The 115,343-nt window shown below is 49.7% G+C and carries 98 protein-coding genes, 3 tRNA genes and 2 pseudogenes (1 of these 103 only partly in view); 53 read left to right on the forward strand and 50 right to left on the reverse strand.

Going from position 1 to position 115,343, the window contains the following annotated elements:
• Nucleotides 1-475: 475 nt before the first annotated feature.
• The 10 genes and pseudogenes from ABFZ84_RS13970 to ABFZ84_RS14015 all read right to left on the reverse strand — a co-directional run bounded on the left by ABFZ84_RS13970 (nucleotide 476) and on the right by ABFZ84_RS14015 (nucleotide 12,173).
• Nucleotides 476-964, reverse strand: coding sequence for a hypothetical protein (locus ABFZ84_RS13970; protein WP_369314698.1), 489 nt, complete (start codon nucleotides 962-964; stop codon nucleotides 476-478).
• Nucleotides 965-1,085: 121 nt separating this feature from the next.
• Nucleotides 1,086-1,601 carry a hypothetical protein gene (locus ABFZ84_RS13975; RefSeq protein ID WP_369314699.1) on the reverse strand — a complete coding sequence of 172 codons (516 nt, stop codon included), beginning with the start codon at nucleotides 1,599-1,601 and terminating at the stop codon, nucleotides 1,086-1,088.
• Nucleotides 1,602-1,705: 104 nt separating this feature from the next.
• Nucleotides 1,706-2,158: a hypothetical protein gene (locus tag ABFZ84_RS13980; RefSeq protein WP_369314700.1), complete on the reverse strand. Its 453-nt coding sequence runs from the start codon at nucleotides 2,156-2,158 to the stop codon at nucleotides 1,706-1,708.
• A 309-nt stretch (nucleotides 2,159-2,467) separates the two neighbouring features.
• A complete protein-coding gene (locus tag ABFZ84_RS13985; protein WP_369314701.1) occupies nucleotides 2,468-2,974 on the reverse strand; it encodes an META domain-containing protein in 507 nt (168 codons plus the stop codon).
• Nucleotides 2,975-2,998: 24 nt separating this feature from the next.
• Nucleotides 2,999-3,703 (reverse strand): annotated as a pseudogene (locus ABFZ84_RS13990) (RHS repeat-associated core domain-containing protein); the annotation flags it as partial.
• Nucleotides 3,704-3,865: 162 nt separating this feature from the next.
• Nucleotides 3,866-5,098, reverse strand: a complete 1,233-nt coding sequence (locus tag ABFZ84_RS13995; RefSeq protein ID WP_369314702.1) for a dipeptidase — start codon at nucleotides 5,096-5,098, stop codon at nucleotides 3,866-3,868.
• Nucleotides 5,099-5,134: 36 nt separating this feature from the next.
• Entirely contained in the window at nucleotides 5,135-6,391 is a 1,257-nt protein-coding gene (locus tag ABFZ84_RS14000) for a dicarboxylate/amino acid:cation symporter (RefSeq protein WP_369314703.1), read from the reverse strand.
• Nucleotides 6,384-7,943, reverse strand: coding sequence for a hypothetical protein (locus tag ABFZ84_RS14005; RefSeq protein WP_369314704.1), 1,560 nt, complete (start codon nucleotides 7,941-7,943; stop codon nucleotides 6,384-6,386). Before ABFZ84_RS14005 ends, ABFZ84_RS14000 begins: the two co-directional genes overlap by 8 nt.
• On the reverse strand, nucleotides 7,940-9,124 hold the full coding sequence (locus tag ABFZ84_RS14010; protein ID WP_369314705.1) for a pyridoxal phosphate-dependent aminotransferase: 1,185 nt from the start codon (nucleotides 9,122-9,124) through the stop codon (nucleotides 7,940-7,942). Before ABFZ84_RS14010 ends, ABFZ84_RS14005 begins: the two co-directional genes overlap by 4 nt.
• A gap of 79 nt (nucleotides 9,125-9,203) precedes the next feature.
• The gene (locus tag ABFZ84_RS14015) at nucleotides 9,204-12,173 is read right to left on the reverse strand and encodes a TonB-dependent receptor plug domain-containing protein (RefSeq protein ID WP_369314706.1); all 2,970 of its coding nucleotides are present in this window, start codon (nucleotides 12,171-12,173) and stop codon (nucleotides 9,204-9,206) included.
• Between the two features lie 224 nt (nucleotides 12,174-12,397).
• Here ABFZ84_RS14015 and ABFZ84_RS14020 point away from each other — a divergent pair, with 224 nt between their 5' ends.
• Nucleotides 12,398-13,018 carry a TetR/AcrR family transcriptional regulator gene (locus ABFZ84_RS14020; RefSeq protein ID WP_369314707.1) on the forward strand — a complete coding sequence of 207 codons (621 nt, stop codon included), beginning with the start codon at nucleotides 12,398-12,400 and terminating at the stop codon, nucleotides 13,016-13,018.
• 575 nt (nucleotides 13,019-13,593) lie between these two features.
• On the opposite strand, the gene ABFZ84_RS14025 is transcribed toward ABFZ84_RS14020, so the two are convergent.
• The 3 genes and pseudogenes from ABFZ84_RS14025 to ABFZ84_RS14035 all read right to left on the reverse strand — a co-directional run bounded on the left by ABFZ84_RS14025 (nucleotide 13,594) and on the right by ABFZ84_RS14035 (nucleotide 14,491).
• Nucleotides 13,594-14,076, reverse strand: a complete 483-nt coding sequence (locus tag ABFZ84_RS14025; protein ID WP_369314819.1) for a hypothetical protein — start codon at nucleotides 14,074-14,076, stop codon at nucleotides 13,594-13,596.
• A 14-nt stretch (nucleotides 14,077-14,090) separates the two neighbouring features.
• Nucleotides 14,091-14,318 (reverse strand): annotated as a pseudogene (locus ABFZ84_RS14030) (RHS repeat-associated core domain-containing protein); the annotation flags it as partial.
• A 97-nt stretch (nucleotides 14,319-14,415) separates the two neighbouring features.
• A tRNA-Thr gene (locus ABFZ84_RS14035) sits at nucleotides 14,416-14,491 on the reverse strand.
• An 82-nt stretch (nucleotides 14,492-14,573) separates the two neighbouring features.
• Between ABFZ84_RS14035 and ABFZ84_RS14040 the strand changes: the two genes are divergently transcribed.
• Nucleotides 14,574-14,996, forward strand: coding sequence for a c-type cytochrome (locus ABFZ84_RS14040; protein ID WP_369314708.1), 423 nt, complete (start codon nucleotides 14,574-14,576; stop codon nucleotides 14,994-14,996).
• A 6-nt stretch (nucleotides 14,997-15,002) separates the two neighbouring features.
• On the opposite strand, the gene ABFZ84_RS14045 is transcribed toward ABFZ84_RS14040, so the two are convergent.
• Complete coding sequence (locus ABFZ84_RS14045; protein ID WP_369314709.1) at nucleotides 15,003-15,836, reverse strand: class II aldolase/adducin family protein; 834 nt, start codon at nucleotides 15,834-15,836, stop codon at nucleotides 15,003-15,005.
• A 70-nt stretch (nucleotides 15,837-15,906) separates the two neighbouring features.
• The gene (gene egtB, locus ABFZ84_RS14050) at nucleotides 15,907-17,202 is read right to left on the reverse strand and encodes an ergothioneine biosynthesis protein EgtB (RefSeq protein ID WP_369314710.1); all 1,296 of its coding nucleotides are present in this window, start codon (nucleotides 17,200-17,202) and stop codon (nucleotides 15,907-15,909) included.
• An 86-nt stretch (nucleotides 17,203-17,288) separates the two neighbouring features.
• Between egtB and ABFZ84_RS14055 the strand changes: the two genes are divergently transcribed.
• Together ABFZ84_RS14055 and ABFZ84_RS14060 are read left to right on the forward strand one after the other, a co-directional pair.
• The gene (locus ABFZ84_RS14055) at nucleotides 17,289-18,077 is read left to right on the forward strand and encodes an NAD kinase (RefSeq protein ID WP_369314820.1); all 789 of its coding nucleotides are present in this window, start codon (nucleotides 17,289-17,291) and stop codon (nucleotides 18,075-18,077) included.
• Nucleotides 18,078-18,256: 179 nt separating this feature from the next.
• The gene (locus tag ABFZ84_RS14060; protein WP_369314711.1) at nucleotides 18,257-20,341 is read left to right on the forward strand and encodes an EAL domain-containing protein; all 2,085 of its coding nucleotides are present in this window, start codon (nucleotides 18,257-18,259) and stop codon (nucleotides 20,339-20,341) included.
• Nucleotides 20,342-20,356: 15 nt separating this feature from the next.
• On the opposite strand, the gene ABFZ84_RS14065 is transcribed toward ABFZ84_RS14060, so the two are convergent.
• Nucleotides 20,357-21,757 (reverse strand): carotenoid oxygenase family protein, encoded by a 1,401-nt coding sequence (locus tag ABFZ84_RS14065; protein ID WP_369314712.1) that lies wholly within the window; start codon nucleotides 21,755-21,757, stop codon nucleotides 20,357-20,359.
• Nucleotides 21,758-21,768: 11 nt separating this feature from the next.
• Complete coding sequence (locus tag ABFZ84_RS14070; RefSeq protein ID WP_369314713.1) at nucleotides 21,769-23,022, reverse strand: response regulator; 1,254 nt, start codon at nucleotides 23,020-23,022, stop codon at nucleotides 21,769-21,771.
• Between the two features lie 234 nt (nucleotides 23,023-23,256).
• Between ABFZ84_RS14070 and radA the strand changes: the two genes are divergently transcribed.
• The 3 genes from radA to purF all read left to right on the forward strand — a co-directional run bounded on the left by radA (nucleotide 23,257) and on the right by purF (nucleotide 26,974).
• Nucleotides 23,257-24,618, forward strand: a complete 1,362-nt coding sequence (gene radA / locus ABFZ84_RS14075; RefSeq protein ID WP_369314714.1) for a DNA repair protein RadA — start codon at nucleotides 23,257-23,259, stop codon at nucleotides 24,616-24,618.
• A 101-nt stretch (nucleotides 24,619-24,719) separates the two neighbouring features.
• Nucleotides 24,720-25,406, forward strand: coding sequence for a CvpA family protein (locus ABFZ84_RS14080; RefSeq protein ID WP_369314715.1), 687 nt, complete (start codon nucleotides 24,720-24,722; stop codon nucleotides 25,404-25,406).
• A gap of 131 nt (nucleotides 25,407-25,537) precedes the next feature.
• On the forward strand, nucleotides 25,538-26,974 hold the full coding sequence (gene purF, locus ABFZ84_RS14085; protein ID WP_369314821.1) for an amidophosphoribosyltransferase: 1,437 nt from the start codon (nucleotides 25,538-25,540) through the stop codon (nucleotides 26,972-26,974).
• A 30-nt stretch (nucleotides 26,975-27,004) separates the two neighbouring features.
• Here purF and ABFZ84_RS14090 read toward each other — a convergent pair whose 3' ends face one another.
• From ABFZ84_RS14090 to ABFZ84_RS14110, 5 genes are all read right to left on the reverse strand, one after another.
• Complete coding sequence (locus ABFZ84_RS14090; protein WP_369314716.1) at nucleotides 27,005-29,770, reverse strand: valine--tRNA ligase; 2,766 nt, start codon at nucleotides 29,768-29,770, stop codon at nucleotides 27,005-27,007.
• 106 nt (nucleotides 29,771-29,876) lie between these two features.
• Complete coding sequence (locus ABFZ84_RS14095) at nucleotides 29,877-31,943, reverse strand: prolyl oligopeptidase family serine peptidase (protein WP_369314717.1); 2,067 nt, start codon at nucleotides 31,941-31,943, stop codon at nucleotides 29,877-29,879.
• Nucleotides 31,944-32,044: 101 nt separating this feature from the next.
• Complete coding sequence (locus tag ABFZ84_RS14100) at nucleotides 32,045-32,545, reverse strand: DUF2497 domain-containing protein (RefSeq protein WP_369314718.1); 501 nt, start codon at nucleotides 32,543-32,545, stop codon at nucleotides 32,045-32,047.
• Between the two features lie 175 nt (nucleotides 32,546-32,720).
• Nucleotides 32,721-34,061, reverse strand: coding sequence for a TolC family outer membrane protein (locus ABFZ84_RS14105; protein WP_369314719.1), 1,341 nt, complete (start codon nucleotides 34,059-34,061; stop codon nucleotides 32,721-32,723).
• Between the two features lie 140 nt (nucleotides 34,062-34,201).
• A complete protein-coding gene (locus ABFZ84_RS14110; RefSeq protein WP_369314720.1) occupies nucleotides 34,202-34,855 on the reverse strand; it encodes a protein-L-isoaspartate O-methyltransferase family protein in 654 nt (217 codons plus the stop codon).
• A gap of 188 nt (nucleotides 34,856-35,043) precedes the next feature.
• Here ABFZ84_RS14110 and ABFZ84_RS14115 point away from each other — a divergent pair.
• The 6 genes from ABFZ84_RS14115 to ABFZ84_RS14140 all read left to right on the forward strand — a co-directional run bounded on the left by ABFZ84_RS14115 (nucleotide 35,044) and on the right by ABFZ84_RS14140 (nucleotide 43,598).
• Nucleotides 35,044-35,117, forward strand: a tRNA-Cys gene (locus ABFZ84_RS14115).
• A gap of 273 nt (nucleotides 35,118-35,390) precedes the next feature.
• Nucleotides 35,391-36,839 (forward strand): efflux transporter outer membrane subunit, encoded by a 1,449-nt coding sequence (locus ABFZ84_RS14120; protein WP_369314721.1) that lies wholly within the window; start codon nucleotides 35,391-35,393, stop codon nucleotides 36,837-36,839.
• A gap of 1 nt (nucleotide 36,840) precedes the next feature.
• Complete coding sequence (locus tag ABFZ84_RS14125; protein ID WP_369314722.1) at nucleotides 36,841-38,067, forward strand: efflux RND transporter periplasmic adaptor subunit; 1,227 nt, start codon at nucleotides 36,841-36,843, stop codon at nucleotides 38,065-38,067.
• Nucleotides 38,068-38,070: 3 nt separating this feature from the next.
• Entirely contained in the window at nucleotides 38,071-41,268 is a 3,198-nt protein-coding gene (locus tag ABFZ84_RS14130; protein WP_369314723.1) for an efflux RND transporter permease subunit, read from the forward strand.
• A 254-nt stretch (nucleotides 41,269-41,522) separates the two neighbouring features.
• Nucleotides 41,523-41,598 (forward strand) — tRNA-Asn (locus tag ABFZ84_RS14135).
• A 425-nt stretch (nucleotides 41,599-42,023) separates the two neighbouring features.
• Nucleotides 42,024-43,598 (forward strand): hypothetical protein, encoded by a 1,575-nt coding sequence (locus ABFZ84_RS14140; protein WP_369314724.1) that lies wholly within the window; start codon nucleotides 42,024-42,026, stop codon nucleotides 43,596-43,598.
• A 25-nt stretch (nucleotides 43,599-43,623) separates the two neighbouring features.
• On the opposite strand, the gene parC is transcribed toward ABFZ84_RS14140, so the two are convergent.
• Entirely contained in the window at nucleotides 43,624-45,900 is a 2,277-nt protein-coding gene (parC, locus tag ABFZ84_RS14145; protein WP_369314725.1) for a DNA topoisomerase IV subunit A, read from the reverse strand.
• 171 nt (nucleotides 45,901-46,071) lie between these two features.
• On the opposite strand from parC, the gene ABFZ84_RS14150 reads away from it, so the two are divergent.
• Both ABFZ84_RS14150 and ABFZ84_RS14155 read left to right on the forward strand, forming a co-directional pair.
• Nucleotides 46,072-46,743, forward strand: a complete 672-nt coding sequence (locus tag ABFZ84_RS14150) for a hypothetical protein (RefSeq protein ID WP_369314726.1) — start codon at nucleotides 46,072-46,074, stop codon at nucleotides 46,741-46,743.
• Nucleotides 46,740-47,690 carry a hypothetical protein gene (locus ABFZ84_RS14155; protein ID WP_369314727.1) on the forward strand — a complete coding sequence of 317 codons (951 nt, stop codon included), beginning with the start codon at nucleotides 46,740-46,742 and terminating at the stop codon, nucleotides 47,688-47,690. The genes ABFZ84_RS14150 and ABFZ84_RS14155 overlap by 4 nt, the downstream gene beginning before the upstream one ends.
• 4 nt (nucleotides 47,691-47,694) lie before the next feature.
• Here the strand turns inward: ABFZ84_RS14155 and ABFZ84_RS14160 are convergent, their stop codons facing one another.
• The 5 genes from ABFZ84_RS14160 to fliF are packed head-to-tail and all read right to left on the reverse strand — an operon-like array spanning nucleotide 47,695 to nucleotide 52,087.
• Entirely contained in the window at nucleotides 47,695-48,792 is a 1,098-nt protein-coding gene (locus ABFZ84_RS14160; protein WP_369314728.1) for a FliG C-terminal domain-containing protein, read from the reverse strand.
• The gene (gene fliP, locus ABFZ84_RS14165; protein WP_369314729.1) at nucleotides 48,792-49,565 is read right to left on the reverse strand and encodes a flagellar type III secretion system pore protein FliP; all 774 of its coding nucleotides are present in this window, start codon (nucleotides 49,563-49,565) and stop codon (nucleotides 48,792-48,794) included. The genes ABFZ84_RS14160 and fliP overlap by 1 nt, the downstream gene beginning before the upstream one ends.
• A gap of 24 nt (nucleotides 49,566-49,589) precedes the next feature.
• Nucleotides 49,590-49,919: a FliM/FliN family flagellar motor switch protein gene (locus ABFZ84_RS14170; protein ID WP_369314730.1), complete on the reverse strand. Its 330-nt coding sequence runs from the start codon at nucleotides 49,917-49,919 to the stop codon at nucleotides 49,590-49,592.
• Nucleotides 49,916-50,515, reverse strand: coding sequence for a hypothetical protein (locus ABFZ84_RS14175; RefSeq protein ID WP_369314731.1), 600 nt, complete (start codon nucleotides 50,513-50,515; stop codon nucleotides 49,916-49,918). Before ABFZ84_RS14175 ends, ABFZ84_RS14170 begins: the two co-directional genes overlap by 4 nt.
• Nucleotides 50,516-52,087: a flagellar basal-body MS-ring/collar protein FliF gene (gene fliF / locus ABFZ84_RS14180; protein ID WP_369314732.1), complete on the reverse strand. Its 1,572-nt coding sequence runs from the start codon at nucleotides 52,085-52,087 to the stop codon at nucleotides 50,516-50,518.
• Nucleotides 52,088-52,195: 108 nt separating this feature from the next.
• Between fliF and ABFZ84_RS14185 the strand changes: the two genes are divergently transcribed.
• The 10 genes from ABFZ84_RS14185 to ABFZ84_RS14230 all read left to right on the forward strand — a co-directional run bounded on the left by ABFZ84_RS14185 (nucleotide 52,196) and on the right by ABFZ84_RS14230 (nucleotide 60,620).
• Nucleotides 52,196-52,858 carry a flagellar basal body-associated FliL family protein gene (locus tag ABFZ84_RS14185; RefSeq protein WP_369314733.1) on the forward strand — a complete coding sequence of 221 codons (663 nt, stop codon included), beginning with the start codon at nucleotides 52,196-52,198 and terminating at the stop codon, nucleotides 52,856-52,858.
• Between the two features lie 11 nt (nucleotides 52,859-52,869).
• The gene (locus ABFZ84_RS14190; protein WP_369314734.1) at nucleotides 52,870-53,448 is read left to right on the forward strand and encodes a hypothetical protein; all 579 of its coding nucleotides are present in this window, start codon (nucleotides 52,870-52,872) and stop codon (nucleotides 53,446-53,448) included.
• 3 nt (nucleotides 53,449-53,451) lie between these two features.
• Nucleotides 53,452-53,997: a MotE family protein gene (locus ABFZ84_RS14195; RefSeq protein ID WP_369314735.1), complete on the forward strand. Its 546-nt coding sequence runs from the start codon at nucleotides 53,452-53,454 to the stop codon at nucleotides 53,995-53,997.
• 88 nt (nucleotides 53,998-54,085) lie between these two features.
• Nucleotides 54,086-54,955, forward strand: coding sequence for a flagellar motor stator protein MotA (gene motA, locus ABFZ84_RS14200; protein ID WP_369314736.1), 870 nt, complete (start codon nucleotides 54,086-54,088; stop codon nucleotides 54,953-54,955).
• A 1-nt stretch (nucleotide 54,956) separates the two neighbouring features.
• Nucleotides 54,957-57,233 carry a hypothetical protein gene (locus ABFZ84_RS14205; RefSeq protein WP_369314737.1) on the forward strand — a complete coding sequence of 759 codons (2,277 nt, stop codon included), beginning with the start codon at nucleotides 54,957-54,959 and terminating at the stop codon, nucleotides 57,231-57,233.
• Entirely contained in the window at nucleotides 57,230-57,946 is a 717-nt protein-coding gene (locus ABFZ84_RS14210; protein ID WP_369314738.1) for a flagellar hook-basal body complex protein, read from the forward strand. The genes ABFZ84_RS14205 and ABFZ84_RS14210 overlap by 4 nt, the downstream gene beginning before the upstream one ends.
• A gap of 25 nt (nucleotides 57,947-57,971) precedes the next feature.
• Complete coding sequence (flgG, locus tag ABFZ84_RS14215; protein ID WP_369314739.1) at nucleotides 57,972-58,757, forward strand: flagellar basal-body rod protein FlgG; 786 nt, start codon at nucleotides 57,972-57,974, stop codon at nucleotides 58,755-58,757.
• 4 nt (nucleotides 58,758-58,761) lie between these two features.
• Nucleotides 58,762-59,295, forward strand: a complete 534-nt coding sequence (flgA, locus tag ABFZ84_RS14220; protein ID WP_369314740.1) for a flagellar basal body P-ring formation chaperone FlgA — start codon at nucleotides 58,762-58,764, stop codon at nucleotides 59,293-59,295.
• Nucleotides 59,295-60,047 (forward strand): flagellar basal body L-ring protein FlgH, encoded by a 753-nt coding sequence (flgH, locus tag ABFZ84_RS14225; protein ID WP_369314741.1) that lies wholly within the window; start codon nucleotides 59,295-59,297, stop codon nucleotides 60,045-60,047. The genes flgA and flgH overlap by 1 nt, the downstream gene beginning before the upstream one ends.
• A 21-nt stretch (nucleotides 60,048-60,068) precedes the next feature.
• A complete protein-coding gene (locus tag ABFZ84_RS14230; RefSeq protein ID WP_369314742.1) occupies nucleotides 60,069-60,620 on the forward strand; it encodes a hypothetical protein in 552 nt (183 codons plus the stop codon).
• Nucleotides 60,621-60,698: 78 nt separating this feature from the next.
• On the opposite strand, the gene ABFZ84_RS14235 is transcribed toward ABFZ84_RS14230, so the two are convergent.
• On the reverse strand, nucleotides 60,699-61,397 hold the full coding sequence (locus ABFZ84_RS14235; protein WP_369314743.1) for a flagellar hook assembly protein FlgD: 699 nt from the start codon (nucleotides 61,395-61,397) through the stop codon (nucleotides 60,699-60,701).
• Nucleotides 61,398-61,439: 42 nt separating this feature from the next.
• Nucleotides 61,440-62,549 carry a flagellar hook-length control protein FliK gene (locus ABFZ84_RS14240; protein WP_369314744.1) on the reverse strand — a complete coding sequence of 370 codons (1,110 nt, stop codon included), beginning with the start codon at nucleotides 62,547-62,549 and terminating at the stop codon, nucleotides 61,440-61,442.
• An 81-nt stretch (nucleotides 62,550-62,630) separates the two neighbouring features.
• Between ABFZ84_RS14240 and ABFZ84_RS14245 the strand changes: the two genes are divergently transcribed.
• The 6 genes from ABFZ84_RS14245 to ABFZ84_RS14270 all read left to right on the forward strand — a co-directional run bounded on the left by ABFZ84_RS14245 (nucleotide 62,631) and on the right by ABFZ84_RS14270 (nucleotide 66,448).
• The gene (locus tag ABFZ84_RS14245; protein ID WP_369314745.1) at nucleotides 62,631-62,936 is read left to right on the forward strand and encodes a rod-binding protein; all 306 of its coding nucleotides are present in this window, start codon (nucleotides 62,631-62,633) and stop codon (nucleotides 62,934-62,936) included.
• On the forward strand, nucleotides 62,933-63,319 hold the full coding sequence (locus ABFZ84_RS14250) for a hypothetical protein (RefSeq protein ID WP_369314746.1): 387 nt from the start codon (nucleotides 62,933-62,935) through the stop codon (nucleotides 63,317-63,319). Before ABFZ84_RS14245 ends, ABFZ84_RS14250 begins: the two co-directional genes overlap by 4 nt.
• A 184-nt stretch (nucleotides 63,320-63,503) precedes the next feature.
• Nucleotides 63,504-64,697: a flagellin N-terminal helical domain-containing protein gene (locus tag ABFZ84_RS14255; RefSeq protein WP_369314747.1), complete on the forward strand. Its 1,194-nt coding sequence runs from the start codon at nucleotides 63,504-63,506 to the stop codon at nucleotides 64,695-64,697.
• Between the two features lie 85 nt (nucleotides 64,698-64,782).
• Nucleotides 64,783-65,166 (forward strand): flagellar biosynthesis regulator FlaF, encoded by a 384-nt coding sequence (flaF, locus tag ABFZ84_RS14260; protein ID WP_369314748.1) that lies wholly within the window; start codon nucleotides 64,783-64,785, stop codon nucleotides 65,164-65,166.
• 26 nt (nucleotides 65,167-65,192) lie between these two features.
• The gene (locus ABFZ84_RS14265) at nucleotides 65,193-65,612 is read left to right on the forward strand and encodes a flagellar biosynthesis repressor FlbT (RefSeq protein WP_369314749.1); all 420 of its coding nucleotides are present in this window, start codon (nucleotides 65,193-65,195) and stop codon (nucleotides 65,610-65,612) included.
• On the forward strand, nucleotides 65,609-66,448 hold the full coding sequence (locus tag ABFZ84_RS14270; RefSeq protein ID WP_369314750.1) for a DUF1217 domain-containing protein: 840 nt from the start codon (nucleotides 65,609-65,611) through the stop codon (nucleotides 66,446-66,448). The genes ABFZ84_RS14265 and ABFZ84_RS14270 overlap by 4 nt, the downstream gene beginning before the upstream one ends.
• Here ABFZ84_RS14270 and ABFZ84_RS14275 read toward each other — a convergent pair.
• A complete protein-coding gene (locus ABFZ84_RS14275) occupies nucleotides 66,441-67,838 on the reverse strand; it encodes a FliI/YscN family ATPase (protein WP_369314751.1) in 1,398 nt (465 codons plus the stop codon). The two genes, ABFZ84_RS14270 and ABFZ84_RS14275, sit on opposite strands and share 8 nt — an antisense overlap.
• A gap of 43 nt (nucleotides 67,839-67,881) precedes the next feature.
• Here ABFZ84_RS14275 and ABFZ84_RS14280 point away from each other — a divergent pair, with 43 nt between their 5' ends.
• The 8 genes from ABFZ84_RS14280 to ABFZ84_RS14315 are packed head-to-tail and all read left to right on the forward strand — an operon-like array spanning nucleotide 67,882 to nucleotide 73,604.
• Nucleotides 67,882-68,244: a FlgB family protein gene (locus ABFZ84_RS14280; protein WP_369314752.1), complete on the forward strand. Its 363-nt coding sequence runs from the start codon at nucleotides 67,882-67,884 to the stop codon at nucleotides 68,242-68,244.
• 11 nt (nucleotides 68,245-68,255) lie between these two features.
• On the forward strand, nucleotides 68,256-68,648 hold the full coding sequence (flgC, locus tag ABFZ84_RS14285) for a flagellar basal body rod protein FlgC (RefSeq protein WP_369314753.1): 393 nt from the start codon (nucleotides 68,256-68,258) through the stop codon (nucleotides 68,646-68,648).
• A 12-nt stretch (nucleotides 68,649-68,660) separates the two neighbouring features.
• Nucleotides 68,661-68,984: a flagellar hook-basal body complex protein FliE gene (fliE, locus tag ABFZ84_RS14290; RefSeq protein ID WP_369314754.1), complete on the forward strand. Its 324-nt coding sequence runs from the start codon at nucleotides 68,661-68,663 to the stop codon at nucleotides 68,982-68,984.
• 21 nt (nucleotides 68,985-69,005) lie between these two features.
• Nucleotides 69,006-69,272, forward strand: a complete 267-nt coding sequence (locus ABFZ84_RS14295; protein WP_369314755.1) for a flagellar biosynthetic protein FliQ — start codon at nucleotides 69,006-69,008, stop codon at nucleotides 69,270-69,272.
• Nucleotides 69,273-69,305: 33 nt separating this feature from the next.
• Complete coding sequence (flhA, locus tag ABFZ84_RS14300) at nucleotides 69,306-71,390, forward strand: flagellar biosynthesis protein FlhA (RefSeq protein WP_369314756.1); 2,085 nt, start codon at nucleotides 69,306-69,308, stop codon at nucleotides 71,388-71,390.
• A gap of 3 nt (nucleotides 71,391-71,393) precedes the next feature.
• Nucleotides 71,394-72,182, forward strand: a complete 789-nt coding sequence (locus ABFZ84_RS14305) for a flagellar biosynthetic protein FliR (protein WP_369314757.1) — start codon at nucleotides 71,394-71,396, stop codon at nucleotides 72,180-72,182.
• Nucleotides 72,179-73,282: a flagellar type III secretion system protein FlhB gene (flhB, locus tag ABFZ84_RS14310; RefSeq protein ID WP_369314758.1), complete on the forward strand. Its 1,104-nt coding sequence runs from the start codon at nucleotides 72,179-72,181 to the stop codon at nucleotides 73,280-73,282. The genes ABFZ84_RS14305 and flhB overlap by 4 nt, the downstream gene beginning before the upstream one ends.
• Nucleotides 73,263-73,604, forward strand: a complete 342-nt coding sequence (locus ABFZ84_RS14315) for a hypothetical protein (RefSeq protein WP_369314759.1) — start codon at nucleotides 73,263-73,265, stop codon at nucleotides 73,602-73,604. The genes flhB and ABFZ84_RS14315 overlap by 20 nt, the downstream gene beginning before the upstream one ends.
• Before the next feature lie 11 nt (nucleotides 73,605-73,615).
• Here the strand turns inward: ABFZ84_RS14315 and ABFZ84_RS14320 are convergent, their stop codons facing one another.
• Complete coding sequence (locus ABFZ84_RS14320; protein WP_369314760.1) at nucleotides 73,616-74,791, reverse strand: PrnB family protein; 1,176 nt, start codon at nucleotides 74,789-74,791, stop codon at nucleotides 73,616-73,618.
• A gap of 301 nt (nucleotides 74,792-75,092) precedes the next feature.
• On the opposite strand from ABFZ84_RS14320, the gene ABFZ84_RS14325 reads away from it, so the two are divergent.
• The 4 genes from ABFZ84_RS14325 (at nucleotide 75,093) to ABFZ84_RS14340 (ending at nucleotide 77,564) form a co-directional block, all read left to right on the forward strand.
• Nucleotides 75,093-76,448: a DEAD/DEAH box helicase gene (locus tag ABFZ84_RS14325; RefSeq protein ID WP_369314761.1), complete on the forward strand. Its 1,356-nt coding sequence runs from the start codon at nucleotides 75,093-75,095 to the stop codon at nucleotides 76,446-76,448.
• Nucleotides 76,366-76,650 (forward strand): translation initiation factor IF-1, encoded by a 285-nt coding sequence (infA, locus tag ABFZ84_RS14330; RefSeq protein ID WP_369314762.1) that lies wholly within the window; start codon nucleotides 76,366-76,368, stop codon nucleotides 76,648-76,650. The genes ABFZ84_RS14325 and infA overlap by 83 nt, the downstream gene beginning before the upstream one ends.
• A gap of 369 nt (nucleotides 76,651-77,019) precedes the next feature.
• A complete protein-coding gene (locus ABFZ84_RS14335; RefSeq protein ID WP_369314763.1) occupies nucleotides 77,020-77,223 on the forward strand; it encodes a cold-shock protein in 204 nt (67 codons plus the stop codon).
• Nucleotides 77,224-77,381: 158 nt separating this feature from the next.
• Complete coding sequence (locus tag ABFZ84_RS14340; RefSeq protein ID WP_369314764.1) at nucleotides 77,382-77,564, forward strand: hypothetical protein; 183 nt, start codon at nucleotides 77,382-77,384, stop codon at nucleotides 77,562-77,564.
• Between the two features lie 21 nt (nucleotides 77,565-77,585).
• Here ABFZ84_RS14340 and ABFZ84_RS14345 read toward each other — a convergent pair whose 3' ends face one another.
• The 7 genes from ABFZ84_RS14345 to ABFZ84_RS14375 form a co-directional block, all read right to left on the reverse strand.
• On the reverse strand, nucleotides 77,586-79,637 hold the full coding sequence (locus tag ABFZ84_RS14345; protein ID WP_369314765.1) for a TonB-dependent receptor plug domain-containing protein: 2,052 nt from the start codon (nucleotides 79,635-79,637) through the stop codon (nucleotides 77,586-77,588).
• Between the two features lie 77 nt (nucleotides 79,638-79,714).
• A complete protein-coding gene (locus ABFZ84_RS14350) occupies nucleotides 79,715-80,728 on the reverse strand; it encodes an SMP-30/gluconolactonase/LRE family protein (protein WP_369314766.1) in 1,014 nt (337 codons plus the stop codon).
• 11 nt (nucleotides 80,729-80,739) lie between these two features.
• Complete coding sequence (locus tag ABFZ84_RS14355; RefSeq protein ID WP_369314767.1) at nucleotides 80,740-81,960, reverse strand: PQQ-dependent sugar dehydrogenase; 1,221 nt, start codon at nucleotides 81,958-81,960, stop codon at nucleotides 80,740-80,742.
• Nucleotides 81,953-82,840 (reverse strand): SMP-30/gluconolactonase/LRE family protein, encoded by an 888-nt coding sequence (locus tag ABFZ84_RS14360; protein WP_369314768.1) that lies wholly within the window; start codon nucleotides 82,838-82,840, stop codon nucleotides 81,953-81,955. The genes ABFZ84_RS14355 and ABFZ84_RS14360 overlap by 8 nt, the downstream gene beginning before the upstream one ends.
• 48 nt (nucleotides 82,841-82,888) lie before the next feature.
• Complete coding sequence (locus ABFZ84_RS14365) at nucleotides 82,889-83,629, reverse strand: SDR family oxidoreductase (protein ID WP_369314769.1); 741 nt, start codon at nucleotides 83,627-83,629, stop codon at nucleotides 82,889-82,891.
• Nucleotides 83,630-83,700: 71 nt separating this feature from the next.
• Entirely contained in the window at nucleotides 83,701-84,552 is an 852-nt protein-coding gene (locus ABFZ84_RS14370) for an SDR family NAD(P)-dependent oxidoreductase (RefSeq protein WP_369314770.1), read from the reverse strand.
• Nucleotides 84,545-85,387 carry a GntR family transcriptional regulator gene (locus tag ABFZ84_RS14375; protein ID WP_369314771.1) on the reverse strand — a complete coding sequence of 281 codons (843 nt, stop codon included), beginning with the start codon at nucleotides 85,385-85,387 and terminating at the stop codon, nucleotides 84,545-84,547. The genes ABFZ84_RS14370 and ABFZ84_RS14375 overlap by 8 nt, the downstream gene beginning before the upstream one ends.
• A gap of 308 nt (nucleotides 85,388-85,695) precedes the next feature.
• Between ABFZ84_RS14375 and ABFZ84_RS14380 the strand changes: the two genes are divergently transcribed.
• The 9 genes from ABFZ84_RS14380 (at nucleotide 85,696) to ABFZ84_RS14420 (ending at nucleotide 97,871) form a co-directional block, all read left to right on the forward strand.
• Complete coding sequence (locus tag ABFZ84_RS14380) at nucleotides 85,696-86,961, forward strand: MFS transporter (protein WP_369314772.1); 1,266 nt, start codon at nucleotides 85,696-85,698, stop codon at nucleotides 86,959-86,961.
• A 79-nt stretch (nucleotides 86,962-87,040) separates the two neighbouring features.
• Nucleotides 87,041-87,796, forward strand: a complete 756-nt coding sequence (locus tag ABFZ84_RS14385; RefSeq protein ID WP_369314773.1) for an SDR family NAD(P)-dependent oxidoreductase — start codon at nucleotides 87,041-87,043, stop codon at nucleotides 87,794-87,796.
• Between the two features lie 30 nt (nucleotides 87,797-87,826).
• Nucleotides 87,827-88,924 (forward strand): TIM barrel protein, encoded by a 1,098-nt coding sequence (locus ABFZ84_RS14390; RefSeq protein WP_369314774.1) that lies wholly within the window; start codon nucleotides 87,827-87,829, stop codon nucleotides 88,922-88,924.
• Between the two features lie 21 nt (nucleotides 88,925-88,945).
• Entirely contained in the window at nucleotides 88,946-90,727 is a 1,782-nt protein-coding gene (locus ABFZ84_RS14395) for an IlvD/Edd family dehydratase (protein WP_369314775.1), read from the forward strand.
• A 30-nt stretch (nucleotides 90,728-90,757) separates the two neighbouring features.
• Entirely contained in the window at nucleotides 90,758-91,618 is an 861-nt protein-coding gene (locus ABFZ84_RS14400; protein ID WP_369314776.1) for a fumarylacetoacetate hydrolase family protein, read from the forward strand.
• Nucleotides 91,619-91,636: 18 nt separating this feature from the next.
• On the forward strand, nucleotides 91,637-93,124 hold the full coding sequence (locus ABFZ84_RS14405) for an FAD-linked oxidase C-terminal domain-containing protein (protein ID WP_369314777.1): 1,488 nt from the start codon (nucleotides 91,637-91,639) through the stop codon (nucleotides 93,122-93,124).
• Between the two features lie 2 nt (nucleotides 93,125-93,126).
• On the forward strand, nucleotides 93,127-94,356 hold the full coding sequence (locus ABFZ84_RS14410) for an FAD-binding protein (RefSeq protein ID WP_369314778.1): 1,230 nt from the start codon (nucleotides 93,127-93,129) through the stop codon (nucleotides 94,354-94,356).
• 1 nt (nucleotide 94,357) lies between these two features.
• The gene (glcF, locus tag ABFZ84_RS14415; protein ID WP_369314779.1) at nucleotides 94,358-95,644 is read left to right on the forward strand and encodes a glycolate oxidase subunit GlcF; all 1,287 of its coding nucleotides are present in this window, start codon (nucleotides 94,358-94,360) and stop codon (nucleotides 95,642-95,644) included.
• Nucleotides 95,645-95,813: 169 nt separating this feature from the next.
• Complete coding sequence (locus ABFZ84_RS14420; RefSeq protein ID WP_369314780.1) at nucleotides 95,814-97,871, forward strand: outer membrane protein assembly factor BamB family protein; 2,058 nt, start codon at nucleotides 95,814-95,816, stop codon at nucleotides 97,869-97,871.
• A gap of 792 nt (nucleotides 97,872-98,663) precedes the next feature.
• On the opposite strand, the gene ABFZ84_RS14425 is transcribed toward ABFZ84_RS14420, so the two are convergent.
• Together ABFZ84_RS14425 and ABFZ84_RS14430 are read right to left on the reverse strand one after the other, a co-directional pair.
• On the reverse strand, nucleotides 98,664-99,050 hold the full coding sequence (locus tag ABFZ84_RS14425; protein WP_369314781.1) for a hypothetical protein: 387 nt from the start codon (nucleotides 99,048-99,050) through the stop codon (nucleotides 98,664-98,666).
• A gap of 99 nt (nucleotides 99,051-99,149) precedes the next feature.
• On the reverse strand, nucleotides 99,150-102,011 hold the full coding sequence (locus tag ABFZ84_RS14430; RefSeq protein ID WP_369314782.1) for a TonB-dependent receptor plug domain-containing protein: 2,862 nt from the start codon (nucleotides 102,009-102,011) through the stop codon (nucleotides 99,150-99,152).
• 463 nt (nucleotides 102,012-102,474) lie between these two features.
• Between ABFZ84_RS14430 and ABFZ84_RS14435 the strand changes: the two genes are divergently transcribed.
• The gene (locus ABFZ84_RS14435; RefSeq protein ID WP_369314783.1) at nucleotides 102,475-102,906 is read left to right on the forward strand and encodes an NIPSNAP family protein; all 432 of its coding nucleotides are present in this window, start codon (nucleotides 102,475-102,477) and stop codon (nucleotides 102,904-102,906) included.
• Between the two features lie 11 nt (nucleotides 102,907-102,917).
• On the opposite strand, the gene ABFZ84_RS14440 is transcribed toward ABFZ84_RS14435, so the two are convergent.
• The 9 genes from ABFZ84_RS14440 to ABFZ84_RS14480 all read right to left on the reverse strand — a co-directional run.
• Complete coding sequence (locus ABFZ84_RS14440) at nucleotides 102,918-104,039, reverse strand: P1 family peptidase (RefSeq protein ID WP_369314784.1); 1,122 nt, start codon at nucleotides 104,037-104,039, stop codon at nucleotides 102,918-102,920.
• A 54-nt stretch (nucleotides 104,040-104,093) separates the two neighbouring features.
• Nucleotides 104,094-105,728, reverse strand: coding sequence for an ABC transporter ATP-binding protein (locus tag ABFZ84_RS14445; RefSeq protein WP_369314785.1), 1,635 nt, complete (start codon nucleotides 105,726-105,728; stop codon nucleotides 104,094-104,096).
• 3 nt (nucleotides 105,729-105,731) lie between these two features.
• Nucleotides 105,732-106,592, reverse strand: a complete 861-nt coding sequence (locus ABFZ84_RS14450; protein WP_369314786.1) for an ABC transporter permease — start codon at nucleotides 106,590-106,592, stop codon at nucleotides 105,732-105,734.
• Nucleotides 106,589-109,198 (reverse strand): ABC transporter substrate-binding protein, encoded by a 2,610-nt coding sequence (locus ABFZ84_RS14455; RefSeq protein ID WP_369314787.1) that lies wholly within the window; start codon nucleotides 109,196-109,198, stop codon nucleotides 106,589-106,591. The genes ABFZ84_RS14450 and ABFZ84_RS14455 overlap by 4 nt, the downstream gene beginning before the upstream one ends.
• 127 nt (nucleotides 109,199-109,325) lie before the next feature.
• Nucleotides 109,326-111,521 carry a TonB-dependent receptor gene (locus tag ABFZ84_RS14460; RefSeq protein ID WP_369314788.1) on the reverse strand — a complete coding sequence of 732 codons (2,196 nt, stop codon included), beginning with the start codon at nucleotides 111,519-111,521 and terminating at the stop codon, nucleotides 109,326-109,328.
• Between the two features lie 344 nt (nucleotides 111,522-111,865).
• Nucleotides 111,866-113,134: an acetylornithine deacetylase/succinyl-diaminopimelate desuccinylase family protein gene (locus ABFZ84_RS14465; protein WP_369314822.1), complete on the reverse strand. Its 1,269-nt coding sequence runs from the start codon at nucleotides 113,132-113,134 to the stop codon at nucleotides 111,866-111,868.
• Between the two features lie 13 nt (nucleotides 113,135-113,147).
• Nucleotides 113,148-114,275, reverse strand: a complete 1,128-nt coding sequence (gene leuB, locus ABFZ84_RS14470; RefSeq protein ID WP_369314789.1) for a 3-isopropylmalate dehydrogenase — start codon at nucleotides 114,273-114,275, stop codon at nucleotides 113,148-113,150.
• Nucleotide 114,276: 1 nt separating this feature from the next.
• Nucleotides 114,277-115,023, reverse strand: coding sequence for a glucose 1-dehydrogenase (locus tag ABFZ84_RS14475; RefSeq protein ID WP_369314790.1), 747 nt, complete (start codon nucleotides 115,021-115,023; stop codon nucleotides 114,277-114,279).
• Nucleotides 115,024-115,033: 10 nt separating this feature from the next.
• Nucleotides 115,034-115,343, reverse strand: the 3' portion of a protein-coding gene (locus ABFZ84_RS14480; RefSeq protein WP_369314791.1) for an aldehyde dehydrogenase family protein. 1,136 nt of this gene lie beyond the right edge of the window; the window shows 310 of its 1,446 coding nt (coding positions 1,137-1,446); its start codon lies off the right edge, out of view; it ends in the stop codon at nucleotides 115,034-115,036.

Below are 115,343 nucleotides of genomic sequence, written 5' to 3' on the forward strand. Positions count from 1 at the left end.
AATATCTATGTAAAAACAATGCTTTATTGCGTGCGAAATGCGCACAAACAAAGAATCAAATACCCCACGACAATCGCATAAAGCAAGCTACATAATGACCATACCGACAAAGGTGTTCGCTCACTGTATCGCAAACAGCAACAAGGTAATTTTTAGAATTGGTGCCCCGGACGGACTCGAACCGCGGACTTACTGATTACAAATCGGGATTGGGCCGTATCCAGCTGTCTATGCTCGTCTCAAGTCGCTGTAATTACTAACCGTCGTGTCTACACTGGTCTACACACGACTATGTTCGCTTGAATTCACAATGAAAGTTATCCTCACGCGCAGCATACTCATGTTATGCATAAAATGGCGCCATCGACGAGGCCTGGGGTGTCAAAATGGCGCCCAAAAAACAGTGTGCAGACAAGGCGTTAAGTGCACCTATGCACCAAAACGCCGTTGCGCTTTATATTGCCGTGAGCCAAACTCATCTAAAAACCCGATGAACGCGTAGATGAAGGTCATCATTTTCACGGACCACCTCATTGACTTCAATGCCGTCTGCGAGCTCGATTGAAAGCACAATTTCGTCAGATGAATGGGACGAAAGGCCACTCGCGATTTCGGGATGGTGCTCTAATTCACCGAGAATCGTAAAAACTTCACCATGAAGCGAGCCAGTTCGTCCGGTAACCTGAAACACCAAATCGACGGGCATCAACATCTGCAAGCACGGTATACCAAATATCTCCTTAGCGCTCTGCTCATCATAATATAAAACTTGAGAACGACGTGATAATCGAGTGGGACCAGTAACGCTGATCTTTCTGTCAGATGCGTCGCTACTCTCCAAAATTGTTTGCAATTCATCTAACGAAACCGTCTCATATTCCATCATGTTTTTGTCTTCCACGGTGGCACAAGCATTGATGCCAACCACAAAAAACAGTGCCAAGGAAATTCTCTTCAGTCTCATAAAAGCGCCTATCTGCTGCACACGGGAGCACGTCCAGCAAGCATGGGTGGGTTGAGCGCTAGCGATACCCGCCCTACCGGCCGAACGCCGCTTCTGTTCAGCACGTGGGGCTTTTCTTCTTCTACTGAGAATCAATATTGTCAGAATTATCGAGGACATATGGTCTGTACATCAACTTTGTAGAGGCAATATCATATTCATACTGCAAAAAACATCCAACTACCGGCGTCGCCCCGATTAATGCCGGTGACTTAAGAACGGTCCGCCCCTCTGCATCGACAAATGCACCGGGTACATTGGTCGGGTCCGGCTTAAATCTATTTTTGACAGTTATAAAAATAGTAGAGCCAGCATATCGGTAGAGAAAAATATGGTTTTGTATTCTAAAACCTTCACATCGCCCCTCATTAACTTCAATATCATTTATAATCTGTGTCCAAATCTCTATAACTTGGCCGGGAGCACCGCCTTTCAAATCCTCCGGCACACTTTCTGCCAACCCGGTTTCGATAAAATATTTGTCAAGTTCCTCTATAGTCCAATTCCTCGGCAGCGTAGCGTCGCTATAACTCGCACATCCCGTTGCAAACCCGAAAATGGCAACTAGCAGTAACAACGGTCTAAACTTCAATTTCATATCTTTTTACATCTTCCGTATGATGATGGCCTAATAAAACACATATTCCTATTTCTCGCACCGACCGCCCATTGCCCCGCCTTATGGCCATCATTTCTGTTCACTCAGAATGGACCTTCTTCCAAATTCCCTGGATGCGAATGCACTATATCTTCTATGTCTCTTTGGGCGATACCGAATGGAAGTCGAATCAGCGCGTCCACATATTCTGGCGAACCACTTGTCGTAGGGTTAGCAAACCCATACCCCCCCCCGGTCGCAGGATCTTGAAATGTTGCAGTGTGCCACTCATTACCATCATCAAGCGTTTCGCTGACTAATCTTCCTGCAGCTGCAGCAAGAGACTCAGCAGGTAAATCGAAGCCGTATTGACGGTTTGATCCATTGTATGATGCCCTGAATGCACGTCCGACAGCGCGGTTATTAGGTTGATTGGAAGTTACGTTATTTGCAATCTTTACACTATAATTATCGGTAAACACTTCGCCAATAGCTTGGTCGATAGCCACGGCTTGAACAACGCCTGAAGTATCAGTGGTAAACCCACCCGTACTCATGCAAGTCCCGTCGGCATTTGTTAAGCGAGAACCGGTACACATCCCGCTCGTGTCTGTCGCATTGATAGGATCATTGCCGACATAGGCAAAAACCGCTTTTTGCGCTTATCGCCGCTTCACGTCGTACTGTTGATTGATCATCGCAACTCCGTAGAAGCTGCTAAAAATGGTCCCCTCAGCGCAAAACTACGACGAATTCATTGCCAATGATATTTCGTCGTAGTGACAATTGGTCGGTTGCACGTGTCGAAAAGAAGCAGTTACTACCTTTTTTCGGGTACGCGGACCCGTCGATCTATGCAATACCCTCTACTTTTCAAAACTGCACAAATCGGCCATCTGGCCCGGAAGTTCCGTGGGTGCCTTTACAACGGAACAAGCCAATTCATATAATGTGACGCCGGATTGTGTAAAATCGACATACATTCGTATTCGGGGAATGTCACCGGTTTTGGTCACAGCGGAAATAACAGCGCCTACTGATGGTGTTTGTTCAAGGCATTCACCAGAGATTAGTTCTGTGTGATTTATCAGTTCGAAAATATTCTTAATCTCTTCGGCGGCGGCTACATTTGTACCGTTAAATTTCGCGGATTCAAATGTCACTTCTGGAGGACCTGATTTTGTCGGTCCCACCGAGCGAATTGAGAACTCCGCGTCTAATGTCTTACAAATAAATCGATGTGTTTGAACATATTCTGGCGTATACGATGTTACGATTGGGGGTGGCTGCTCTGCGTTCGAATGGCCACAACCAACCAAAGAGACAGCGAGCGTGAAATACGAAAGAAAGCCACGCAGATCGGTTTTTTTCATTTTGAGTTCCTCATAAATTAGCAGTCAGCACTCCGTCACTCCATATCGCAATGTCCAAATCTTGCAGATCGACGGGATACCCCTCAGTGCTGGATTGCGTCCGCCGTAAAAGGATATTTGATTGTGCGTTTGTCGGTCAGCGCGCCCCCACGGGATTCCGCTCGGATGATTGTGTATCGCCCCTAAAATATTGCTGTAGTTGGAGTAGAGGAAATCTTCTAGTTCAGGGTTACTATCAACTTCACTTCCCCCCAAGAGGTCGGACCTTTTGACATCTCCGTCTTCGTAGTAGACAGCGCCGCCCCATTCAAACCGCCTCTCTTCGTCACTCAAATCGCTTATTTCGTCGCCAATTTCGTCCAACAAATCTTCAGTCTCATCAATCACTTCGCGTCCGACCCGGGTCTGTTGTCTGCGTGACGCATCAGGCGCAACAGCTGCGCCGACTTGCTGATATGTGCTCTGCCGGTGCATTCCTTGTGCGACGCCGTTTGCCCCTGTGGTGAACCCGCCAGTACTGGCGCAAGTGCCGTCGTCGTTCGTAATCCTGGAGCCGGTGCACATCCCGTTCGGATCGATCCCATTCACCGGATCATTGTGGACATAAGCATAGAGGTTCATCTGATCCTCATAGCCGATGGGGTCCGTTTGTAAGAACCTCCCTGTTTCCGGGTCGTAATAACGGGCTTTATAATAATACAAGCCCGTCTCGGGGTCGAGCTTTTGACCCGTGAACCGGCCCGCGTGCGAAGGCGCGCAAAACTAAAATGGGAACCTGGGCGATGCCCCGCAACAATGTTGTTATATTTCGTCAGATTACCAATGGTCCATTTAGCGGAAAACTTGTGCGTTAAAGTCTCAACACACAAATTTCAACATCCGCCGTGATCGCTAGTTATTGTTGGCGGTTTTTTCGACTGCGGACCAAACCCGGAGGGCGTTCTCTCCCAGCACTTTTCGAATTTCTTTATCAGAATATCCGCGATCTATCATTTCCTGAATGAGAACAGGAAGGCCGCTCACATCTTTTAGACCTGTTGGTAAGGTATCCCCCACCCCGTCAAAGTCAGAGCCAAGACCAACATGATCAATTCCCACCAAGTCCCGCACGTAATCGATGTGGTCAACGACATCACTGACACCCGCGAATGGAACTTCGACATTAATATCGAACCACTTTCGAAACTCGGAATATACCAAAGCGGTATCGCTTAAACCACGCTCTGCGCGATAATCTACATAGGCTTGATCACGTCCTAAACGACGCCCACTTCCATCTTTTGTTAGAAAGTGGGTACCAAAGTTAATCATGATCACCCCATTATTTTCGGCTAGGCGCTTGATCATGTCGTCGGTCATGTTTCTTTCGAATCCCGGCGTAAAATGGCGGGCACCCGAATGAGATGCGATCACTGGTGCTTTTGATATTTCAATTACGTCAAAAAATGCGTCATCGGAGATGTGGCTCACATCAACGATTACGCCAAGCTCATTCATTTCACGGACCAATACCCGCCCAAAGGGTGAAAGACCGCCCCAGCGCTTATCATCGTCATAACTGGAATCAGAGATATGGTTCGCTTTCGAATGGGCGAGCGTTATATACCGCACACCACGATCATAGAAATGGTGTAGATTTTCCAAATCACCTTCTATCGGCGAGCCATTTTCCATCCCAAACGCGAACGAAACCTTCCCCGCTTTCGCAGCTTTACGCACATCTTTTACTGACGTCGAAATAGTAAATTTATCTGGGTACTGTTGAGTTAAGCCTTCCATTACCCCGATCAGTATGTCGGCCCGGGCCTTGGCACCGCCAGTTTCTTCAAAGTGGGAACTTACATAGATCGACATAAACGGCGCATTAAACCCTGCGCGGATAGCGCGATCAAAGTCAAAATTGGTAGCCCCACCATTATTGATCGGATCGACACCGCTTTCTAATAGCTGAGATGGAAAGTCGACATGGCCGTCAACTATGATGGCACTTTGCGCTAGCTCGACCGCACGATCAGAAGGCACAGGTAATACACCCTCATCCGCCGCTTCAGCTCCGACATACGTAATCGTTGCTAAAAGCAATCCGTAAATCATGCCCTTACGAGTTTTGATATTTCGTACCATCACATTTTCCTTGTCAGCTTTCTACCGCACAGCCATTCACGTATTTTTGGACCTTCGGTCTTCAATATCTGAAAGCACCGTCGTCCAAACAAGGTCGCCCATGACGTTGACTGTGGTGCTCCCCATATCAATCAGCCGATAGATCCCCGCTACGATACCAGCGACCTCAACAGGTAAGCTGAACGCTTCGACAAAGATCAACGCGATCACCAAACCGCCGCCGGGAATTCCACCGGACCCTTCGGATAACAAAAGCCCAATAAGCACTATCGTGACGGCCTGCATCAATGAGAATTCTACACCGGCGGCTTGGGCCGTAAACAGCAACACCGAAGCTAACATGATGGAGGTTCCATCTTTGTTTAGCTGTGCGCCAAGCGGCAGGGTAAAACTGTAAACGCTCTGTGGTAGTTTTAACTTCTTTTCGGCTACGTCCATGGCAACAACCAGACTTGCCAAGCTACTGCACGTAGCGGCGGTTGTCGCATAGAGAGAAGCTGTGGTTTTAAGCCATTGAATCGGGTTTCGCCGTGATAGAGAAACGAGCAAAACCATATAAAAGCCCATCATCACAAATTGTGTGAACCAAACCGACCCAATAAACCGTGCGAGCGGGCCAAAGATTGCGCCTCCATACTCACCCACCGTATTTGCTGCCAATGCCCCGACCCCAATGGGTCCGAAATACATCACGATACCAACTAATTTTCGAAGCAACTCAGCGATAAGCGCAAAAACGTCTTGAAGTTTTTCTTTCTGTCCGGCCGGTAGCAAAAGGGTTGTGATCCCTATGAATATCGCGAAGACGACGACCTGTCCGATGTTTCCTTCTGAGAATGCCCGAAAGATATTTTCGGGAAACAACCCTAAGATTACGTCCGTAACAGCGGGAACATCGCCAAAATGTTCACTGACTTCTTCATTAAGGTGCATGCCTCGGCCAGGCTTAAACAAGCTAACCATGGTTAAACCGAGCGTTAAAGCTGCTGCGGTTGTCGTTAGGTAATAGGCAAATGTCCGCATACCAAGACGACCAAGAATTGCGATGTTCTGTAGGCTGGTTATGCCCGCAATCAAATTGAAGAACACCAGAGGCACAGCGGCCATAAGCAACAGCTTAATGAATAGCTCACCAAGTGGCGCAACGATCGTTGCTTTTTCTCCGAAGATGACACCGGCTGAGATTCCTATTCCCATCCAGATAAGAATCTTCAGCCCTAAAGACCTATTTGTATAAAAACCAAAAAAGCCATTATCCTTCCGGACTTCGGAAGAAATATTTGCACTAGTCATCAGCCAGAATCTCTATGCTACGATCCATAAGAATGTCGTAATAGGTGTCAAAATTATCGCGCGTTAGTGGAATAAATTCATCCACTGGGGATGGATCGCCCTCTACGATGCGACCACTTGGGGCAATAGTATGACCAATAGACCACATGTAGTTCACAACGGGTTCGGACGTGCCGGGCCAAGTTAGTGTTTCAGTCCATTCCCAAGTGTTTGAATAGCCCCCCGCCGGCATACCCAACATAGTGCACAAATCATTGTCAGCGACGATTGAGGCAAACTGATCAAGGTGGGATCCACCTCGTGGGCTTAACCAGCAAACCATATCACCGGTAAAATGATCCGCTGCCGGATATAGTATACCGTCGGAATAGTCTGGCGCATGAGCAGATTTAAACGGGACGTTATTTGTATATGCCTGCCCTGCTTCAATTCCTTTTGTGACATCACCAAGAAGCCAATCGATAAGCCATGAACCGTCATCAATCAGTTCGACCGAACCATCAGACATCGTTTTCGCTTGATCGAATAGAGCTTTTCGCTCCGCAATGAAGTCATCCGTAATGTCACTTATCCGGAGATTTCCAAACGTCGTCTTGAAAGGTTTGGGCTGTAAGCGTTGAATAGCATACGCTCCGCGACCGCCACCGCGAGAGAACGTTCCATCCCAGATCACATCATGATCCAGCAAGTTTTCTTGTTTTGCGTAGGCAACAACTGCATCCATAGCCACAACGATATCATCGCGGAAGCCGTACCAATCGAAGATTACCTGATTTTCTCCATTCTCCGAACGATAAAAATCAAATGAGTCAAAATCTAAGACTTTTTTAAAACCGTCATATCGTTGTGCACCAACCCCACTAAACGCAACATCACCTTTTTTAAGATAAGGTAGCGATACAGAATATTGTCTTCCGCGCTTAGGTTTTAAGGTCAACGTAAGCTCGTCTTGGTAAAATTCCGTAGGCAACACTGACGATTTCTCATTGAGCGACATTGCATATCGCATCAGAAAACCGGCTTCGGTTGAAGCGCGATGATAGGGTCGTGTTTTTTCCAGATATTCGGCAACCGGTTGACCGTTAATTTCAACGACTTGATCACCCGGTTTTACCTTCTTTGCACCATCTAAACTCGCGAGATTGGTAGAGACGTCAAAGACAAAAAATGTTGGTTCTTCCTTACTAAAATCATGCATGAATTGCACTGGTGCAATAAGTGTTGGCCGTTGCTCAACTTCTAAACCACCATCGACAGCCGTCACCTTCAAATGACGGTCATGACGAGAATTTGAGAGCATGGTAATGGCGTAGTAAAGGTCCTTGTCGGTCTCAGCTTCTATAAACTTTTTCCGAAGGGGTTCGAATGCCGCCGGATATGTAACGCCGTAATTCTCGTTTTTAACTGGGGACCATGCTTCCCGCTCCATGGTTTTTGCAACGATGCTTTCGAACAACGCTTCACGATCAGCCTCTGTTTTGATGTCTGCTAGCGCTGGAAAAGACAGCAAACCAAGCAGAGCTGGGGTAATAGCCAAAGTTTTCTTCATCATAGTCCCCTTTTCAATTTTTCTACAAATTGAGCTATGCGCTCAATTCCCGTTGCAATATCTACATCCGACTTAACGCATGTTACGCGAACATAATTATCCCATTCGGGACCGAAGCTTTTTCCAGGTACCGTAGAAACGAAATGTTCATTCAACAGACGATTTGAGAAAGTTTCACTATCCACCTCTAAATCATCGATTTTTACCCAGCCATAGAAACCACCCTCTGGCATTGCGCATTGCAGGCCGTCCATCCCGTTCAGAGCAGTTGAAACAAATTCACACCGCCTCTCCCACTCACGCCACACTGTTCGTTTCAATTTGGACGTAATATGTGACGACAGTGCACTTATACCAGCGCGTTGGCCGACCGAACTTGCGCATGTCATAATGTGTGCTTGTATATCTGACATCTTAGCGATGATTTGATCTGGTCCATAAGCATAGCCAATTCGCCATCCGCCCATTGAATAGCTTTTGGTCATCCCCATCATTCCGACGGTCCGCTCCCGCATACCTGAAAGGCTCGCGATCGGCAGGTGTTTGCGCCCGCCCCATGTAACGGCTTCGTAAATCTCGTCGGCAAACACCATGAGATTATGTTCGCGCGCGACTGACGCAATGATTTCAAGATCATCATTTGTGTGCACCACGCCCAATGGATTGTGCGGAGAGCAAAACAATATTGCTTTTGTTCGAGGGGTTACCGCGGCCGAGAGTTCATCTTTATTCCAACGGAAATTATTTTCCGCTCGCAAACAAACAGGCTTGACCACGCCGCCCAGCAATTCAATCGTTGGGCCATAACTTACGAATGCCGGGGATTCGATAATTACCTCATCGCCAGGATCAATCAAAGCTGACAACCCGAGAACAAGAGCGTTCTTGCACCCTAGCGTCGCCTGTATTTCCGTTGCTGGATCATAAGACAATGCGTTATCGCGTTTGAGTTTTTCCGAAACTGCTTCGCGATAGCTCGACATCCCGCGAGCAGGTGTTTGATGCGTATCACCCTCGTCTAGTGCTTTTTTTACCGCATCACAAATCTCGGTATCCGTCGCTTCGGATGCGCGGCCGGCCGACATATCGACAACGTGGTGTCCTTGCTCTTTTAATTGAGTTGCAATATCGGCAAACCTTACAGTTTGCGACGGCAAAAGTGCACGTGAGCGGTTCGATAACACTTGATATCCTTTGAACTGTTAGAATATTAAATGGCTGTGACGGAATAACCTTTGTTCCATCACAGCCAAATGCACATTTTTAGAAGCGCATTTTTACGCCGCCATAAAAGAAGCGACCGGTTAGATCATAGAGCGTGTGATGGTTATCATCAGCATTGCCCACATTACCCGTTCCATAGAGCAATGGACCTTGATTGTTCGTGATATTGTTCACGCCGACATAAAGTTGCGTTTCTTCACCACCGAACACACCCGGAATGTCATAACTCACCCGGAGATTATGCGTCAGTTCGCGATCAAGGAACAATCCGATTTTGTCATCGCAGTTGTTGAATTGTTCGCACGCCGTCAATCGCGTACGGCCATTATCATCATTCAACATCGAACCGACAAGCAGCGTTCTCCATGATGCTTTTAACGGACCATTCTGCCAACTCATCGCGAAGCGAGCAGTGAATTTTGGCGTACCCAACAAACCTAGCTCATCATCAACAAACGTTGTCGTTGTTCCTGGTACTGGTGCCTCTTCTTCAAATTGAAGAACACGTGAAAGCGTACCTGTGAAACTAACGTCACCCGGCACAGCGTTCAGCAGCGGAGCACCAGTGTCCGAGGGCGTGAACCGATATGCAACCGTTGCATCAATCCCTTTTGTGCGCAGTTGATTGATGTTTAGCGAGGTCTCGCGAACTTCTTGTAATTGGCCAGTCACCGCATCACGAACCGGAATTGAACAAGACGGTGTTCCGGAGAAATCGCCAGAGGTATAACAAATATCAAGAATATCATCGGCGGAAATTTCACTAATCGCGCCATCAATTTTGATACTGTAATAATCCACCGCAACTTGAAGCCCCGGTATAAAGCTTGGAGTAAAGACACCACCGGCAGTAATCGTGTTCGCGGTTTCTTCAGAAAGCGCGCCATTGCCGAAGGTCGGTTGCTGAACCTGAACCATCGGATCAGTAAAGGACCCCAGTGCTGAAATCACGCCGGCAACGACCGGATCTTGACGGCAAGTATCATCAAACGCCCCGACGGATGATGCAGTTACACCATCACATGGATCAGGCAGTCCGCTTTGTGAACCAAGACCACGGCTGAAGAGTTCAATATTGTTTGGCGCTCGGTTGGCCTGGGCAAAGACGCCACGGAAGACGACACCATCAACTGGTTGCCACGAACCGCCACCTTTAAAGCTGACAACGGAACCCACTGTTGAATAGTCACTTAGGCGGACGGCCCCTTCGATTGAAAGACTTTTTGCAAATGGCGCATCTGCCAACAACGGAATTACGACTTCTGCAAAGCCCTCATGTACGGACTGCTCACCATCTTGATTGACTTGCTGCGTAACCGTACCGCCACCTGAAGTGGAAATTGGGTCCCACCGTGTACGACTGCGCTCTTTTCTAAAGTCATACCCAGCGGCAACACTTACGGGGCCAGCCCATAACTCAAACGGCGTACCCGTTATCCACGCACTCGATGTTGTTGTGCGGTTCCGTGCGCGAAGCTGATCTCGCAAGATAAGCCAATCGGCCTGCTCTTGCGTGACTGACCCGAGCATAAATGGGTTGAGCGGAACACAACCGGCATTGCGCGCGAATTCATTAGCGCATTGCAGACCTAAACTTGGGTTTCCGGCATCAACATATTCCGCATTGATTGCATTTTGGTAATTTGGAATTACGAGATCGCCACCACGGCTCTGTGAACGGCGAAACTCTCCGTATCCAAAGTTTACTTCATAAGACCAGTCGTCAGATAAGTCGCCTTTGAACCCAGCCCACATACGCAACGTATCATTCTCTGCCTCACGATAGCGATTACCAAACTCGCTCCAGCGACGGCGGAAAAAGACGTCGTCATTTCCTAACTCAACCGCGTCATCGAAAATTTCCTGTGGAACAAACGGGTGTGGCGTAACACCATCTGCTAGGAATATTGGAAAGTCCGCGCCCAACCGAGAGCTATTCGCGGTGTCAGGTGATCGTTCGGATTTCGTTGAAATGGTTGAATATTGCGCGCTAGCGAAAAATGTTACCTTATCGGTCAGATCGTAATTGACTTTACCAGCCATCAAGAACCGCTCGCGCGGAATAGACACCGTCTCAGGTCCGCGCTCGTCAAAGCCGTTTACTGAAGTACTATAATCCGGCGTAAGCGCGCCTGTACCGCCATTATCAAAGAACCAATAGCTTGTGTCTTCGTCAGGGTTTAGCAAATCACCACTATTGCCACCAAACAAACCACCTGGAATGTTACTGCTTAGGCGCGGCCTTAGCTCATCCGGATCACCATTTCGATTTTCGACGAGACCCAAATTATAAAGCGTTTTGTCGCGCTGACGCCCGTAAATCGGCTGTTCTTTATCATACTCGAACGAAAACATTACGTTTCCGCGGTCATCGGCAAAGTTGGAACCACCCGCGATCGTTATTCCGTACTCAGTGTTTCCACCTTCCTGCGACGTCCCAACACGGCTTTCAAAAGAAAGGCCTTCAAAATCATCCCGTAGAATGACGTTAATGACACCGGTTACCGCGTCTGAACCATAGACCGCAGAAGCGCCACCGGTAATAACTTCCACACGCTCAACAAATGCACTTGGAATTGTCGAGAAACTAACCGTGCTACCGGAAGAAGAATTACCAACGGTACGCCGACCATCAATCAATGTCAGCGTTCGCTCCGCCCCGAGGTTACGGAGTGAAACCGTAGAAATACCACTATCTTGCGTACTGGATTGCGAATTTTCAGATGTGATCCCCGCGGATACAGCCGGAAGCTCGACGATCGCCTCCCCTAACTCATTCGCACCGGTAATTTCTAGTTGCGCCGCATCGAGTGTTTGCGCCGGAACCGGAAGCGAAAATTCCGTTCGCTTAATTCGCGTACCGGTGACCACAACCGTGTCACTCTGGGCGGCGTCATCCGCGCTTTGGGCCATTGCTGACAACGGTGCCATCCCGCTGACAGCAACGACCGCAACGATCGCGGACGAATTCAAAAAAAACGATTGAGCCCGCCTTTTGGTTAGAAACATGCTAGTACCCCTCTTTGTTAATGCGCGATTTTCTGCTAATTTTCCACGCACAGCCTTGATAATCACCTGTCGCAAAATGCGCTTGTTTTTTGACACATGTCAACTTTTAATTGACAGGTGTCAATTTTTAATAGTGTTGTGGGGGTATTGCACAGAGAACGAATTTCGAGAAAAAGGCGCTCAACAAGGTTATGGTTTCAAAGAAACATCGCCCGGGTAGAGGAATGAGACACGAACCGTCGCAAAAACGCAGCTCGAATAAGGTAGAGGAAATTCTAAAAGCTGCCGAAGAGCTGCTAATAGAACTTCCTATTGAAGAAATCACGACCACGATCATCGCTGAACGTGCTGGCGTCACCCGCACGTCAATGTATCATTTCTTCCCATCCAAACTCGATGTTTTTGATGCGTTAACGGAGCGGTATCACACAACACTGCGGCAAAAATTGCTTAGCTTTTTCGATCCGCGCACAAACGAAGAATACCATCACGCATGGGCCGGGGTTTCTGGTGTCTACAAAGACTTTTTTGAAAAGACCCCCTCAGCTGCGATTTTGATCCTTGGCCGTAAAGGAGCAAAACAGGCCATTTTTGGGAATGACGAATCGGAAGAGCGCTTGGCCGAAGACATCGGCAACTTAATGGCCCGACATACAAACTTTACCGAAATCGCAAAAGGCAACCCGCCCGAACCGGACTTCTTTCAATTTGTAGTCAGAATAATGACGTCATTGTTTTCTGCTGGTGTTCGCAAGGATGGCAGAATATCCGAGCGGACCGAAGAAGAAGCACGGCGCGCAACTATTGCGTATATTGATGCAAGAGTGAACAGCGATTCAAGTTAGAAAAAATACACTGAGGAAATTCGGCACCGGAAAAGCTACAAGTTATATCGAACGACACACCAACTTTTGTACATTTTCCAACCTCAACAACCACCGAAAATTGAACATATCCAACTGCCTCTAATCGCCTCACGTAGTTCCAATAATTAAATTGAGTTCTACACAGATCCCCTCAAGCGCAGGCCCTTGTTACCCATTTGTGACCCAAAACAGCGAACTGACTTTTGATCATCGCCATGTTGGGGCCAATCAGCACACCAAAGAAAGCCAAATTGGGCGTTTGAATTTTACATGCGATCGTGTCGCGTATTGAGTTTGGTTGCGAGCTACAAGTTGCTTACGGCAAATCATGGATATATTATGCACAAAATGGTACCATCAGCGGCGAAGGGGGCGCCAATTTGGTGCCAAAAAAAACAGTGTGCAGACAAGGCGTTAAGTTCACCCATGCACCAAAACGCCGTTTCCCTTTATCTTGCCGTTATCAAATCTACGAATGCCTGCAGCTTTCCGCTTCGTAATTCCATGCACCGCCAGAATCCAAGCATCTGTCAATAGCTAGTTGTGTTTGCGCCCTAGGGAGTGCGACTAACGCAACAAATGCAACGATAACAACCAATATGGCCAACCAAATTACTGGCTGAATATTCTTCATCTAAACCCTCCGGTCTGTATTCGTCGCACGTTGCTCGACAAGACTGCTCAGGATTTTCTTTTGCTCCTTCGCGGCCCGTTCTGTTTGCTTCCTGATCTGCTGCTGAGTCTTCTGCCGTGCCACCCCTTTGCTGATCTGTTGCTTCTCTCGCATCGCTGATGGCTTCTGCAGATGCCTCCCCACTAGGACCTCGCTTCGTCGCTTCGCAATTTGCTTTACAATGAAAATACTTATCCGCGCCGATAGTATTTGCGTCGCGCATATCATCATAATTTCTTTTGAAATCTCGGGCCGCGCCAACCGTAGAATCCTGGCCCGGACAATCTGAATCTTGTTCAGAATTATCTGTTTCGACAGATTCCCATCTTGGTTGCCACACGTTGCCGTATCTTTGGTGACGCATTCAAGTCCTGTTGGATCGGTATGATTCACCGGATCATTCCCGACATAAGCATAGAGGTTCACCTGGTCCTCATAGCCGATGGGGTCTGGCTGGAGGAACCTCCCTGTTTCCGGATCGTAATATCGGGCTTTATAATAATACAAGCCCGTCTCGGGGTCGAGCTTTTGACCCGTGAACCGAAACGGAAAACCCGAGGATGACCCACCCGCAACGCCATAGGGGCTATAGGTGAAGGTCTCCATCACCGCGCCCGTATCATCGCTGACCGCAATCACCGAGCCCAGACGATCCTGATGGGCCCAGACCTCGCTATCAGCAGCGGTTCAATTTTCAAGAAAGTGGTGCCCCCACACGGACTCGAACCGCGGACCTACTGATTACAAATCAGTTGCTCTACCAGCTGAGCTATAGGGGCGCGGGCGCTTCGATAGAGGATTGCGCGGCGTCTGACTAGAGGGTTATACGAAGTTCTATAAAAAAAAGGAGCGAACCCACCCATGAAGAAGTATTTATGCCTTTTTGCCCTTCTCGCCATCGCTAGTTGCGGCGAAAATGCCGATACAAACACCGGATCGTCACAATCAGTGGCCAGCACAGAGGCCACAGTGCCCCAAACACCGGAAGAGCGCGGACGCAAGCTTTTTAATGAATGTGCCGTGTGTCACTCGGTCCGTGCCGGTGATTCGCACCGTGTTGGTCCAAATCTTCATGGGATTGCCGGAGGGGAAGCCGGTAAGGCTGAGGGCTTTGCTTATTCAAAGGCGATGGCGGACAGCGACATCGTCTGGGATGATGCATCACTTGAGGCATTCATTGAGAACCCACAAGCTTTTCTGAAGGGGAACCGAATGGCTTATGTGGGCCAACGCGATGAAGCCAAACGGGCCGACATCATCGCCTATTTGAAGTCCCTAAAATAAATCTACCTAAATATCAAAGCCGGGATTCTCGCGATTAAGTTTTCTGATGAGTCCCGGCCACGCAAGGTTATCCCCGATGCCCGGCACAAATGCTGGGGCACCTTGCTGCTGAACCTTCGCCCCCATGGCTGGGGGCTCTTCAAGGGGTTCTTTAGTGTCGGACTGCGCCAGAATTTGTGCGCGGCAAGCCTGTTCCAAAAAATACATCCGCAAAAATGCAGTCGCGCAATTTGCGCCCACAGTCAGCGTGCCGTGATTGCGCAAGATCAAAAATCCGTGGTTGCCCATATCTGCGACGATACGTTCGCGCTCGTCATGATCAGTCGCGATACCTTCGTAACCATGATAGGCCACATCATCATGAACAATCATTGCAAATTGTGTATAGCGCTTTAAGCCGCCCTGCTGCGCAGACACAGCCACCCCATAGGGGGTATGCAGATGAAGTACGGCGTGAGCATCCTGGCGCGACATATGGAGGGCCGAATGGATTGTAAAACCCGCAGGATTAGAGAAATACGGCGTCTCCCCCACGACTTGACCATCGACATCGACTTTTACCAAAGAGGTCGCCGTCATCTCGTCAAAAAAGACACCATAAGGATTGATCAAAAAGCGTTCTTTGCCACCCTCATCCGGACAGCGAACAGAAATATGAGTAAAGATCATATCATCCCACCCATAAAGCGCCGCCAACCGATACGTCGCCGCTAACTCGCACCGCAAGCGCCATTCCTCTTCGCTGACCTTGCCCTTTAGCGAAGGAAGGCTTTGCGGGTCAGGAACACTAAACCCCATTGTTTGACCTACTGCCTCTGCTCGTTCGGCTTGCGCATTCATAACCGGTTCTCCTTCGACGACTAAATGAATTGCTCGTGAGGATAACCGCCAGCCAGCAATATTGCATGCATCAATTACAGTCGCGCGCCAAACGGAAGCCCGAGAACTGCCACCGCGCCTCAGGCGGGAAAAAATTTCGGTAGCTGACGCGTAAATGACCCCGAGGGGTCGCGCAGGATCCGCCCTTCAATACCATTTGGCCCGACATGAACTTCCCATTATACTCGCCGACCGCACCAGGAGGCGCGGCGAAGCCGGGATAAGCCACATAGGGGCTTGCGGTCCATTCCCACACATCGCCATAAAGCTGAAGAAGGCTATCATCATTGGCCGGGTTTTCTGCAGACTTTGGCAGGAACGGGGCACCCCCCTCAAGAAAGCGACCCTCTAGCGGGAAGAGAGACGCAGCCGCTTCCCATTCGAATTCTGTTGGTAGACGCGCACCGACCCAACTAGCGTAGGCCGCCGCTTCATAAGAACTCACATGACAAACTGGTGCATGCGGATCAATCGGAACTTCGCCGAATAATGAATAACGATACCATTGATTGTCGGCTTCTGATTTACGCCAATAAAGTGGTGCATCCCAGTGTTCTCTGTTGATCACCTCCCACGCATCTGAAAGCCAATGCACGGGATCTTGATAACCACCATCCTCAATAAAAGCGATGTACTCGCCATTTGTGACGGGTCTGTTGGCAAGCTCAAAGGGGTGAAGATATACTTTATGGCGAGGTTGTTCATTATCGAATGCAAAACCTTCGCCGTTCCAGCCAATGTTGCAAACACCACCTTCCATTTCACGCCACTTTAACGCTGGCGCATTCCCGCCCTCACCTGCGCGCGCATCGGTGTATACTGCAGGCTTCAACGCATTCTGAAAAAGACCATGCTGGAGATCGGTTATTAACAGTTCCTGATGCTGCTGCTCATGGGAGCAACCGAGCAACACCAATGGCTCAATCACAGCCAAAGTTTCGTCATCGGCGTTTTCAATCAATCGGATCAACGCCTCGTTCACGAAACTACGATAGGCAAGGACCTTGTCGAGTGACGGTCGTGAGAGCATTCCGCGCTTCGCGCGCTGATGCATTTCGCCAATTTGATTATAATAGGAATTGAACAAATAGCCGAACTCAGGATGAAATGGTGTATGGTCTTTAGCGTGTGGCCCGAGAATAAAGGTTTCAAAGAACCAACTTGTATGGGCAAGGTGCCATTTGACAGGACTGGCGGCCTCCATCGACTGGATCATACAGTCTTCTGGGCTAAGCGGGCGAGCCAGTGCTTCACTATCGCCCCTGACGCGAGCGAAAGTTTCGAGTACACTGGTAGAATTCTGAGCGGTGGGAACGTCAAGGGGCATAAGCGTCTATGAAATTTTTTGGTCAACGAATGTCGAGGCGCATCATAACCCGAAAACACCCCGGTGACGCAAATTTATCCCTCACAATGCCGAGAGAGCTGCCCACGGCGAACGAATTACGCCTCTCTTTCTTCGCTAGCGAAAAGCCGGACGCAATAGAGAGCGCCCGACAACTTAAACAACGATATGGCGATCATAGCGTTGATGATTGTGACGTCATTGTTGCGGTCGGCGGCGATGGTTTTATGCTTGATGTGCTGCGTACTCACATGACCTGCGACAAACCGATTTATGGGTTTAATCGGGGTACGGTCGGCTTTATGATGAACGATGCGGATATTGACGGCCTGAGTGAACGGATTGCGGAATCCGAACCGACGACGATCCACCCGCTTGTGATGAAAGCGACGACAATTACCGGCGAAGTGAAGACCGCAAAGGCTATCAACGAGATTTCATTGTTCCGGGAGACTCGGCAATCCGCGCGGATTCGCATATCAATCAACGGACGTGTGAGAATGGAATCCCTCACTTGCGATGGCGTTTTGCTTGCGACCCCCGCTGGTTCCACGGCCTATAACCTGTCGGCGCATGGACCGATTTTGCCAATCAGCGCACACATGCTCGCATTGACGCCGATCAGTGCATTCCGACCACGCCGTTGGCGCGGCGCATTGCTACCTCATGATGCTGTCGTCGAGTTTGAAACGTTGGAAAACGAAAAACGCCCCATTTCAGCTGTGGCCGACAATCAGGAAGTCCGTGACGTAACACATGTTGAAGCGCGTGAAGCACGTGATATTACGATGACGTTATTATTCGATCGCGGTCAGTCGCTAGATGAGAGAATCCTTAGCGAACAGTTTGATTATTGATCAGATCGGTCCGTCGATTCTTGGTTAACTAATGGTTTACGCGCGACCCTGAATCGCCACATGGTGTTTCTTCTTAAGACTCCCCGGTTCTGTTCAGCGAGAATTAACCCGCGCCAAGGAGTATGGACAGAATGTTAATAGGGGATCGCGGCCAATTTGGCTGACGGAAGGGCTTTCGGATGGGCGCACAGGCAGTACGGCTTTCCAACGTTGATATTGATAATGCGTTGAAGAACAATAACTTCGAGGTATTGTTTCAACCAATTTTCGATCTTGGAAATGGGGCGCTCGCGCGCGTCGAAACCTTTGTACGGTGGCATCATCCACAGCTTGGGATGCTGCCACCGGGTGCATTTATTTCATTTTTCGAGAGCCAGGGCCGGATGAGCGAACTTACCCGGTTCGTTCTTTCAAACGCGCTTGAGGCCTATAGCGATTGGCGAGGCCCTTATGCGCCCGGCCTTTCGATCAACCTTGCATTAAGCGATCTCAGCGATGACGCCTTCGCTTCTCATTTCATCAAATTGCTCCGCGACTACAATTTCCCAGCCGATCTGGTCACGCTCGAATGCCCGATGCCGCCCGTCGATATGCCGATGGATGTCGCCTCTGCTCACTTCAAGCGCCTTGCTGATACGGGCGCGCGGTTGGCAATCGAAGTACGCGGGCGCGCCAACGACCTATTGAGAACGCTCGATCCCTTCCCGTTCGACGAGATTAAAACGGGCGGATCAGCGATTTTGCGTTTTGCGCGCACAGTGCGTGGCCCAGGACTTTCAGCCATTGCGGACCTTCTCGATATCGCCAGCAAGGCGAACGCCGCGATCACTGCTGTCGGCGTCGAAGATCAAGCTTCGTTATCCGCGCTTCGCGGTCTTGGCTTTACGGCGGCACAAGGAAATCATCTCGGCAAAGTCGGCGACATCAAAAATTTCCGTCCGCATCGCATCAATGATGTGCGCGAATTACTTGGGTTAGAGCCACTAAGTACAGAAAGCATCACGGCACTCTTCCGAACGGAAGCCCCGGCACCGCAACCGTCGGCTCCGAAAAACGCCAATGAAACTGAAGCTACCGCTGCAAAACCTGAGCATGATGACGCCATGATTGAGCGTCTAAACGAACGCGTTGCTCGATATGATCAATCAGCACCAAAATCTGACGAAGAAAAAACGCCCCATACGGAAAGTGCTGCCGAAAGCGACGAAGAAAAGAAAATCAAAGCACGCGAAAAAGCCAAAGCACTCGCCCTAGCGAAGCGCGCAAAAGCGCGGGCAGCCCGCAAAAGTGCGGCGATTGAGCGAGCAAAAACGAAGGCTGGCTTGCGCACAACCGACTCAATTAGCGACGATATATTTCACGATACCCCCAACCATGATTCGATCAACACGAGCGCTGTACCGCGCGACATGCAAGAACAGATAAACCGCGCGTTCACATCCGACCCGGAACCTGCTGAGCCAAAAGCAGCGCCCAAAGTGACGCCTGCAAAACCGGCAAAAGAGCAACCAGAAGAAGTAGACATTCAATCAGCTGAAACCGGGTCTTTGCTCGCGGATGAACCCAAATCGGAAAAAGCACCGATCACCACGGAAATTCCGCAAAGCGACGATAACGCAGATGCTGAAACACCAGAAAAATCAACGGCCTCAGCCCCGTCACCGACCGTCCCCGAAAATACCCCTGCGCGTCCCACACCATTTGTGGGCGGCATGGATAAACCGATATCCCTTTCCGTCGCGTCGAGTTCGGCGTATTTTCTTCAAGGTATCAGTGTCGGCTCCCCTGCTTTACCAGGCACACCTGACACGCCGATTGCCCCAGCAGGGCTAGCGCTTGAGGGAACTTCGATGGCCGAAGACAACGGTGAGAATAAAACGACCGCAAAATCGCTCAGCACGGTTGAGCGCGCCGTCGCGTCTCTATCGAAAGACGAAACGCCGTATATGAAACCGCCTGAAGCTGCGCCGACAGTTGAAAGCGAAGAAACCACAGACGCGGTTGAGACACCGACCGAGGCGGCACCCATCCAAACTGAGGTTACTGATGATTCACTCGGTGATTTGCAAAACGAAGAAGCTGAAATTGCGCCGGAAACCGCGTCTCAGCCCCGACGTCGCAAACCATTCTTGAAGCGAACAGTCGTCCCGATTTCTCCGTATTTTTGGCCGCGAAGCTGGCGCCGCGCAATGCATCGACGAGCAACCGAACGTGCCGTAAAAGTGGAAGAACAAACCGAACAGCGTGCAGCAGCGGCCGAATAAGCATCTCTACAGAAGTTAAACGCCTGGTGCCCAAGTTCCGTGAAACCCTAGCGGTACACGCTGCGGTAATTTCACACGTGCGACCGGGGCTGCACTCATATCTTCAGTGTCAAGAATATGCACTTCTGACTGACCTGCCAGGTCCGTGGTGAATGTAATTAAAAATCCATCATCGCCACCTTCACGCGCAACGAAAACCGGTTCAGATCCAAAAACACCTTTTGGAAAATAATGACGCTCGCTGGCACCAGTTTCTAGGTTGTATTTTACCAAACCTGAAAAACGCTGCTCGATGCAATCGTCAAAAACAACGTGGTAGGAGTGTTTGGTTTTCCGCCCCGTTTTCAGGCTATCAACGACCGGAAATTCAGACACCGCATCGTCGAGTTGTTCCTCACGCCCTTCCCCTGTTGCCATGTTCATCCGCCATATAAATGGCTGCGCACGAAGCGCCAGAACATCTGCCATGGCCGAATATGCACCATATTGTGGATCAGGCGAGAAGCCGTTAGGCACCATTTTACATGCAGCCATTACGACTTCGGTTCCATTGGGCGTTTCCTCTTCCCACGCATTTATCACATGATAAATATAGCACGTTGGAAACTCGAACCATTTCGGCGCTCCACCTTTACGCGGGAGGACCCCAAAACGCGTAGGTTGGTCCGCCACATGAATTTGCCACAGCCGGTTACGTATAGCTGACTCTGAGAAGATCACGGGCAAGTCATGCAGGATCGTATAATTCTCCGTCATGCCCATATCATGAGGCAATCGCGGCCCCGGCAGTTCGATCTCTTGGAAATGGGTCAACGCACCTGTTGCCGAAACGGTGCCGGTCCACATTTTTGGCTCGTAAAGCGCATAGTCGAAAAATACTAACTCACCCGTAGTCGCATCAACCTTTGAATGGGCGGAGATATTCCGAGGTAGTTTCCCGTTGAAATTTTCAATTCTGATCGTTTCAAGCGTATGAGCATCGACGGCCACTGGTTGACCCGAAATATACCAAAGAGCCAACAAATTCCCGTTATGGTAAACAACGTCTGTATTCGCTGTATCGCGATAATGAACCGTTCGGCCATCCCTGTCGGCTGACCGTTCAAAAATGCCCGGCATTGCATCAGCGCCGCCAGTTTTCAAATCATGCGTCTGAACAAATCGGTTTTTATAGCGGGCGGATCCATTTTCAAACCAAACGCCATGCAACATGCCGTCGCCATCAAACCAATGATGCATGCCCTTAGGCGATGAGGACGGATTTGGGCCGTTCCTGAAATAACCGCCGTGGAGTTCGCGCGGAATTTCACCGATAATTTCGAGCTTATCCGCACTCACTTCCTCCATCACGGGCGCATAGAGGCCCTTAAGGTATGGATTTTTAGAGTTCGGGTTGATTGGTGCCATATCGTTCATAAGCGAGCATGTTACATGCCCTCAAAAACGTTGACTACCTTTTGATACAGATCATCCGCAACGATGGGTTTAGCGAGGACCTCGTTCAGGCCCGCTTCGCGATAATTTTCGATATCGTCTGACCTAGCCGCCGCCGTCAAAACGATTATCGGCGCTGTAGCACTGGAATGGCCGCTATTCCGAATAAGTTTCGAGGCAGTCACGCCATCCATATCAGGCATTTGAATATCCATTAGGATAAGGTCAAAATCATATTCAGCGGCCACTTTTACCGCTTCGACGCCATTCTGGGCTGTATGAATTTGCGTTGCGCCAATTTGATTAAGAAACGCTTTGATGATCATCAAGTTCGCGTCATTGTCATCAACAACCAAAATTAGCTTCCCGTCCAACAGGCGTGAAATTTGATCCGTCAACGGCGCATCTGACGATACTGTTTCGCGTTTTGGTGCCGCGACCTTTTTTGCTGGAAAAGAAAGGGAAAATGTAACGCCGCTACCGATAGCGCTTTTCACCGAAAGCTTTCCGCCCATTTTTTCAATAAGCATCCGCGCCAATATCAAACCAAGGCGGTGCCCCTCAGCGCCAGACATGTGGCGATTGATCAAATATTTTTGCGGACAGAAATAGGCTTCAGCCGCATATTGATCCATTCCGACGCTATCGTCACGAATTGTAACGACCAAGTCGCCCTCGTCCGAATTTTGCGCGTTCAGTCGATAATCATATCCAAGATAGACCCCGCCAGTTTCTGTTTGGGTTAGACACTGACTGAGGCAGCTCGATATACTTTGAATGACACGAACGTCATCAAACACATACCAAAAATGCGATAGCTTTCGTGTGTCAAACACGAGGTCCAAGCCCTTTTGAGCCGCTATTTTTTTGTGGCGACGCGTGAGCGATTCCGTAAGCTTGTTTAGGTCAACCGGCCCGGTATCAAGAACCAATTCTTGCGTTTGAAGATCAAGCAGATCGAGAATGTCGATAAGCGCAGTGTTTAGATTTCTTGTTCCCTGCTGAAGAACGTCGACCAACTCTTTTTGTTTGGCCGTAAGATCAACAGATTGAAAATCCATCATCTGTAGAACACCCACAATTTGATTGAGCGGTGTACGGAGTTGATGCGCTGATACCGATAAAAGCGCTGAATCGGCTTGCCATTGGCGCTGGGTTTCTTCGGCTTTTTTGGCTCGGGTCACTAACCACCCGATCAAACTTCCACCAAATCCTGACAGCGCGACAAGTATGATCGTCAGAATCATTATTCTAAAACTTCCGTATCGTGTCGCGCTCCCGCCTAAGCGACCATTCTGGTTAGCAAACGTTCCCCAAGGAGCTACGCTCCTCGGATATACATATTTATTGGTGTATTCCTAAAATTTCACTACCTCCGGTAATGTTTGCTTTTCTATAGGTGTCGTGAAAAGAAAGCCCTTTATCGACAAGAACAAATAGGGTACGCCAGCCCCTGTCGAACACTTTTAAACTGAGAGCAAATGGCCAAGAACACCGACACCTATGTTTGCCAATCATGCGGAGCCATTTACGGAAAATGGGCTGGCCGTTGCGAAGCATGTGGCGAGTGGAATTCGATCGAGCTTGAAACAAGCGAAGCTGGCCCTCCGGGAAGCTTGAGCCAAAACCCTGCTCAATCGAAGGGCAAAAAAGTCGAGTTTACCTCGCTTTCTGGCACTATTGAAGAAGCACCCCGGCTCCCGACCGGCAACGCAGAGTTTGACCGCGCCTGTGGTGGTGGGCTTGTTCCCGGATCTGCCCTTTTAATCGGCGGTGACCCTGGGGTGGGAAAATCAACTTTATTACTTCAAGTCGCATCCGGCTTGGCAAAACGCGGTGCGAACGTCGCATATATCTCTGGGGAGGAAGCCACCGCACAAATTCGATTGCGAGCAAAGCGGCTTGGTGTCGAAAATGAACCGGTAAACCTCGCCTCGGCCACATCATTGCGTGATATTCTGGCGACGCTCAAAGCTGAACAGCCAGATGCCGTTATTATCGATTCTATCCAAACACTTTGGTCCGATGCGCTGCCGGCGGCACCCGGCACCGTAACGCAGGTGCGGTCCTGCGCACAAGAATTGGTGCGCTTCGCGAAATCAACCGGCACGATTGTTTTATTGGTCGGCCACGTCACTAAGGATGGCCAAATCGCGGGTCCTCGCGTCGTAGAGCATATGGTCGATGGCGTTCTCTATTTTGAAAGCGAACAAGGGCGCGATTTCCGAATCCTTCGTGCGGTCAAAAACCGTTTTGGCGCGGCCCACGAAATTGGCGTTTTCGAAATGTCTACGGATGGACTGCGCGAAGTTGCCAACCCTTCTGAGCTATTCTTATCGAGTGGCAATACGCCGGTTTCAGGAGCCGCCGTTTTTGCTGGTATCGAAGGAACACGACCGGTCCTCGTTGAAATTCAGGCGCTTGTCTCCCCATCCAGCCTTGCGACGCCGCGGCGGTCTGTTGTGGGCTGGGACTCAGCGCGTTTATCGATGATCCTTGCGGTGTTGGATACGCGCGCTGGTCTCGATTTCGGGCGCAATGATGTGTTTTTAAACGTGGCGGGCGGATTGCGGATCGCCGAACCCGCCGCTGATCTCGCAGCGGCGGCTGCGCTATGTTCATCACTCTTCGATTCCCCTTTACCGAGGGATTGTGTCGTTTTTGGCGAGATTGCGCTCTCTGGGGCGGTGCGGCCAGTGAATCAATCTGATGCACGATTGAAGGAAGCCAAAAAGCTTGGTTTTGCGGGTGCGTTGGGCCCCGCCAGCGGCGTTGCCAACCCAATTAAGCTCAAAGAAGCCGCAACACTTGCAGATTTGGTTGCATGGGCGCGCAATCCCTGATCAAAGCGGTTGAGAAATCACCCTATCGCGGCTATCAAAAACGCGGGGGAAGTGTACGACTCGCCCTATAGTTTTTGGGGCGATGATAGGCGGGTTCGGTAATGTTTGATCTCCTAGTTCTCGTTATAGTTGGTCTTTCGACCGCGTTTGCAATCTTGCGCGGCGGGTTGCGCGAATTATCAACCCTGATCGCGCTTGCTATCGGCGGCGGTGCCACCCTCCTGTTCCTCGAACCTGTCTTGGCGATTACCGGTCAAGCCGGAAGCTTCTTCGGCACCGCAATCATCGCTGTTATTCTCATCGGCATCTTTTTCATCGCAGCTCATATTGGGCTCCATATTGGGCTTAAACGCTTTCCACTCGAGGGACGCGCCAAACTGGCAGACAGGATCGGCGGCGGTGTTTTTGGCTTCTTCCGAGGACTGGTCCTGATCGGCCTTGCCTATTTGGGGTACACTTACTATCTCGATGAAGCAAAGCAGCCTGAAGAGGTGAAAACAGCGTTCACCCAACCCATTGCTGCGGGCATGGCCCACTGGTTTGAGAGTTTTACGCCTGAAACTGCCGATCTTGACGCACCCGAAAAAGCGAAAAATGACAAAGATGCTGTTGACGCATCGGTCAGCGGGTATCAAAGAAGCGACCGGAAGGGCCTGAATGAAATTGTCACAACGGTGACGACAACGGACCCGGCGATTGCCGCCACTCAAACGCCCACTGAACAACCAAAGGCTTCGGAGGAACTAGATCCGATTGCCGACATTTTAAACGAGGAATCGCCGCAATGAGCTTTGTCTTTGAGGAAAATAGCGACACCTCGCTCACCCTCGCAGAACGTGCGGCACACTACCTAAAAAAAGAAGCACCTCTATACCGACAGCATCAAGCTGCGCTGGAGGCCATTGTTGGCGCACCAAAGATGATCGAAGAATGCGGCGTATTCGGCATCATTGGTACCAAAGACGCGACAGCACTTACAGCACTCGGCCTTCATGCCCTTCAACATCGCGGTCAAGAAGCCTCTGGCATCGCAAGCTATGACGGCAAACATTTCCACAATGAGCGGTTCATGGGGCTTGTCTCCGACAATTTCTCAGACGCTGCAACGCTAAACGGCCTACCCGGTGAAAGTGCGATTGGTCATACGCGATACTCCACGCAAGGCGAAACAGTCCTGCGGAATGTACAGCCACTCTATGCCGACCTAGATCGCACGGGCATCGCCATCGCCCACAACGGCAATCTCACCAATTCCAAAACTTTACGCGCGGATCTTGTCCGGCGCGGTTGTATTTTCCAATCAACATCAGACTCAGAAATTTTCCTGCAACTAACGGCGCGCTCACAATATATCTCAGTGACAGACAAATTAATCGAAGGTCTGAAACAAGTCGAAGGTGCTTATGCCCTCACTGTTTTAACGCCGGAAGGATTAATCGGTGCGCGCGATCCAGTCGGAATTCGCCCACTAATTCTCGGCGATCTTGATGGCGCACCAATTCTAGCATCAGAGACATGTGCGCTGGACATCATCGGTGCCACATTCGTGCGCGACATTAATCCGGGTGAAGTCGTAATCTGCCGCGCTGATGGCACCATCGAGAGTAGACAAGTCTTTCCCAAAAAAGAACATGCTCGACCATGCATATTTGAGCTGATCTATTTCGCTAAACCCGACTCTGTGGTCGATGGCCAAAGTGTTTATGAGTTGCGCAAACGCCTAGGTGAACAGTTGGCACTCGAAGCAAATTGCGAAGCTGATCTCGTCTCGCCCATTCCCGATTCGGGTGTACCCGCGGCGATTGGCTTTTCTCAACACACCGGCCTTCCCTATGAAATGGCCTTGATCCGCAGTCACTTTATCGGTCGAACCTTTATTGAACCGGAACAGCGCATTCGCGAAGCTGGTGTTGCGCGCAAGCACTCACCTAACCGTAGCTTGATCGAAGGAAAACGGGTTGTTCTAATTGACGATTCTATCGTACGCGGAACAACTTCACGCAAGATTAGCCAAATGCTCCGCAAGGCAGGCGCAAAAGAAGTCCACATGCGTATCGCCTGCCCGCCGATTATTCATCCAGATTTTTACGGTATCAACACGCCGTCCCACTCAGAGCTGTTGGCGGTAAACCGTTCGGTCGAAGAAATGCGCGAGCTAATTGGCGTTGATAGCCTCGCCTTCCTGTCGCTTGATGGCCTTTATAAAGCCTTCCGCAAGGGCAAACGCGACGATGCCGCCCCGGCCTTCACCGATCATTGCTTCACCGGTGATTACCCGACCAAGCTAACTGATCATGATGCTGAATCGCGCGATGCGATGATCACACAATTATCTTTTCTCGCTGAAACTAGCTAACACTAAGTTTTTCGGAACGCGACCGATGGCTTAAAGCCCTTTCAGTCTCTCTAGCGCTTCATTCAGTTTAGCAATTTGCGTTTCAAACCCAGCTTTACGCGTGTGCTGTTCCTCAACCACACTCGCCGGGGCGCGCTCAACAAAATTCTTATTCGCAAGCTTTTTGTCGATACCCGCAATCTCACCCTCGGCTTTTGCAATCTCTTTTGAAAGGCGCGCCTTTTCTTCGCCAATATCCATCAGCCCGGCAACCGGCAGCGCCGCCATACCGTCACCATGAACGATCTGAACTGCGCCTTTCGGTGCTGCGTCCGCAGTCGTGATTTCTGAAAGACGCGCAAGGCGAGACAGAACGTTCTCATGCCGCGAAATCAAGTCTTTATCAGGTCCAATATAAACAAGCGGGATTTTCGCGCCGGCTGGTACGTTCATCTCCTGTCGAACGGACCGGACGTTTGTAATCAAATCGACAACCCAACTCATTTCCTTCGCCGCTTCATCATCCGTCAATGCAGCGTCGAAAGATGGCCAAACTGATGTAATAAGTGCGCCACGGTCATCGAACGATGCCCACAGTTCTTCAGTTACAAAAGGCATGAAGGGATGAAGCAATGTCAGTATACGGTCAAGCGACCAAGCAGCCGCCGTGCGTGTTTCCGCTTTTGCAGCGTCGTCGTCGCCCATAAAAATTGGCTTAGCCAGTTCTAGGTACCAATCACAGAAAATATTCCAAACGAATTTATAAATTGCGCCAGCAGCATCATTAAACCGGAACGCTTCAATCTCACGTGTTACATCAGCTGCACACTGGTTGGCCTCGTGCACAATCCATTGATTGATCGTTTGCTTCACTGATGCAGGATCGAAGGCAGCATCAGGTTTACATTCGTTCATTTCACAAAAACGAGCCGCATTCCAAAGTTTAGTCCCGAAATTGCGATAGCCTTCTACGCGAGATTCGGACAGGCGAATATTACGTCCCTGCGCTGCTTGAGCCGCCAGGGTAAATCGCAAGGCATCCGCACCGAATTTGTCGATCAGAACCAACGGATCAATAACATTGCCCTTCGACTTCGACATTTTCTGACCGTGCTCATCAAGAACGAGCGCGTGTATATAAACATCCTTGAACGGAACCTCATCCATGAAATGGATGCCACCCATCATCATACGTGCAACCCAGAAAAAGATAATATCGTGGGCCGTTACAAGTGTTGATGTCGGGTAATATCGTTTCAGTTCCGCCGTTTCATCAGGCCAGCCCAATGTTGAAAACGGCCAAAGCGCTGATGAGAACCACGTATCAAGAACATCCTCATCCCGCCGCAAAATATGAATCGCCTCGCCTTTGTTGTCAGCGTCCAACAGCATTTTGTTGGCTTCTTCGCCAGAGTACATACCGTCAGCAACATATTTAGCGATAGCTTGTTTATTTGCATCGACTTCATTCTCGGCAACAAAAATTGTGCCGTCTGGCCCATACCAAGCAGGTATCCGGTGCCCCCACCAGAGCTGGCGCGAAACACACCATGGCTCGATGTTGTTCATCCATTGAAAATAGGTCTTTGACCAATTTTCCGGAATAAACCGTGTACGGCCATCTTCAACCGCCTTGATGGCTGGCTTAGCCAATTCTTCGGCATTCACATACCACTGATCGGTCAGCATCGGCTCAATAACAACGCCTGACCGATCACCGAATGGTTGCATTATTTTTTTATCTTCGGTCTGAATCAAAAGGCCTTGTGCATCGATATCAGCGACAACCGCTTTACGCGCATCAAACCGATCCATTCCATGATATTTTTCCGGGATATAATCTGCATCCAACATAGCGCCCTTACTATCGAGCAACTCATACAGATCAATATTGTTACGTCGGGCGACCTGGTAGTCATTGAAATCATGCGCGCCTGTGATTTTCACCGCACCTGAACCAAAATCAGGGTCCGGATATTCATCCGTAATAATCGGAATATACCGGTCTGCTAGCGGCAACAAACAACGCTTACCGACAATCGATGCGTAGCGCTTATCAGAAGGGTGAACTGCCACCGCGCCATCACCCAACATCGTTTCAGGGCGCGTCGTCGCGATAGAAATATAGTCCCGCGTTTCCCACTCTGTAGGCTCTCCATCGTCATCGAACGCAATCGGAAATTCGTAGGTTTCACCATTTTCTAGTGGATATTTGAAATGCCAAAAATGTCCATCAACTTCTTTGTTCTCGACCTCTAGATCAGAAATCGCCGTTTCAAATTTCGGGTCCCAATTAACAAGCCGTTTGTCGCGATAGATCAGCCCCTCTTTATGGAGCTGTACGAAAACTTTGACGACGGCTTTTGAAAGCCCCTCGTCCATTGTAAACCGCTCGCGCGACCAATCACAGGTCGCACCCAATCTCTTAAGTTGGTTGATGATCGTACCGCCAGATTCATCTTTCCATTTCCAGACCCGCTCAACAAAGGCTTCTCGCCCCATATCGCGGCGTGAAGCTTCCTGATTTTCCATGAGCTGGCGTTCAACAACCATCTGGGTGGCGATGCCCGCATGGTCTGTACCCGGCTGCCACAAAACGGATTTTCCACGCATTCGCTCGAACCGCACTAAAATATCCTGAAGTGTATTGTTTAGCGCGTGCCCCATATGCAGGCTGCCCGTAACGTTGGGTGGCGGAATGACAATAGAAAATGCATCCGCTCCATCATTGTCCGAAGGCTTGAAGGCCCCGGATTTTTCCCATGCCTCATACAGGCGGGCTTCTGCGGCAGCGAAATCAAATGATTTTTCGAGCATATTCTTGGGTCTTCTTTAGCGTTTTCTGTATGCGCACGCAAAATGGTAGCGCGAATATTTGGGTTTATCGCTCGGCCGAGCTTTGCTCAACCGCTTTTGGCGAAATTCAACGGTTATAAGGATCGAGCCCCGTGTGGGCACATAAGAAAGCCCACATATCGGCATATTCCTCAATAATTTTGTCGGTCGGCTTACCCGCCCCATGTCCGGCACGGGTCTCAATTCGGATCAGATGTGGCGCATCGCCAATATCTGCGGCCTGAAGCGCCGCAGCATACTTAAAGCTGTGCCCCGGCACCACACGATCATCGGTATCGGCCGTCGTCACCAAAATTGCCGGGTAGTCGGCCCCCGAACGGATATTGTGATAGGGCGAATAAGCACGAAGGTTCTGGAAATCTGCCTCATTTGCTGGGTCCCCATAATCATCGACCCAAAATCGCCCGGCCGTGAATTGATTAAACCGAAGCATATCCATTACGCCCACGGCGGGCAGCGCCGCCGCGAAGAGTTCTGGCCGCTGATTGACCACTGCGCCAACCAACAACCCGCCGTTCGAACCACCTTGGATCGCGAGTTGCCGGTTCGTCGTTATGCCTTGCGCGATCAAATATTCACCAGCGGCGATAAAATCATCAAAGCTATTTCGCTTGTTCAACAACCGACCGGCATTGTGCCAATCTTTTCCATATTCACCGCCACCGCGAATATTGGCAATTGCTAAAACACCGCCCATTTCCATCCATGCCAGCCGTGTCACCGAAAAGCCTGGGGTCAGCGAAATGTTGAACCCACCATAACCATAAAGCAGCGTCGGGGCACCACTCGACCATTCGAGATTTTTATGGTGCGCAATAAACATTGGGATGCAGGTTCCATCCTTAGACGGATAAAACACTTGACGCACGATATAATCTGCCGGATCAAATGGCGCGGCGCTTTCTTTGAATACTTCGTAATTGTCTTTTGAAATATCATATCGGTAGAGCGAGGGCGGCTGATTAAAGCTCTCAAAGGAAAAGAATGTTTCTTGATCTTCGGGTTGTCCCGCAAATCCCGTAGCAGTTCCTACGCCAGGCAAATCCACAACGCCATCATCTTCACCCGCAATCGAGTACACACGCACAACCGATTTAACGTCTTCCATGTAGTTCGCAAAAATTCGACCACCCACAATGGAAACGCCAGCCAACACTCCAACTTGCTCAGCAATAACGTCGAACCAACTATGTTTTCCGCCATTTAGGTAATCCGATACCGAAACCACACGGCCCTTTGGCGCATTTTCATCCGTAAAAAAGAAGTGGCGACCATCGGTACTGCCGATGTAACTGTAATTGTGGTTAAAGCCTGTCACCAATTGAACTGGTGGCGCGCTCTCACGACCTAAATCGATCAATACAACTTCGTATCGGTCATCAGTACCCATCCAGACTGTGATCACCAGCGCACTTCCGTCGCTACTAACCTCAGCCGAAAAACCATGCGATGGCTGATGCGGGCGGGCATAAACTAAACGATCGTTTTCAGCTTCATCGCCTAACCGGTGGAAATAGACAGCCTGATTTAAATTGAGGCTCTGAAACTCAGCACCGGGATCTGGCTTGGGATAGCGCGAATAATAAAATCCAGATCCATCTTTCGCCCAGCTTACTCCGGAAAATTTGACCCACTCGATTGTATCGCTATGCACTTCTCCGGTATCGACATCGATAATCTTGATTGTATGCCAATCAGATCCGCCATCCTGGACCATATAGGCAAGCAAACGGCCATCGGGACTGGCCTTATAAAACGCGAGCGCAGTTGCACCGTCGTCCGACCATTCATTAGGGTCAATCAACTTTCGCGGGACATCGTCCCCATCTTGAACGTACAAGACAAATTGGTTCTGGAGGCCGTCATTCCGACTGTAAAAATACCGGTTCCCTCGCTTCACGGGCAGAGAAAATTTCTCGTAGTTCCACAAACGGCGCAAATGGCCTTCGATATCCTGACGAAAATCAAGTGAACTCAGATAAGTGCTGGAAAGGACATTTTGAGCCGTAACCCACGCCGCGACCTCAGCGCTATCGCGAACGTCATCTTCGAGCCACCGATAGGGGTCTGAAACATTTTCGCCAAAAAAATCGTCTGCCTGGTCTACGGTTCTACTGTGCGGATAAGAATTCATTGAGGGGACTCATTTTTCCAGATCACTCCCAAATGGGGAGCCTCAGACGAAAAAAAAGCCGGCTTAAAAGCCGGCTTTTACAATTATGATAAAAGTGGCGTTTAGCGGCGGCGGCGTGCGACCCGCTGTACTTCTTCTTCAACTTTTTCCTCAACAATCGCCGGTAGGTTCGCATCAAGCCATTCTTTAACCATGGGGCGCAGCATTTCGACCACAATATCTTCTAGTGTACGACCGGGACCTTCGGAAATACGAACGGATTGAGAAAGGTTATGGAACGCCTGGCTCGCCACGTCTGCCGTCGCCTGATCGAGAATTTCTTCGTCAGCGTCCTGTTCCATTGCTTCGGCCATGTTTTGTTTAATCATTTCAATGCCTTCATCATCAGAAGCTGTGGGCTTCTGGGGCTCTTCAGCCTTAATCGGTGTAACGGTGGAGGACGTTTCCTCAGCGGCCTGTGGGGCCGCCTTTAGGGTCAATTCTGGCTTTTTCGCCTCTACCGGTTTGGTAGGCGGAGCCTGTTCTTCCTCGTCCTCGGAAATAATCCGACGGATGGATGCAAGGATTTCTTCCATGCTCGGTTCTGGTTGGGCGTTTTCCATTGACCTATTATTCCTCTGGAGGGTCAATTACGACAAATTCGGCGTAGATTAAACCGCTGAAATTCTGTTTTCAGGCGCTTCGCAGCACTTATCAAGACCTAGTCGATGCTTCGGCCTTTATTGCTCGTAATATTTGGCCGACATAACGCCCTAGTTTCGCGAATATTAGCGCAGCCTAACCTTCGTCGTAAAGCTCAAGTGCGCTCTCTCCACCGATATCCGATGAAATTCCGATTGCATCCGGCGTTAAAATCCCAATCGCCGCAAGCAAACCAAAAGCTGCCGTTTGTGCATCGCGTTGAGCACTGACCAACGCGACTTGCGCGTTCAAGTTTTCTTGCTCTGCATTCAAGACATCAAGTGTTGTTCGGCTACCCACTAAAGATTCGCGCCGGACGCCCTCAAGGGCAAGATCATTCGCCTCCACCGCGGCTTCGGCTGATCGCACAATCGCGCGCGCAGCGACCAATCGTTCCCATGCAGAAATGGTTTGCGCTTCAACTTGACGTTCTGCGGCCATAAGTAATGCACGGTCGCTTGAGTGATTGGCTTTTGCTTCGCGGATTTTCGAAAAGTTCAACCCGCCGAGAAAAATCGGGGCGGATGCGCGTGCCCCAAACGTAAATTCTTCTGTGTTATCGACGAACAAGCTTGGCTCTTCTGCGTACTGATAACCCGCCGTCAAGGAGACAGACGGCAAGATCGCACCCCGCGCAATGTTAATCTGGCGGCGTGAAATCTCAGCCCGCTCTCGCGCACCAACTAAGGCTGGGGCATAAGTCTGCGCAAGGTTCTGTGCGGCATCTATGGTATCTGGCAATGTTGGCAGGTTTGTTACTGGCTCAAGGTCGGCTGGCACCTGACCAACCAGTTCGGCGTAAGCAGCACGTGCAATGGCAAGCTCACTTTGCGAGCTTGAAAGATTAGCTCTGGCTTGTGCAAGGCGTGCATCCGCCTGTGCCACATCGGTTCGCGTAAGCTCACCAACTTCAAATCGTCTGCTCGCCATTTCTTGTTGGCGCAAAAGCACGGTCACATTTTGTTTATTTAGTTCGTACACCGCCATATTACGCTGAACATTAAAATAGGCCGTCGCAACATCGTTCAAAACCTGTTGTTCTGTAGCGATCAATTGCGCACCGCCCGCACGAATTCGGGCCCCGGCCTGTTTGATTGCATTGAAATTACGAAAGCCCGTAAAAATCGGCTGCTCTGCGGTTACGCCCGCTGTTTTGGTATCAAGCTTTGTGTCCGTCTTGCTCGGCGCACCCGTAAAGCTCGTGGTCTGGTTCCCATCGACTTTGTTATAAGCTGCGCTCGCAGAAAGCTGCGGCAATGCGCCAGCCCACGCCTGAGCCCGGCTTTCTTTGGTGGCGCGCAAACGCGCGCGCTCAGACCTAATGTTCGGGTTCGTTTGATAGGCAAGAGACAATGCATCCTGAAGCGTTTCCGCGCCCGCAGTCTGTATATTAGCTGCCGCAGTAATGGCTATCAGCGGTAATAGGAAAACACGCAAGACGACACTCCCTCATGCACAATCGCCTCACATCCCAACACCATGTTGCGAATCAGCGACCCTCACCCTGGCCTAATCTTAATTCAAAGATATTGACCAATGTTCAAGATGATTGAGCAGCTTATAGGGTGAATATCGTGTTAAAATACGAAGGATTTTGCCGCTTCAAAGCCAGGCAAGATGGCCTGCGTCGCAGCCTCGAACTTCTCTGTGCAAGCAAAAGCCTCACCATTTCGGCGATAGATGACACCGCGCGAAACACCCGCCTTACGAAGAATGGTAACCAATCGGCCACCATCTTTGAGTTGGGACAACAAAGCATCCGGGCGCTTCTCTATAGCACCGCCAACGAAAATGAGGTCAAACGGTCCCTGCTCAGCAGCACCAGCGTCGCATGGCCCCGCAAGAACTGCCGCGTTACTAAGATCCAGCGCATTAATGTTTTCCTGCGCTGTTGCTGACAATTCTTCATCGCTTTCAACAGCAACGACCATATCGACGAGCTGCGCCAGAATTGCCGTGGAGTACCCAGAGCCGGCCACCGCATTCAGCACCAAATCCCCAGCTTTAGGCTCTGCTATGGCCGCCAATTTTGAGAAATCACGCGCCGTCAGCAATGTACGGCCGGGCGCATAGGCGATTTCGCGTTCCACATAGGCCTGATCACGCAGGGCGACGGGCAAAAAGATCTCACGCGGGATCGTTTCCATTGCTGTTTGAAGCCGAATGTCGGTGACGTCATTTGTGCGCACTTGGCTATCAACCATCCGCCGCCGCGCTTCGTTAAAGTTCATGTCAGGCCCTCGATCGTCGTTAAATCCAGATGGGGCATACAACCGAGCGGGCCGCCATGCAACGCGCCAAAATCACTTCATTAAACGAATAGGAGAAAACCCCTTTGACCAGAGCGATTCTCCGCGCTAAGAGGTCGGCCCTCTGCTGAGCCGTGCCGATATCACCACATGGCGGTTCAGTTTTCTTCGGCCACGTGGCGGAGTGGTGACGCAGCGGCCTGCAAAGCCGTGTACGCCGGTTCGATTCCGGCCGTGGCCTCCATTTTCCCTTAAAATTATCCGTTAGATCGCGATTTTTGCAACTTATCGGCGAAATTAACAAAATTCCCGCGGATTTCTTTGTCAAAAGGTCGATATCTTCATAATAATTTTAACGCCCTGAGCTTCATTTGGTTAGAATTAACTATGTTGAAACGCCGCTCGCCGCACGGACGGAACCACCTGCCGATTGGTGCTTGCGGATCAACCGTCTAGCGAAGAATACAGTGCCTTAAGGGGCCGCGAGGGCCAACGAGCCAAAAAGGGAGAAAACTCCATGAAATATGGGGGCGTCGCGCTGATCGCTTTAATGACAGCATCATGCGCAAGCGTAAATCAGGAATTATTAGAAGCTCAGTTACCTGAAGCACCGGCGGCTTGGACCGCCGATGATTCGGTAGGTGCGACACCCACTGGTGACTGGGTTACCGCGTTTAACGACCCCATGCTTCGCTCATTGATCTCTGAAGCAATGGAGAACAACAACAATCTTCTTGCCGCTGCGGCCAACCTTGATCAGGCTCGCGCCGGTGCCGGGATTAGCCGAGCAGCCATGCTGCCCACGGTCGGGGCAAACTTTAATGCCCAGCGCAGCGCGATTGTCACCGACCCTACAACGGCGGCGCAAGCTGGCGGCGGTACAACAACAAGCAGCAACCGCCTTTACATCAATAATTTCTCCCTAGGCGGATCACTAAGCTGGGAACTTGATATCTGGGGCCGCCTCACGGACGAGACGCGCGCTTCATATCGTGACGCAAGAGCCGCGCAAGGCGACCTCTATGGCGCGCAACTATCTATTGCAGCACGGGTTGCACAATCATGGTTCGCTCTTATTGAGGCACGTCAACAACGCGAACTCGCAGATCGCGACACCGAAGCCCGTGAACGAAACCTTCGCGTGACTGAACGCCGATACGACCGTGGCGTTTCTTCTAGTCTCGATGTGCGTCTTTCGCGATCAGCCCTCGGAAGCAGTCAGGCCAACCTCGCATTGCGTCAACGGTTAGAACTCGAAGCCTCACGCGCGCTCGAAGTTCTTCTTGGACGTTATCCCGGCGCTGAACTCGAAGCGGCCGAAGCCTTACCAGTTCTGCCCGCGCTCGCCGGTGCAGGCGCACCGGGCGATATTCTAGCGCGTCGCCCAGACCTTGTGGCAGCCGAAGCCCGCATGGAGGCCGCCGGCCTTCGATCACGTGCAGCACGCAAACAATTTTTGCCCCAACTAACACTCAGCTCACGCGCAGGTACTTCGGGGCCCGATTTCGCAGACTTGACCGACCCACAACGTTTGGCGGGTAACATGGCAGCTGGTTTGTTCCAGCCTTTGTTTCAGGGTGGCCGGCTTATTGCGAATTCAAAGCGCGCGCGTGCCGCCGCTGAGAGCGCGTTGTTCGATTATGTGCAAACTACCCTCACCGCCTATCAAGAGGCAGAAAATGCGATTGCAGCCGAGACTTTATTGGCCGCACGCGAAGACGCGCTTCGCCTCGCCTATGAGGAGGCCGCAGCAGCAGAGGACCTGACCGAACGTCGCTACTCAAGTGGTGCAGCAACAATCTTCAACCTTTTGGATGCGCAAACGCGGCGAATTTCATCCGAGAGCCAATATATTCAAGCGCAACAACAACGCGTTTCTAACCGCGTGCAGCTTTATCTTGCGATCGGCGGGGACTTCCTGACGCAAGAAAAACTGGCTGCCCTTGCCGTGGATGCCGGAGAGTAGAATGAGTCGTAAATTATACACTGTATTTGGGACACTCGGCATATTTGTCGTGTTGATCTTGATTGTCTCAATCATGAATTCGTTGCGAGAAGAGCCTGAATTGCAAGAGCCAGTCGCCGCAGCCCCCGCTGTCTTTTTCACAACGGCGCAAACACAATCGGTAACACTGGATGTTAACGCACAGGGCGAGGTCCGTCCGCTCACAGATATAAATCTTACGGCACAAGTTTCTGGTCGCGTAATCGAAACGTCGCCATCATTCGTCAATGGTGGCGCATTCGACGAAGGCGACATGCTCATCAAAATCGAAGATACCGACTATCGCGCAGCTGTTGCCGCCGCAAAAGCGCGTGTTGCTCAGGCTGAACAAACGCTTCGCCTTGAAGAGGCAGAAGCGGATTTGGCTCGTCGTGATTTTGAAGAATTGAACCCGAACGAGACGCCATCCCAACTTACTTTGCGTATCCCGCAATTAGCGCAAGCAAGAGCCAATTTTGAAGCCGCACGCGCGGAAATGGAAGCAGCTCAGATAAATCTTCAACGCACTGCCATTCGCGCGCCCTTCCCCGGGCGTGTGCGAGAACGCATCGCGGGTGTTGGCCAGTTTGTATCGCCCGGTGCACAACTGGGCCGTATTTTTTCTACTGATGTCGCTGAAATCCGGCTGGCCCTGACCGACAATGATCTTGCCAAACTTGGCCTTCCACTAGCGTTTGTTGAAACCGAAAATAATCCGGGGCCGAATGTTGCACTTAGCGCGCGATTGGCCGGTAAAAACCATAATTGGCAGGGGCGCATTGCACGCACCGATGGCTCTATTGATTCAGCGACGCGCCAAGTCATCGCAATTGCCGTCGTTGATGATCCGTATGGCACGGGTGCCGATAACGGAACACCACTTGCCATGGGTCTTTTTGCTAACGGTGTGATCACGGGTAAACCCTACGAAAATGCGATCGTTCTACCGCGCTCAGCGCTTTATGGGCGTGACAAAGTTTACGTCATCAGTGATGACAATACCCTCATTGAACGCACGATCGAGATCGTTTCTTCCGACCGGGATACCATTACGCTCGCCAGCGGCATCAACAGCGGCGAACGCATTGTCATATCGCCATTGCGCGGTGCCGGAGAAGGCGATGAAGTTGCGCCAACAGATCCGCAGAACACTGATGAACCATCTCCACTGTCAGCGTCCGCGACCCGCAACGTAACGTCTAGGGAGTAGGCTGTGAACGGAATTATTGCCTGGTGGACTAAAAATTCAGTAGCGGCCAACCTGTTGATGGTTGCGTGTATCGTGGCCGGCGCAATGGCGTTCATGAAACTTGAGCGAGAGGTTTTCCCGTCTGCCAGCTTTAACGGTGCAACGGTAAGCGTCGTTTGGCCCGGCGCTTCGCCGCCCGAAGTCGAAGAACAAATCATTCTTCGAATAGAAGAAGCGATCTCCGATATTGATGGCGTGGAACATGTTATGTCCACCGCACGCGAGGGCGTTGCCAGCATCAATGTCGAAGGCATCGAAAGTGTCGACGCCACTTACTTCCTGAATGAAATCAAAAATCGTGTCGACGGCATATCGACACTGCCTCAGGATTCATACCCGCCTGTGGTTAGTCAGTGGCGCTCCAATGACCCTGCCCAATTCGTTGCACTTTATGGTGATATCGAACCGAGAGAACTATACCGCTTAGCGCGGGAGCTCCGCGATGAAGTTTCACAAATTCCGAATGGATCGCCACTTGTCGATCTATGGGGCGTTGTTGATGAAGAAGTTTCAATCGAAGTTTCAGAAGACAGTCTTCGTCGTTATGGCCTCACCTTTGACGATGTATCACGCGCTATTCGCGGTTCATCGCTCAATTTGGCCGGTGGTCAGGTAAGAACCGATACCGGCAATATTCAGGTTGCTACACGGAATCTCGCCGATAGCGCCGAAGAATTTGAAAAAATCGTCATCCGTCAAAACCCTGATGGATCAACGATCCGCGTCATCGACGTTGCCAATGTCATTGACGGATTTGAAGATGTAAAAGCCCGACGCGAAATGAATGGTAAGCCGACCGTCAATATAGCCATAAACTCGCCGGAAACACTAAACATCGTTGAGCTATCGGCAGCGGTGAACAAATGGCTCGATGAAAAGAATGAAGAGTTAGGTGACAAGGTAACGCTATATATCTGGTTTGATTTCGCAGATGTCTATTTTGGACGGATGGATTTGGTTTCTACCAACGCCTTAATTGGTATGGTTTTAGTGCTCATTGTTCTTCTCCTTTTCCTCCGCCCTACCGTCGCATTTTGGACAACCATCGGGATCGCAGTTTCATTCGGCGGCGCATTTATTTTTATGCCTATGGCGGGCGTCTCGCTAAACATGCTTTCGCTTTTCGCATTTCTTTTAGTGATTGGGGTTGTCGTTGATGATGCCATCATCGTCGGTGAAGCGATTCACAATGACGTCGAGAACGGCGGCAAAGGCGTTGATGCGGCCATTGTCGCAACACAGCTTGTAGCCAAACCTGTTTTGTTTGCTGTTCTGACAACCATGATCGCATTTTTACCATGGTTGTTTATTTCCGGCGGTACATCACAATTCACCAAGCACATTACTTTAACGATCATTTTTGCGCTTGTTTTTTCACTCGTGGAGTCTTTTCTGATTTTGCCATCGCACCTCGCGCATATGAAAAAGCAGAACAAGGAAGGCGCGTATTATCGTTTTCAACGAACGTTTTCTGAAGGGCTGGTAAACTTTGCAAATAATGTATACCGGCCGGTCATCAAGACAGCTTTGACATTCCGCTATTTCACTGTTGCCTTTTTCATTAGTGCATTCGTGATTGCGACCGCCATAATGTCGCAAGGGTGGATCGCGTTTAAGTTTATGCCCGAAGTTCAAGGCACGTTCCTGTCACTATCGGTCAGAATGCCGGAAGGGTCCCCGTGGAATCGCTCACAACAAGTATTCGAAGAAGTCGAACTTGCTGCCGAGAAATTAAAATCAAAGCTAAACACCCCCGACCTTGAGTTTATTAAGTCGGTTTACATTGGTGCGGCCGAAACCGACGTGAACGCGTATGTCACTATCGTCACTGCCGATAAACGCAAACAATCCACAAAAGATGTTGCGGAATTATTCCGAGAACAGTTGGGGGATATTCCTGATGCTGAAGAAATCAACATCGGATATACGCTTAACGATGGTGGGCCAGACCTTTCTTTCGGCATTGAATCCGATAATCTCGAAGAACTACGGCTTGGTGTTATTGATCTTCAAAATTTTCTACGATCTGTTCCCGCAACCTATGATGTTAGGAACAACCTCCAATCAGCAACACCGGAATTACAAGTCAGCTTAAAACCCGGTGCAGAACGGTTTGGCCTGACCTTGGGCGAAGTCTCGCGCCAGATACGCCAGTCATTTTATGGCGAAGAAGTTCAGCGTCTGCCCCGTGGTGGTCAAGACGTTCGCGTGATGGTTCGTTATCCACGTTCCGACCGCGAGTCGCTCACCACGATTGAAAACATGCGTATTCGTACACCCGACGGACGTGAGGTCCCTCTCGCGGCCGTGGCTGACGCAAATTTTGCTCCCAGCTTTAAACGAATTGACCGTCGTGATCGTCAACGCTCCGCCCGTGTCACCGGTGAGCTTTTGGAGAATGCCGACCGCGAAGCGATCATGAAAATATATCGCGAAGAATTTGTGCCTGAATTCAAAGCACGTCACCCCAATGTCTCCTTGGCTCAACGGGGGGATGCAGAGGAACAGGCCGAATTCATGAGCGAGTTTCTGGCCCTCTACGCGGTCGCTCTCTTTGCTATGTATATGTTGTTGGCAATCGCATTTGGCTCATATTGGCAGCCGGTTTTGGTCATGTCGGCAATTCCGTTTGGCTTTATGGGGGCAGTCTTTGGTCACGCTCTCTTCGGCCTGGATTTCGCTCTGTTCTCATTCTTCGGAATTGGTGCGGCCGCCGGCGTTGTTATCAACGACAATTTGGTACTGATCGACTACGTCAATCGCCTTAGGGCGGGCGGCGAAGGCGCTTTCGCTGCCTTGGTACGGGCCGGTGTTGGCCGTTTCCGTCCAATCCTGCTCACCTCATTGACGACCTTTATCGGTCTTCTGCCAATCATGTTCGAGCGGTCTACCGATGCTCAATTTTTGATGCCGACCGTCGTTTCCCTCGCATTTGGGGTATTCTTCGCAACGTTTGTCACCTTGCTCTTCGTTCCGGCGATGTATGCCGTCGGTGCAGATATCGCCCGCTTTTACCGCTGGGCATGGACCGGAGAACCGCAAATTCCCTTGGGCTATGGTGCATCTGCCGAAAGCGAGGACGACGCCTCTCGTCCCGTCGGCGAATCGGCTATTAGTGCTGGCGGTCATCAAGAAAAGCCGTCTTTTAGACCCGCCGAGTAAGATGATCCCTTGCCCCAATTAACCATATGTTAACTCCTTGATGAGACCTTAATAATATCTTCTCCCGAGAAGATACCCACCATACCCCACGACAGTGAGTACCGGCCGCGTTTCCCCCAAACGCGGCCGTCTCAGTTCGTATGTGGCGTTTTCTCCTCAACCGGCCGGTACCTTTCACAAAAAATGAACTTTATTGCGAAAAGATAGTAGATTAACTGAGACGCCTTTGTTATATCCGCCGCCACCAACGGTGATCCCCGATAGCTCAGTTGGTAGAGCAGCTGACTGTTAATCAGCTTGTCACTGGTTCGAGTCCAGTTCGGGGAGCCATTTTTTCTAAGCCCACCCACCCCTAACCTTCGACGCCGTAAATCCGGCCAGGATACCTATGTGCTATCCTGATGTGTCAGTGAAAAAATCGGTTCGAACCGAGATATGCACCCTATCAAAATTTTTTAAAATTGTGCCGCCAGCTTCGTGTTTGCATAAGCCTCATTCCCGAGGCTGCTTTCGATCATTTTCTATATCGCAATCTATGATCCTCCCGCACAAGCAATGTTGGGTGGCATTATGATCTCAATTGCTATGACGCAATTAGAAACTAGTTATCATGGTCACTCGGCTTTTTTCTTCTATCGAAAATACTTCTGCTTCTTGCTTGGTGTTATCAGGGCTTCCTTTTCTTTGTGAGGATCCTACATTACGAATGTTTGGGGTAAGATACACACAGATCCAAAGCCCATCTCGGAGAATAAATGTCGATTAGATCCTATAAGCTTTGGCCAGCCAAAACGATATCAATTTTCGACCACCTTACTGTCCATGGTGATGGCGGGTCATCCCAATCAGAAATCGACTCGGCTATCGCGGATATCAACGCCGACATTTTTCCGCTCGGAATCGAGCCCGAGCCTTTCGCGGCGAATTGCGCAAAAGCTCTGCAAGCCTTTACGAAAACGCAATCCGCTCTAACAGCAAGAAACGCCTATGCATTTCTCAGTGCGCATCACTTCCGAAAGGAAATTGTTGATTTAGTGGCGAAGCGAGCATCAATCGCGAATGCACTCCCCCCGCCCCTTATACAGTTATTTCAAGACTGTCTCCAGCATTCACCACATTGGGTCGTTGTTCGAAATATTCTCAGTATAATGAAAATATTAAAAGCGCTTCCCATGGATGATCAGGTCATTTTCCTCGAACGGGTATCGATGCATCATCAATTTATTGGAGAGGTTCCCAACATACCGTCTGAAGCAGATTTCAAAAAAGACGGGTTGTTATTTTCGCTTGCTAAGGCTGGTGACTGGGAAGCACAAGACGACATAATCGAAAGCCTGACACCCAACAGCTCTTTGGCAGTAAAAGAGTGGGTACTACGCCACGGATATGATTCTGTTCCGAGCCCGGAAACGATGGGTGAATATGACCCAACATATATCGCGTACATTCAAAACCTCTTTGAAAACACTGATATGCTGGGCGTCATCAGCCAACCCTCAATCGACGACGGTTTGGCTGTAAGCATTCTTCATTATCTTTCGGATCTTGCCTCTGGTGCCGTTAATGACGTGACTTGGACTGATCCAAAGCTCTTCGAAAATGAAACAGAAATATTATTTCGGTTGATTGATCACCTAGAAGGACGGGAGTTAGACCTTCCCGAATTGTACGCGCTGGCATACATCTACGAAGAATTGTTAGGCCCTAATAGCGACGATATAATTTTGCGGACCCCACAAGGAGACAGCGTAATGGCCAAAAAAGTATTGGCAGTCTTTGACGTAGATGAAAACCGCACGAAAATAGACACCGCACTCTCGTCAACACAATCTACAAATTTTATGGAAGCCTTGGCAATCGTCGTTCAAACGCGTGGTTGGTCAAGATTTGACACTCTCCTAAAGGCTTTGCGAGCTGATTTCCCTCGGCGCGGCTCTACCCCGCTGCGCACCGGTTTAATTGGACAACTTGCCGACAGCATCCAAAATCGATCAGAGGCCGAACAGGCAAGCCAGTGGTGTATTGACTATTTTCGTATCCACGCAAACGGGTACAGCACTTTTACGCGCCAACCAGACTTCGACAAGTTCGTCAGTATACTGCTGCAGACAAACGCGCGGTACACCGGCGTAGCACCAGCTTTAGTGTTGGCAGGTCTCGATAGCGTCGGCGCGAGACGCGCTGCTGCCGAGCTGTTGCTAGCATGGCATTCAAAGGATTATCCCGACGACATAGCTAGACGCATTGAAAATGCAATCAATGACCAGGAAGTTGTCGCAGATAAGCTGAAAACTATACAAGTGAAAATGGCACAGCGTTTACTCCACTAATAGCCATTTCACGGCTTTTGTAGCATTAATCAGCCCCGAATTTCTTCGACGTCGGAAAGCCCTTTGGCGCTATTCGGCCCGCTTGGGCGCGCTTACCGACATAGGATTTCCAGTCATCCACGGTTTGCGTCCTGCCAGACCTGTCCGTCCATGTGAGCCCTTCTTTTTTCTGGAAAAGCTTTGCGTCCGAAAGACCGCCATCTTGGAACTTCTGTAGGACGACACCCTTGCCTCGGCTCATCTCCGGCAGTTCAGTCGCCGGGAAAACAAGAAACTTCTTATTGTCGCCAATGGCGGCGAGCATATCGTTGGCACCAATCTTTTCGGGCACCGGCCGACAAACCGCAGCTTCAGCGCCGGAAGGAACATTCAGAACCTGCTTTCCTTTGCGGGTATTTGAAAGGCACTCATCTTCTTTTGCAATAAAGCCATGCCCCGATGACGATGCCAGCAAAAACTTTCGTCCACCTTGGTATATAAAAGCCGATACAATCGCATCATCATTGCCCATATCGACCATCAAGCGGATCGGCTCCCCATGGCCACGCCCCCCCGGCAATCCGGAAGCATCGAGTGCGTAAAACTTCCCGTTTGTTGCAAAGAGCATGAGCTTATCGGTCGTTTGAGCATGGACGACATAATCTTGCTGATCGCCCTCTTTATATTTAACCGACTTAAGGTCCTCCAGATGTCCCTTCATTGTCCGAACCCACCCCTTTTCAGAGATAACAATTGTGACCGGTTCTTTTTCGACGAGGACAGATAGATCAATGTCATCCAAAACAGGCGCGTCAGCAATTTCTGTACGACGACGACCAAGATCAGACTTAGGGTCAAATATCTTGCGGACTTCTTTCAGCTCTTCGCTAATTTTCGCCCATTGCGCATCTTCGGATTTCAAAAGCGCTTTCAGGGCTTTTTGCTCTGCTTTAAGCGCCTTGTGCTCTGTTTTAATCTCGATCTCTTCAAGCTTGCGCAATGACCGCAAGCGCATATTCAAAATCGCTTCGGTCTGTGTTTCTGTAAGCTTAAAGGCCTTCATCAATTCAGCCTTCGGATCATCCTCGTAACGAATGATGCGAATGACCTCGTCAATGTTGAGATACGCAATCAAGAACCCGTCAAGAATTTCCAATCGCTTAGCAATTTTATCAAGGCGGAACTCGGAACGGCGGCGCAAAACCTCAATCCGGTGATCGAGATATGCCTGCAAAACATCGCGCAAACCCATAACGCGTGGTGCGCCATCAGCGCCCAACACATTCATGTTCAATGATGCGCGAGATTCCAAATCGGTTACCTTGAACAAGTTCTCCATCAACGCCGCCGGGTCTATGGTTCCCGTGCGTGGCTCAAGGATCAGCCTAATATCTTCGGCGCTTTCATCACGAATATCAGCCAAAATAGGAAGCTTTTTCGCGTGCATTAGCTCCGCGACTTTTTCAATCAATTTTGACTTCTGAACTTGGAACGGAATTTCTGTGACGACAATTTGATATCGACCACGACCCAAATCCTCTACTTCCCAGCGCGCTCTCAAACGGAAACTACCACGGCCTGTCGCGTATGACTCTTCCATCGATGCCGCGTCCTCAACACACACACCGCCAGTTGGGAAATCTGGACCTTTCACATGCTTCAAAAGTGTCTCTGTTCGCGCATTAGGTGATTTGATCAAATGCAATGATGCGTCAATCAATTCGCACGGATTATGCGGCGGAATTGATGTTGCCATCCCCACCGCGATCCCGTTTGAACCGTTCGCCAACAGATTTGGAAATGCCGCAGGTAGAACAACTGGTTCTCGCCCCTCACCATCATAGGTTTCGCGAAAATCGACTGTGTCCTCGTCGATACCATCAAGTAGCAACTGCGCCGCCGCAGTCATGCGACTTTCCGTGTAACGCATAGCCGCAGCGTTATCGCCATCGATATTACCGAAATTGCCCTGACCATCAACCAACGGCACCCGCACCGAATAATCCTGTGCAAGTCGGACCATGGCATCATAAATCGCCGAATCGCCATGGGGGTGAAAATTACCCATGACTTCACCGACAACTTTTGCTGATTTCTTGAAGCTCCCGGTCGGATTCAGTTTCATCTGGCGCATCGCAAAAAGAATGCGTCGGTGGACCGGCTTTAAACCGTCCCGAACATCTGGAAGCGCGCGCGACGTAATTGTCGACAGCGCGTAGGCCAGATATCGTTGCGACAACGCCTCATCAAAGGGCTCCAAAAAGATGTCTTCTGGTTTGGCGGGCTTGGCCGTTTTCGCGGTTTTGGTTTTCGATCTTTTCATAAACTACGCCATAGCAGAGTCTTCGCCCTTCGCCAGCCTGTGGAAAACACCAAATTTCCCAAATACGGCATGTTTTACGGCTCGGTTGGCAAACCAGGCCGTTTCGGTAGAATTTAGCGGCCCTGGAAATACTGTCGATAGAACCCGATTATTCTCCAACAAGGACCATCGATGCTAGCGGATCTTCTATACTTGCCAGCGCTTCTGATAGAGCTCGCATGGGCAGCGATCTGGTTCGCGCCATCCGCATTTGTTCGCGTTGCGGCCTCAGCAGAGGCCCGGACTGTGGCGCTCGTAATCGCATTTTTAGCTGGCGTTTCAGAGATGCTCGGGCAATGCGTCATTCTCGTCATCAACCGTGTACCGCTCTATAGGTTTATTGCCAGCCTCGCGTTTACGGGGGGGACCTATATGGTGACCGCGATTTTTTGGGCGCTGGCGACCATTCTAATAGCACCTCTCACCCGCGTGGGAGCGTTGGGAGCAACAGAAATCGGCGCTGTGCTCGGTGTGGTTTCAATCGCTTTTGCGCCACGCCTTTTCGCATTTTTGTCTCTTGCACCCTATTTTGGCGTAGCCCTGTCTAACCTTCTAGAGGCATGGGCCATGGCCCTTGTTGTGTTTGGCCTACATGTCGCGCTCGACATGCCGGTTGGGCCCGCTCTTTTTTGCGGCTCCATCGGTTGGCTTCTTTCATACGGATTACGAACTTTTTTGGGGCATCTTCTAGCACGCCCCCTTGGTCGCCTCCGCTTTTTTGTTACTGGGTCAGCGCTGGAACAAACACCAGCCAAAATTCTTGATGACCTAGCCAAGCGCATCACTGGCGAGGGGCGCACATGATTTCAAGCATACTCCTTGTGGCTCTTGGTTTCGGCATTTTCGCACTCATCATCACCGCCGCACTCTCACCATTAGAAACACTAAGCTGGTGGGCCGGATGGACTGAGGCCGAACTAGAAGACCCGTCGCCCGAGCATCGTAACACTACAGACACGAATGCGGGCACAGTCAGTCATACGCAGCAATATGTAGTTTATCTTTCTGGAGTGGCGTCTCTTTCCGGGAATTTTCTTCTTCCGCGCGAACATTCTTTTATCCGCAAACTGAGAAAATCAGCACCCCATGCAGTTGTCATAAGCGATGTGTTTCCCTACTCGCCTCAAGGGCTACCATTACTCGAGTCGCCACGCCTGTTTGACCGCACATGGAGGCGTGTTCAAAAACTGAAGCTCGATGGCCGAGAATCAATCTTGTCTGCGCTTATCAACCTTAGAAATATATTTCAGGTAATGGTTTCTGCGGATCACCGATATGGCCCTATTTTCAATCAAGGGGCTGCATCCGTGATTGAACACGCTCTCTTAAAAGCTGGTTACCCATTGGGAAGCGGTGCGCCCATAACCATCATCGGATATAGTGGCGGCGCACAGGTGGCACTTGGCGCGACGTCTTTTCTTGCTGCGCGCTTTAAAGCAACGATCAGTGTCATTTCGTTGGGCGGTGTGATCGCCTCGGACCCCGGACTTCAATATGTAAGCAAGCTTCATCACATAGTAGGCGACGGAGATAAAATACAAAAATTAGGAGCTATTATATTTCCGGAAAGATGGGCAATCGTTCCGCATTCAAATTGGAACATTGCAAAGCACGACGAGCGAATAAAACAATACACTCTATCTGATATGGTTCACGCCGGGGTGAATGGATATTTTGGACGACCTGAACGAAATGGGATCTCGAATGCCGAACGCTTGGTCAAGCTTATCAACAAAATACTGAATGAATAGAGAGCTATTCTTCCGTTTTCGGTTCATCCTCGATTTCGACAATCGCGGTCAGTTTAAACTCACCTTGCGACACCAATGAACGCACGATTGAAGTAACCTGCCGCTGCGCGGTTTCGCCATCTGCTTCCGTTGGCGCGTCCATCTCGGCGAGTTCCTCGCGGTATTGTTCGACCATCCGCTTAGAAATATTCGCGAATAGAAATTCAACTGTCTCAGAGGCGTTAGTTTCGCCATGTTTAATCGCAGTCAACAATGTTTCACGCTCTAGATCACGCAAAACAGTTGGCGCACCAGAGGCAGGCAACCTTGTATGTAATTCTTCAAATGTCAGAACCGCTTTGCGGACTTCAGAACCAACTTCTGGATCTACATCTTGCAAATGGGCCAGAAATGCATCGCGTTTGGTCCCTGGAAGGAAGTTGATGATCTCGCCAACGACCGCGCCGGCATTCCCCTTCGGAGAAGCCCCCTCTTCTTCGTCGCCACCGCCACCAACTGTAGGTTTCAGCAGGTCTTCTTCAAGAACATTAGCAATAGCGTCTAGCGCTTCGGCTGAGGGTGGTTGTTTGCGCGCGAGTTCGAGCAAAATCTTTTTCGCGTAATCACCCTCTGTATGGTCGAGGACACGTGCCGTTTTCTCAAAGCTCAATTTTGAAAGAATTGTCGCAGCAACCGGCAAGCGTTGTGCTTGAACATATTCCGCAACAATTTGGTCTTCAATACGTTCAATACGCACCCAAACAGCCTGGGTTCCGCCGCCAGCAAGCTCCGATAGAATTCGGTTCGCACGTTCTTCTTCGGTCATCATCCCAAGAACACGGCGCGCCTCGTCAACACCGCCTGCCAAATCTTGATCAGTGTGATTGACTTCGGACAGAAACTCTTCAGCAATAGCTTGCAATAATTGCGGTGAAACCGTTTTCAATTCTGAAAATGCTTTTGCAAATGCGCGTAGCTGTGCGTCACTAATCTCGTCAACGATTTCCGCCGCAGTTTCCGCGCTCAATGAAGCCAAAATAATTGCCGCCTTATGGGTTTTTGTGAACCACGTTTCGACATGGCCTTCAGGGCGCAATTCTGTTTTTTGAAGTGACGTCGCCATCACGAATATCCTCTAACAAGTGCTCCGGAAACGGCGACCCAGCCATTTGTCAGAACGAAAAATGATACCTTGAAAGGTAGCGAAACAATGGCGGGCGGTACCATCATCATACCCATTGCCATCAAAATTGACGCAACCAAAAGGTCAATGACAAGAAACGGCAAAAGTACGATGAACCCAATTTCAAATGCCCGTTGAATTTCGGAAAGTACAAACGCCGGAACCAACAATGAAAGCGGTGTGCTGCCATCCGTTGCAGGCGCAGTCTCGACCGGGCGTGCATCCCGTAGGATATCCACGGCCCCAGAATCAACGCGTGCGTCCATGAAAACCCTAAATGGTTCCATCATCGCTTTGAAAGCTACTTCTTCAGTAAGCGTTCCGTTCAAAAGCGGCTCAACGCCCGTGACCCACGCTTCTTTAAAGACAGGTTCCATCACAAAATACGTAAGAAATATTGCAACACTGACGATCAGCATATTTGGCGGTGCCTGTTGAAGGCCAACGCCCTGTCGTAAAATGGACAATACAATCAACATAAATGGCAAACAGGTCACCATCATCGCAATGCCGGGCGCGAGGCTAAGAACCGTAACCAGCAAAAATGTCTGGATAATCCGCTTGGATAAGCCACCCGCTTCGGAGACCGCATTATCAAAAGCTTCCCCTACCGCCGGGGTATCGCTAGGCGCAATTTCCTGCGCCCCTGCTCCGCCAGTCAAAGCAAAAAGCACGAGTATTGAGATTGTCCAAAGCGCGAAGAAGCGTCTCATTGTTTTACCTTTGCTCTAGGCGGATTAATTGCCTAGACCGCAAATTTCGACGAGTTTAACGCCAATTCCGTTCTCATTGTCAGTTGCCTCAACCAATTCTCCGCGGGCAATAAGACGTTCACCGACAAAGATATCGACCGGATCGTCAATCATAGCTTCAAGGTCAACAACTGTTTCTTTTTTTAACTCTAGTAGCTGTTGCACCGTCATTTGAGCGGCACCAACCGAGACGACAATGCGAACTGGCAATTCAAGAATATTTTTGTTCTTGGTTGCGCCATCACCACTTAGCATGTCGGCTACAACTGTGCCTGCATCGGTATCTTCGCTTACAATATCGCTCTCATTGCTCATTCTGCTGGCTCCTGTGTGGGTGCCTCGGCTTCGCCTAATGCACTAAGTATCTCGGAAATCAAATTGTCGGGATCATGAAACAATCCGCCACGCGCCCATTTTGCATCAAGGGATGCCGGAGATGCTGTTTCGTCCGGGTGCAAATGTAATAGCGGATTTTCATCCAAAATTTTACGTTGTGCGTCCGTCAAATGTGCGATCAACGATGGGTGAACGTGTAAATTCATTTCGGCATGGGCTGCAAGTACACGCTCTTCCACCAAGGCCATTACGTCATTCATGGTTGATTTTTTTGCAAGCGTTGGTGCCACTGCCGCGAATAACCGTTGCACAAGTCCAATACACTCATTCCGATATTGAGTATCAATATTTTGCAAAACGGTTTCAATGCTACGCGCAAATGTCTCATGCGCTGCTGCCTGTTCTGCGGCTTCTTCCGCGATCGTAGCGCGACCTTCGGAAAAACCAGCTTTGTAAGAATCGCTCCCTCGATCAACATCAGATATTGCCGCGTTTTCAGGCGTCAACGACGGAAAACGCACACCACGCGTCGAGCCTTGAATCGAGGTCGCTAAATTTGCGCCACTATTGCCCATTTACGCCGCCCGTTCCGTATCGCCGAGCCACGATTTTAGCAAAGTCGTGGTTGCCTCTTTATTGCTCGAACTGACATCGCGTAGCTCATCCAACGGTGATTTGGCTGCTGTAAGTTGCGCGGGTGCCGGTTGCCCATCTGCACCCTGACTTTCAGTCAGATCGGTTAAGGCAAGCGCACCTTCACCGCCGTTTACATCCTGTGTCAAAACAGGTTTCAACACAAACATACCAAGAATGATCACAACCAACGCAGGAATTACGATTTGCAAGATCGACATGATATTCTGTTGAATAAATAACATGACGCCGCCAGTTGATTCTGGAGTTTCAACAACTTCATATTCGTGGAATGGCATCGACTTTACAGTAACGATGTCACCGCGCGCTTCGTCATAACCGACCGACGCCGTCACCAAATCACGAAGTGATTGAAGTTCGTTTTCACTGCGCGGCGTTACCTCCGCACCCTCCTGTGGCTGAGGTTCATTGATCAAAACTGCAACATGTACCCGGGAGATTGCGCCGGGCATTTTCTCGCGTGAGCGCTGGACCTCAGAAATATCAAACCGTGTTTGTTCATTGGTTTCTGACCGTGTCGAACGAGACTCGCCACTTCCACCTGCCGCATCACCATCAGGTAGATTACTGGCCACAGTGACAGCACCGCCAGCGCTCCCAGTATCAGATTGTTGCATATCAGTAGTTTCGCGCCCCATCAGCACGCGACTTTCGGGGTCAAGTATTCGCTCGGAAACTGTCTCGCGCTCTCTGTCGATATCAAGTGATACCGTAACCCGGGCATTACCCGACCCGACATGCGCTTCTAAAAGGTTCAAAAGATTGGCTTCAAGCCTTGTTTCACGGTCTGCACCGTCGCCCTCGGCTTGTAACATCGGGTTATCAGTACCCGGCTTCAGGATCATTCCGTTTACTGAATCAATAATGGCAACCTGCTCCGGCTCAAGATCTGGCACAGCCAACGCAATAAGATAGCGCATGGCCGTTGCCTGTTGTACATCAAGACGGCCACGGCCCATTGTTACCGTAACAGACGCGCTTGGTGCGCGACGACGACGGGCAAAGGATGATGATTTCGGTACAGCAATATGAACCCGCGCTGATTTCACATCAGGGGTCGCCAACATGGTTCGCGCTAATTCGCCTTCTTTTGCGCGCCAATACGCAGCGTCAAACATTTCCGAAGTCGTTGCAAAGCCATTTAATTCGTCAAGAAGTTCAAAGCCAGGCTGCCCCTGTCGCGGTAGGCCTTGACGGGCCAGCGCCATACGAAGTGAATCGCGTCGTGACTCCGGCACGTAAATCGCCTCGCCCCGCACTTCGGCATCGACATCCATCGTTTCCAGCGCGCTCAAGACATCACCCGCCGCAGAAGCATCTAACCCGCCATATAAAAAGGCCATACGCGGTTTCGTTGCAACATTCATAACGGCGGAGAATACAATCAGTGTCGCCACAAGGACGCCAACAAGGATTGCCTTTCTCGAATTTGAGAGCTGGTTCCATACAGAAGCTAATTTGAACATTTCGGCCATACCTTCGCTGGAAAGCACATTGGGCACCTTCCTGAAATTTCTTGGTTAATTTCTAGTTCTTTGATTAATTTTGGGTTTACGTTTCGCGGTCTATGGTGTGCTGGTAATCGATAGGTGCACAAAACCGTGTCAGACGCTAAAAAGACAAATGCTGATGCCGACGCCCCCGCTGAAAATGAGGATGGTGAGGCAGACGTTAAGAGCAAAGGCCTTGGCTTAATCCCCATGATTATTGGGGCTGTGGCAGCAGCCGGCGTTGCGGGTGGAGCCGCTTTTGTGCTCGCGCCCTCGGGTAGCACTAATCCTGAACATGCTGAACAATCTGCCGATGGCGATCACGTCACGGATGACCATGGCGAGAAAAAAACTGATCATGGCGACGACAAGAAAAAAAAGAAAAAGAAAAAAGCCTCAAAAGGGCATGGCGACGATAAGGGTGATGGCGGCGAAAGCGCAGTTAAGCCAATTGGCAAAATTCAGCACCATGACTACGCGACATTCTTGGTACTTGAGCCGATGGTCGTCTCTATTCAGCCTATAGGACGATCAAAACATGTGAAAATTTCACTCGTCCTCGAAACTGACGATGACGGTGCAGAGGTCATGCTAGATCATGGATTTTATATTCAGGATGTCTTGAATACTTTTCTACGCTCTGTTGATTCTTCGGTACTCGAAGACCCAGCGTCAATGTCACGCCTACGGGCACAAATCTTACGGCGCGTTCGGGCGATTGTTCCTGATGCGACGCTAAATAACGTTCTAATTACAGAATTCGTACTTACCTGAGGGGCTCTATTATGGAGATGATCGTCAACTTTATGCTGCTTGCGGCTTCGGGCGCGGCAACATTTTACTGCTTCATTCTGAGCCGCAAACTAGAAGCGCTCAAAAATACTGAAAAGGGCCTCGGCGCGACCATCGCAACTATGTCGCATACGGTCGATCAAGCAAGATCAACGGTAACACTTGCCCAAGAGTCGAGCGCGCAATCGATAAATGAATTAAAACCGCTTATCGAAGAGACCAAAGATATCCTACCGCAGCTAACAGAAATGATCGACGTTTTGAGCGAGCTGGCAGAAATTGCCATTCGTGATGTCAACGACGCCTCTAGTGTTGCAACAGGGTCTCTCGATCAGCGACTTGAAAAAGCACGGGCGCTGCAAGAACGTCTAGACGAGCAAATCGACTTTTTCCTTGAAGATGGCACCGATCCCGATGGCCCAGGTACACGCAATGCGCCTCCAGAGATTGACGATAACATCGCCTATCTTGACGAACCTGAAGAAGAAACACCACTTCGCGCTACGTCAAAAGTATCGACTGCACTCATGCATGCCCGCAATGCGCGGAAAATGAAAAGGCTTGCCGGTTAAATCATGAAAACCAGAGCATTACTTGTTCTCGGCGTGATCTTTTTCGGCTCTTTCATTGGCCGAATAGCAGTTCTCGCGTCGGATATCGCCGCAAAACCCGGTGCCAATGATGTCGCGCACCTCAATCAACCAGCGGCTGTTGCCTCTTGTGTTGACGGCGAGCTTGCGGCCGCTGTCAAAGACCGGATGCACGCGCTCGACAAACGCGAAACGATGATCACTGATCGCGAAGCAGAATTAGCAACCTATGAAGCACAAGTCGAAAAACGCTTGGCCGAACTCGATGTTGCTAACAACAAGCTTCAAAAAAATATCGACGCAGTTCAAACTGCTCGGAATGCTGACGTTCAAAAACTCGCCGCCATTTACGAAGGTATGAAACCGGCCCAAGCTGGTCAGATCATCAATGAAATGGATGCGAAATTCGCCGCTGGTCTATTGGCCGCGATGAATAATGAACAAGCGGCACAGGTTGTCGCCAACATGGATTCGCAAAAAGCGTATCTAGTCAGCGTAATTCTCGCAAATCAGTCACAACAATCGCAATAAGACTGAACAGTTTTAGCGAAGATTAACTTCTTGCTGCTGTACTCGTTAAGCGAGTTCGTAAAATTGTAAACTCTTACTGTGTGGTGTCATGGGCCCGATTCTCGGAATAGTAATTACGCTCGGTATGGTCTTCGGTGGCTATATCATTGCTGGCGGCAAGATGGGAATTATTACCCATTCCCTTCCCTATGAGATGATGATGATTGGCGGTGCCGCAGTCGGCGCTTTTGTCGTGGGCAATAGCTTTACGGTAATTAAACAGGCCGGCGGCGATATTGTGAAGGCTCTAAAAGGGCCAAAATGGAAACGTTCTGACTATCAAGATGTTCTTTGCTTGATGTACGAACTTTTACGTATCGCCAAGGAAAGCCCGGTTCAGGCCGAAGCGCACATCGAAAACCCGAGCGAATCGACAATTTTTGGACGCTACCCCAAAATCGCCAAGGACCACGAAGCTAGCGATATTATCTGTGATACGATCCGCTCAATCTTGATGAATTTTGACAACCCTCATCAGGTCGAAGATCTTTTGGAAAAGCAACTCGATGCCTTGCACGAAGAAAGTATGCATGGCGGTCACGCATTGCAGAAAATGGCCGATGCTCTGCCTGCACTGGGCATTGTTGCTGCTGTTCTTGGTGTTATTAAAACCATGGCATCAATCGACAAACCACCTGAAGTTTTGGGGCAGATGATCGGTGGTGCGCTTGTTGGTACATTCCTTGGCGTGTTTCTCGCCTATTCTATTGTTGGCCCGCTTGCTGAAAAAATTATGGCTGTCAACGAAGAAGAGCAACGCTTTTACAAACTCATTCGCGAGACAATCGTCGCGCACCTTCAAATGCACACCCCCCAAATGTGTGTTGAGGTCGCGCGACGAAATATTCCAAGCCACGATCGGCCAAATTTTGCTGAAATTGAAGAGGCGCTCAAAGCGCTTAAGAAGGAAGCCGCATAATATGCGAGCGTTGATCGCCATATTTGTTCTAATAATGCCTGTTGCCGCTAACGCGGCGCAGACGTTACCCGTCCGGGCGGATGAACATGGTGAATATTCACGTTTGGTTATTCCGAATGCCCCGGACGATTGGCGTATTGCAACATCAAACCGGAAAATCGAAATCGCCTTTCCCGAGCAGGATTATGCGTTCGACCTTTCAGATATTCTTGAAAAACGAAAAGCACACCGCGTTTTATCAGCGAAGGCCGTTGTCAATGGCACGACAAAATCGCTGCTACTATCGCTTACGTGTGATTGTCCAGTGCGCACGTCAAAAAGCGCCGAAAACTCAATCATCATCGACATCTTTAATCCAAGCCCCGTCGCTCTGACGCCGGATGAACTTGGAAAAGGTGAAATTACGAAAACTGCCGAAGCTCCCGTTCAAGACGACGATAAAACACCAGAGAATTTACGCGCCGCTCGCGACAGAATGATTTCGCTACTTGCAGAGGCGAGACACCAAGGCGTCGTTCAGCTGAAAATTGATGATGAACGTGCAGCAGAAGAAGAAATTCAAGCTACCGAAATCACATTGGCTTCGCATGAAATCACAGAACCCGAAGAGGCTCTTGTGAATGAAACACCTCTACCTGACCATGACATAGCTATGATTGATACGGCATCATGTGTTGATCCCGCACTGTTTGCTGAACCATCAGAAGTAGAGGGGCAAATCAGTTATGGAACGATTGCGAATTTACGACAGCGGTTTGACATCACTGACGACGATGCAGAACGACGTGATCTCGCCAATACACTTGCCATTGCTTATCTTCATATCGGCTTTTTTGAGGAAGCAAGCTCCGTTGCGAACTCCCTCGCGCGCGACGGCGACGGAAATATGGTCGTCGCGGCCGCTCTCGCCGATATCGCCAGCGGATCGACAGCCCGTGCAAAGAAAACCCTCACGCCCTATCGCGCTTGCGGCCCACTACTTGAGCTTGCATATGCAGCCGCCGCTGGCCCTGACGATAGTTTAACGGCGGCAATGAGCGAAAATCATGTAACGGCGCTTAAAAATGTAACAGAACCCTTGCGCGCTCCCATCGCCGAAGCTCTGGCATTAAACGCTTTAGAGACACAGAATGTAGGTATCGCGCGCTCATTCTTTGAGGTCGCGCAACAGGCCCGCGGGCACGAAAAAACGGCTGCACTCGCGATCATTGAACGCGCACTTGGTCAAGAAAGCGGCGCATCGGTGGACGATGCAATGGCCACAAACGAGATCGCTGAAATTGCACAAACACCCGGCCCGCTACAAACAAAAGCACTTGCTATCCTCGCAGAAGATTACCGCGAAAAAGCAGAAGCCGCTTATGATGGCCTGCTGGATGACATCGCCGCGCAATCAACTAATCGAAACGGTACCCTATCGGATGCCCGTTCAGCCTTTACCGGCGCGAAGGCTTTGGCTGAGGCCGGCCGCTTTAATGAAGGCATCGCAGTTTTAGACAACACAGCCACATCTATTCCTGTGTCACGCGATGCAAGCCAAACTCTGGCACGCTCTTTGATTATGAACGCTCTGCAAAAAGACACCGAAACACGGCTAAGTGCAGTTAACGCATTTTTTCAGTATAATGATTTCCTAAACGGTTCTGCCACAGAACTTGATCCAGAAATCAATCTCACCGTTGCACGCGAACTCGCTTCATATGGCTCTACCGCCCTTGTCAATCGTGCTCTTGAGGGATTGGGCAAAGAGTGGAACGCCGAGATCGCCGCATTATCTGCTCGTGCGGCGTTAAACAGCAGTAATCCAACACGCGCCCTAGAAATTGCAAAACATGGCCATGACAGTGAGGAATTATCCGTCATCGCTATCGAGGCCACAGAACGTTTGCAAGAACGAGACGCGACTGTTGAGGCCATCAAAACAGCGATGAATAAAGGCCTAAACAATAATCAATTCGCCTCTGCGGCGTGGCGCGCGAAAGATTGGTCGTTGACAGCTAATGCCTATGCAAACCTTCCCACGGATCAGAAAAGTCCGGAACTTGACGCCCGCGTGGCACTCGCATCGCTCAATGCTGGCAAAAAAGAAATTCCGGCAATGCTCAAAGAACGCTTAGCGAGTAACCCCACTCGCCTCGCCGCTATTTCACACATGTTTTTAGCTGCCCCACAATTCAACATCCGCGCAATTGATACTCTTGCTGATTATTCAAACGGTGTCTCTCGCGAGACCGTATTCATGCAAACTGGCCTCGGTGCCAAAGGAGATGGGCGATGAGTAATACCAGCTATGTCGCGCTATCAAAGCAAGCGGGACTTTCAAAAGAACTGACCAGCATCGCAAACAATGTAGCGAATGCAAACACGACTGGCTATCGCCGCGAGGGGTTTTTGTTCTCCGAATATGTGCAGCGATTAGGGCCACAAGACCGCAGCATTTCCCAAACCAATGTTGGCGGTCACTATTTTGACCCTGCTCCCGGCGGATTGGTTGAAACCGGTGCACCATTTGATGTCGCTATTGATGGTGAAGGATATTTTCAAATAGAAACGGCGCGCGGCGAACGGCTAACGCGCGCGGGTAATTTTCTCGTTGATGCAGAAGGCCAAATGGTAACCCATGATGGCAACCGCGTACTCGGTGAAGGCGGAACACCAATTGCCATCCCTGCCAATGCTTCAAACATCACCATCGCACCGGACGGCACTATTGCTGCCGACGGCGCTCCAGTAGGAAAACTAGGCCTGGTCAACGCAGACCCAACTACGCTTGCACGAGAAGGTAATAACCTTCTTCGAGCAACGGGGGAAATTGAAATAATTGAGAACCCAAAACTACGCCAAGGTTTTGTCGAGGGTTCTAACGTCAACACTGTCGTTGAAATATCTCGCCTAATCGAAGTGCAGCGCGCCTATGAACTAGGGCAGCAACTTTTGAAAGATGAGGATGAACGTATTTCCAAAACAGTTGACGCAATGAGAAAACGCTAAGGCGCGACATAGAAGGAGGGCCGACATGCAAGCACTAAGAATCGCAGCGACGGGAATGGACGCACAACAAAAGCGCGTTGAAGTCGTATCGAACAATATTGCCAATATGAGCACCACTGCATATTCAGCTCGCAGAGCAGAATTCGCGGATTTGCACTATCAACAGATCCGTGCACCAGGTGCAATTTCATCTTCCACCGGCCTCGTCGCACCCTCTGGTATCGAAATGGGTTTGGGCGTCCGAACCTCCGCCGTGTCGGTAAATGTTGAACAAGGATCGTTAAGGCAAACCGGCAGCGATCTCGATCTTGCAATCGAAGGGCGCGGTTATTTCGAAATAACCCTACCCTCTGGCGATCCAGCCTATACGCGCGATGGTACATTCAAAAGAACTGGTGAAGGTCTAGTCGTGAATTCCGAAGGCTATCCCTTAGCTGGAAGTATTACTGTCCCCGAAGATGCGCGTTCTCTCACTGTAAACACTGACGGCGAAATTTACGCCTATTTTGACGGTGACCCAGGTGGCCAGCTAATCGGTACACTTACTGTATCGATGTTTGTGAACGAAAAAGGCCTCGAAGCACTCGGCGGAAACATGTTCAGAGAAACCGAAGCTTCAGGTGCTGCCGTCGCCGGAGAACCCGGCATTGATGGCCGCGGCGCGATCCGCCAAGGTTATCTCGAAGAATCATCTGTCGATGTTGTTCAGCAAATTGCTGACCTTATCGAAGCCCAACGTGGTTACGAGCTTAATTCCAAAGTGATTTCCGCAGCTGATCAGATGCTCGGTTCGACAACCCAAATCCGTTAGTAATATGAAAAACACTTTCGCTTTTTCTGTCATCATCATCGCGACAATCATCTCGCCATTCGCATCGGCGGCCGATGTTTCGTCAACACCATTTGTCGATGGTTCAGAACTACCAATTATCGCAACAACGATCCCAGAAAAAAACAACCCGCCAGTCACTTCACCTGCCCCACAGGTGTCTGATGTACCCGTTGTAAAGGCGATTAATAATCTAAGAGCGGGCGTAATCCTTCATCAATCCGATCTTATGGTTGAGAACGGCGATCCGGGTATTCTGAGCCAGTATGTCGGTAAGGAAATGAAACGCGCGGTTTATGCGGGAAAAGCGATTTCCCAGAGCGATGTTGGCCCCGCCACGATCATTGAACGCAACGCTATCGTATCGCTCGAATTCGTCCGTGGTCCTCTTGTCATTATGACAGAGGGACGTGCACTCGATGCCGGTGCAATGGGCGAAGGTGTACGGGTGATGAACCTTTCATCAAAAATCATTCTTACTGCAGTTGTTACAGGCCCTAATCAGGCAAGGACGCGATAATGAAACAAGCAATTCTTCTGTCATTGCCATTGCTGACAGCCCTTACTGGCTGCGCTTCGCAATTTGACCATATGATGAAACCACCGACTATGTCCGCCGTCGGCGAAATGCACGATCCAGTTCCTGCAATCGCAGCATCTCGGTATAATGTTCCGCCAAAACCGCAGGGTGGCGCGACTGAAGCACATATGACCACAGCGTCATTGTGGCGTTCCGGACCACAATCCTTGTTCGGCGACCGTCGTGCACGAGATCAAGGTGATATCGTCACGGTAGTGATTGAAATTGATGAAGAAGCAGAAATCAAAAACCGTACTGACCGGACGCGAAGCTCATCGGACGACCTTTCAGTCCCTACGTTTTTTGGCGTCAATTCACTCGTGGAAAAGGTCTTACCTGGTGGGGCCAACCTAAACCCTGCGCTTGAGACATCGTCCAATACAAATTCTTCTGGTGACGGATCGATCAAACGCGAGGAACGCATCACGCTAAGAGTCGCAGCGACCGTTCTTGGGGTATTGCCGAATGGGCATCTCGCTATTTCCGGTAGCCAGGAAGTTCGCGTAAACTATGAAATGCGAGAGTTATTGGTCGCTGGTGTCATCCGCCCAGAAGATATATCGCGCAATAATATCATTACCTATGACAAAATCGCCGATGCACGTATTTCTTATGGTGGCAGAGGGCAAATTAGCGACCTTCAACGTGCGCGTTATGGACAACAAATCATCGACATGGTTTCGCCGTTTTAGAATTTAGGACCAATTAGCTAAATGCAAAAGTTGTTACCCATAATTGTTATTTTGATCGCCGCCATTGCTGGCGGCGGTGGCGGCTTTTTCTTTAAATCGCAGTCGGGTGCGAAAACCCAAAATAATCCTGAGGCTGGTGATCACTACGAAGATTCCGAAGCCAGTCATAGCGACACCAAAGATGACAGCCACGGCAAAAAGAAGAAAAAGAAAAAAGGTGGTCATGGCGATTCCGATGAAGGAAAAAGCAGTACGACCTTCATGAAATTCGGTCGCCAGTTTGTTGTCCCCGTGATTAAACATGGACAACCAAAGTCGATGGTCATACTCGATATCAATATCGAAATCGATTCTTCTATGGACGAAGCTGTCTACACCTTCGAGCCTCGCCTTCGCGATGCCCTACTTGCCCGACTTTTAGAGCTTGCCGGCGATGATATGCTGCCACAAATGCTAGAGAATGGCGATAAAATGGAAGCAACGAAACAAGCGCTTCTTGAGACCACACGGACAATTATTGGCGATGCCGCGCTTGACGTGCTTATCCTCGATATCGGCATGCAGAATTACTGATTATATTACCGACCAAAAAAAAGCCGCGATGAGTTACCTACTCATCGCGGCTTTTTTGTAACTAGTACCGATTATATCCTAGCTCTTAATCCCAAGACCGGTAATCTTTGAAGGATCAACTTCAAAACCGCTTTGAAGAACAATCGCTGGCTTGTCACCATTGAGACGAACTTCACGCACACCGCTAAAAGTATTCGCGATCTCATTCGATAAAACGGCTCCATCCGCATCATAATATGTTGCGGAAATGGTATAAACACCGGGTGACACCGTTTCTCCGTTAACTTGACCATTCCATGATTGAACAGCGCTGGTATTCGCTGCGTTAACTTGCGCAACTTCATTACCCGCCTGATCAAAGATAGAAGTCGTCACAGACGCGGCCTCAGTGGAGCTTGAAAGACGGAACTTTACTGGTTCAACACCATCAAAATACGCGGACGTTCCCTCGCTCTCGACCTCTCGGCCAATCCAACTGGCGTATTTATCAATACCATCCGCAACAATAGAAGACGCAATCGAATCCAGCTTATCATTCGCGGACACTAATTGTTCAACTGATGAGAATTGTGCGAGCTGAGCAACGAATTCTGTTGAATCGGCTGGATCAAGTGGGTCTTGGTTTTTAAGTTGCGCCGTTAGAAGAGTCAGAAAGTTTTGAAAGTCTACCGCTTCCGCCACTCCTGTTTCTTTTTTCGTCGATGTCGTGGCACTAGACGAACTCGTCGCAGCTTGACCGGTCTGCGTTTGGGTAGTTGTTGGCGCTACTGTCTGCATTTTATTCTCCAACTCGTCCGTCTATCTCTGTAATTACGAAAATTATAACCGGCGGTCTAAACGACCAAGCGCTGTGAGCATTGGCGATACATCTTGATCAGCGGCACCGTTTTTCTCTCCAGCGTTCAATGATAAAAGTGATTGAGGCGCTTCTTCCCCACTCGAATTTTGTTGACCACCTTGCCTAAACTCTAGGTCTAATGTGCCCATTCCTTGTTCCGCCAACGCGCGTTGAAATACATCTGCATTGCGGCGTAAAAGGTCTAACGTTTCAGGTGAATCTGCGGAAATCACAGCGCGGACAATATTATCCGGGCTATCACCCTCAAATCCGATCATAAGCTTGCCAAGTTCCGGGGGGTCCAGTCGAACTTCAAGACGACTGTCGCCTTGACGGTTACTCACCGCCGCAACAATTTGGTCGCGCATCGGATTGACATGAGCCGACTTGTCAGTCGTTACAGAAACTGTTTCCAATTTCGAATGGGTCGTTCGTTCACCAATCTCAATATCCGCATCGGATGAAACCTGATTTCCTACAACTTCAACCGCCGATGCGTCTGCGTTAGATAACGCAAAGTTTGAAACCACTGCCGCTCCATTCAATACAGCCTTTTGCTGTTGCGACTTACCGATAGGAAATCGTAATTCCCCTTCGGCCTCGTCCACGATTTCAATTTCACGAGAAACTTCGGGGCTTTCTCCATCAATTGCGGCATTAGTTGATTCTAGGTTCGCGGACTTCAACGGCAATCCATTGTTCTGGGTAACAAGACCAGCCTTGCTTGAATCTGCGTCACCTGATGAAATTGTCAAATCCGGCTTACCAGAAACCGGGCCAGAAATACTGGTTGCCGTTGATATTTCCGTCGTTTCCTGATTGATCGTTCCATCGCGCTTAATGGCGGGGGTAAATTCAAAATTTCCCTGAGGTAAATTCTCACTCGACATCGCAGAAACCGTGACTAACGCATTTTCATTAGTCCCCGATGGTTTTTTCGCTTGGCTTAATAGACTCTCAAGAAAGGTAAAGAAACCGGCATTTTCGGTCTCGCCCTCGCCTTTCTTCGTAGCAATTCCGCCATTTGCGAATGCCTCGCCAACGGATTTCCCGCCAAGAGAGGTCAAAAATGAAATATGACTATTTTCCATACGGTATTTCTACATTTGATAACTTATTTTTTAGTTACACGGCATAGAGTTAGATCAAATTATTCCTATTCGGAGCAAATTATGACCGCGCCTGGATTATCCATCGCCTTATCAATACCCGCCGCTGAGCAGGTAAATGATAACGCAAAGGTCGCTGCCGAGAAGGATGCTGCCTTGCGAAAGTCCGCAGCCGAATTTGAGTCAGTCTTTATCGCCGAAATGCTATCTCATGCAGGTTTTGACAAGGCACTCTCTGAAAATTCCGGATTTGGCGGCGAAGCATTTTCGAGAATGCTCGTCGAGAGTTACGCAGAAGAATTAACCAAAAATGGTGGATTTGGTCTTTCGGATCAAATTTATAGCCAGTTGAAGGATCGCTCATCGTGAAAAATCAGGTTGATAAATTAAAAGCCATTCTTCTAGACTTATCCAAGGTGACCGAAACCGAACGTAGTGCTATTGCACGGCGCGCGTTTGATGAAATCGCAAAACTTACAAGTCAAAAAGAATCGCTACTCACGCAGTTCGATGAGATTGCAAGTTCGTTAACTTCGAAGGAGTTAACCGACCAATTAATTACTGAACTTGATTCAATCCGTATGCGCGCTGAAGAGAATGCAAAAATTCTAAAATCGACAGCAACTGGGGCAAAAGAAGCCCGCCAGCGCTTGAAAAAAATTCGCGAAGCAGACCTTAATACCGGCGCTTACGGCGCAAATGGTACTGCGTTACGCAATCCCAATGCATCAACTATTACCACAAAAGCCTAGCGTTAAGGGCTTATTAGCTGATGCACTCTATAGTTTTCAGCATACGATAAACCGTCGTTGCGGATATGCTTAAATGGCACACCGCGTGTCGAAACGGCACGAAAATCCCGTCTAAAACGGGACTCCCGGCAACTCCATGTGAGGTCGGACCGTTTACATTAACGATCCAACAGGAGTCTAAAAAATGAGCCTACTTACAAACACTAGCGCAATGACAGCGTTGCAGAACCTTCGTTCGATCAACAAAGATCTTTCAACGGTTCAAGAACAAATTTCTACAGGTAAAAGCGTGAACAACGCACGCGATAACGCTGCTCTATTCGCTATTTCAACGGTCATGAGTTCAGACGTGAAAGGCTTTGAAGCCATTTCACAATCACTGAATCTCGGCAGCTCTGCTGTTTCTGTTGCACGTGGTGCAGCCGAACAGGTCACTGAACTTCTCACTGACATGAAGGGTTTGATCGTTTCTGCACAAGAAGACGGTGTTGACCGTACCAAAATTCAGACAGACGTTGCTCAGCTCCGCAATCAGATCGACTCGATCGTTAATGCTGCTCAGTTCAACGGCCTGAATTTTCTAAAAGGTTCGGACTCAACTGACTTCTTGGCTTCGCTTGATCGCGATTCTTCAGGCAACGTTTCTCCAAGTTCAATTTCGATTACAGCACAGAGCCTTGAAACTGCTGCAGGCGTAGCAGTTGCGGGTCTTGCTTCAACAACTACTGGTGTAAATGGTGGTGGCGACTCTGCTGCACAGCTTGTTGCTAACACCAACACTTTTGCTCTGGATATTGAAGGTACTGCTACCTTCACTGCAGGCGACGTTTACGAAGTCAAAATTGACGGACGTAAATTCGCTTACGAAGTCCAGACTGGTGATGATGAGACTAATGTAGGTCAGGGACTTACAAATCTTATCAACGACGCTGGATTGACTGGTATCGCTGCTGTCTTCACACCTGGTGACGGCACAACTGATGCACAAGTTGATATCACCAACACATCTGGCGGCACCGTCGCTATTGAAGCAAATGCAACCGATGGTTCAGGTGGTGGCCTCGGCAACCTCGCTGGTCTTGACGTTTCGACGGATGCGGGTGCAGCAGCTGCCCTCGTCTCTATCGAAGGTTTGATCCAGACTGCAGTTGACGCGTCTGCTGAATTCGGTTCTGCGCAAAAGCGTATCGAAATTCAGGACACGTTTATTTCTGACCTTACGGACGCTCTGAAAACAGGTATTGGCGCATTGGTTGACGCTGACTTGGAAGAAGCCTCTGCTCGCTTGCAGTCACTGCAAGTTCAGCAGCAGCTTGGTATCCAAGCTCTGTCGATTGCAAACCAGTCACCAAATTCGGTTCTCAGCCTATTCCGTTAATCGACACTATTCCGCGAAGGCCTTTTGGCCTTCGCGGTCTCTCTAATAACAAAAATATAAATGTGGGACTTTTGGGGTATAAAATATGACGGTTTCGGCACTAGCGCGTAACGCCTATGACCAATCTACACGGAGTACGGCAAATCCGCGCGCCGTAGAGCGTCAATTGTTGGCTCGCTTAACCAGCGCAATTATCGTGACTGAGAAAAAGCGCGACGAAGACCTCTCCTCTTTTATACAAGCGCTCAGTAAAAACCTCGAGTTTTGGACGGTTGTCGCGACCGATGTTGTTGGCGAAGGGAATAAACTCCCTTCTGAACTCCGCGCGCAACTTTTTTACTTGTTCGAATTCACCCGCAAACACACAAACAAAATTCTCAATCAAGACCATCAACTAAGTGCCGAACCACTCATTGAAATCAATCAGAACATTCTACGGGGTCTTCAAGGACAGCCGGAACCGGCATAGGCCCGACACAAGATGGAATATAGAAAATGACTGGGCTTGTAATAAAGCTAAAACCAAATGAAAAAGTGCTCATAAACGGCGTGGTACTCCAAAATGGAGATCGCGCCGCAAGCATAAGAGTGCGGACTGATGATGTCGCCATACTACGTGCACGTGACGCAATAACAAAAGAGGATGCAGTAACGCCCCTCACCCGAATTTATTATATTGCCCAACTGGCCATGGCCGGCGAGGCTGATCCCCGAAAAGCGAATAGAGAAATTTGTGAAGGGATCGAAGCCTTAAAAACAATTTTCTCCGGTGAAGTCGCTCTCGACCTTATCCGCGCCGAGGAAGCTTCAAAAGCGCACAAGTTTTTTGTGGTCATGCGTGCTGTTAAAAAACATTTTGAACTCGAACAGACACTTTTGAACCGCGCATCGCCAACGGCCGCGCTAGCATCATGACATTTGCGCCAGCTATTCCCATAACCGGTTATCTGGGTTGGCGCGTTTTTGAAAATAGCGCCGATAGGCAATTTGAAGTCTTCAAAAGTTCTCCGGAAATCACCAGAAACCTAGAATACTTCACTGACAATATCAAAGAAGCACTTACCGCAGAAGACCTTGTAAAGGATCGAAAACTGCTAACCGTCGCTTTGGGCGCATACGGTCTTTCTGAAGAAATCGATAATCGCGCCTTTGTTCGTAAAGTTCTTGAAGATGGAACCGACGACCCATATTCATTTGCCAATCGCTTAAATGACTCGCGATGGAAAGCCTTCGCTAAAGACTTTGGCTATGGCAATGTGGCGGGTACCCGAGTTTTAATCTCGTCCTTCCGAGAACAGGTCGCGACAGATTATATGGAGCGCGCGTTCGAGGAGAGCGTCGGTAATGTGAATACCGATATGCGCCTTGCAATGAATTTTCGTAGAGAGATTGCGACCATTGCCGAAAATCCGAATGTGGATCGCACCGGGTGGTTCTCAATTATGGGACAACCCCCATTGCGTAGCGTCCTAGAGGGTGCTCTTGGTCTACCCTCATCAATAGGAACTGCTGATATTGATCAGCAAAAGGATCTATTTGAGCGCAAAGCTGATCAGTTTTTTGGCGGGAAATCACCGGCCGTATTTAAAGACCCCGCAGTTGTCGAGAATGCACTACGCCGATTTTTTCTCAACACAGAAATCGAAAATGGCCCGACGGCTTCCACGCCCGGTTCCGCAGCACTAACAATGCTCTCTGGACAAAGCTTCAGCGATCAGTCCCAGAATTTGTTTCTTTCGTTACTTAGCTAATTGCACTCGCGCCGAGTGATGCAGAAGACTTTTTCGCTGCACCGTGTACAATATTCGTGAGACGTTGGAAGCTCGCCTGAACCCCACCCTGCGGCTGTTCAGAAATAAACCCGTCAAGTTTTGGCCATATCTCTAGCGCGCGGTCTATTTGTGGATCCGCGCCATGCGCGTACAGCCCGGCACGCACAATCGTTTCTGAATCTTCATACGCGCGCAGAATTGCGCGTGCTTCGCGCAGCAACAGGTTTTCTTCCTCGCTCGCAGCACCGGGAAGCGAACGTGAAACGCTTCGAGAAACATCAATCGCAGGGAAACGACCTCGCTCTGCAATTTTACGCTCAAGAACAATATGACCATCCAAAATCCCGCGGATCATATCGGCAACAGGTTCGTTATGGTCTGATCCTGCGACGAGTACTGAGAATACCGATGTGATATCTCCTTGGCCGTCCTCGCCTGGCCCTGATCGTTCGACCAATGACGCAATCGTGCGGAATGTCGATGGTGGAAACGCGTGTAAAGACGGTGCTTCCCCTGCAGAAAGGGCAATTTCCCTATGGGACTCCGCAAATCGTGTTAGCGAGTCAAACAAAAAGAGCACTTGCTTATTCTGATTACGAAAATATTCGGCTGTTGCCATTGCCAGATGAGCACCACGTTTTTTCGCAAGCGGAGATTCATCGGCTGTCGAAGCAATGACGATCGTTTTTTTCATTCCCTCCGGGCCAAGCGTCTCTTCAATGAACGAACGCACCTCACGGCCCCGCTCACCAATCATCGCAACGACCGCAACATCACATTCAACACCGCGCGCAATATCACCAAGCAATGTAGATTTTCCGACACCTGAGCCAGCGAACAATCCCACGCGCTGACCACGACAAATCGGTAACAAAGTATCAAGCACAGAAAGTCCCGTAGACATGCGGCTTCCTAGCATTTTCCGTTTGGCCGCATTTGGTGCCGCGTGTTCAAGCGGCATCGCAACACTGCCTTGACGCAACGGACCATCATCAAGTGGTAATCCAAACGGATCAATAATGCGCCCAATCCAATCTTCACAGGGGAATGCTTCTCCACTGATCCTATCAAGGCTCGCGACATTACCCACCGCAGCACCCGTTAAAGAGCCATAAGCAAAGCCGGTAATGATCTCACCGTCCATCGCAACGACTTTAGCGCGAACATCGCGGCCACTCTCTGTTGCTACTGAAACAGTATCGCCCAACGCTGCATGTCCTGCGAGACCTTCGATTTTTAAAGACAACCCATCTGTCGCGACGACAACACCGTAACGGTTGAGGCCGGCAGTTTTTAAGAGTTTGTCAACTTTTGGAGGCGCTAGAGAAGTCATATTGCGATCAATCGTGGTTAACAGTTCATTCAGCATATAGATGCAAATATCCCTTACCGCTGGTTAAAGCGAGGTATACATGTTTAATGATTTGAAAATTTTGCACACTGCTTCAATGCTCGCGCGCCATTCCGTTGAACGGCATGCGCAAATTGCTGACAATATCGCGAATGCTGACACGCCTGGGTTCAAAGCCAAGGATCTTGAGGCATTTTCCGAAGCATTTGCCCGAAGCGAGCGGAACGCAATGATGGGTACGGATCATCAGGGTTTCAAAGCAAGTAAAGTCAACACCCCCGGTGTCGCCTCACCCAATGGCAACACAGTTTCGCTCGAAGATCAGATGACCCGATCTACGGCCGCCTCTCGCGACCATGACACCGCCCTTACGATCTATTCAAAGACCTTATCCATGCTTCGCTCAAGTCTTGGCAGACGCTAAGGAGTTTACTCATGAACCCATTTGACAAAATTTCATCCCTCGCCACCTCAGGAATGCGTGCGCAAGCACAGCGTCTAGAAGTTGTCAGCGAGAACATCGCCAACAAAGACACTCATGGCTATCAACGAAAAATGGTAGCGTTTGAAAATGTGTTTGACCGCAACGAAGGCGTAAATCGCGTCGAAGTGGGCGATGCATTTCTTGACCAAACACCCGGCGAAGAAATTTTCGACCCAAGTAATCCGTTTGCTAATGAAAACGGTTATGTCGTCATGTCGAACGTCAACATGATGACCGAATTCGCCGACGCGCGAGAGGCCACCCGCTCATATGATGCGGGGCTAGAGGTCTTTCGTCAGGCGCGCGACATGTACAGCTCGTTATTAGAAATTTTGAAATCATAAGGGGACGCCATCATGAAAATGCCCGCATATCAGGCCGCCCAAAGCTATAACTTAGCCAAAACTGCTCTCAAATCAGAAGGGTCACAACCGAAACCTCAAGAAGCACTGGGCACAGGTCAATCAACGGAGGCCAATAGCGCCTTTAAAGCTGTTCATGATCTCGCGAGCACGATCACAAAGGGCGAGCAAGCATCGATGGCCTACATGACTGGTTCTGCTGACCCGCATTCCGTGGTCGAAGCATTAGCCGCCGCTGAACTTGCCGTTGAAACGGCCGTTACGGTTCGCGACAAGGTGGTCGAAGCCTATCAAGAGCTAATTCGGATGCCAGTTTAGACCTTAGTTAGGACAAGTTCGATGACAGAAGTCGAAATCGCCGATATTTTTCGTCAATTCATGTGGACCGCCGTATGGATGGGTGCTCCCATTATTGGGACGGCACTCGTTGTCGGTATAGTTGTCGGTCTTTTTCAAGCCTTGACCTCTATTCAGGAACTAACGCTAACATTCGCGCCAAAACTTTTGATGATGCTGCTCGTATTCTGGCTTACTGCCGGACATATGGCGCGTCTACTCGCAAATATTTTTGATAGCGTCGTGATTGCCACAATTGCTGGCGTCTAGCCATCTATCAACTCGCATAAAACAAGGTCAATCATGGATCGCGCGTTAAACCTCAGTATCCCCGGCCAAACAACAGTACTGCTTGCTTTTGGGCTAATGGGAATTATCGTCATGATGGTACTCCCCGTACCTTCTATCATGCTCGATATTGGCCTTACGCTTTCCTTTGCACTCGCAATTTTAATCTTTACAATGACGCTTTTTATTGAGCGTCCGCTTGATTTTTCTGCATTCCCCACTGTTTTGCTAGGATCCTTGATGTTGCGTTTGTCCCTAAACGTATCATCAACCAAACTTATAATTGGCGAAGGTCACACGGGTCCTGATGCTGCCGGTTCGGTCATTCATGGCTTTGCGATGTTTGTCATGGGCGGGAACATTTTTTTAGGGCTTGTAGTGTTTGGCGTTCTTTTGATCGTCAACTTTATGGTCATCACCAAAGGTGCAGGCCGTATGGCAGAAGTCGGTGCCCGTTTCGCATTGGACGGGATGCCCGGCAAGCAGCTTGCGATCGATTCTGACGTTGCGGCAGGTGCAATTTCACACGAAGAGGCCAAAAACCGTCGTCGTCTCGAACAAGACGAAACCACATTCTTTGGTTCGCTCGACGGCGCATCAAAATTTGTCAAAGGTGACGCGATTGCCGGTCTATTAATCACAATGCTTAATCTTGTGGTCGGTCTTGGAATGGGCATCGGCGTCCACAGCATGTCCGTTGGTGATGCCGTTGCATCTTATTCTATCTTAACCGTTGGCGACGGTCTTGTGAGCCAAATTCCGGCGGTTATTATCTCAATTGCTTCTGCGCTTCTCCTTTCAAAAGGCGGCATTGCGGGCTCTGCGGACAAAGCAATGTTTGATCAGCTCGGTGCAAACCCGATGGCGCTTGGTACTGTTGCAGTCATCATGACATTTTTCGCTTTGATGCCGGGCCTACCGTTCCTCCCATTCTCATTAGGCGCAATGGTTTTCGCCGCTGCCGCCTATTTCATGTATCAAAAACAGGAAGAAGAAGCGAAGGCTGCTAAACAAGTGCCCGCATCTAAACCCGTCGATACAAAAAAACCTCTAGGCGACATTCTAGACGTTGACGAAATTCACGTTGAATTCTCAGGCGATCTCACTCCGCTCGCTCTCGATAGTGTAAACGGCCTTGAGCCCCGCATCGTGAAAATACGCCATTACATCGCTGCAGAGTTCGGATTCATTATTCCGCCTATTCGGCTTACGGACAATCTCGACCTTTCCTCAAATGAATACGTCATCAAGGTTCAGGGCGTTTCGGCAGCCAAAGGCATACTCTATCAAGACCGCGTATTGGTAATCGTTGATGATCTCGACCAATTACCAATCCCCGGCCAGGATTGCGAAGAACCGGTCTATGGTGCCCCCGCTCGTTGGGTTGACCGTAAAGCGCGCGACGACGCGATGGCATTGGGCCACGCAGTCGTGGAGCCTGCTGAAGTCGTCTCTACGCATCTTCTTGAAACGATCAAACAGAATTTTGGCCGCCTGATTACGCGCCGATCAGTACAACGAATTTTTGATGAGTTTGTCAAAAACTCAGATAGTGACCGAGCTGCATCTAATCGCCGTCTGCTGGATGATTTCGTACCGGACAAAGCTCCGATTGAATTTGTGCAATCGGTCTTTCGGTTGCTACTTGATGAGCGCGTTCCTATTCGAAACCTGCCTGTCATGCTTGAAACCATTGCCGAAGGCCGAACGATGTTTAACTCCGCCGAAGAGGTTAGCGAGTTTGTTCGCCAACGTGTTTCGCGACAGTTCGTCAATGCGCTTCAAAACGAAGATGGTTCACTTCCACTCATTCAAGTCGGCCTTGATTGGGAAAACACATTTTCCCAGCACGAAACCCAAGGCCAAGGTGCACAGACCGATGTTGCGCTGCCCCCCGACGAATTCAATCGCCTTGCTCAATCGGTTGTTGAACAGATCAACAATGCTTCTGCGCGAAATCTATATCCCGCTGTCGTGACTTCGGCAAAGCGTCGCCGGTTTATTCGCGCTGTTCTGCACGCAAAGAAAATCCGCAATCCTGTCCTTTCATACGAAGAGATCGACTCCGGCCTTAAACCGCTCCTCATCGGGACGGCCTAGACAATGGATTTTCTGGCTGCACTCACACCCTTTATCGAGGCGGGTGCGCCTGTGATTTTTCTCATAGGTGGCATCTTCACGCGTGTCTCAGCGGTGGCCTTTTTGATGCCGGGCCTTGGTGAAAAAGCAGTACCTGTGCAAGTTCGTCTAGCGGCTGCGATTGCGATCACGATGGTCATCTCACCGATCATTCTTACCCCCGACATGCGCCCACCAGAAACCACCGCAGCAGTTGTCGCGCTCTATAGCGCAGAGGCAATGTCTGGGCTTCTCATTGGGTTCGGCTTGCGTTTAATGATTTTCATTTTGCAAATTGCTGGCGCAATTACTGCACAGCACCTTTCGCTTTCCCAACTGTTTGGCCCGACTGTAGGCTTCGATTCAGAGTCTCCATTTGCCGCCATCCTCGTCATGGCCGGTGTCGCGCTTGCAGCCAGTACAGGGGTGCATCTCTATCTAGTGAGCGCCCTCGTGGATATATACCAAACACTGCCCTTTGGGCTCTTTCCCGGTGCTGAAGAAGCTGGAGAATGGTCATCTCGACGGGTTGGCGAAGCACTAATGAAGTCACTCGCGCTTTCGTCACCTTTTGTCATTCTTGGCTTTCTCTATTCTCTCGCCCTCGCAGCCGCCAGCCGCGCGATGCCGCAATTAATGGCCGCGTTTGTTGGTGCACCCGCGATTACATTGGCAGGTCTCGCGCTATTTGCTGCGACCGCGCCGATCCTGCTCTTTGATTGGCTCGAAGGGTTCCAACGCGTTTTATTTGATGTATTCGCAGGTGCCATGTGAGTGATAAACCATCAGATGACGGTGCCGAGAAGTCGCATGAACCCACCCCGTCGCGAATTGAGAAAGCGCGGCGGGATGGTGATGTCCCTCAGTCCAAAGAAGCAAATGCGGCCGCGTCCTATATCGGCTTTTATCTTGCGCTCGTTGCCGCGAGTGGCGGCGCTGTAGCCGCACTTACTTTCGCGCTCGCTCGCTTGTTAGAAAAGCCTGATGAGTTTGCAAAGCAAGCATTTGGTCCGGACGGCACAATCTTTATTGCAGACATCTCGAAAATTTCCTTGCAGGCAATAGCACCTTTCTTGGTACTTCCTGCCATGGGCGTTCTTGCAGCACTTTTTGCACAACGCGCATTCGTATTCGCGCCGTCAAAAATTAAGCCGAAAATTTCCCGGCTTTCGGTTATCGCGAACGCGAAAAAGAAATTTGGCCCCGATGGCATTAGCGAGTTTGCAAAAAGTGCCACCAAGCTGATCGTCATTTTTATTATTTTCGGTGTGATCTTCGCCGCTCGTTTTGGGCACCTCCCCGCCGAAGCGCGCCTACCTGCACAAATACTGCCAGAAGCCATCCTTAAAGAGGGCATTATTTTTGCCGGCGCGATTGTCATATTCTCCGCAGCCATTGCATTTATCGACTTGCCCTGGAGCCATCACCAACACAACAAACGCCTCAAGATGACACTTGAGGAATTGAAAAAGGAGATGAAAGAGCAAGAAGGCGATCCAACGATGAAGCAAAGTCGCCGTCAACGTGGACAGGATATTGCGCGCAATCGGATGATGCAGGATGTGCCAACAGCAGACGTTATCATCGTCAACCCAACCCACTACGCCGTAGCGCTAAAATGGGATCGCAAACGCGGCATGGCACCGACCTGTGTTGCTAAAGGTACGGATGAAATCGCAGCCAAAATCCGCGAAGTCGCCGCACTTTCTGGTGTTCCGATCCGCTCTGACCCGCCAACAGCGCGAGCCATCCATGCGACTGTTGATATTGGCGAAGAAGTCAAACGCGAACATTTCGCGGCAGTCGCAGCAGCCATCCACTTTGCTGACGCAATGCGTTCAAAGGCCAAAAATCATGTCCGACCGACAGACTGATCCGTTGATTGAACTTAAAAAAATTGCTGCGCTCAAATTTGACCGCGAACGCCACCGGCTGGCCGCCATAAAAGACGAGCTGTCGCAACTCGAAAATGAACGCCAGCAATTAGACAAAAAAATGAATGCGCTATCTAGCGACAAGGAATCAAACCCCGCATCCTTAATCAACGCGTTCGCCTATCTCCATGCTTTAACTGACAAGGCGGGACAGATCGACCGTGAGCGCGAAGAAGCGCATCAACGTACCTTGCAACAACGCCAAAAAATAAAAGAAGCGCTCGCTTCAAAAATCCGCGTTGACGATATGGGCGAAGACTAACAACGCATTTTTTAGGCGTTCAAATAGCTCTTAAGCTTTTCAAGATCGTTGAAACTGGTGCGAATATCTTTTCGACTCGTGGCAAGGCGCATGTCGCGTAACACTTCCAGCGAACGCAATAGGACTTCGAGTGGTGGACCGCTTGCAGTCACCTGACTTAATTTCTCTTTCGATAATGCCTTTGACGGTTTCTCAATAAATCTGGTCACTAACCGATCATGATGCTGTGCTGCCGTCGCACCATGAAGTCGGCATACCTCAATGAATGCAGTGGCATTTTTAATAAACCAAGGCTCTTTGGCGCTAGAGGGGGCGACATCAAGAAATTGCGAGAGCAATGAACGCCGCCGCATACAATCACGCAAGCTCGCTTGATCAGTCGGCGGCATGAACAACATCTTGTCCACTAATAATTGCGAATAATATGGATCATTCGCCTGACACAATCCGAGCAACAAATCGATTTCATTGATTCCGGAAAAATCTCCCGCATTCGCTCCGCGATATTCGTGCCGACCGACCCGATAGGGTTTGTAATAGGGACGGACAGAATAAAAGAAACGATCCGTATCCAACTCATCAAATAGACAATCACTATATTTGATGACGTCCTTAAGCGCATTTGCGGCATCACCAAGTAATGTCTCGGTTACGGGATTTGAAACACCCATGGGCAGAATACGCGTCAAGGCGTCCGACGCCCGCATAAAGGCGAAAATCCCTCGTGTGTTATAATCGAGGAAAAGATATTCATCCTTGAGCGACGTAAAACTCTTTTGGCGGCCGTCTAATGCGGCGTTACGCGTCGCCAAATGCGCCGTCGAGAACCGCGGCACCATCCCGACCGAGGCCGCAATCTGCATCCCGAGCGCCGACGCTTCGGGGAATGGCGATTTCATTTCGTTAGCAGGGTTCGTCAATTCATGCCTGCGTAACGACGCCATATAGAGACCGAGCCCGCCAAGCAGATCAAATGCATGATCAAATCCCTCATCGGTATTTCCTTCGGCCAAAAGTTTGACCACATATTCATGCCCTTCATCGCGGATTTGGTGTTTTATCGTGTCACCAAGGCCATCAACGTTTTCGCGTTCGTCTTGGGCAAAGTACTGATTTTCAAGTTCCGTATTCATTTCGACAAAGGCGGATCTCAGCCAGCCATCGAAATCTTCGACATTTTTGCTCATGAAATTGTATTCCGCTTTTTCGGCCAAGCCGATTTGAGGTTTTGCGCAGCTTAAACATATTCGCGCAGCCCTTGCATGGCCTCACATTTATGCTGCATTGCAGTATATCGGCTCAGAGTCAGAGATTTTTCTTGTATTTCAGCAGGTAATGCGCATATACCCTCGTGACGGGCTGCGTGTATGTGGAGAAATCCTGATCGGCCCTAAATCCAGAAATGTTGAGCGCCCTGGCACGCGGGTTCTCCGGAACCCCAGCGTTTCCCGCGCAGCCTAAGGCTGTGTGGCACGCAGAAAGATAGTTTTGACCCAATTTTCCGATTTCGGTCTCGCACGACCGATAATGCAGGCGCTCGCCGACGAAAAACATACCACACCGACACCTATTCAGAACGGGGCGATTCCCGTGGTGATGAATGGTCGTGACCTGTTGGGCATTGCCCAAACCGGCACCGGTAAGACTGCTGCATTCGCCCTTCCCATCCTCCACAAGCTGGCGGAAACATCTTACGAGCGTCGCCCCGGCGATTGCCGCGTGCTTGTTCTTACACCGACGCGCGAACTGTCCGCACAAGTTTTGGAACGCTTCAAGGCCTATGGACGTCGGCTCAATTTGCGTATGGGCCTCGTCATCGGCGGCGCGCCAATGGGCAAGCAAAAGGCCATGACCCGCAAAGGTCTTGATGTTCTGGTAGCTACCCCGGGCCGTTTGGTTGATCTCATAAACCAAAAAGCGGTCGATCTGAGCCGCGTCGAAGCTTTTGTCCTTGATGAAGTCGATCAGATGCTTGACCTTGGTTTCATTCACGCAATCCGCACGATCTCACAGAAATTGCCTGCGAAACGCCAGAATATCTTTTTCTCGGCCACAATGCCGCCAGAGATCGCAAAATTCGCAAACAAGCTTTTGACGAATCCTACACGCGTCGAGATCGAAGCAGAGGCACGTCCACGCATCGATCAAAGCGTCCGTTTCATTGATAAAGGCGCAAAGGCCGCGGCTTTATTAGAAATTGTCAAAACTGACGAATTTACCCGCGGTCTTGTATTCACACGCACCAAGCATGGTGCTGACAAGGTCGTACGTATGCTCGAAGCGGCTGGCGCACGCGCCTACGCGATCCACGGAAATCGTTCTCAGGCACAACGCGAACGGGCCCTCGCCGCATTTCGCACAGGCAAAGCCCGTATTCTTGTCGCTACCGATATTGCGGCTCGGGGCATTGACGTCCGCGAAGTCAGCCATGTGGTGAATTATGATTTGCCAAATGTTCCAGAGACTTACGTCCACCGAATTGGGCGGACAGCCCGCGCTGGCGCTGCTGGTGTTGCGGTTTCGTTCTGTTCAAATGACGAACGGCCTTTCCTGCGGTCAATTGAAAAGCTGACACGCGAGAAAATCACCGTTACTCATGGCGAGGACATTGCCTATAAAGCTCCAAAACGTGCCGCTAATGACCAGCGTCGCAAAAAACCGCGCCGCAACCATGGCGCACCGAAAAAACCGTTTAAGAATGAAAAGCGCACTTCAGCTGAAGGCTCGAATGTTGTCGCTAACGACGAGAAGAGGAAAGAAAATGGCGAAAGAGGAACTACTCGAGTTCGACGGAGACGTAACAGAGGCCCTGCCGGACGGAAACTTTCGAGTCACGCTGGATAACGGCCACCAAATTTTGGCTTATGCCGGCGGAAAGATGCGAAAATTCCGTATTAAGACCATTGCTGGGGACCGCGTTACGGTTGAAATGTCAGCATACGATCTAACCAAAGGTCGTATCACGTTTCGTCACAAGCCAGAAGGCGCACAAGGTCCTGCATCTAACAAACAACGCAGTGCCGCGATTGCTCGGAAGCGTCGCTAATATTGACACTGATCACTTTTGAATCGAGTAAAAAAAGGGCGCAACTTTGTTGTGCCCCTTTTTTCTGCCCCGGCTTGCGGATGAAGAGATCCACTCTAAACTTTCCTGTATGCAAAACGACAAGACAGATAAGTGCAATAATATCACAACACGAATGCTACAGTGATCCAAAAAAGTCATATACAACTAGGTATTTAACAGAAATTCCTTGAATAGACGCGAACAAATAGGCAGATATATACTGCCAATGATTTCGAGCCGTCTTTTAGGGCCTTTCTACTCGCTTACGAAGTCTCTCCAAACCATCGGCTTACGAAAAAGAGTTGGGCGCCGCCCGCTCAGAATCGCCATGTTTGAAGAGGATTAAAAATGGCTACTGGAACAGTCAAATGGTACAATTCCCAAAAGGGTTACGGCTTTATCGCACCTGACGCAGGTGGAAAAGATGTATTTGTACACGCAACAGCACTCGAAGCGGCTGGCATCCGCAGCTTGGCTGACGGCCAAGCGGTGACTTTTGAAGTCACCGAAGAGCGCGGAAAATCATCAGCGACAGCGCTGAAAATCGCGTAACACCATCATCCGTGCCGAACGGCATTTTGATAGCGCGGGGGGCCTAGCTTCCCGCGTTTCACTTTGGGCCCAGTCATTGCTAGCTTCCCCACAGCGCCGATTAACCCAAAGAATCAATTGATGATCCCGTCCCAGAAACACCGCATAAGGAATTTCACATGACTGACAATCATCAGATAAAATCGATCAAATCTAGCACTGCCTCTCCTGCGAACCGCCGCGCCGCACGCGAACGCGCCGAAGCGGCTGGCCTCGCCCGAATTGAAACAGAAGCGCAGCAACGTAGGTTGCAATCAGAAAAATTACGCCGTTTACGGCTGGCAAAGTCAAACAAGGGTTAAGTTAGCGAACCTCGCTACACCCTAGTTAAAAGCTTTACTCAAGCTAATCTGAATTCGTCTATACGTATCGTCGGTACGGTCTTCTATATAAAGTAGCGGTGAGATGTTACGTACGCCAGTATGCTCATCACGTATTTTCGTAAAGTTTCGCCCGGTCAAGTTCAACAACTCTGCCCTTACCGTGAGAGACTGCGTCATCTGATATTCAGCAAATGCAGTGATATAAGGTCTTATATATCGGTACTCGCGACCCGCTGAACGAAAATGAATTCGTGAAAACCCACTCGCATAAGTGACACCGTAATTCATGCGCCACTTATTCACGTCTTGTTTGAATGCAATATCCCACCGATATGGGTTTTGCCCCGAAAGCGCGCGAACTTCACCTGTTGCAGGGTCCGTAATAGCAGATCGATAGTGCTGACCGTTGAATTCAATTCTCGCACCGTTAATCCCGACAGGCCCCAACGGAAAAGTTGAACTCACCTCAAAAACATCTCGCGTCGCACTCCCGATGTTACTCCGCGCATCATAAAATCCGGTATCTGTGTATACAGGTGCTAAATCAATAACGTCGCTCAGCTCTTCATGGCGCGCGCTTGCGGTTACCACACCCTCCTCCCAAAACCTTTGTTCGAATGTGATTTCGGCTAGTTTAGTTTGCGTGGGACGCAGCGTCCCCGACCCTGCGGTAACGATTCCTGTACTGAGCGATGCAGAGAATAAAAAATCATTGAAGTTTAATTGACCCACTTCTTTTGCAGCGCGCAGCCTAATTTGAGTCAATGATGCAGGCGACCAAGATAACAACAATGACGGTTTAGCAAACTGCAAATTTGTCTTCGCTAATGGTGCTATCAACGAAGAGGCTTCGTAACGTAGCGCGGATTGAAGCGAGAGTTGATCTTGCAACTGCCACAACAAAACAGCGGAAAGCTCTCCCCGCGTTTCTTCTACCGTCGCGTTCGCTCCGGGAACTTCAACGTCGATACCGTTAACGAGAAGCGAGCTCGTTCCCTCAAGAACGTTATAAGCACCTTCAAACCCCGTTTCTAACGACAGGCTCTCTCGCGGTTGCATCGACATGGTCAAGCTCGCGACAGTTTCTTTTGTTGTCTCGCTTTTTTCAAATACAGAAACATCCCCCCTATTTTCTGAGGTTACAGTTTCTGTTTTATTTCGCCATTGGTGCAAAAAAACAGTATCGAGATTTTTACTCTCGCCAACCGTTACGGAATATCGCGCACCTACTTCGCCGCCCTGCGGTGTTTTGACGTCACTTGTTTCTCGGACTTGGCCCGGTGTCGGTGCCTCGAAATTTTCAAACTCTGTACCTGAATGGTGCCTGTCAAAAAAATTTCCGTTTACTCGAACCGTACCATCCAATAGTGGGCGTTCATAAGCGGCAGACACCGACAATTCGCGGTTCTCGCGTTGCCGCACAATACGCGATTTAAACGCTGGAACCTCGAGATCCAATCCTCTGTGGCGGTCAGTGAACGCGTGATCTCCCCCGTCACCTAGGTCAAATTCAACTGATCCCTCAAAAAGGCTAGCCCCCGACCGCCGCGATACATTCGCATCAAGGCTAACCCGCTTTCTATCGGTTGCTGGGACAATAACAGAAGCCAAATCCACCACACCTGCCAATGTGTCTCCGCCCTTGCGGACAACATTTGCGACAACGCTTTTGCCTTGCATGTCTATACCCGGCGCGCCGCCCCGTATCACATCAATCCGCTCGACCTGCCCCGCAGGAATACGCCCAAGCAAATCACCAAGCGAGTCCGTCTTGCTTGCCGGGTGATTTCCATCGATTAAAACATTTCCCGCAGCACCTGATAGGCCACGCGCGCCACCACCTTCGTCGAGTTTAAAACCCGGCACACGGTCAACCATATCCCGGGCAGTGCTCGGCCACATCTCCGCAAAAAATGCCAATGGGTACGAAACTACATCACTTCCGCCCCCAACGCCGCCAACCGGTGCCGGGCATTCCGCAACGCAAACTTCTTCACCGCTCTGATCCGCAATTAGTTCAACACTTACAATTTCTTGCGGCGGCAAGTCCATTTATGCGTTCCCCTTTGTCATTCTTAAACTTATAAATGTAGCCGTTTATATTGCCACACCCTGCGGTCAAAAATTTTTTAGAGTAGATGTTTCTTTGCATGAACCTTGACGCGGACAATGGCGTGGTTCGAAGTCATGTAGAGATACCCATCGGCACCGATTTCACAATTCGAGATAACATCATCTGACGAAATAACGCACACTCGCTTTCCGGCCGAAGTAAAAACAGAAATACCGTCGCGTGACGATGCCCAGATGAATCCATCAGAATCGACTTTGAAACCGTCTCCGCCCTTTATGCCACTCCCTTCTCTGCTGATGAATGTTTTTCTCTTTCCGGGGTTGCTGCTTTCACGAATATCCCACGACACCCATCCGCTTTTGTCGGTCGCATACAAAGTATCACCATTAACAGACAACCCAATACCATTAGGGCTAACCGAATCATCAATAAGGTGTACATTATTATTCGTATCAAGACGGAAAACACCCGTATAGTCCAACTCCCGCACGGGGGACTTTTCTGTTCCGCTCAACCCCCAAGGCGGGTCAGTGAAGTAAATTGATCCATCGCCAGCTAAAACCAAATCGTTTGGACTGTTAAATCGTTTTCCTCCGAAATGGGTACAGAGCATCTCTTTTTTCTTGGTCGCCAGATCAATTCTGGCGATAGCACGGTTTCCGCAATCAGCAACGACCAAACCATCTCGCGCAAGCAACAACCCATTTGTGCCGGGCTCCCGCAAATCAGGGTTATCACCTCCAGCATATCCGGATGGGCGTAACCAATCGGACCCGCCAGAAGTCGCCGACCATTTACGGATTACATTCCCGCGAACATCAGAAACGAGAAGATAGCCATCCGGTCCGCCAACCCACACCGGACCCTCGCTCCAAATGAAACCATCAAGAATTTTCTCAACCTTTGCATTAGGATCGACCAATCGGTCAGATATCGGATCCAAAGATGTGACCCCACCAACAATCGGGTAGTCAGGGTCCGACGCATGGCTGTTGCCAATCATTACGGCTGCAACGCCACCGGTTCCCAACTTTAACGCCGTACGGCGCGAGAAATCATTCTGGTTCATTTAGACTTCCCTCATTTTGGTGTCAGTTTAAGCAACTTGCCGTCAAACCTTGTATTGGTCAGCACATACAGTGATCCATCTGGACCAACCTCAACGTCTCTGAAACGCTCTTTGAGATCAACCAATAACCGCTCTTCACCGACGACTCTATTGCCATCCAAAGTAAGTCGCGCGATATGCCGCCCGCCCAAACCAGCTATGAAAAGACTACCTTTCCATTCTGGCACGGCATCTGAATTGTAAAATACCATCCCTGACGGTGCGATGACCGGATCCCAATAATAAATCGGCTGCTCAATACCTTCTTTTTGCGTTAGCCCCGCCCCGATAGTGTCACCATTATACTCAACCCCATATGTCACAATTGGCCAGCCGTAGTTTTTTCCAGCCTGAGGAATATTCAATTCATCACCGCCCCGGGGGCCATGTTCAATCGTCCACAATTCACCTGTAGACGGATGAATTGCAGCACCCTGAACATTGCGGTGCCCCGACGACCAAATCTCCGGCCGAACGTCATCGTTACCGACAAATGGATTATCAGCAGGAATTGATCCATTAGGTCTGATCCGAACGATCTTGCCTAGCAAACTATCGAGCGCCTGTGCTTGTGGCCGTCCCTCGAGGACATATCGCTCACCAGTGGTAACGAAAAGATTGCCATCTTGGGCAAAGGCTATACGCCCACCGTAATGTTGCCGCGAATCGAGTTTGGGGCTTTGGCTGAAAATTATCGTCAAATTATCTAACTTTGCCTGCCCCTCACGCTCAACCAACGTCGCCCTAGCAACCGCAGTACTGGTCAACGGTTTTTCTCCCGGCTCAGAGAATGTAAAAAAGATACGATTATTATCTGAAAAATTTGGATCTAGCGCCAGATCAAGAACCCCGCCCTGGTCACCAGTATCAACTGTTGGCACCCCTATTATCGGCAAGGAAATCGCACCATCTTCAGCGACAATGCGAATTGTGGTTCTATCCGAAAGCAACATCCGTCCATCAGGGAGAAAAACCATTCCCCATGGGTGATCTAGCCCTGACAGTATTGTTTCTACGTCAAACGCTACACCCGCTTTTTGTTCTGGTGCTCTTGTCTGCCCCTCAAATGCCGGACTCTGTTGCAATGCATTAGGTGGCCGGCCTTCAACACTGTTTTGTTCAGCACTTGCTACACTGATGAATAGAATACCGAACAGCGATGCCGAAAAAGCTGTTCCACTAAATCTATTCATTTTTTACAACCTCGACGACCGTCACCGATGACTTTCGAATTTGAGGAATCAAAACGCGCCCGCGCTTGGTATCGAATCCAATCGCCGCCGGAACATCAATACCGTCCGCAACAATAACTGGAGTTTTTTCACTGTTTGACGGAACATGATATACGTTGTGACCATTTTGGCTGGCAACGAGCAAACTTCCATCTGCTAAAGCCACAATTCCATCGATGCGTCCCGTTGGTAACCTTCGTTTACTGATAATGCTAGCTGTCGCACGATCACGATAGATCAATTCGTCGCCAAGAAGGCCTCCGTGAACAACCTGCCCATCTGTCGTTATGGCTACGCCATTTGGGCGCACCAAATCATCACTACGTTGAACAAAATATGTCACCTCGCCTGATGGGGATATACGGTAAAGCGCTCCCGGCGTTTCATCACCCCCAGAATCAGTGAGAAAAATTGTACCTTCGTTGTCGACTGCCAAATCATTAGGTCGCGTTGCGCCCTCTATTTGGATTGCCCCGATTGACGTACCCGAAACACGGTCAAACATTCGAACGGCTGTAATATCGGCGACGTACAGAACATCACCTTTAACGTACATACCCAATGGCTCATAAAGTTCGACACCGTCGACCCCACCTGCAATCCATCGTAGGTCATTAACCGTCCCGGTTGGGTCCACTATCGAAATAAAGCCATCATTTTCAGTGCCACGCGCACCCAGATTGGACACAAAATAGCGATCACTCACAGGATCATATCGTGCCGCCTCCGAATGATGAAACCCAACATCAGACAATTCTAATGGTGCCATCGACTCCAGTGGCGTTATCGTAGCGCATGAAGCACTTAGACAAAGCGCTAGCAAACCAATTCCAAACTTCATCAAACGCTCCCTAAATTATGTTTTATATGAATTTGTGAGGCAATCGCTTCAGAGACTCATGCCTCCATCGATCACCAATGTCGTGCCGGACATAAACGGTGCCTCATCAGAAGCTAGAAGAACGCTGATATTTGCGATCTCTTCCGGTGTTCCTATTCGTCCCATAGGCTGGCGCGCGACAAACGCATCAAGCGCTGCCTTTGGATCTGGTTGATCCGCCATTCGCTGATGTAAGGACGGGCTTTCTACCGTACCCGGACATATCGCATTGCAACGAATACCGTCTTTGATAAAATCCATTGCCACTGACTTCGTTAGCCCAATCACTGCGGCTTTTGTCGTCGTATAAACAAAACGGTCAGGCGCTGCTTTAATTGACGACACAACTGACGCTATATTGATAATCGAACCATGTTTTCTCGTTCGCATCGCAGGCAAAAAGGCTTGGATCATATTTGCCATTGAACCGACATTGATTCGGAAACTACGCTCAAGCTCAGATGCGTGGCTCTCCAGGATTGAACCAACAGCGACGACGCCGACGCAGTTTATAAGAACGGATGTCTCATCATATTTTTCCGCCAGCGACAGAACTGCCGACTGGTCCGTTACGTCCATAACGACCGACTGAACACCGGACGCTGCTGTCCATTCGTTTAAGGGTTCAGGGTGCATATCAATTGCAATGACTACACCGCCCTCAGCGTGGCACGCTTCTGCAATCGCACGGCCAATGCCTTGCCCTGCTCCAGTTACAATACACGTTTTTCCAATTAATCTGTTTGCCATTTTTGGCACAATTCCTCTGTATAGAGTTATTTCTAATATTTATTCTGAATTAAAATATAAATTTAGATATGTTAGGCGGCGTAAAGCCCGGCCCCACCGTCAACACGAATAATTTGTCCGCTTACAAATCGACTTTGTTCAGTAGCGAGAAAGCTAACGACGTCTGCAATTTCTGAAGCAGTCGCATAACGATTTAGCGAAGGCCCCTCTTCCATCATCAACGGATCTACGGCGCGCGTCGCTAAAAATCGCGCAGATTTTGCCGGTCCCGGACTAATGGCATTCACGCGCACGCCCGCCGTTCGCACCTCGGAAGCAAGGCACCGGGTATAATGAACGATGGCCGCCTTAGCGCACGCATATGCGACCTCATTCGACGCTCCATAATGGGCCGCGATTGAAGCAATATTTATAATAGAACCACTTTGTCGCTCGGCCATGCCTGGAGCCACCGCTCTACTAAGCAACATCGTGCCAATAAGGTTTCGGTTCACGACTGCTTGCAGGTCATCTAATAAAAAATTTACTGCTGTGTTTGGATCAGGCTTACCGCCCTTGGCACCAATATCACCGCCAGCGCAATTCACAAGAATTGAAATTGGTCCAAGCTTACGCTCGGCACGCTCTACCATTTCATTGACTGCGTTTTCGCTGGAGATATCGCCTGTCACAGCAACAGCGCGAGCATCGCCAGTCGCCATCGCATCAGCAACCGCAGTTAAGCTGGGAAATTCACCATATTGCGCCGGCGCATCTTCAGATATGTCATGGATCGCTAAGTCTGCCCCTAATTCCATCAGCACTTCTCCGATGGATCGACCCAGCCCCCGGCCTGAACCAGACACAAATGCGACTTGTCCCGCAAGCGGTTTATATAGTGACCGACTTCCAGACCTCGCCACAGGCATGAGCTCTTCATTCATTCTTTTTGCTCCTTACAGTTTTGTTGCTTTTTTTGGTTTTTGTAGATCGAGACAAAGCCTTTTTAGGGGCTTCGTTGTTGGTAGCTTTAATTTCTTTCTCTTCAGCCGAACCAGCCTGTGCTGCATAGCTGGAGAAGCGCGCTGGATCGGTGTAGCCTGTACGCAGGTGATCAATCATCGCCTCTTCTGGCGTCACGTCCGACTCACCCAAGGCAACATTTAACAATCCACGATGGTGATGAAGACGCCATTTTTTTGTCTCTGCACTGACGTTATCAAGTGCTTTATGTGCAAAAAGCGCCGTAGCCAGTGTATCAAGCGTTTTTACAAGATAGGGGTTTCCTGATGCATTCCAGATCCCACGGTGAAATTGCAAGTCAACCGAAGCTGCATGAAGCTCGGTACTCTCTTCCCAAGACTCCATTTGCTCCACCAACGCCGTCAACCGCTTGGCTTCTTTCTTTGTCATGTTCAGTTGACATAGCTTCAGGGCTTCTGCTTCCAAAACGACGCGGATACTATTGATGTGCTGAACATCTTCATCAGAGAGCGTCGTCACAAACATCCCGCGCCGCTCTTGATTCATGACAAGCCCTTGCTCTTCGAGCTGCATGAGTGCCTCGCGAACAGGGATACGGCTAATCTGAAAATCGCGCGCTAACTGGCTTTCATTCAAACGATCACCGGGCTTGTAGCGCCCGGCAACAATTGCGTCGCGTAGTCGGGCAAATACGTGCGCTGTTAATGTTGGCGGCGACCCCGCCTTTGCTGAAAGGGAGGTCTTACTACTCTTGAGAGAAGGTATTTTCGACTGAGTCAATTTCTGCTCCATCATTGCTCCGCCGAGAGATTTGTTTGCCTATGGATGCACATTGACATCCTCCATTTCGCATATAGTATACACCTATCGAAGCGATTGGGAAGGGCTTGCGGTACTCTCGGCATTAACCGCACCAAACAAAACCGTTAGCTTGTATCTGTTGTATTCATGGGCTTTGCTCATGTTCATCGGGTCATCTTAATTGCACTCTGTGTACTATGCACGGGTAAAAACATAAGGAATCGCGATGCATTTGGCTTTTTAATACCCAACGTCCTTCCTCTGGTTTTCCCAAATTTCTCAATTCAATTAAGGTTAATATTATGAAGCCTACTCGCGTCCGGTACGGAGTTGTCATTTTCGCCCTTACTTTGGCGATGCTGGCCTACATACAGCGCGTCGCCATTTCACAAGCCGCAGCCCCAATGTCAGCTGACCTTTCGCTCGATAAAGCGCAAATGGGTTGGGTTTTTGGGGTCTTCGCTCTTGCATACGCATTTTTAGAAATTCCAATGGGCGCGCTGGGCGATAAATTCGGTGTCCGCCGGGTTCTTGCACCCCTAGTTCTCATATGGTCTGCCTTCACCGCCCTCACCGGCGCTGCTTGGAATTTCACATCGCTCATTATAATGCGTTTGATATTTGGTGCTGGTGAGGCTGGTTGCTTCCCAAATTTGACCAAAGTGTTAAGCGTCTGGTTGCCACGCAATGAACGCGTCCGTGCGCAGGGTCTAATGTGGGCCTGTACCCGGTGGGCCGGTGCCGCGACACCACCAATCGCCCTATTGATCATCACCGCGATAGGTTGGCGCTGGGGGTTTGCATTCTTCGGCTTTATTGGTTTCGTTTGGGTTGTGGCGTTCTGGTTTTTCTACAAGGATGACCCGGCAACCCACGAAAAAGTCAACAAAGCGGAGCTAGACCTTCTCGAAGGCTCTCGCTCACTCGCGAACAATAGCCCGGGTGGATGGCAAAAAGTATTCACCGATATCAACGTGCTCTTGTTGGTTATTCAGTATGCATTCTTCTCATTCGTTTGGTATTTCTACGTAACCTGGTTGCCGACATATATGATTGAAGCATGGGGGCTTACCATGGCCCAAGCCGCAGGTTTTTCCGTTCTCCCGCTTTTATTTGGTGGCTTCGGATCTTTGGTAAGTGGTGCGATTCCCGCCCGCATTCCGCGCCGCGCGATTGCTTTATTTGGCTTTATCGCAACAGCATTTTTATTGTTCGCCGTAACAAAAGTTGAAAGCGCTGTTCTGGCGATTGTAATGATGGCAACAGCAAGCTTTTTCAGTGATTTAACAATGCCAATCTCTTGGAACACGTGCATTGAAATCGGCCGCAAATACACGGCAACAGTTGCGGCTACTATGAACATGTTCAGCGGCATTATGGGGTTCGCCGCGCCTGTTCTCGGTGGTTACATTCTTGTTTCCGGAACCGGCAATTGGAACGGCCTAATTTACATGATGGTTGGCGCTGCCTGCATCTCTGCCGTTTGTTGGATATTCCTCGATCCAGATAAAATCGCTGCAAAAAATGCAGCGATGGACGAACAACCTGCTTCACCAACTGAAGCATAATATAACAACATATCAGATCTGCGGTTCATCAACCGCAGGTCACACTTCATAATATGTACACAAATAAAGGACGTAGACTATGAATATAGATTTATCCGGCAAGGTTGCGGTAATTACGGGCGGCAGCCGCGGCTTAGGTGAGGCAATGGCTCACACGCTTTCTAGTGCCGGAGCAACAATAGCCTTGGTTGCCCGCGACAAAACGCGGCTCAAAGGTGTTGAAGATTCGATCACGGCGGCCGGCGGGTCCGCAGCGAGCTTCACTGCAGATGTCACAAGCGAAGATGAAGTCAACAGAGTCGCAAAAGAGGTAACGGAAGCGCTCGGTGCCCCACAAATTGTTATCAACAATGCTGGCAATAACGTCCGTAAAAATCTTGTTGAATTATCGTTGGAAGAATTCAAAAGCGTTATCGACGTAAGCCTAACTTCGACATTCTTGGTGTCTCGGGCATTTGTGCCAGGTATGTCTGGCCGTGGTTATGGTCGCATCATAAATATGACATCGATGCTTAGCCATGTGTCACTGCCCGGTCGAACACCATACTCTTCGGCAAAGACTGCACTTCTTGGTTTTACCCGCTCACTTGCGCTTGAACTGGCTGGTGATGGAATCACCGTCAATGGAATCAGCCCAGGACCATTCGGTACAGAACTTAATCACCCGGTGATGAATGACCCTGAAGCAAATGCGCATTTTCTAGCCAGTTTGCCCGTAGGTCGTTGGGGTGAAGTCGAAGAAATCGGTGCATTGGCCTGTTACCTCTGCTCGCCGTTAGCCGGTTTTATTACTGGTACAGACATTGTCATTGATGGCGGTTGGACTGCAAAATAATTTAAAAACAAAATAATTGGGAGGACTACAATGGAAAACAGAGAACACACCAATAGTGATGCAACACGCCGCGCTTTTCTAGGCGGTGTTGGCGCTATGGGTTTGAGCGTTGCCAGTGGCCCAAGCTGGGCAAATGGTGCTACAGCAGAAAAAGTTCTCCCGCCCAAATCCCCCATGGGAATTGCAACGACAGCAAATGCCGCACATATGCGCGGGCTTGATGTCATTGAACCCATGCGGAACGATCCAGTTCGTTACCTTGAATATTGCCGTTCACTCGGTGCTGGCGGTGTTCAAACAGCCGTGAGAACTGACTTAAAGCGTTTCCGTCAACGGCTAGAAGAGTTGGATATGTTCTACGAGGGCGAAGCCGCACTCCCCTACCACCCGGACGATGACCTGACCGCATTCGAACAATCCATGCTAAACGCAAAAGAACTCGGTGCAAATTGCGTGCGCGCCGTCAGCCGGCCACCAAAAGGCGGGAATCGTCGGTACACAACTTTTATGACAATGGAAGACTACCGTAGTTGGGAAGCCCAAGCGAATGCGGTCGTCGAAAAGGTCATGCCAATTGTGGAACGAATCGGCGTTGGCCTTGCACTTGAAAACCATAAGGATCGCACATCGGACGAACACCTCGCGATTTTGAAAAAAATTGATAGCGAATACCTAGGTGCCCTTATTGATCCGGGTAACAATATTTCGCTTATGGAAGACCCCACAGAAACAGTGACGAAGCTTGCGCCCTATGCAATGGCAACGTCGCTGAAAGACATGGGAATCGCACCATATGAAAAGGGATTTTTGTTATCGGAAGTTCGTTTCGGAACAGGTATAAAAGATCAGTACGAACTGTTTTCTATCATGAGAAAACACAATCCAAAAATTAACCCGATCCAAGAGCTTATTACACGCGACCCATTAGAAATTCCAATTCTGACAACACAATATTGGGAAACGATTCCAGGATATAGCGGCCGAGACGTTGCTGCGATGATGGAAAGAGCTGCCGCATATACCACGCCGCTCCCCAAAATCAGCCACCTCTCTGCCGCTCAGCACCTAAAAATAGAAGAAGACAACAACCGCGACACATTCCAATGGGCCATGAGCCGCGCGTTTTAAACACCAAAAAAGAAGCTAAAGATGAACACGAGAAAACCAGCACGACCGTTTCGCTCACGAGAATGGTTTGCTGATCCGAATCGAAGCGACATGACCGCTGTCTATCTAGAGCGGTTCATGAATTATGGCGTAACGCCAGAAGAACTTCGAAGCGGTCGACCAATCATAGGGATCGCGCAATCGGGTAGCGATTTGTCACCATGTAACCGTGGTCACGTTGAACTCGCAAAAAGAGTACGCGATGGCATACGCGACGCCGGCGGGATCCCTATGGAATTTCCTGTTCATCCCATATTTGAAAACTGCCGACGGCCCACAGCTGCATTAGATAGAAACCTCTCTTATCTCACCTTGGTTGAAATCTTACATGGGTATCCAATCGATGCTGTTGTTTTAACGACGGGTTGTGACAAGACCACACCAGCCAGCATAATGGCAGCATCCACTACGGACGTCCCCGCAATTGTGCTTTCGGGCGGCCCCATGCTTGATGGATGGTTCGAAGGGGAGCTCGTCGGTTCCGGAACCGTCATTTGGAAAAGCCGTCGACGACTCGCAGCAGGTGAGATCACAGAAGAGCAGTTTATCAATACAGCTGCGGCATCCGCCCCGTCGATCGGCCATTGCAATACGATGGGCACAGCCTCCACGATGAATGCCGTTGCAGAAACATTAGGGTTATCCCTACCCGGATGTTCGGCCATTCCTGCGGCATATCGTGAGCGCCCGCAGATGGCCTATGAAACTGGCAAGCGTATCGTTGAAATGGCTTATGAAGATCTTCGTCCATCGAAAATTCTGACCCGTGAGGCCTTCCTTGATGCAATTGCTCTTATCGCTTTGATCGGCGGCTCGACAAATGCGCAGCCGCACATAACGGCGATGGCGCGCCATGCAGGAGTGGAAATAACGGCACGCGACTGGGTCGACCACGGCTATGCACTTCCCCTGATTTTAAACATGCAACCTGCGGGGCAATATTTAGGCGAGCGTTTTCATCGTGCTGGCGGCGTTCCCGCCATTCTGTGGGAACTCGAAAAAGCCGGAAAGATGCATTCAGATCGAATTAATGTGAGTGGCAAAAAATTCTCGGAAACACTCAAAGGCCGGCAGTCCCCCGATCGGGAGATGATCTACTCCTTTGACCAGCCGTTACAAGAAGATGCTGGGTTTGTTGTTCTGAGTGGCAATCTATTTGATTTTGCCATTATGAAAACCAGTGTTATTTCCGACGAATTTCGAACACGATATATGAAAACACCTAACGACGAGGACAGTTTCGAGGGTATCGCCGTCGTGTTTGATAGCGCAGAAGACTATCATGCGAACATTAACGACCCTTCTCTCAATATAACTGAGAAATCAATCCTCGTAATTCGTGGTGCTGGCGCGGTATCGTGGCCCGGCGCGGCCGAAGTTGTAAATATGCAGCCACCCGACCGTCTATTGAAACTTGGAATCAACGCTCTTCCCGTCATTGGAGATGGACGGCAGTCGGGTACCTCAGACAGCCCAGCAATACTCCATGCTTCGCCTGAAAGCGCGGTCGGTGGCGGGCTTTCGTGGTTGCGCAGTGGTGATTTAATCCGTGTCGACCTTAAAAAGCGAAGCTGCAACGCGATTGTTGCACCGGAAGTAATAGAACAGAGAAAAAAAGAACCGTTACCACCAATGCCTGCAAGCCAAACGCCGTGGCAGGAAATTTTTCGCGACCATGTAGGAAGCTTGTCAGAAGGCGGATGCCTTGAGAACGCTGTGAAATATCGTGGCGTCACACATAAGACACCACGACATAATCATTAAATTCGTACACGATACAGAAAGTCTATTTGAATGAAGTTGTTACGCTACGGCCCCGTGGGCAATGAAAAACCCGCGATTCTTGATCAAAATGGTGATATTCGCGATATTTCTGGTTTAATTACTGATTTTACTACCGAACAATTACTACCAGAAAACCTCAAAAAGCTAACTAAAGTCGATGTTACATCGCTACCCGTTGTAACTGGCAACCCTCGTCTGGGGGCACCGTTTGTCGGCTCACGGAAATTTCTTGCGATCGGTCTAAATTATGCTGACCATGCGGCTGAAGCGAACATGCCGATCCCGCCAGAGCCAATCCTATTTACCAAAACAACAAGTTGTATTCAGGGTCCTGACGATGATGTCATGATCCCTAAAAATTCAAAAAAGACGGACTGGGAAGTTGAGCTTGGTATCGTCATTGGCAAGTGTGCAAGTTATGTAGATAAGTCAGATGCCCTTGAACACGTCGCGGGCTATGTTTTGATTAACGACGTATCAGAACGCGAGTTCCAGCTTGAACGAGGTGGATCTTGGGATAAAGGCAAAGGCTGCGATACATTTGGACCCATTGGACCATGGCTCGTTACTTCAGATGAGATTGGCGACCCTCACGACCTTGATATGTGGCTTGATGTGAATGGCACGCGTATGCAGACCGGCAATACACGCACAATGATTTTTGATATTCCGACCATCGTTAGCTATGTGAGTCAGTTCATGACGTTGGAGCCCGGAGATATTATCACGACGGGCACCCCCCCTGGCGTTGGTATGGGCTTCAAACCCGATCCAATTTTTTTAAAACCTGGCGATCAAATCCACCTCGGTATTGAAAAACTCGGGGAGCAACGCCAAGCTGTCGTTGAATGGCAAGAACGAAGTGATTGATAAGGTGCAATAGTACCCGTGTTAATGCCGACCCCAAATTCAAACCTCATAGCACGACGGGCAGAGTTCGTCTCCGCATTACGCACCATCGTTCCTGGTGAAGGTGTCATTGACGATACCGTCGCCCTCGCGGCTTATGAGTGTGATGGTCTTACTGCGTATAGGCAAAAACCAATGATTGCAGTTTTGCCGGAAACCGTCGATCAGGTTTCTGAAGTGCTACGGTATTGCCACAACGTCGGCCTAAAGGTGGTCCCACGAGGCGCTGGCACGTCATTGTCGGGCGGTGCCCTCCCCCTCGCAGATGGTATTATTCTGGGTCTTGGTAAGTTCAACAAAATTCTTGACGTAGATTATGAAAATCAGTGTGCTGTTGTTCAACCTGGCGTTACTAATCTTGCGATTACTCATGCGGTAACTAACGACGGCTTTTATTATGCCCCAGATCCATCAAGCCAAATCGCATGCTCTATTGGCGGTAATGTTGCCGAAAATGCTGGCGGGGTTCATTGTTTAAAGTACGGAACGACTACAAACAATTTAATGGGTGTAGAAATCGTTCTCATGGATGGGACGGTTTTACGCCTTGGTGGAAAATCTCTGAATGAACCAGGTCTAGATTTACTAGGCGTTATATGCGGTTCCGAAGGGCTATTAGGTGTCGTGACAGAGGTAACTGTCCGAATACTACCTGTGCCGGAAATTCGCCGCGCTCTGTTATTGGGCTTTAACAGTCTTGAATCTGCCGGAACATGCGTGAGCAGCATCATTGGGCAAGGAATCATTCCCGCAGGCATGGAAATCATGGACAAGCTTGCGATTGAAGCCGCAGAGGCATTCGTAAATGTTGGTTATCCGCTTGATGCAGAAGCCATCATGATTGTTGAGCTTGATGGATCAGCTCCGGAAGTCGACCATTTAATCGACATTGTGCACGGTCTCGCAAAAGACAGTGGCGCAACATCGTTGAGAGTTTCGAACAACGAAGATGAGCGGCTCTCATTTTGGGCAGGGCGCAAAGCTGCGTTCCCGGCGATCGGGCGTATTTCACCCGATTATTATTGTATTGATGGTACAATACCACGCCGTACCCTTCCCGAGGTTCTCACGCGTATAAATAAGATGTCAGACGAATATAATTTGCGAGTGGCCAATGTTTTCCATGCGGGCGACGGCAACCTTCACCCCATGGTTCTTTATGATGCCAGTATTCCTGGTGAACTCGAAAAAGCAGAAAAACTTGGATCAGATATTCTTACACTTTGTGTCGATGTCGGAGGAGTGCTCACCGGAGAGCACGGCGTTGGCGTAGAAAAACGCGACTTGATGGAAGTTCAGTTTTCAAGCTCTGATATTGATCAGCAACAACGATTAAAATGCGCCTTCGACGATCAAGGCCTACTCAATCCCGGTAAGGTTTTTCCGAAACTATGTCGTTGTGCGGAATTAGGTCAGGTTCATGTTCATGGTGGGAAGCTTCGGTTTCCTGAGCTTGATCGGCTATAATTGTGCGTGAAGTCTGGAAACCCCAAAATGTAAGCGAGCTACAATCCGCGATTAAAGATGCGCTGTCTTCACAGATTACGTTGGAATTGCGCGGTTCTGGTTCAAAAAGACGGCTTGGTCGAAAGGTTCACTCCAATGTATTGGTCGATCTATCGCGGATAAGCGGAATCACCCTCTACGAACCAGAAGAAATGATCATAACGGTTAGGCCTGGAACGCCTCTTGCTGAAATCGAAGCCGCTCTAGCTCAGCATAATCAACGTTTGGCTTTCGACCCTCCGAGTTATGTCGCGTTATGGGGGGCCTCATCCGATCACGGAACCATTGGTGGCGCTATGATGACCGGTCGCGCGGGATCGCGAAGACTTACAGCAGGCGGGCCAAGAGATCACTGTTTGGGCGTAAAAGCCGTGAATGGTTTTGGAGAAATTTGTGCCGCAGGCGGAAGAGTCGTTAAAAACGTTACCGGCTTCGATATCTCGAAATTGGTGACCGGAAGTTTCGGAACGCTATGCGCGGTGAGTGAACTCACACTCAAAACACATCCAACGCCAAATGACACTGTAACGCTTGCATTACTTGGGTTAGATGACGTCACCGCTGTTGATACCATGCGTCAAGCCATGTCCTCATCGTGCCAGGTTTCTGCTGCTGCATATCTACCTGAACAGATAACAAATCACTTTGCAAATAATACGCTTCCGCCCCATATATCAGCTACCCTTTTACGTCTCGACGGTTTTCATCCTACCACGCGCGCCCGAGCCGAAACACTTTCTAACCAATTAAAATCCATTGATGGTCATCAGTTAATTCCTTGTACTGAGTCTCGCCCCCTATGGATGGAAATTTCAAATGCTCAATGCTTTTCCCAAAACATTGAGCATGCCCTTTGGCACATTTCAGTTCCTCCAAAGAATGGCCCTGAAATAATTGATCACCTGCGTTCGATGTTTAAGTTCGATTATTACTTTGACTGGGCTGGCGGCGGAATATGGGTCGAAATCAAAAATCAATCTCACGATTACTCCACAGAGATTCGACAGACTATTCGAGATTTGGTGGGTGGCGATGGCCATGCCACGCTAATGCGTACACCACATGATTTAATTGACGTGGCAGCCCCGTTCCAGCCGCTCGCACCTGAAATTGAAGCGATAACACGTAGAATAAAATCGCAATTCGACCCGATGGGCATATTTAATCCCGGCCGAATGTATAAGGGGATTTGATATGCAAACAGGTTTTTCACAAGAGCAATTAAAGTCTGCTCCAATGGCGTCTTCCCAAGAAGTCATAAAATCATGTGTGCATTGTGGTTTTTGTACCGCGACCTGCCCAACATATTTATTGCTAGGGGATGAATTAGATAGCCCACGCGGGCGCATCTATTTGATGAAAGAAATGCTTGAAAAAGGTGGCAAACCAAGCAGCAGCACCGTCAAACACGTTGACCGATGTTTGAGCTGCTTGAGTTGTATGACAACGTGCCCCTCTGGCGTAAATTACATGCATCTTGTTGATCATGCGCGCGCATACATAGAGGACAATTATCAGCGCCCACTGTTCGAACGTATCATCCGCAACACGCTTGCACGCATTTTACCAAACCCGACATTGTTTCGGCTGTCATTGCGCCTTGCGGCATGGGGACGCCCATTTCAATTTCTTATGCCAAGTCGAATTAAAAACATGATCGACATGGCACCTCAAAAGCTGCCTCCAAAAGACCTCTTTGAAAAACCTAACCTCGCGAAGACAGACACCTTACGTCGTGGCCGTGTTGCTATGCTTGCGGGCTGCGCACAAACCGTTCTTGCCCCACAAATCAATGCGTCGACTGTTCGGTTGCTAAATCGCTTAGGTTTAGACGTGCTAACCGCGGAGGGTTCAGGGTGTTGCGGTGCCTTACCCCATCATCTCGGGAAGACAAAAGATTCACATGCCTTCGCCAAAGCAAATATCTCTGCCTGGATTAAAGAGATGGATACTGACGGGTTAGACGCAATTATCGTCAATGCCTCTGGCTGTGGAACAACCGTAAAAGACTACGGATTTATGTTTCGCGATGATCCGGAATGGGCCGATCGGGCGGCACGCGTAAGCGAAATTACAAAAGATATTAGCGAGACAATCTCTGACCTTAAGCTAGGTCCTTTAAAGCCTATGGGAATGCGGGTTGCTTATCACGCCGCCTGTTCCCTGCAGCATGGTCAACAAATACGCAATGAACCGAAAGCCCTACTGCGTCTTGCTGGTTTCGATGTTGTTGAGCCGAATGAGGCTCACATATGTTGTGGTTCAGCCGGAACATATAACTTGATGCAACCTGAAATCGCAGGTCAATTATTAGAACGTAAGGTCAAAAACATTGAAGCTACCGGTCCTGCCGTCATCGCAACCGGTAATATTGGATGCATGACGCAAATCGAAAAAGGGACGGGTATTCCGGTGGTTCATACAGTTGAGCTGTTGGACTGGGCGACCGGCGGTCCAAGGCCAGAAAGGCTCGCGCCTTAACAACAAACAAGCTAAAATAAAGGGGAAATAAGCCGTGCCATATAGGCGCGAGACAGGACATTGACGGGCAACATCAGTTCTGTATATCGTATACAGTATAATTTAACGCGAGGGCCAATCATGACATTAAAATGTCTGGTTGCGAAAACGCGCATACGAGGAAACGTTCATGAGACAAACCATAAGACCAAATCCAACGCGCCGTGTGCGCTTCTTAAGCTCAACTGCGGCCGTACTCATACTGTCAGTATCCGCAGGCTGCGCAGACCGCGATGCAGAAGCCGTCGCTGATGAGGCCACGCCGGAAGAGCAACAAAGCACAACGTCGGTCACCCCCTCCACTTCCAAAAGTACAGCAAAAGCGATCGACCCAAAACACGCGGCGCAACGTACAGATTGGCCAACAGTCAATCATGATCACGGCGCACAAAGACACTCCGTTCTTGACCAAATCACTCCAGAAAATGTCAACGATCTTGAGGTTGCCTGGGTGTATCACATGAAACCGCCACTTGATCCCGCTACAGAAGAAGTACCCGGCGGGGGATTGTTAGCATCCCAAGCAATTCCATTGGTTATTGGCAATACGATGTTTATCGCAACGCCGTACAGCCGCGTGGTTGCGCTTGACGCGACAACGGGCGACGAAAAGTGGTCGTTCACCATTCCTGATTATGATCGCCCTTCGCTACGTGGTGTTGAATATTGGCCCGGCGACGATCAACAAGGCCCTGCTATCGTTTTCGGAACCCGTCTCGGACGGCTCTATTCCCTCGATGCGGAAACTGGTGAAAGAAACACCGAATTTGGAGACAATGGCGTCGTTAACCTGAAAACGCCTGAAGTCATGCATACGGGCGTAGACAAATCTTATATTCTCCCCTCTCCGCCGGTAATTTATAAAAACCTTGTGATTACTGGCGCTGGACCAGGCGAAGGCCCCGGCGGCACAAATGGTGGCGAAGGCCCCGCAGGCGATACGCGAGCGTGGGATATCCATACCGGTGAATTAGTTTGGACATTTCATTCCGTTCCCCGTCCGGGCGAAATTGGACATGACACTTGGGAGGGCGATAGCTGGAAAAAACGTTCCGGCGTCAATATCTGGGGCATGATGACGCTCGATACTGAGCGAGGTATTGTCTACATGCCATTCGGCGGCCCCAACAATGACCGCTATGGCGGCGATCGTCCCGGCGACAACTTGTTTGGAAGCTCAATTGTTGCCGCGAATGCAGAAACCGGTGAGTATCTGTGGCATTTTCAAGTCGTTCGCCACGATATCTGGGATTACGATACGGAATCACCGCCCGTTTTGATGGATATCGAGCAAAACGGAGAAAGCGTGCCGGCTATTGGAATTGTCAATAAAACCGGACTAATGTTCTTCCTGAATCGCGTAACGGGCGAACCAATCCACCCTATCGAAGATCGGCCAGTACCAGCGAGCAATGTACCAACGGAAAAAGCAGCAGAAACGCAGCCCTTCCCTGTTGTTACAGAACCGCTGTCGCGCAACTCAATCTCACGCGAAGAGCTTTATAACGAAACGCCGGAACATGCCGAATATTGTCGCTCACTCGTAGACGACAATAATATGAAATTATCAAAAGATCCGTATACACCGATTGGTTTCAATGAGTATACAGTGACATATCCGGGAACACACGGTGGCGTGAATTGGGGCGGTGGTTCCTTTGATCCTGAAACCGGTTTCTATGTGGTGAATGTTACCAATATGGGCCAGCCTATGCGGCTTATCCCGACGCCTGACGGAAAATCATATATAAACTCTGGCAAATACGCTGGTACACGTCGCTTCTGGAATCCGGAAACGAGATTACATTGCGCAGCTCCGCCATGGGGTCAACTTGTAGCCGTTAATGTAAACACAGGTAAGGTTGAGTGGCGTTCTACGCTCGGCGTAACCGATACCCTGCCAGAAGGAAAACAGAACACAGGTCGACCGTCTCAAGGTGGCCCCTCAACGACCGCTGGTGGCCTAACATTTGTAGCCGCCACTGATGATAGCCGTTTCCGGGCATTTGAAACGAAAACTGGCAAAGAAGTTTGGACAACAAAACTTCCCGCAACGGCTCACAGTATACCTGTTATTTATGCAAACAGCTCTGGAAAACAACACGTTGCGATCGTAGCAACTGGTGGGGGTCTTCTCCGAGCACCTGTCGAAAGCGACTCCCTCGTCGTGTACGCACTACCTGAATAGCTACAACCCGGTCAGAAGTCTTAGCAACCCTGGCCTCTCAGTCCCTTCCGCGAGAGATCCAGTAAGACCCTCTGACCAAGCGGACCACCGTCCTGCCCGATCCAAATCGGTGGTCCGCATCTCTCTCCAACAAAACAGCATAAATAATGCGCGCTCAAAGTTGAGCGCGTATTATTTTGCGACAAAGGTTTTCTTGGGGAAATCCTCATCAGAAATACGCTCGAGCGGCATAATAAGTAACTAAATCGCGCCCCTAAGACACCCATGTATCGTATCGTCCAAAGAAGACTTGGGGGGCCGGGCAAGCAACCATATTCCAACAGATACTAAAGCGACTTCTGGAGTTCTACAGCCCCCTCCTCGACTGACGGCATCAATGGAATTGGTATGCAGTAAAGAGCAGCGAGGCATCAGGGAAGGAAATTTCGCGACATTAGCAAGGATACTACTCTAGTTTGCCCGACACGGCGTTCATAACTCACGACGTAGCGAACGCCTCAGGAAACCAAGTGAATACGGCAGTCAAAGTCACGTCACGATCATTCAACAATACGCAAAGTACAAAACCCGATGTTAAGTACTTGCCATGCCGATTAAAACTTATCATCATGACGACCTTTTCACAGCACCGAATGTCATCATCATCACGTGCAGCGTCCAATGAGTGTGCGCGTTGTAATACAACAATTAAGCAGGCCAGTCTGTAACTGGCCTGCTTAAAAATAAATAATTGATTTTATTAAAGGTAGAAAAAATGTTGGCCCGTTTAAAATGCTCGATACGGGTTTAAAATTACTCTTCCTTAGGCGGAAAATTCTTAGCGAGATAATTGGTTATTTCCAACATCTCTTGCGGCGAACCCATCGCGCCCCGATCCCCCATAAATTGAACGAGGTCATACCATCCCTGTCGGTCACGATTCACTTCCTCAATACGGTTCAACGCATGACACCCAGAGCAAATCCGAATTGTGGTGTCACGCCCCGGCCCCAAAGGAAGAAATTCCGCCTCTTCTTGTAACTCTTTTGAAATCGCTGGTTGCGACGGCTCTGACGGCTGCGGGCTTTCCACCGAAGTCACCTCACCTTTTGATGCGCTCGTTGTCGACGTATCAGTTTTCCCTTGTCCACATCCAGATATCAAAAGGACCGCAGACCATAGTATCAAACTTTTACGCATCGACTGCATCTCTACCTCGTAAATGCAAAACTTCTTAAAACGAAACCCGACAAGCTTTAAGCAAGCTTGTCGGATTCATTCATATCAAGTTCTCAACAATTAGAACTCGAATTTTAGTCCAGCCGTAAAGTAACGACCGACGACATCATACATACCCTGGTTTGTTGGGTATTGCTGACCCGGCTGCCCATTTGCGATCAATGGTGGTTTCGTGTCCATAACATTATTAATGGTCAGATACGCATTATACATTCCGCCACCGATTTCAAAGTCATAATCTACAGTGATATCGGTATAGACGATTGCCGCAACAGTTGGCTCTTCATAGATGACCCCTACGTCTTGGGTTCTATCAATCGACCCAATGAAACGAGCACGGGCTGTGAAACCAAATGGCCCATCCTGATATGTCGCTGACAAATTGATCCGGTGTGTCGGATCATTCTCTTTGTTATGAACGTCCCTTGGTGCGGAATTCGCATCAGCTTGAGTTGTTCGGTTAGGAACATAAGATCCCAGAAGACGCAACCCAATATTAGCATCGCGACCAAAAGGTTGCATACCAAAATTATATGACAACTCGTAGTCCAGACCACTCACCGCCAACAGTGCTTGGTTGATTGACAGTGCACGAACTGACACTGGGAAATTGTCGGACGCTGGAGAGTAGTCGAATGGATACGGACGGACCACGTACTGACAAAGGGTTGATGTACCACCCGAAACAATACACTCGTCATTCACCGCTGTTCGATTGAGGCGAGAAATAGCATCCGTAATCTTAATGTTGAAGTAATCAACAGAAGCCGACAGGCCAGGAATAGATGATGGCTGCCACACAACACCTGCGGTATGCGTATTACCAATTTCTGGCGTTAGATTCGGATTCCCGCCTGAAAGAGTAATGATGTTATCATTGCGGCCTGAAAGCGGATCGAAGAACCCGCCACGCGCGGCCTGGTCACCCGCATACAGCTCGAACAATGTAGGCGCTCGAATATCGCGAGACCTAGTGTAGCGGAACCGAAGATCAGAGAACGGTGTCCAACTCATCCCCAACTTCCAGGTTTTCACGCCACCACTTGTAGAGTAATCCGTATAACGGAAGGCACCGTTGAAATCGAGATTTTCCGCGAACTGGTGACCACTCAAAATCGGAACAGCTGCCTCAATAAACGCTTCGCGGACAGAATAGGCACCGGATGCGATACCGACATTGGTCGAATTATATTTGTTTATTCGGCTCGCAACGTTGGTCCGTAAGCCTTCAGTTGATGTTTCAATAGCTGGATTAGAGTTACTGGTTTGGTTCAGCTTTTGTTTGCGATACTCGCCACCAACCGCGAAAGAAACGGGGCCAGCCGGCAAATCGAATGCATCGCCAGAGAATTCGCCAGCAACGATATGCATATTCTGCTTCACGTTGAACTTGGAGAACCCGCTAACCCAATCCATATCTGCTTGCGACGGAGAGCCTTCACCAAACCAATTGATTGGACGACAATCATCCATCAACCCAGGATTGGTCAACGTGATATTACAAACGATATTTCCGTCTGGGTCTCGAACGGCATCAAATGACGCAAAGAATCGCTGCTGGTAGAAGTTACCCGCATGTGACGAACGAAGAATGGTATCACCGTAAGCGTAAGTTGCTTTCCAGTTAAAATCTCCAACCGTACCTTCTAACCCTGTAAGGAAAGTGTAAGCGTTACTTAGCGCATCAACTTCCTTAAATGGCTGATCAGCATGAATACGACCTGCCCCAACCCGAGCATCATCCTCTGTGCCCGCGATACCGTCACGACCAACATATCCAGCTAATGCTGCGGCGGCGGCAGGTGGAAGGTATGCGTTATCCGCATAGACATAAATCGCGTTAGTTTGAGTACCAGAGCCAATAGTCACGTATTTATTGCGCGACTCTGTAAAGCTTAGCTGTGCAAAAGCATTTACGTTGGACCCTACTTCAAAATCGAACCGACCAAAGAATTGATCCGTTAATTGAGAACCTGTCAGCGTATGACCAATACTTGGAGAACCATCGCCACCGATACCTTTATTGCTTGTTCCTGGTGGAGAAATACCTGGATCAAATGGTACTAACTGACCATTCGGCAAAAAGTGCATTCCTTCGAGCGGGTTTCCATCATTGACCGCAAAGTTTTCAGCATAAGGGAACAATGTTCCAAATGTACCTGTTTGATAAAGAACGTTAATTTGGTTCCGATATGGCGCAGCTTCAGTACCGTTACCGACTCGTCCCCACCATTCGCCACCACGTGGGCGCATTTCATTCCGCGGCAGACCATCACGTTCATAATGATCATAGCTAAACAGGACATGACCGCGATCACCGAGCACATCAAATCCACCTGCAATCGAGGCTTTAAACGATTTGTCATCTCCGTAGCCTGACAAGCCACCCTGAACCTGCCCCTTAAGGCCATTGTAGTCTTTATCAAGAATATAATTGATAACGCCACTAACAGCATCAGAACCATATTGAGCAGACGCACCACCCGTAACAACTTCGACACGCTCAACAAGAGCAGAAGGAATAATGTTAACGTCAACAGTACCATTAAAGGTCGTCGGTGGAATTCGCTGTCCGTCAAGAAGAATAAGGTTCCGTACAGAACCAAGTCCACGCAGATTTAAAAAGTTACCTGCCCCGTTATTCGTGGCTTGATTACCAGTGTTTTGTGTGCTGGCATCCATTGCAAATTGCGGCAACTGATTAAGACCATCAGCGATACCACCCGGAGCAGTACGTGTTAGCTCTTCAGTCGTTACAACAGTTACTGGTGTTGGTGCGGAATATCCGTCGCGTACGATTCTCGAACCGGTGACAACGATCGTGTCATCGTTCGATGATGCACCGGCTTCTTGTGCCGTTGCTTGTGCACCAATGGCTAGCAAACTTACGCCGCCCATCATTGCAGGAACTAGTCTTAACATTTTCAACTTAACACCCTCCCTATCATTAATCTGCCGCTACTACGGTCAGGCAGCCTCATACCTTCTCTTCGAAGGTTGGCTAATATGATTTAATTATTGAATTGACGCGCCACCACCTCGCATGGTCGCAAACGCCGCTCAGTCAAAAAAATGCGCCGGCACTCAATAGCCGTCGTGAAAAGTTTGAATTCTGATACGCAAGACTTTTAGCCCTGCCCCATCCTCCGCCTACCGATTTATAGTCAATCTGGACAATTATATGGTTCTAAAATGAATCACCTTGCCTCTATGAAACTGTATACTAAATACTATACTGAAACTGTCAACCACCTAAAATAAGAAGTAGGCAACACCCCAAAAATACCAATATCTTATTGTTTTTTATGCATTATTTGAAATCTCGTTTAGAATTTTCTTACCTTTCGTCACAAATTCTAACCCGACACTGAGGAGTAAAGTTATCATGAAAATTATGCCGACAGCAGGCCTTGCCTTCGCTGCCCTTTGCTGCATTTCTTCACCCGCGTTTGCATCGCAAACGGCAGAAACACGTGGCAAAACCTGTATTTACGAGATGCGTACCTATTACGCAGCAGACGGAAAATTGGAAGAACTACATTCCCGCTTTCGCGAACATACGTTGAGAATTTTCGCAAAACACGGAATTGAATCCGTGGGGTATTGGGTTCCAGAAGAAAATTCGAAAAATACGCTGATATATATTCTAACTTACCCGGACAAACACTCGCGCACCAATTCGTGGGCAGCATTTCGTGCCGATCCAGAGTGGCAGTCGGTCGCAGAGAAGTCAGAGGAAAATGGAAAACTGGTCGAGCGAGTCGACTCCACTTTCCTCTATAACACCGATTATTCGCCTATGAAGTGTTCTGAATAAACCTAAATAGGTTACAAATCACGCCACGCTGGCTTAGGAGAATTACCCGGCAGGGAAGTTGCTTCGTATACGGCACGTGCAATTGCCCTAGCCAGAGTGTCCGCAGCGATTGCCCCAAGCCGCATCGTTAAAACAGAACGCGGCATAATCGATGGTGCTTCATGTTGAGCTGTCGAAAGCGAGAAAACGACATCGCCATCAAACGGCGCGTGGATTGGCCGGAGTGCCCGCGCCAATCCATCTTGCGCCATAACCGCAATACGCTGCATCTCAACCCGCGTTAACGCAACGTCCGTAGCAATACATGCAATTGTCGTATTCGCACGCGGTTTTGCTTGGCGCAGCGCGTGACCATAATCTTCTGGATTGGCATGAAGCTCTTCAGTACCCAGCCCCCCAAACTCATTACCAATCTCAACTGGCGCGGCCCAAAACTGCTTACTTCCGGGCGCAATTGCTGACCCTAAACTATTAACCGCAACGATCGCACCAACGGTATGCCCATCGGCGGTAACAGTTGATGCTGACCCGAGACCACCTTTGATACCACCCGACATAGCGCCGAAACCGGCACCAGCAGTCCCTAGCTCAAATTCTTCTGACGCGGCTTCAAGCGCCTTTACACCCAGCTTTCGATAAGGTGGTTTCTCGCCCCATTTTTTATTACCGCCATTCGCAAGGTCATAAAGGCAAGCGGTTGGAAGAATCGGTGACGGCGGCACGCCTGGCACAGAACCCATGGAAAATCCGCGATTACGCGCGCCCATCCAAGCAGCGATCCCATCCGCAGACGCCATTCCGTACACAGAACCACCGGAAAGAACCACCGCATCAACTTCCTGAACGAGATTGTGTGGTGCGAGTGCATCTGTTTCTCTCGTGGCAGGGCCTCCTCCGCGGACATCAACTGCCGCGACAGCCGCTTTATCTGGAAGAATAACAGTGACGCCTGTTTGCACTTTAGCATCCTGAGATTGCCCTATTTTTAATCCGGGAACATCAGTAATCAAATTACGGGGACCAGTTTGGCGTGCTGTGTTTCCATCAGCGGCAAATGATAGCCCGCCCGCGGAAAGTGCAAACCCGGCTGAAGAAACCGAAGCCAGTGTTCCAAGTAATTCCCTGCGATTCATCGATCTCTCCTGTCTAATTTTAATCATCGTTTTTTGCTTGTTCGTATATGGCATTCATTGCGAAACTTCGGTTGGGTGCCCAATCGCTTTCCGTCGTTCTAACGCGCGGTTCAAATTTGGTGCTGCGTTCAACAAATCTATTGTATATGGATGCTGTGGATTCGAGAAAACGGCCTCGGTATCTCCTTCTTCAACAATTTTTCCGGCCTTCATGACCATCACCCGATCAGTAATCGAACGAACAACGGTTAGGTCATGAGTCACAAAAAGATATGCCACGCCCAATCTGTCAGATAGGTCCGCAAGGAGATCCAAAACCTTCGCGCGAACTGTTACATCCAGCGCGGAAACCGCCTCATCAAGCGCTATCACTGACGGTTCAGTAATAAGCGCCCGCGCAATCGCAATGCGCTGACGTTGGCCGCCCGAAAATTCATGCGGAAACCGGTCAGCATCACGCCCATTTAAACCAACTTGTTCAAGCATTGCCTCGATCCGCATTCGTTCCTGCTTGCTACTGATGGCGCGGTCATAAAGGTGAAAATTTTCAGCGATGATTTTCTCAACCCGCCAGCGAGGGTCAAAGCTTCCAAAAGGATCTTGAAACACGACCTGAATTTTTCGCCGCAATTCTTTGGTCTTAGCCAAATTACGCGCAGGAAAAGACTCACCGAAAACTCGAACCTCGCCTGCCTGTGGTGCGTCGAGCCCCAATATTGTTCGAAGAAGTGTTGATTTACCGCAACCAGACTCGCCCACAAGGCCCACATTCTCATGCGGACAGATCTCAAAACTCACGTTATCAACGGCGCGGAAAGGCGGGTCCGGCTTTAGTAGCTTCCGTCTCCCGGCATATTCCCGAACTAATTGCTCGACTTGAAGCACCGGCTTTCCGCTCCGACCGCCCTGCTCAGCTCGCTCAGGCTGGTGGTCGGTGTTTTTTATCAATTTAACCGTATAGGGATTATTACTATTCCGAAAGACATGATCGACGCTGCCTTCATCGACAATTTCACCATGCTTCATCACAACAACACGGTCGGCGACTTGAGCGACAACGGCCAAGTCGTGAGTAACCAAAATCATCGCTGCACCATCCTCACGAACGAGGCGATTTAGAAGGTCAAGAATTTCGGCTTGAGTTGTTACATCAAGTGCCGTCGTCGGTTCGTCAGCAATGATGAGCTTTGGCTTAAGCGCGAGTGCAATCGCAATAGCAACCCGTTGACGTTGCCCGCCTGATAGATTGTGCGGATACCGCCCGAGACCGAATTGCGGTGCGCGTAACCCTACTCTGTCTAACATCTCCCGTGCGATCGTCCGGGCCTCCGTCCGAGAGACCTTACGGTGGATCCGAACAGTCTCAGCAATTTGATCACCAATCGTCATGACAGGGTTGAGCGCAGTCATCGGTTCTTGAAAAATGATTCCGATATCGCGCCCGCGTATCGCACAAAGGTCATTCTCCGATGCGCCAGACAGAATGGCATTTTCAAGTTTAACGGTGCCACTCATATTGGCTTTAGGCGGCAACAGTCCGAGCACCGCCATAGCGGTCATCGATTTTCCAGATCCGGATTCCCCGGCTAATCCCACAATTTCACCCGCGTTCAATTGCAAGGAAATCGATTTCAGAATCGATGCATGCCCTATTGAAACGCAGAGTTTTTCAATTTTCAAAAGCGACATAACCTATCGCTCCTGCCTGATGCGTGGGTCAAGAAAGTCACGTAACCCGTCACCAACAAGCCCAAATCCAAACACAACAATCATTATTGCAAACCCCGGAAAGATAGCGAGCCATGGTGCAAAACCGATCATTGTCTGCGCTTCCGCGAGCATTCGTCCCCAGCTCGGCATTGGTGGTTGCGCCCCCAAGCCAACATATGAAAGACCCGCCTCAGCTACGACGCCAAGCGCAAATTGAATTGCTCCTTGTACAATCAATAGACCTAATAAATTCGGCAATATATGTTGTATTGAAATTAGGAATGTCGACTTCCCAGCGGTTCTCGCTGACAGAATAAATTCTCGGGTCCACAGCCCTATTGCCGCGCCGCGCGCTACCCTAGCAAAAACTGGAATGTTAAAAATACCAATCGCGACGATGGCGTTAATCGCACCCGGCCCAAATACAGCCGTTATCATCACGGCCATAAGCAATGAGGGAAATGCGAAAATCAGATCGTTTGTTCGCATGACCACTTCACCGACCATCCCGTGACGTGCCGCGGCCAGCAAACCAAGCGGCGTACCAATTCCCGCGCCAATGATAACAGCAACAAGCGCCACGGCGAGCGAGTTGCGCGCGCCCACCATGATCATAGATAAAACATCACGGCCAAAATGATCCGTCCCAAAAGGGTGGGCAAAACTTGGCGATAGCAACTTCTGTGTGACGTTCAAATCCGTTACGTCATAAGGCGTCCAAATGAATGATAGAAGTGCAACAAAGATTGTCAGAAGGCATAGACCGGCACCAATTAAAAACCCAGTGGACACCCCATGCCAAGCATTAGAGGTAGTTCCTATGACCTTGGCTTGATCATTCATTGCGCGCGCCCCCGCAACCGAGGATCCACGGCAAGATATGCCAAATCAATAAGAAATGTGACGGTGACAACTGCAAATACAAGAACAAACACGACGCTTTGCACCACCATTAAATCACGTTGCGTAATGGCCTGGAAAACCAGCCTGCCCAGCCCTGGCAATGAAAATACATTTTCAATAATGATCCCGCCCGCAAGCAAGAATGGAAATTGCAAACCAATTATCGTCAGGACAGGGATGAGTGCATTCCGAACAGCATGACGCCATAAAGCAGCTTCCCAACTCAATCCTTTTGCACGGGCAGTACGAATATAGTCTTCATTCATGGTATCCAATAAGGACGAACGCAACACACGCGCAATAATCGCCGCCTGTGGTGCCGCCAGCGCCAGAGCGGGAAGAAATAATCCCTTTACCCCCGCGAGCAGCCCAGCATCCCAGCCGACAAATCCTCCCGCCGAAAACCACTTTAATTGGATGGCAAAGACGATAATCAGCAACATCGCAATCCAGAAATTCGGTAACGCAACACCGATCTGCATCACGGCATTTAATCCCGTATCAATCGCAGTCCCACGCCGGCTGGCAGCGATGACACCAACGGGGATGGCAATCAACAGTGAAATGATCATTGCCATCAAAGCAAGCGGTGCGGAAACTTGCATCCTTTCTGCGATCAACTCTCCCACAGGAACTTGGTATGTGTAGCTAATCCCAAAATGCCCTGTTATCACGCCACCAAGCCATTCAAAATACCGCACAAACGCAGGAGAATCGAGGCCCATTTGTTCGCGCAGAGCGATGATGGACTCTGGACTAGCGTTTAATCCCATCATGTAGGATGCAGGATCTCCCGGAACGATCTGCATCAAGATGAAAATGACGACTGACGCAGCCAGCAATGTTCCAACATGTGACCCGACACGGCCAAATAAATATAGCACCCCCATGGAACGCGCGACCAGAACGCCCAATCCAACAACGACTATGGGAATGATAATAGTCCAGAATGCATTATCAGGCTTAGCTTCGCGTCTGTCGGTCTCCATAGCCGCGTCAGCACCATCAAAATAGGCTCCAGCGGCAATATTGGCGGGGATTGGCGTGTCTATCCAAAGACCATTTAAATCAGCACGCCAAATTCCTACACGCGCAGACTGCAACAAATAACCATTTACGGCGTCATCGGCCAACGTCTGTTGAATATCCCTGAGTAATGCAGTCCTGCGATTGGCATCAACCTCAACGTTATATTGCGCGACGAGTGCCGCAAACTCTGGGTTCTCGTAACCAAAATAATAATCACTGCGGGCGTAAATACCGAAATCCATCGGTTCGATGTGTTCAACAATGGTCAGATCAAATTCATGACGTTTGAAAACCTGATCGAGCCATTGCGCCCATTCCAAGTTCTCAATCCTAACATCGATACCAATTTCAGAAAGCTGTGACGCAACGATCTCACCTGCCCGACGCGCATATGGCCGTGGCGGCAATCGCAATGATACGGAAAACCCTTCTGGATAACCCGCTTGCGCCAATAGCTCTTTGCCCCGTTGAATGTCATGAGGGTAGCGGGCAACTAAATCTATATAGCCGGGACTTTGCCGAGTATAATGGCTGCCGATCGGCTGGCCAAAACCAAACATCGCGCCATCAATTATCGCGTCTTTATCGAGCGCATGGGAAATTGCGCGGCGGACCAAAACATCATTGAGTGGCGAATGTCGGTTGTTGATCGCCAGTATAACCTTTCCCTCTGACGCCCCTGTTACGACCTTAAAATTAGGATCACTCTCAAATTCTGCCACATTTTCCGGGGCGGGATAATTCGGAAATGCATCAATGTCCCCCGCTTTCATTGAGGAAAACGCAGCTGCTGGATCACCTATAAATTTGAAAACGACGGAATTAACTTTAGGCGCAGCACCCCAATATTGATCATTACGCACCAAAATAAGAGAATCGCCGCGCCGCCAGCGCTCATATTTAAACGGGCCAGTACCAACCGGATTGGTCGCGTTTTTTGCCGCGCTTTCTTGCGCGACCATCACCGCATCTCCCCACCCCAGATAATATGGCAGATCAATGGATGGCCGACTTAATGTTAGCTTGACCGAATACGGATCAAGTACATCAACTTGATGAATCGGGCTTAACAACGCTTTTTGCGCATTTGACGATTCGGGCGCTAAGGCTCGTTCCAATGAATACTTGACGTCATTCGCATCGAAATCCGTACCGTCATGGAATTTCACACCGTGCCGTAGGCGGAATATATATGACAGTCCATCTGGCGATACGTCCCAAGTCTCCGCTAAAGCCGGTGCAACATCTCCAGTTTGTGTAATACGGGTTAAGCCTTCAAACACATTACCGTAAACCACCGCATCAACGGCAGCAGCAGCGCCCGAGGTTGGGTCAAGGTTTGGTGGCTCTAGCGGAACGCCCAAAATCAATTGATCTTTTGCATAGGCGCCAGACATCAACGCGATGGCAGCAACCATGACCAACAAAAACAACCCGAAGGTTGCCCTTCCTCGTAGCAAGGTGCATTTCAACACTTCACCAATCTGAACATTGTGATCGCGCGAGTTGATTAGCATCGAATCCCGGAAGTATCGCACTTGGCGCCAGTACCAAACGCATGAATAGAAATTGAGATTATAGACTAACCTTGCACGGCATTCCATCTTAACGAAAGACGCGTGCAAGGTTCGATCACGTCACGATCTAAAAGTCAGCCGTCAAACGAACGCCATAGGTTCGTGGCCGTCCTGGTTGAGCAATATCAGCGCTTGTAAAAAAGTTGCGCGTCAAATCATATTCCTTATCGAGCAAATTCCGAGCCCATATCCCGAGTGTCCAGGGGCCGTCGGTCGGCGCGATGCTCAAGCTCGCATTAACGAGCCAATATGACTCAACATCATATGTACTACCGAGCCATGATGGATAGAAATCTCGGCGACTATAGTTCGTCTCGGCTACAACTCCGAAATTGCCCAAATCAATTAGATAGCTCGCAGAGCCGCTATAACTGAAATCAGGGAATGGTAACGCTTCGCCTGCTCGGTCAACAAAAACTGCGGCGTTGGCCAACCGGGAGGCAGGAACATCCAAATCGAAAAACTCAACATACTCGCCCTCTTTATAACCGAGAGCTTGAATGATGTTGAGGTTAGGTAGCGGCTGCCAAGTCAGCTCTAACTCCGCCCCATATATTTTTGATTTCGGCGCATTGGCAAAACGTCCAACTGGTCCGTTTACACCATAAACTGCTGAAAGCACCTGCTGATTAGAATAATCATAATAGAACGCTGCGCCATTCAGTGTTAGGTTATCAATAAAGTCTGTTTTGAAACCAACTTCATATGCCCACAAAACCTCAGGAGCGAATGGCTGAATTGAACTCTCTTGTCCCGTGTTGTACGTCGTAAAACCACCAGACTTGGTACCTCGGCTGACTGAAGCATATAAAAGAATATCATCAGTGGGCCTAAATTCTATTCCGCCCTTACCTGTCAAAGGCTCCATAGAAGTTGAAACATCAGTCGGCGGCAATGCAGTCGCCCCGCCGAACGCTGTTCCGAAGCCTTCAAGAAAACGATCTTCGCTTTCGAGGCGAAGCCCCGCAATTAGGTTGATTTTGTCAGTCAACGCATATTCCGCTTGACCAAAAATCGCGACGGATTCGACGGTCTGATCATAATTGACCCGACCATAAGTCCCGAAAATATCAAGGAAATCGGAGAAATACCGCTCATTGAGTTCCTGTTTCGAATAATAGAGACCAACCTGCCAGACAAATGGACCTTCACCATCAGACGATAATCTAACTTCCTGCGAGAAGACAGAAACGTCACTGCCGAAGAATGTATCCGCTTCACTAGATGCTGAAGAATCCCAATCACCAAGTTCAGACCGGTCCAATGATTCATAACTTGTGATGCTATTCAGAATGGCACCACCCAGATCTAATGCGCCATTAAGAGAAACGCCCCAACCGCTATTATCACGACCTGGCTTGCGGTCTGGCGAGGCACCAATATCGGTTAGAAGAGTTGGTGAAATTCCCCACCCAGTTAACGAGCGATCAGTATCGGCCAAGATTGTCGGCCCAGCGCCGCCACGGGTCGCAAGGTCGTTGATCAAATATAAGCCCTGATTTTCGGACTTATCCCAGCTATAGTGAGCATCAAACAGAAATTCCAAATTCGCTGTCGGCTCGAATTCAAACAAACCGCGCACGCCACCGCGATTGGCATCACCTAACTCCTCGTCGGTATCACGGTTGTGTTGCCATCCACCGCCTTGCTGCGTCGAAGCCGAAATACGTGCACGAAACCCATCCGTGATCGGACCTGAAATGTAACCTTCAGATTTGAATTCGTTGAAACGACCATATTCGGCGAAGACACCTGCGGCGAATTCATCGGTTGGTTTTTTGGTTACAAAATTAATTGCACCACCAGTTGTGTTGCGCCCATAGAGCGTTCCCTGAGGACCACGGAGAACCTCCACGCGCTCGATGTCATAAATCAATCCTTGCGTCATCACCGGAACTGGAAACGCAACCTCGTTCACATAAACACCAACAGTCGGGGAATTGTTTGACGCATAGTCCTGAAACCCAACACCACGAAGGCGGAACTGAGCCGCGCCGCCACCGAATGCTGGTTCGACCTCAAGGTTCGGTGCTGTGTTCTGCAGCTGATTAATATTAGTGACGCCCTGGTCCTTTAGCTGATCACCAGTCACAACCGTAACCGCCACACTCACATCTTGCAGAGATTGTTCGCGGCGCTGAGCCGTTACTACGATCGTATCTTCGTCATCCGCACTCACCTGCGCATAAGACGATTGCCCCGCAGACGCCAGAAATGCAGTCGCACTACTCGCCATCAACAATATTAACTTACTACGCTTCATAGTCATAACCCCTCTTATTGCCCTGACCGTTTTTCGGCCTTCCCATATGACATTCTCTAGTCGTCAAAATCTTCAATATATGTTCGTTCTCTGCTCGCAAGTATGACGCTGCACACCATCGTCATGCTTTAGTCATAAACTCTGGCTCCTGAATGGCGTCGACTCAAGTTTATTTTCCGGAATTCAAACGCTAATAACATTTTTGCAGCATAATCTCACATGCTTGAAATTTTCGTCCAACCACTCGTCGCAAAATTACGACGTCAGCGGATAATACCAAAGATAAATAGACGTATTCCGCATACATTCTGCATGCAGATCTTACGCAACAAAATTAACCTTCCCTACTCGACTTGCCCAAGCAAACGCGCTGTCGTCAACGCCATAACCTTTGCCGCCGACGTCATATCTTCGATACCAACCCACTCGTCCGGTTGGTGCGCGAGATCGAGCACCCCCGGCCCATAGGCGATGCAATCTTTTAGCTTTCCTATGCGATCCACATGTTTTTGATCATAGGTTCCAGGTGAACATATGAATTCGGGTTCACGCTTTAATATCTCGCGAATTGCGGCCGCTGTGGTTGATGCAACTGGTGCATCTTTATCAGCTAAACTAGGCTCGACAGCGAAAAGCTCGCGCAAATCAAATCGAAAATCAGGACGCGTCCGGGCCACCTCTTCGAGTAACTCTCTCACTTCCCCGCGCACGTCGTCCAAGCTCTCTTCAATTAGAAAGCGGCGATCAATAATCATGCGACAGGAATCCGCAACGCATGGTGCGGGCAAACCTTCGTGGCCTTCTTCCTGCCCACCATGAACTGAATTGATGTTCATGGTCGAACTTCGCGCACCGTCAGGAACGACGGGCATATCGGAGTGACGTGCGGACAATGTTGGGTAAAGGTCGTTTTCAAAACGCTCTAACACGGCGCTCATATGGCGTATCGCTGAATCACCCAAAAACGGCATCGAACCGTGCGCGATCCGGCCCTTCGTTTCAATTTCCGCCCACCAAACACCGCGATGACCAATACAAACACGATCAACATTCAAAGGCTCTGGGATGATCACATGATCGACCCGAGGCTTTGAAAACCATCCACGCTCTGCGAGATATGCGACACCACCATACCCGCCCGATTCTTCGTCGACGGTGCCCGATATTTCAATCGCCCCCGGGAAATTAGGGTCAGTATCAATCAATGCTTCAGCGGCAATAATAGCGGAAGCGATTCCGCCTTTCATGTCACATGCGCCGCGCCCATAAACCTTCCCGTCCTCTACCAATCCTTCAAATGGATCAACCGTCCACCCATCACCAACTTCGACAACGTCAATATGGCCGTTGAAGTGTACACATGGGCCGGGCTTTGCCCCCTCTTTACGGGCAACGATGTTGGTTCGAGGGTATCTATCACAATCACCAGGAGTGCCCACACCGCGAACATACTCCACAACGAAGCCGCGTTTTTTAAGACGATCGCCAATATACTCTGCACAAGGTCTATAGGCTTCACCCGGAGGGTTAATGGTTGGAAAACGAATGAGGTCGCGGGTCAACTCCACCAACTCGTCTACACGGTTGTCGATTTTCTCAAAGACTGCGTCCATTAACGGGTTCACGTTAGTTTCCCTTACTCACTTTTAGCGCGTCCAGCGACGCTAAAATAGCGTCGGTCATTGCATCGGAAGAAATCCCATCTCGTTCAGGCCCGGCAATGTCCGGCGTTCGATTCCCGTTAAACAATGCGAGCCTCACAGCATCCTCCAGAAGCTTCGCAGCCGCAGGTTCATTCATTGAAATTCGCAGACACATTGCAAAGGATAATATCGTGGCAATAGGATTTGCGATTCCCATTCCCGCAATATCTGGCGCAGAACCGTGGATTGGTTCGTAAACGGCATGGCTACGCTGATCATGACGACCCGCAGAGATCGTGGCGGATGGTAGCAACCCAAGTGATCCCGTTAGTGCCGCCGCTTCATCAGAAAGTATGTCGCCAAATAAATTGTCGGTTACGATAACATCAAATTGGTTAGGCCCACGTAACAACTGCATCGCACAGTTATCTGCATACATATGGGTTAGTTCTACGTCCGGGTATTCTCGCCCGACTTCGGTTGCAACGGAGCGCCAGAGCGCCCCGGTTTCCATCACATTCGCTTTGTCGACAGAACAGACTCGGGATTCTCGATTACGCGCTAATTCAAATGCGAGTCGGCAAACTCGTGCGATTTCCGCCTCAGCATAGGATTGCGTATCGACAGCACGGCGCGCTCCTTGCGCGTCTGTCGAAATGCCTCGAGGCTCTCCAAAATAGACGCCCGCAGTACTTTCCCGCACAATCATAATGTCCAGACCGCGCACCAGTTCGGGGCGCAATGCCGACGCTCCAATCAACTCCGGAAAACAAATTGCGGGTCGAAGGTTTGCGTATAAATCAAGTCCTTTTCGTAACCTCAAAATACCCATTTCAGGACGTTCTGATCGCGGTCGGTCATCCCATTTCGGCCCACCGACAGCGCCGAATAAAATGGCGTCTGCGGCTTCAGCTTTTGAAAAAACCTCGTCAGACATCGGATACCCGCAAGCATCAATCGACGCCCCACCAACTAGGGCGTGTTCTGTCTTTATTTGCACATCAAGAAATTCACCGAACCACGACACTACCCGCAAAGTCTGAGCAATAATCTCGGGCCCGATACCATCACCGGGCAAAACCAACAGGTTACATTCAGTGTTTTTTGTCACGTTAGATGCACCGCCCACCATCAACCTCAAGGGCCACACCCGTAATCATTGATGCATCGTCAGAGCAAAGAAAGCAGGCGCTAGCGCCCATATCCTCTGGCGTGGAAAACCTGCCTATTGGGATAGAAGCAAGAAATTTTGCACGCACTTCTGGCGTATCGCTACCCATAAATGTTTTCAGAAGCGGCGTTTCACCGGCAACAGGGTTAAGCGCATTTACTCGAATGCCTGCTCCCGCGAGTTCAACCGCCATCGCCCTAGTCGCCGTAATTACCCACCCTTTTGATGCATTGTACCATGTAAGGTTTGGGCGCGGACTGACGCCACCGGTGGAAGCAATGTTTAGAATTGCGCCTTTGCCATTCGTCTTCATGATCGGCACAATTTTTTGTGCCGTCAGATAAATAGATTTAATATTTACACGGAATAGACGGTCGAATATCTCTTCAGATAAATCATCCAGCGCTTCTGGGACATGACCAACACCAGCATTGTTGACCAATATATCAACCGAACCAAACTTACCGATTGTTTCTTGCGTCAGCCGCTCAACGTCACTTGCACTTGAAACATCTGCCTTTATACCAATAGCATCATCACCCATCTCGTTCGCAAGTGACTGAGCAGCGTCGCCATTAATATCTGCAATAGCAACGCGTGCACCCTCCGCAAGGAAACGGCGCACGATGCCCGCGCCAAAACCTGAAGCACCGCCAGTTACAATTGCAATTTTTCCGTCCAGACGCATCTATTTTTCCTTACCCGTGAAACGCAGCAACAGTTTTGAGTGTCGTGAAGCCGTACAACGCTTCAAAGCCTTTTTCACGGCCGTGTCCCGAACGCCCCACCCCACCGAAAGGAAGTTCGACCCCGCCACCAGCACCGTAATTATTGATAAAGACCTGCCCTGAACGAAGTTGACGTGACAACCGCATTTGTCGCGCACCGTCACGCGTCCAAACACCAGCGACCAATCCATAATCAGCGCTGTTTGCGATTTCGACTGCCTGCTCTTCTGTATCGAATGGAATAATGACCACAACTGGACCAAATATTTCCTCTTTAGCA

This window comes from Hyphococcus lacteus, assembly GCF_041058985.1.
GTDB lineage: Bacteria > Pseudomonadota > Alphaproteobacteria > Caulobacterales > Parvularculaceae > Hyphococcus > Hyphococcus lacteus.

What these genes read in the sequence shown, in the direction of transcription:
- ABFZ84_RS14025 (WP_369314819.1), bottom strand. Translation starts at nt 14,076, where the DNA reads ATGCGTCACCAAAGATACGGCAACGTGTGGCAACCAAGATGGGAATCT.
- ABFZ84_RS14385 (WP_369314773.1), top strand. Translation starts at nt 87,041, where the DNA reads ATGAATATAGATTTATCCGGCAAGGTTGCGGTAATTACGGGCGGCAGC.
- ABFZ84_RS14340 (WP_369314764.1), top strand. Translation starts at nt 77,382, where the DNA reads ATGACTGACAATCATCAGATAAAATCGATCAAATCTAGCACTGCCTCT.
- ABFZ84_RS14210 (WP_369314738.1), top strand. Translation starts at nt 57,230, where the DNA reads ATGAGTAATACCAGCTATGTCGCGCTATCAAAGCAAGCGGGACTTTCA.
- ABFZ84_RS14140 (WP_369314724.1), top strand. Translation starts at nt 42,024, where the DNA reads ATGTCGATTAGATCCTATAAGCTTTGGCCAGCCAAAACGATATCAATT.
- ABFZ84_RS14000 (WP_369314703.1), bottom strand. Translation starts at nt 6,391, where the DNA reads ATGACTAGTGCAAATATTTCTTCCGAAGTCCGGAAGGATAATGGCTTT.
- ABFZ84_RS14420 (WP_369314780.1), top strand. Translation starts at nt 95,814, where the DNA reads ATGAGACAAACCATAAGACCAAATCCAACGCGCCGTGTGCGCTTCTTA.
- ABFZ84_RS14320 (WP_369314760.1), bottom strand. Translation starts at nt 74,791, where the DNA reads ATGAGCAAAAATGTCGAAGATTTCGATGGCTGGCTGAGATCCGCCTTT.
- flgG (WP_369314739.1), top strand. Translation starts at nt 57,972, where the DNA reads ATGCAAGCACTAAGAATCGCAGCGACGGGAATGGACGCACAACAAAAG.
- ABFZ84_RS14400 (WP_369314776.1), top strand. Translation starts at nt 90,758, where the DNA reads ATGAAGTTGTTACGCTACGGCCCCGTGGGCAATGAAAAACCCGCGATT.
- ABFZ84_RS14360 (WP_369314768.1), bottom strand. Translation starts at nt 82,840, where the DNA reads ATGAAGTTTGGAATTGGTTTGCTAGCGCTTTGTCTAAGTGCTTCATGC.
- ABFZ84_RS14395 (WP_369314775.1), top strand. Translation starts at nt 88,946, where the DNA reads ATGAACACGAGAAAACCAGCACGACCGTTTCGCTCACGAGAATGGTTT.
- ABFZ84_RS14370 (WP_369314770.1), bottom strand. Translation starts at nt 84,552, where the DNA reads ATGAATGAAGAGCTCATGCCTGTGGCGAGGTCTGGAAGTCGGTCACTA.
- ABFZ84_RS13975 (WP_369314699.1), bottom strand. Translation starts at nt 1,601, where the DNA reads ATGAAATTGAAGTTTAGACCGTTGTTACTGCTAGTTGCCATTTTCGGG.
- ABFZ84_RS14375 (WP_369314771.1), bottom strand. Translation starts at nt 85,387, where the DNA reads ATGATGGAGCAGAAATTGACTCAGTCGAAAATACCTTCTCTCAAGAGT.
- fliP (WP_369314729.1), bottom strand. Translation starts at nt 49,565, where the DNA reads ATGAGACGCTTCTTCGCGCTTTGGACAATCTCAATACTCGTGCTTTTT.
- ABFZ84_RS14040 (WP_369314708.1), top strand. Translation starts at nt 14,574, where the DNA reads ATGAAGAAGTATTTATGCCTTTTTGCCCTTCTCGCCATCGCTAGTTGC.
- ABFZ84_RS14305 (WP_369314757.1), top strand. Translation starts at nt 71,394, where the DNA reads ATGGATTTTCTGGCTGCACTCACACCCTTTATCGAGGCGGGTGCGCCT.
- ABFZ84_RS14390 (WP_369314774.1), top strand. Translation starts at nt 87,827, where the DNA reads ATGGAAAACAGAGAACACACCAATAGTGATGCAACACGCCGCGCTTTT.
- ABFZ84_RS14125 (WP_369314722.1), top strand. Translation starts at nt 36,841, where the DNA reads ATGAGTCGTAAATTATACACTGTATTTGGGACACTCGGCATATTTGTC.
- ABFZ84_RS14155 (WP_369314727.1), top strand. Translation starts at nt 46,740, where the DNA reads ATGATTTCAAGCATACTCCTTGTGGCTCTTGGTTTCGGCATTTTCGCA.
- ABFZ84_RS14430 (WP_369314782.1), bottom strand. Translation starts at nt 102,011, where the DNA reads ATGTTAAGACTAGTTCCTGCAATGATGGGCGGCGTAAGTTTGCTAGCC.
- ABFZ84_RS14150 (WP_369314726.1), top strand. Translation starts at nt 46,072, where the DNA reads ATGCTAGCGGATCTTCTATACTTGCCAGCGCTTCTGATAGAGCTCGCA.
- radA (WP_369314714.1), top strand. Translation starts at nt 23,257, where the DNA reads ATGGCCAAGAACACCGACACCTATGTTTGCCAATCATGCGGAGCCATT.
- egtB (WP_369314710.1), bottom strand. Translation starts at nt 17,202, where the DNA reads ATGCCCCTTGACGTTCCCACCGCTCAGAATTCTACCAGTGTACTCGAA.
- ABFZ84_RS14095 (WP_369314717.1), bottom strand. Translation starts at nt 31,943, where the DNA reads ATGAATTCTTATCCGCACAGTAGAACCGTAGACCAGGCAGACGATTTT.
- ABFZ84_RS14440 (WP_369314784.1), bottom strand. Translation starts at nt 104,039, where the DNA reads ATGAATCGCAGGGAATTACTTGGAACACTGGCTTCGGTTTCTTCAGCC.
- ABFZ84_RS14295 (WP_369314755.1), top strand. Translation starts at nt 69,006, where the DNA reads ATGACAGAAGTCGAAATCGCCGATATTTTTCGTCAATTCATGTGGACC.
- ABFZ84_RS14280 (WP_369314752.1), top strand. Translation starts at nt 67,882, where the DNA reads ATGTTTAATGATTTGAAAATTTTGCACACTGCTTCAATGCTCGCGCGC.
- ABFZ84_RS14100 (WP_369314718.1), bottom strand. Translation starts at nt 32,545, where the DNA reads ATGGAAAACGCCCAACCAGAACCGAGCATGGAAGAAATCCTTGCATCC.
- ABFZ84_RS14160 (WP_369314728.1), bottom strand. Translation starts at nt 48,792, where the DNA reads ATGGCGACGTCACTTCAAAAAACAGAATTGCGCCCTGAAGGCCATGTC.
- ABFZ84_RS14270 (WP_369314750.1), top strand. Translation starts at nt 65,609, where the DNA reads ATGACATTTGCGCCAGCTATTCCCATAACCGGTTATCTGGGTTGGCGC.
- ABFZ84_RS14090 (WP_369314716.1), bottom strand. Translation starts at nt 29,770, where the DNA reads ATGCTCGAAAAATCATTTGATTTCGCTGCCGCAGAAGCCCGCCTGTAT.
- purF (WP_369314821.1), top strand. Translation starts at nt 25,538, where the DNA reads ATGATCGAAGAATGCGGCGTATTCGGCATCATTGGTACCAAAGACGCG.
- ABFZ84_RS14445 (WP_369314785.1), bottom strand. Translation starts at nt 105,728, where the DNA reads ATGTCGCTTTTGAAAATTGAAAAACTCTGCGTTTCAATAGGGCATGCA.
- parC (WP_369314725.1), bottom strand. Translation starts at nt 45,900, where the DNA reads ATGAAAAGATCGAAAACCAAAACCGCGAAAACGGCCAAGCCCGCCAAA.
- ABFZ84_RS14355 (WP_369314767.1), bottom strand. Translation starts at nt 81,960, where the DNA reads ATGAATAGATTTAGTGGAACAGCTTTTTCGGCATCGCTGTTCGGTATT.
- ABFZ84_RS14190 (WP_369314734.1), top strand. Translation starts at nt 52,870, where the DNA reads ATGGAGATGATCGTCAACTTTATGCTGCTTGCGGCTTCGGGCGCGGCA.
- ABFZ84_RS14475 (WP_369314790.1), bottom strand. Translation starts at nt 115,023, where the DNA reads ATGCGTCTGGACGGAAAAATTGCAATTGTAACTGGCGGTGCTTCAGGT.
- flgC (WP_369314753.1), top strand. Translation starts at nt 68,256, where the DNA reads ATGAACCCATTTGACAAAATTTCATCCCTCGCCACCTCAGGAATGCGT.
- ABFZ84_RS14255 (WP_369314747.1), top strand. Translation starts at nt 63,504, where the DNA reads ATGAGCCTACTTACAAACACTAGCGCAATGACAGCGTTGCAGAACCTT.
- ABFZ84_RS14265 (WP_369314749.1), top strand. Translation starts at nt 65,193, where the DNA reads ATGACTGGGCTTGTAATAAAGCTAAAACCAAATGAAAAAGTGCTCATA.
- flgA (WP_369314740.1), top strand. Translation starts at nt 58,762, where the DNA reads ATGAAAAACACTTTCGCTTTTTCTGTCATCATCATCGCGACAATCATC.
- ABFZ84_RS14465 (WP_369314822.1), bottom strand. Translation starts at nt 113,134, where the DNA reads ATGGACGCAGTCTTTGAGAAAATCGACAACCGTGTAGACGAGTTGGTG.
- ABFZ84_RS14080 (WP_369314715.1), top strand. Translation starts at nt 24,720, where the DNA reads ATGTTTGATCTCCTAGTTCTCGTTATAGTTGGTCTTTCGACCGCGTTT.
- ABFZ84_RS13980 (WP_369314700.1), bottom strand. Translation starts at nt 2,158, where the DNA reads ATGAGTACGGGTGGGTTTACCACTGATACTTCAGGCGTTGTTCAAGCC.
- ABFZ84_RS13985 (WP_369314701.1), bottom strand. Translation starts at nt 2,974, where the DNA reads ATGAAAAAAACCGATCTGCGTGGCTTTCTTTCGTATTTCACGCTCGCT.
- ABFZ84_RS14240 (WP_369314744.1), bottom strand. Translation starts at nt 62,549, where the DNA reads ATGGAAAATAGTCATATTTCATTTTTGACCTCTCTTGGCGGGAAATCC.
- motA (WP_369314736.1), top strand. Translation starts at nt 54,086, where the DNA reads ATGGGCCCGATTCTCGGAATAGTAATTACGCTCGGTATGGTCTTCGGT.
- ABFZ84_RS14170 (WP_369314730.1), bottom strand. Translation starts at nt 49,919, where the DNA reads ATGAGCAATGAGAGCGATATTGTAAGCGAAGATACCGATGCAGGCACA.
- ABFZ84_RS14335 (WP_369314763.1), top strand. Translation starts at nt 77,020, where the DNA reads ATGGCTACTGGAACAGTCAAATGGTACAATTCCCAAAAGGGTTACGGC.
- ABFZ84_RS14365 (WP_369314769.1), bottom strand. Translation starts at nt 83,629, where the DNA reads ATGGCAAACAGATTAATTGGAAAAACGTGTATTGTAACTGGAGCAGGG.
- ABFZ84_RS14345 (WP_369314765.1), bottom strand. Translation starts at nt 79,637, where the DNA reads ATGGACTTGCCGCCGCAAGAAATTGTAAGTGTTGAACTAATTGCGGAT.
- ABFZ84_RS13995 (WP_369314702.1), bottom strand. Translation starts at nt 5,098, where the DNA reads ATGGTACGAAATATCAAAACTCGTAAGGGCATGATTTACGGATTGCTT.
- flaF (WP_369314748.1), top strand. Translation starts at nt 64,783, where the DNA reads ATGACGGTTTCGGCACTAGCGCGTAACGCCTATGACCAATCTACACGG.
- ABFZ84_RS14205 (WP_369314737.1), top strand. Translation starts at nt 54,957, where the DNA reads ATGCGAGCGTTGATCGCCATATTTGTTCTAATAATGCCTGTTGCCGCT.
- ABFZ84_RS14350 (WP_369314766.1), bottom strand. Translation starts at nt 80,728, where the DNA reads ATGAACCAGAATGATTTCTCGCGCCGTACGGCGTTAAAGTTGGGAACC.
- ABFZ84_RS14110 (WP_369314720.1), bottom strand. Translation starts at nt 34,855, where the DNA reads ATGAACTTTAACGAAGCGCGGCGGCGGATGGTTGATAGCCAAGTGCGC.
- ABFZ84_RS14275 (WP_369314751.1), bottom strand. Translation starts at nt 67,838, where the DNA reads ATGCTGAATGAACTGTTAACCACGATTGATCGCAATATGACTTCTCTA.
- ABFZ84_RS14120 (WP_369314721.1), top strand. Translation starts at nt 35,391, where the DNA reads ATGAAATATGGGGGCGTCGCGCTGATCGCTTTAATGACAGCATCATGC.
- infA (WP_369314762.1), top strand. Translation starts at nt 76,366, where the DNA reads ATGGCGAAAGAGGAACTACTCGAGTTCGACGGAGACGTAACAGAGGCC.
- ABFZ84_RS14005 (WP_369314704.1), bottom strand. Translation starts at nt 7,943, where the DNA reads ATGATGAAGAAAACTTTGGCTATTACCCCAGCTCTGCTTGGTTTGCTG.
- flhA (WP_369314756.1), top strand. Translation starts at nt 69,306, where the DNA reads ATGGATCGCGCGTTAAACCTCAGTATCCCCGGCCAAACAACAGTACTG.
- ABFZ84_RS14175 (WP_369314731.1), bottom strand. Translation starts at nt 50,515, where the DNA reads ATGGGCAATAGTGGCGCAAATTTAGCGACCTCGATTCAAGGCTCGACG.
- ABFZ84_RS14380 (WP_369314772.1), top strand. Translation starts at nt 85,696, where the DNA reads ATGAAGCCTACTCGCGTCCGGTACGGAGTTGTCATTTTCGCCCTTACT.
- ABFZ84_RS14060 (WP_369314711.1), top strand. Translation starts at nt 18,257, where the DNA reads ATGGGCGCACAGGCAGTACGGCTTTCCAACGTTGATATTGATAATGCG.
- ABFZ84_RS14435 (WP_369314783.1), top strand. Translation starts at nt 102,475, where the DNA reads ATGAAAATTATGCCGACAGCAGGCCTTGCCTTCGCTGCCCTTTGCTGC.
- ABFZ84_RS14195 (WP_369314735.1), top strand. Translation starts at nt 53,452, where the DNA reads ATGAAAACCAGAGCATTACTTGTTCTCGGCGTGATCTTTTTCGGCTCT.
- ABFZ84_RS14020 (WP_369314707.1), top strand. Translation starts at nt 12,398, where the DNA reads ATGAGACACGAACCGTCGCAAAAACGCAGCTCGAATAAGGTAGAGGAA.
- ABFZ84_RS14460 (WP_369314788.1), bottom strand. Translation starts at nt 111,521, where the DNA reads ATGAAGCGTAGTAAGTTAATATTGTTGATGGCGAGTAGTGCGACTGCA.
- ABFZ84_RS14230 (WP_369314742.1), top strand. Translation starts at nt 60,069, where the DNA reads ATGCAAAAGTTGTTACCCATAATTGTTATTTTGATCGCCGCCATTGCT.
- flgH (WP_369314741.1), top strand. Translation starts at nt 59,295, where the DNA reads ATGAAACAAGCAATTCTTCTGTCATTGCCATTGCTGACAGCCCTTACT.
- glcF (WP_369314779.1), top strand. Translation starts at nt 94,358, where the DNA reads ATGCAAACAGGTTTTTCACAAGAGCAATTAAAGTCTGCTCCAATGGCG.
- ABFZ84_RS14455 (WP_369314787.1), bottom strand. Translation starts at nt 109,198, where the DNA reads ATGCTAATCAACTCGCGCGATCACAATGTTCAGATTGGTGAAGTGTTG.
- ABFZ84_RS14065 (WP_369314712.1), bottom strand. Translation starts at nt 21,757, where the DNA reads ATGAACGATATGGCACCAATCAACCCGAACTCTAAAAATCCATACCTT.
- ABFZ84_RS14235 (WP_369314743.1), bottom strand. Translation starts at nt 61,397, where the DNA reads ATGCAGACAGTAGCGCCAACAACTACCCAAACGCAGACCGGTCAAGCT.
- ABFZ84_RS14245 (WP_369314745.1), top strand. Translation starts at nt 62,631, where the DNA reads ATGACCGCGCCTGGATTATCCATCGCCTTATCAATACCCGCCGCTGAG.
- ABFZ84_RS14070 (WP_369314713.1), bottom strand. Translation starts at nt 23,022, where the DNA reads ATGATTCTGACGATCATACTTGTCGCGCTGTCAGGATTTGGTGGAAGT.
- ABFZ84_RS14425 (WP_369314781.1), bottom strand. Translation starts at nt 99,050, where the DNA reads ATGCGTAAAAGTTTGATACTATGGTCTGCGGTCCTTTTGATATCTGGA.
- ABFZ84_RS14315 (WP_369314759.1), top strand. Translation starts at nt 73,263, where the DNA reads ATGTCCGACCGACAGACTGATCCGTTGATTGAACTTAAAAAAATTGCT.
- fliE (WP_369314754.1), top strand. Translation starts at nt 68,661, where the DNA reads ATGAAAATGCCCGCATATCAGGCCGCCCAAAGCTATAACTTAGCCAAA.
- ABFZ84_RS14045 (WP_369314709.1), bottom strand. Translation starts at nt 15,836, where the DNA reads ATGAATGCGCAAGCCGAACGAGCAGAGGCAGTAGGTCAAACAATGGGG.
- ABFZ84_RS13970 (WP_369314698.1), bottom strand. Translation starts at nt 964, where the DNA reads ATGAGACTGAAGAGAATTTCCTTGGCACTGTTTTTTGTGGTTGGCATC.
- ABFZ84_RS14450 (WP_369314786.1), bottom strand. Translation starts at nt 106,592, where the DNA reads ATGAATGATCAAGCCAAGGTCATAGGAACTACCTCTAATGCTTGGCAT.
- ABFZ84_RS14015 (WP_369314706.1), bottom strand. Translation starts at nt 12,173, where the DNA reads ATGTTTCTAACCAAAAGGCGGGCTCAATCGTTTTTTTTGAATTCGTCC.
- ABFZ84_RS14055 (WP_369314820.1), top strand. Translation starts at nt 17,289, where the DNA reads ATGCCGAGAGAGCTGCCCACGGCGAACGAATTACGCCTCTCTTTCTTC.